The 115,343-nt window shown below is 31.0% G+C and carries 94 protein-coding genes, 1 pseudogene, 1 CRISPR repeat array and 2 riboswitches (2 of these 98 running past the window's edge); of the genes and pseudogenes, 31 read left to right on the top strand and 64 right to left on the bottom strand.

All coding sequences use genetic code 11. The annotated features are described in order from the left end of the window. A protein-coding gene (locus BM072_RS01000; RefSeq protein WP_092905660.1) for an aminopeptidase P family protein crosses the window boundary here: on the bottom strand, positions 1-170 show its beginning. Its footprint begins 1,612 nt before the window's first position; the window shows 170 of its 1,782 coding nt (coding positions 1-170); the start codon lies at positions 168-170; its stop codon lies off the left edge, out of view. Between the two features lie 65 nt (positions 171-235). Continuing rightward, positions 236-919: a hypothetical protein gene (locus tag BM072_RS00995; protein ID WP_092905658.1), complete on the bottom strand. Its 684-nt coding sequence runs from the start codon at positions 917-919 to the stop codon at positions 236-238. Positions 920-1,068: 149 nt separating this feature from the next. Here BM072_RS00995 and BM072_RS00990 point away from each other — a divergent pair, with 149 nt between their 5' ends. The 4 genes from BM072_RS00990 (at position 1,069) to rimO (ending at position 5,383) form a co-directional block, all read left to right on the top strand. Further along, positions 1,069-2,208: a THUMP domain-containing class I SAM-dependent RNA methyltransferase gene (locus BM072_RS00990; RefSeq protein WP_177190229.1), complete on the top strand. Its 1,140-nt coding sequence runs from the start codon at positions 1,069-1,071 to the stop codon at positions 2,206-2,208. Between the two features lie 3 nt (positions 2,209-2,211). Next, positions 2,212-2,655: a DUF2750 domain-containing protein gene (locus tag BM072_RS00985; RefSeq protein ID WP_092905654.1), complete on the top strand. Its 444-nt coding sequence runs from the start codon at positions 2,212-2,214 to the stop codon at positions 2,653-2,655. Positions 2,656-2,664: 9 nt separating this feature from the next. Then, the gene (locus tag BM072_RS00980; protein WP_092905652.1) at positions 2,665-3,702 is read left to right on the top strand and encodes a glycosyltransferase family 2 protein; all 1,038 of its coding nucleotides are present in this window, start codon (positions 2,665-2,667) and stop codon (positions 3,700-3,702) included. 376 nt (positions 3,703-4,078) lie between these two features. Continuing rightward, entirely contained in the window at positions 4,079-5,383 is a 1,305-nt protein-coding gene (gene rimO / locus BM072_RS00975; RefSeq protein WP_092905650.1) for a 30S ribosomal protein S12 methylthiotransferase RimO, read from the top strand. A 52-nt stretch (positions 5,384-5,435) separates the two neighbouring features. Here rimO and BM072_RS15555 read toward each other — a convergent pair whose 3' ends face one another. The 4 genes from BM072_RS15555 to BM072_RS00960 form a co-directional block, all read right to left on the bottom strand. After that, positions 5,436-5,567, bottom strand: coding sequence for a hypothetical protein (locus BM072_RS15555; protein WP_260562325.1), 132 nt, complete (start codon positions 5,565-5,567; stop codon positions 5,436-5,438). Between the two features lie 85 nt (positions 5,568-5,652). Continuing rightward, on the bottom strand, positions 5,653-7,941 hold the full coding sequence (locus BM072_RS00970; protein ID WP_092905648.1) for a GH92 family glycosyl hydrolase: 2,289 nt from the start codon (positions 7,939-7,941) through the stop codon (positions 5,653-5,655). Between the two features lie 93 nt (positions 7,942-8,034). Continuing rightward, positions 8,035-8,691 carry a 3-oxoacid CoA-transferase subunit B gene (locus tag BM072_RS00965; protein WP_092905646.1) on the bottom strand — a complete coding sequence of 219 codons (657 nt, stop codon included), beginning with the start codon at positions 8,689-8,691 and terminating at the stop codon, positions 8,035-8,037. Between the two features lie 6 nt (positions 8,692-8,697). Then, positions 8,698-9,411 (bottom strand): CoA transferase subunit A, encoded by a 714-nt coding sequence (locus BM072_RS00960; RefSeq protein WP_092905645.1) that lies wholly within the window; start codon positions 9,409-9,411, stop codon positions 8,698-8,700. Positions 9,412-9,562: 151 nt separating this feature from the next. On the opposite strand from BM072_RS00960, the gene BM072_RS00955 reads away from it, so the two are divergent. The 5 genes from BM072_RS00955 (at position 9,563) to BM072_RS00935 (ending at position 13,559) form a co-directional block, all read left to right on the top strand. Continuing rightward, positions 9,563-10,210: a pirin family protein gene (locus BM072_RS00955; protein ID WP_125113056.1), complete on the top strand. Its 648-nt coding sequence runs from the start codon at positions 9,563-9,565 to the stop codon at positions 10,208-10,210. A gap of 382 nt (positions 10,211-10,592) precedes the next feature. Continuing rightward, the gene (locus BM072_RS00950; protein WP_177190228.1) at positions 10,593-11,348 is read left to right on the top strand and encodes a sensor histidine kinase; all 756 of its coding nucleotides are present in this window, start codon (positions 10,593-10,595) and stop codon (positions 11,346-11,348) included. Continuing rightward, entirely contained in the window at positions 11,341-12,027 is a 687-nt protein-coding gene (locus BM072_RS00945; RefSeq protein WP_092905638.1) for a LytR/AlgR family response regulator transcription factor, read from the top strand. Before BM072_RS00950 ends, BM072_RS00945 begins: the two co-directional genes overlap by 8 nt. Positions 12,028-12,051: 24 nt before the next feature. Further along, complete coding sequence (locus BM072_RS00940; protein ID WP_177190227.1) at positions 12,052-12,951, top strand: UbiA family prenyltransferase; 900 nt, start codon at positions 12,052-12,054, stop codon at positions 12,949-12,951. Next, positions 12,951-13,559, top strand: coding sequence for a class I SAM-dependent methyltransferase (locus tag BM072_RS00935; protein ID WP_177190226.1), 609 nt, complete (start codon positions 12,951-12,953; stop codon positions 13,557-13,559). The genes BM072_RS00940 and BM072_RS00935 overlap by 1 nt, the downstream gene beginning before the upstream one ends. Positions 13,560-13,590: 31 nt before the next feature. Here the strand turns inward: BM072_RS00935 and BM072_RS00930 are convergent, their stop codons facing one another. From BM072_RS00930 to BM072_RS00870, 14 genes and pseudogenes are all read right to left on the bottom strand, one after another. Further along, entirely contained in the window at positions 13,591-14,346 is a 756-nt protein-coding gene (locus BM072_RS00930) for an acyl-CoA desaturase (RefSeq protein WP_092905632.1), read from the bottom strand. 166 nt (positions 14,347-14,512) lie between these two features. Beyond that, on the bottom strand, positions 14,513-15,253 hold the full coding sequence (locus BM072_RS00925) for a rhamnogalacturonan acetylesterase (RefSeq protein WP_092905629.1): 741 nt from the start codon (positions 15,251-15,253) through the stop codon (positions 14,513-14,515). Continuing rightward, entirely contained in the window at positions 15,250-16,224 is a 975-nt protein-coding gene (locus BM072_RS00920; RefSeq protein ID WP_092905627.1) for a pectinesterase family protein, read from the bottom strand. Before BM072_RS00920 ends, BM072_RS00925 begins: the two co-directional genes overlap by 4 nt. A gap of 9 nt (positions 16,225-16,233) precedes the next feature. Continuing rightward, positions 16,234-17,139 carry an alpha/beta hydrolase gene (locus tag BM072_RS00915; RefSeq protein WP_092905625.1) on the bottom strand — a complete coding sequence of 302 codons (906 nt, stop codon included), beginning with the start codon at positions 17,137-17,139 and terminating at the stop codon, positions 16,234-16,236. A gap of 11 nt (positions 17,140-17,150) precedes the next feature. Continuing rightward, on the bottom strand, positions 17,151-18,809 hold the full coding sequence (locus tag BM072_RS00910; protein ID WP_092905623.1) for a glycoside hydrolase family 28 protein: 1,659 nt from the start codon (positions 18,807-18,809) through the stop codon (positions 17,151-17,153). Positions 18,810-18,814: 5 nt separating this feature from the next. After that, positions 18,815-19,606 carry a rhamnogalacturonan acetylesterase gene (locus BM072_RS00905; protein ID WP_092905870.1) on the bottom strand — a complete coding sequence of 264 codons (792 nt, stop codon included), beginning with the start codon at positions 19,604-19,606 and terminating at the stop codon, positions 18,815-18,817. Positions 19,607-19,610: 4 nt separating this feature from the next. Continuing rightward, positions 19,611-21,233: a glycoside hydrolase family 43 protein gene (locus BM072_RS00900; RefSeq protein ID WP_092905621.1), complete on the bottom strand. Its 1,623-nt coding sequence runs from the start codon at positions 21,231-21,233 to the stop codon at positions 19,611-19,613. A 5-nt stretch (positions 21,234-21,238) separates the two neighbouring features. Beyond that, positions 21,239-22,459 (bottom strand): glycoside hydrolase family 88/105 protein, encoded by a 1,221-nt coding sequence (locus tag BM072_RS00895; RefSeq protein WP_092905619.1) that lies wholly within the window; start codon positions 22,457-22,459, stop codon positions 21,239-21,241. A gap of 2 nt (positions 22,460-22,461) precedes the next feature. Further along, positions 22,462-23,445, bottom strand: a complete 984-nt coding sequence (locus BM072_RS00890) for a DUF4861 family protein (protein ID WP_092905617.1) — start codon at positions 23,443-23,445, stop codon at positions 22,462-22,464. Between the two features lie 69 nt (positions 23,446-23,514). Next, entirely contained in the window at positions 23,515-25,725 is a 2,211-nt protein-coding gene (locus BM072_RS00885; RefSeq protein WP_092905616.1) for a pectinesterase family protein, read from the bottom strand. Between the two features lie 17 nt (positions 25,726-25,742). Next, positions 25,743-27,434 (bottom strand): DUF4957 domain-containing protein, encoded by a 1,692-nt coding sequence (locus BM072_RS00880; protein ID WP_092905615.1) that lies wholly within the window; start codon positions 27,432-27,434, stop codon positions 25,743-25,745. 11 nt (positions 27,435-27,445) lie between these two features. Then, positions 27,446-28,009, bottom strand: a pseudogene (locus BM072_RS15650) (RagB/SusD family nutrient uptake outer membrane protein); the annotation flags it as partial. A gap of 15 nt (positions 28,010-28,024) precedes the next feature. Then, positions 28,025-29,269, bottom strand: coding sequence for a RagB/SusD family nutrient uptake outer membrane protein (locus BM072_RS00875; protein WP_221405159.1), 1,245 nt, complete (start codon positions 29,267-29,269; stop codon positions 28,025-28,027). A 15-nt stretch (positions 29,270-29,284) separates the two neighbouring features. Next, positions 29,285-32,506, bottom strand: a complete 3,222-nt coding sequence (locus tag BM072_RS00870; RefSeq protein WP_092905614.1) for a SusC/RagA family TonB-linked outer membrane protein — start codon at positions 32,504-32,506, stop codon at positions 29,285-29,287. 568 nt (positions 32,507-33,074) lie between these two features. On the opposite strand from BM072_RS00870, the gene BM072_RS00865 reads away from it, so the two are divergent. Beyond that, on the top strand, positions 33,075-34,097 hold the full coding sequence (locus BM072_RS00865; protein ID WP_092905613.1) for a LacI family DNA-binding transcriptional regulator: 1,023 nt from the start codon (positions 33,075-33,077) through the stop codon (positions 34,095-34,097). Between the two features lie 2 nt (positions 34,098-34,099). Here BM072_RS00865 and BM072_RS00860 read toward each other — a convergent pair whose 3' ends face one another. From BM072_RS00860 to BM072_RS00810, 11 genes are all read right to left on the bottom strand, one after another. Then, positions 34,100-35,716 (bottom strand): UxaA family hydrolase, encoded by a 1,617-nt coding sequence (locus tag BM072_RS00860; RefSeq protein WP_092905868.1) that lies wholly within the window; start codon positions 35,714-35,716, stop codon positions 34,100-34,102. An 18-nt stretch (positions 35,717-35,734) separates the two neighbouring features. Next, complete coding sequence (locus tag BM072_RS00855; RefSeq protein WP_092905612.1) at positions 35,735-37,186, bottom strand: tagaturonate reductase; 1,452 nt, start codon at positions 37,184-37,186, stop codon at positions 35,735-35,737. 18 nt (positions 37,187-37,204) lie between these two features. Beyond that, positions 37,205-38,731, bottom strand: coding sequence for an MFS transporter (locus tag BM072_RS00850; protein WP_092905611.1), 1,527 nt, complete (start codon positions 38,729-38,731; stop codon positions 37,205-37,207). A 31-nt stretch (positions 38,732-38,762) separates the two neighbouring features. Continuing rightward, the gene (locus tag BM072_RS00845) at positions 38,763-39,434 is read right to left on the bottom strand and encodes a bifunctional 4-hydroxy-2-oxoglutarate aldolase/2-dehydro-3-deoxy-phosphogluconate aldolase (protein ID WP_092905610.1); all 672 of its coding nucleotides are present in this window, start codon (positions 39,432-39,434) and stop codon (positions 38,763-38,765) included. A gap of 2 nt (positions 39,435-39,436) precedes the next feature. Continuing rightward, complete coding sequence (locus BM072_RS00840; protein WP_092905607.1) at positions 39,437-40,444, bottom strand: sugar kinase; 1,008 nt, start codon at positions 40,442-40,444, stop codon at positions 39,437-39,439. Positions 40,445-40,452: 8 nt separating this feature from the next. Beyond that, positions 40,453-41,850, bottom strand: a complete 1,398-nt coding sequence (gene uxaC, locus BM072_RS00835) for a glucuronate isomerase (RefSeq protein WP_092905605.1) — start codon at positions 41,848-41,850, stop codon at positions 40,453-40,455. A 12-nt stretch (positions 41,851-41,862) separates the two neighbouring features. After that, entirely contained in the window at positions 41,863-42,648 is a 786-nt protein-coding gene (locus tag BM072_RS00830) for a gluconate 5-dehydrogenase (RefSeq protein ID WP_092905603.1), read from the bottom strand. A gap of 5 nt (positions 42,649-42,653) precedes the next feature. Beyond that, on the bottom strand, positions 42,654-43,490 hold the full coding sequence (kduI, locus tag BM072_RS00825; protein ID WP_092905601.1) for a 5-dehydro-4-deoxy-D-glucuronate isomerase: 837 nt from the start codon (positions 43,488-43,490) through the stop codon (positions 42,654-42,656). A 429-nt stretch (positions 43,491-43,919) separates the two neighbouring features. Next, positions 43,920-45,002: an alpha/beta hydrolase gene (locus BM072_RS00820; RefSeq protein ID WP_092905599.1), complete on the bottom strand. Its 1,083-nt coding sequence runs from the start codon at positions 45,000-45,002 to the stop codon at positions 43,920-43,922. 77 nt (positions 45,003-45,079) lie between these two features. Continuing rightward, complete coding sequence (locus BM072_RS00815; RefSeq protein ID WP_092905598.1) at positions 45,080-45,895, bottom strand: aspartyl protease family protein; 816 nt, start codon at positions 45,893-45,895, stop codon at positions 45,080-45,082. Between the two features lie 36 nt (positions 45,896-45,931). After that, positions 45,932-46,573: a GntR family transcriptional regulator gene (locus BM072_RS00810; RefSeq protein ID WP_177190225.1), complete on the bottom strand. Its 642-nt coding sequence runs from the start codon at positions 46,571-46,573 to the stop codon at positions 45,932-45,934. A gap of 197 nt (positions 46,574-46,770) precedes the next feature. Between BM072_RS00810 and BM072_RS00805 the strand changes: the two genes are divergently transcribed. After that, on the top strand, positions 46,771-47,226 hold the full coding sequence (locus BM072_RS00805) for a DUF4442 domain-containing protein (protein WP_092905594.1): 456 nt from the start codon (positions 46,771-46,773) through the stop codon (positions 47,224-47,226). Positions 47,227-47,255: 29 nt separating this feature from the next. On the opposite strand, the gene BM072_RS00800 is transcribed toward BM072_RS00805, so the two are convergent. Continuing rightward, positions 47,256-48,755, bottom strand: coding sequence for an aminotransferase-like domain-containing protein (locus BM072_RS00800; protein WP_092905592.1), 1,500 nt, complete (start codon positions 48,753-48,755; stop codon positions 47,256-47,258). An 86-nt stretch (positions 48,756-48,841) separates the two neighbouring features. Here BM072_RS00800 and BM072_RS00795 point away from each other — a divergent pair, with 86 nt between their 5' ends. After that, complete coding sequence (locus tag BM072_RS00795) at positions 48,842-50,701, top strand: TonB-dependent receptor plug domain-containing protein (RefSeq protein WP_092905590.1); 1,860 nt, start codon at positions 48,842-48,844, stop codon at positions 50,699-50,701. A gap of 64 nt (positions 50,702-50,765) precedes the next feature. Here the strand turns inward: BM072_RS00795 and BM072_RS00790 are convergent, their stop codons facing one another. The 3 genes from BM072_RS00790 to BM072_RS00780 form a co-directional block, all read right to left on the bottom strand. Beyond that, positions 50,766-51,395 (bottom strand): response regulator transcription factor, encoded by a 630-nt coding sequence (locus BM072_RS00790; protein WP_092905588.1) that lies wholly within the window; start codon positions 51,393-51,395, stop codon positions 50,766-50,768. Between the two features lie 2 nt (positions 51,396-51,397). Further along, positions 51,398-53,665 (bottom strand): ATP-binding protein, encoded by a 2,268-nt coding sequence (locus tag BM072_RS00785; protein ID WP_092905586.1) that lies wholly within the window; start codon positions 53,663-53,665, stop codon positions 51,398-51,400. Between the two features lie 172 nt (positions 53,666-53,837). After that, positions 53,838-54,428: a hypothetical protein gene (locus BM072_RS00780; protein ID WP_092905585.1), complete on the bottom strand. Its 591-nt coding sequence runs from the start codon at positions 54,426-54,428 to the stop codon at positions 53,838-53,840. A gap of 134 nt (positions 54,429-54,562) precedes the next feature. On the opposite strand from BM072_RS00780, the gene BM072_RS00775 reads away from it, so the two are divergent. Further along, a complete protein-coding gene (locus BM072_RS00775) occupies positions 54,563-55,021 on the top strand; it encodes a lipocalin family protein (RefSeq protein WP_092905583.1) in 459 nt (152 codons plus the stop codon). 30 nt (positions 55,022-55,051) lie between these two features. On the opposite strand, the gene BM072_RS00770 is transcribed toward BM072_RS00775, so the two are convergent. From BM072_RS00770 to BM072_RS00725, 10 genes are all read right to left on the bottom strand, one after another. Continuing rightward, positions 55,052-55,234: a YqaE/Pmp3 family membrane protein gene (locus BM072_RS00770; RefSeq protein ID WP_092905581.1), complete on the bottom strand. Its 183-nt coding sequence runs from the start codon at positions 55,232-55,234 to the stop codon at positions 55,052-55,054. 5 nt (positions 55,235-55,239) lie between these two features. Continuing rightward, positions 55,240-55,902, bottom strand: a complete 663-nt coding sequence (locus BM072_RS00765) for an NAD(P)H-binding protein (RefSeq protein ID WP_092905579.1) — start codon at positions 55,900-55,902, stop codon at positions 55,240-55,242. 4 nt (positions 55,903-55,906) lie between these two features. After that, the gene (locus BM072_RS00760; protein WP_092905577.1) at positions 55,907-56,785 is read right to left on the bottom strand and encodes a flavin reductase family protein; all 879 of its coding nucleotides are present in this window, start codon (positions 56,783-56,785) and stop codon (positions 55,907-55,909) included. 11 nt (positions 56,786-56,796) lie between these two features. Then, positions 56,797-57,765 (bottom strand): fumarylacetoacetate hydrolase family protein, encoded by a 969-nt coding sequence (locus tag BM072_RS00755; protein WP_092905575.1) that lies wholly within the window; start codon positions 57,763-57,765, stop codon positions 56,797-56,799. A 216-nt stretch (positions 57,766-57,981) separates the two neighbouring features. Then, on the bottom strand, positions 57,982-58,287 hold the full coding sequence (locus BM072_RS00750; RefSeq protein ID WP_092905573.1) for a hypothetical protein: 306 nt from the start codon (positions 58,285-58,287) through the stop codon (positions 57,982-57,984). 64 nt (positions 58,288-58,351) lie between these two features. Further along, positions 58,352-59,308: a methylenetetrahydrofolate reductase [NAD(P)H] gene (metF, locus tag BM072_RS00745; RefSeq protein WP_092905571.1), complete on the bottom strand. Its 957-nt coding sequence runs from the start codon at positions 59,306-59,308 to the stop codon at positions 58,352-58,354. 572 nt (positions 59,309-59,880) lie between these two features. After that, a complete protein-coding gene (gene metH, locus BM072_RS00740; RefSeq protein WP_092905569.1) occupies positions 59,881-62,544 on the bottom strand; it encodes a methionine synthase in 2,664 nt (887 codons plus the stop codon). Continuing rightward, entirely contained in the window at positions 62,532-63,530 is a 999-nt protein-coding gene (locus tag BM072_RS00735; RefSeq protein ID WP_092905567.1) for a homocysteine S-methyltransferase family protein, read from the bottom strand. The genes metH and BM072_RS00735 overlap by 13 nt, the downstream gene beginning before the upstream one ends. Positions 63,531-63,580: 50 nt before the next feature. Further along, positions 63,581-63,680, bottom strand: a riboswitch (SAM riboswitch). Between the two features lie 316 nt (positions 63,681-63,996). Next, the gene (locus tag BM072_RS00730; protein ID WP_092905565.1) at positions 63,997-64,758 is read right to left on the bottom strand and encodes a glycerophosphodiester phosphodiesterase; all 762 of its coding nucleotides are present in this window, start codon (positions 64,756-64,758) and stop codon (positions 63,997-63,999) included. A 12-nt stretch (positions 64,759-64,770) separates the two neighbouring features. Beyond that, the gene (locus tag BM072_RS00725) at positions 64,771-67,929 is read right to left on the bottom strand and encodes a TonB-dependent receptor (RefSeq protein ID WP_092905563.1); all 3,159 of its coding nucleotides are present in this window, start codon (positions 67,927-67,929) and stop codon (positions 64,771-64,773) included. 380 nt (positions 67,930-68,309) lie between these two features. Further along, a riboswitch (SAM riboswitch) is annotated at positions 68,310-68,409 on the top strand. Positions 68,410-68,565: 156 nt separating this feature from the next. Here BM072_RS00725 and BM072_RS00720 point away from each other — a divergent pair. Continuing rightward, positions 68,566-69,747 carry a homoserine dehydrogenase gene (locus BM072_RS00720; RefSeq protein WP_092905561.1) on the top strand — a complete coding sequence of 394 codons (1,182 nt, stop codon included), beginning with the start codon at positions 68,566-68,568 and terminating at the stop codon, positions 69,745-69,747. 65 nt (positions 69,748-69,812) lie between these two features. Here the strand turns inward: BM072_RS00720 and BM072_RS00715 are convergent, their stop codons facing one another. From BM072_RS00715 to BM072_RS00705, 3 genes are all read right to left on the bottom strand, one after another. Next, complete coding sequence (locus tag BM072_RS00715; RefSeq protein WP_092905559.1) at positions 69,813-70,796, bottom strand: DUF6268 family outer membrane beta-barrel protein; 984 nt, start codon at positions 70,794-70,796, stop codon at positions 69,813-69,815. A 96-nt stretch (positions 70,797-70,892) separates the two neighbouring features. Further along, the gene (locus BM072_RS00710) at positions 70,893-71,360 is read right to left on the bottom strand and encodes a thioredoxin family protein (protein WP_092905557.1); all 468 of its coding nucleotides are present in this window, start codon (positions 71,358-71,360) and stop codon (positions 70,893-70,895) included. Continuing rightward, positions 71,360-73,405 carry a TonB-dependent receptor plug domain-containing protein gene (locus tag BM072_RS00705; protein ID WP_092905556.1) on the bottom strand — a complete coding sequence of 682 codons (2,046 nt, stop codon included), beginning with the start codon at positions 73,403-73,405 and terminating at the stop codon, positions 71,360-71,362. The genes BM072_RS00710 and BM072_RS00705 overlap by 1 nt, the downstream gene beginning before the upstream one ends. Positions 73,406-73,508: 103 nt before the next feature. On the opposite strand from BM072_RS00705, the gene BM072_RS00700 reads away from it, so the two are divergent. Continuing rightward, positions 73,509-74,165, top strand: a complete 657-nt coding sequence (locus BM072_RS00700) for a metal-dependent transcriptional regulator (protein ID WP_092905554.1) — start codon at positions 73,509-73,511, stop codon at positions 74,163-74,165. A 40-nt stretch (positions 74,166-74,205) separates the two neighbouring features. Here the strand turns inward: BM072_RS00700 and BM072_RS00695 are convergent, their stop codons facing one another. Next, positions 74,206-74,571 carry a DUF1573 domain-containing protein gene (locus BM072_RS00695; RefSeq protein WP_092905552.1) on the bottom strand — a complete coding sequence of 122 codons (366 nt, stop codon included), beginning with the start codon at positions 74,569-74,571 and terminating at the stop codon, positions 74,206-74,208. Positions 74,572-74,867: 296 nt separating this feature from the next. Between BM072_RS00695 and BM072_RS00690 the strand changes: the two genes are divergently transcribed. After that, positions 74,868-77,489, top strand: a complete 2,622-nt coding sequence (locus BM072_RS00690) for a valine--tRNA ligase (RefSeq protein ID WP_092905550.1) — start codon at positions 74,868-74,870, stop codon at positions 77,487-77,489. A 150-nt stretch (positions 77,490-77,639) separates the two neighbouring features. Beyond that, positions 77,640-78,275 (top strand): LysE family transporter, encoded by a 636-nt coding sequence (locus BM072_RS00685; protein WP_092905548.1) that lies wholly within the window; start codon positions 77,640-77,642, stop codon positions 78,273-78,275. 270 nt (positions 78,276-78,545) lie between these two features. Continuing rightward, positions 78,546-82,981: direct repeats of the CRISPR family, unit length 47 nt; unit sequence GTTGTGAATTCCTTTCAATTTGGTATTTTTACCGAAGTTCTTTCAAC. A 110-nt stretch (positions 82,982-83,091) separates the two neighbouring features. Here the strand turns inward: BM072_RS00685 and cas2 are convergent. The 7 genes from cas2 to BM072_RS00650 all read right to left on the bottom strand — a co-directional run bounded on the left by cas2 (position 83,092) and on the right by BM072_RS00650 (position 94,274). Next, a complete protein-coding gene (cas2, locus tag BM072_RS00680) occupies positions 83,092-83,430 on the bottom strand; it encodes a CRISPR-associated endonuclease Cas2 (protein ID WP_092905546.1) in 339 nt (112 codons plus the stop codon). Beyond that, positions 83,427-84,317: a type II CRISPR-associated endonuclease Cas1 gene (gene cas1 / locus BM072_RS00675; protein WP_092905544.1), complete on the bottom strand. Its 891-nt coding sequence runs from the start codon at positions 84,315-84,317 to the stop codon at positions 83,427-83,429. The genes cas2 and cas1 overlap by 4 nt, the downstream gene beginning before the upstream one ends. Positions 84,318-84,321: 4 nt before the next feature. Further along, positions 84,322-88,623, bottom strand: a complete 4,302-nt coding sequence (gene cas9, locus BM072_RS00670; protein ID WP_092905542.1) for a type II CRISPR RNA-guided endonuclease Cas9 — start codon at positions 88,621-88,623, stop codon at positions 84,322-84,324. Between the two features lie 275 nt (positions 88,624-88,898). Then, positions 88,899-90,968, bottom strand: coding sequence for a protein-disulfide reductase DsbD family protein (locus BM072_RS00665; RefSeq protein WP_092905540.1), 2,070 nt, complete (start codon positions 90,966-90,968; stop codon positions 88,899-88,901). Beyond that, complete coding sequence (gene tilS / locus BM072_RS00660) at positions 90,962-92,269, bottom strand: tRNA lysidine(34) synthetase TilS (protein ID WP_092905538.1); 1,308 nt, start codon at positions 92,267-92,269, stop codon at positions 90,962-90,964. The genes BM072_RS00665 and tilS overlap by 7 nt, the downstream gene beginning before the upstream one ends. A gap of 110 nt (positions 92,270-92,379) precedes the next feature. Beyond that, complete coding sequence (locus BM072_RS00655; protein ID WP_092905537.1) at positions 92,380-92,787, bottom strand: RrF2 family transcriptional regulator; 408 nt, start codon at positions 92,785-92,787, stop codon at positions 92,380-92,382. Between the two features lie 77 nt (positions 92,788-92,864). Beyond that, complete coding sequence (locus BM072_RS00650; RefSeq protein ID WP_092905535.1) at positions 92,865-94,274, bottom strand: aldehyde dehydrogenase family protein; 1,410 nt, start codon at positions 94,272-94,274, stop codon at positions 92,865-92,867. A gap of 94 nt (positions 94,275-94,368) precedes the next feature. On the opposite strand from BM072_RS00650, the gene BM072_RS00645 reads away from it, so the two are divergent. Both BM072_RS00645 and BM072_RS00640 read left to right on the top strand, forming a co-directional pair. Then, positions 94,369-94,803: a hypothetical protein gene (locus BM072_RS00645; protein WP_092905533.1), complete on the top strand. Its 435-nt coding sequence runs from the start codon at positions 94,369-94,371 to the stop codon at positions 94,801-94,803. Between the two features lie 220 nt (positions 94,804-95,023). Continuing rightward, entirely contained in the window at positions 95,024-95,317 is a 294-nt protein-coding gene (locus BM072_RS00640) for a hypothetical protein (protein WP_125113048.1), read from the top strand. A gap of 58 nt (positions 95,318-95,375) precedes the next feature. Here BM072_RS00640 and BM072_RS00635 read toward each other — a convergent pair whose 3' ends face one another. The 3 genes from BM072_RS00635 to BM072_RS00625 all read right to left on the bottom strand — a co-directional run bounded on the left by BM072_RS00635 (position 95,376) and on the right by BM072_RS00625 (position 97,385). Continuing rightward, complete coding sequence (locus BM072_RS00635; RefSeq protein WP_092905528.1) at positions 95,376-96,134, bottom strand: DUF4241 domain-containing protein; 759 nt, start codon at positions 96,132-96,134, stop codon at positions 95,376-95,378. Between the two features lie 74 nt (positions 96,135-96,208). Then, positions 96,209-96,817: a hypothetical protein gene (locus BM072_RS00630; protein ID WP_092905526.1), complete on the bottom strand. Its 609-nt coding sequence runs from the start codon at positions 96,815-96,817 to the stop codon at positions 96,209-96,211. Then, entirely contained in the window at positions 96,810-97,385 is a 576-nt protein-coding gene (locus BM072_RS00625; RefSeq protein ID WP_092905524.1) for a Crp/Fnr family transcriptional regulator, read from the bottom strand. Before BM072_RS00625 ends, BM072_RS00630 begins: the two co-directional genes overlap by 8 nt. Before the next feature lie 113 nt (positions 97,386-97,498). Here BM072_RS00625 and BM072_RS00620 point away from each other — a divergent pair, with 113 nt between their 5' ends. The 3 genes from BM072_RS00620 to BM072_RS00610 all read left to right on the top strand — a co-directional run bounded on the left by BM072_RS00620 (position 97,499) and on the right by BM072_RS00610 (position 99,143). Continuing rightward, entirely contained in the window at positions 97,499-97,906 is a 408-nt protein-coding gene (locus BM072_RS00620; protein WP_092905522.1) for an RrF2 family transcriptional regulator, read from the top strand. A gap of 62 nt (positions 97,907-97,968) precedes the next feature. Next, positions 97,969-98,619: an NAD(P)-dependent oxidoreductase gene (locus tag BM072_RS00615; RefSeq protein WP_092905520.1), complete on the top strand. Its 651-nt coding sequence runs from the start codon at positions 97,969-97,971 to the stop codon at positions 98,617-98,619. 92 nt (positions 98,620-98,711) lie between these two features. Continuing rightward, complete coding sequence (locus BM072_RS00610; RefSeq protein WP_143080467.1) at positions 98,712-99,143, top strand: hypothetical protein; 432 nt, start codon at positions 98,712-98,714, stop codon at positions 99,141-99,143. 129 nt (positions 99,144-99,272) lie between these two features. On the opposite strand, the gene BM072_RS00605 is transcribed toward BM072_RS00610, so the two are convergent. Continuing rightward, on the bottom strand, positions 99,273-99,683 hold the full coding sequence (locus BM072_RS00605; RefSeq protein ID WP_092905516.1) for a hypothetical protein: 411 nt from the start codon (positions 99,681-99,683) through the stop codon (positions 99,273-99,275). 117 nt (positions 99,684-99,800) lie between these two features. Then, complete coding sequence (locus tag BM072_RS00600) at positions 99,801-100,166, bottom strand: methylglyoxal synthase (protein ID WP_092905514.1); 366 nt, start codon at positions 100,164-100,166, stop codon at positions 99,801-99,803. A gap of 99 nt (positions 100,167-100,265) precedes the next feature. On the opposite strand from BM072_RS00600, the gene BM072_RS00595 reads away from it, so the two are divergent. Continuing rightward, the gene (locus tag BM072_RS00595; protein WP_092905512.1) at positions 100,266-101,315 is read left to right on the top strand and encodes a 2Fe-2S iron-sulfur cluster-binding protein; all 1,050 of its coding nucleotides are present in this window, start codon (positions 100,266-100,268) and stop codon (positions 101,313-101,315) included. A gap of 75 nt (positions 101,316-101,390) precedes the next feature. Here the strand turns inward: BM072_RS00595 and BM072_RS00590 are convergent, their stop codons facing one another. Continuing rightward, complete coding sequence (locus tag BM072_RS00590; RefSeq protein WP_092905509.1) at positions 101,391-102,710, bottom strand: solute carrier family 23 protein; 1,320 nt, start codon at positions 102,708-102,710, stop codon at positions 101,391-101,393. Between the two features lie 144 nt (positions 102,711-102,854). Here BM072_RS00590 and BM072_RS00585 point away from each other — a divergent pair, with 144 nt between their 5' ends. Beyond that, positions 102,855-103,070: a heavy-metal-associated domain-containing protein gene (locus BM072_RS00585; RefSeq protein ID WP_092905507.1), complete on the top strand. Its 216-nt coding sequence runs from the start codon at positions 102,855-102,857 to the stop codon at positions 103,068-103,070. Between the two features lie 58 nt (positions 103,071-103,128). On the opposite strand, the gene BM072_RS00580 is transcribed toward BM072_RS00585, so the two are convergent. Beyond that, positions 103,129-104,109: a helix-turn-helix domain-containing protein gene (locus BM072_RS00580; protein ID WP_092905505.1), complete on the bottom strand. Its 981-nt coding sequence runs from the start codon at positions 104,107-104,109 to the stop codon at positions 103,129-103,131. 96 nt (positions 104,110-104,205) lie between these two features. Here BM072_RS00580 and BM072_RS00575 point away from each other — a divergent pair, with 96 nt between their 5' ends. Both BM072_RS00575 and BM072_RS00570 read left to right on the top strand, forming a co-directional pair. Continuing rightward, positions 104,206-106,626 carry a TonB-dependent receptor domain-containing protein gene (locus BM072_RS00575; protein ID WP_092905503.1) on the top strand — a complete coding sequence of 807 codons (2,421 nt, stop codon included), beginning with the start codon at positions 104,206-104,208 and terminating at the stop codon, positions 106,624-106,626. An 8-nt stretch (positions 106,627-106,634) separates the two neighbouring features. Continuing rightward, positions 106,635-107,795 carry a PepSY-associated TM helix domain-containing protein gene (locus BM072_RS00570; RefSeq protein WP_092905501.1) on the top strand — a complete coding sequence of 387 codons (1,161 nt, stop codon included), beginning with the start codon at positions 106,635-106,637 and terminating at the stop codon, positions 107,793-107,795. Between the two features lie 47 nt (positions 107,796-107,842). On the opposite strand, the gene BM072_RS00565 is transcribed toward BM072_RS00570, so the two are convergent. Further along, a complete protein-coding gene (locus BM072_RS00565; RefSeq protein WP_092905499.1) occupies positions 107,843-108,613 on the bottom strand; it encodes an NYN domain-containing protein in 771 nt (256 codons plus the stop codon). 150 nt (positions 108,614-108,763) lie between these two features. Between BM072_RS00565 and BM072_RS00560 the strand changes: the two genes are divergently transcribed. From BM072_RS00560 to BM072_RS00540, 5 genes are all read left to right on the top strand, one after another. After that, positions 108,764-110,047 carry a DUF389 domain-containing protein gene (locus tag BM072_RS00560; protein ID WP_092905497.1) on the top strand — a complete coding sequence of 428 codons (1,284 nt, stop codon included), beginning with the start codon at positions 108,764-108,766 and terminating at the stop codon, positions 110,045-110,047. 87 nt (positions 110,048-110,134) lie between these two features. Next, positions 110,135-110,899, top strand: a complete 765-nt coding sequence (locus BM072_RS00555; RefSeq protein ID WP_092905495.1) for an SDR family oxidoreductase — start codon at positions 110,135-110,137, stop codon at positions 110,897-110,899. 99 nt (positions 110,900-110,998) lie between these two features. Beyond that, positions 110,999-111,982 carry a lipoate--protein ligase gene (locus BM072_RS00550; protein ID WP_092905493.1) on the top strand — a complete coding sequence of 328 codons (984 nt, stop codon included), beginning with the start codon at positions 110,999-111,001 and terminating at the stop codon, positions 111,980-111,982. Between the two features lie 143 nt (positions 111,983-112,125). Next, positions 112,126-114,321: a B12-binding domain-containing radical SAM protein gene (locus BM072_RS00545; protein WP_092905491.1), complete on the top strand. Its 2,196-nt coding sequence runs from the start codon at positions 112,126-112,128 to the stop codon at positions 114,319-114,321. A 291-nt stretch (positions 114,322-114,612) separates the two neighbouring features. Then, a protein-coding gene (locus BM072_RS00540; protein WP_092905489.1) for a homogentisate 1,2-dioxygenase crosses the window boundary here: on the top strand, positions 114,613-115,343 show its 5' portion. 427 nt of this gene lie beyond the right edge of the window; only the first 731 of its 1,158 coding nucleotides appear in the window; the start codon lies at positions 114,613-114,615; the stop codon falls past the right edge of the window.

The raw sequence follows: 115,343 nt of genomic DNA, 5'->3' as shown, positions 1-115,343 counted from the left end.
ACAACGGTTCCTGCTGTTCCGTTAAAATTAGAAATCCATAAACGCTCTTTCCAATGATCTGGTAAATACTCGCTTCCGTGAGGATCAGTTCCAGAAATAATTGTTGCGCTTACACCATTTTTTTTCATAGCATCTCTCAACGAAGAAAGACGATCTGTAATTTTTTCCATTGTATTTTTTTCTACGATTGTTCAATAAATTTTACTGGCTAAAGATACAAATTTGAACAATAATATTAATAAAGTATATTGATTGGAATGCTAAATTTTGACACAATATTTTTATTGTTTTCTTTTGCAGGAATCCATTTAGGTATTTTCTTTATAACTTTTTCAATAGCTGTTTTAATAATTGGATTATCATTTCCTTTTATATTTCGCAATAGTATATTTCCGCTTTCATCAATATCCAATTCAATGTTTATTTTTATACTCTCTAAACCTGTATTGGTTAATAATTCTCCTGCATCAATATTATTTGCAATAGAACTTCTTAATTTTGTTAAACCACCTTCAAATTGTGCAGCATAATCATTTTCATTTGGCGGAGTTACACTAAAACTACCATTTTCAATTCCCGTAAATACTCGTCCAGATGAATTAATAAAAACACGATCAATACCATAAATAGTTTTAGAACTGACTAACTTTTTATTAAAAACAAACACATTATCATTCATTTTAAAATCAGTAATTAATTCTTCGTTATCCGTTTTATAGGATTTATCGATTAAAACTTTCGAAATAATAGAATCATTTAAGGTTTGCTGAATTTCGTAGACTTTTTTAGCTGGATTTTCGGTAGAAATTGCTTCAATAACTTTATAGGTATAATTATTTAAATCAAATTTTTTGATGGTTTCTTGTCCAAATAAGTTGATTGAAAAGAAAATGAAACTAAGAATAAGTGTATTTTTCATGATAGTATTTTAGGTGAGTTAAAAATATAGTTTTTTTAATATTAATATCGTTTTATACTATTATTTTTTGAGATTAAAACAATCTAACTTCTCAATTTCCTTTATTTCCCGTACTTTTGTAAAAAATTATTTCCTTGGAAAATTTCAGAATGATAGCGAAGACCTTTTTTGGTTTCGAAGAGATATTAGCGCAAGAATTAAAAGCGTTAGGTGCGGCAGATGTAGTAATCAAAAACAGAATGGTCGAGTTTAATGGCGATTTAGGTTTCATGTACAAAGCAAATTATAGTTTACGTACAGCATTGAGAATACAAAAACCGGTTTTAACTTTTTCGGCTAAAACAGAAGGTCAGTTATACGAAAAATTCAAAAAATTTCATTGGGAAGATTATTTAAATGTTGATCAAACATTTATGATTGATCCAACTGTTTTTTCTGATTATTTTACACATTCGCATTATGCCGCTCTAAAAGTGAAAGATGCAATTGTAGACCGTTTTAAAGAAAAATTTGATCGTCGTCCAAGTATCGATAAAGATGCGCCAGATGTACGTTTCAACTTACATATTTCGCATGATAAAATTACGTTGTCTTTAGATTCTTCGGGAGAATCTTTGCACAAACGTGGTTATAGAGAAGAAACTGGACCAGCACCAATTAACGAAGTTTTAGCGGCAGGTTTGTTGTTACAAGCAGGTTGGGACGGAAAAGGAAATTATCTTGATCCAATGTGTGGTTCGGGAACAATGTTGATAGAAGCAGCTATGATTGCGAATAGCATTCCGGCACAGCTTCATCGTAAACATTTTGCGTTTCAGAATTGGCCAGATTATGATGCAAATTTATATGCGGAAATTAGAAATACACGAATCAATCGCATCAAAGAATTTGAATATAAAATTGTTGGGTATGAAATTAGTCCATTAATGGCTAAAATTGCTCAAATGAATATAAAATCTGCTGATTTAGAAGGAATGATTGAGGTAAGACACCAAGATTTTTTTACGTCTAAAAAAGAAATGTTCCCAGTTTTATTGGTTTTCAATCCGCCTTATGATGAGCGTATCGAGAATAATAACCAAGATTTTTACAAACAAATTGGTGATACATTAAAAGCAAGTTATCCAAACACATTAGCTTGGTTTATAACATCAGATTTACAAGCAAAAAAATATGTAGGATTACGTCCTTCACGTAAAATTAAAGTATTTAATGGGAAATTAGAATGTGATTTCTTACAATATGAAATGTACGAAGGAAGTAAAAAAACGAAAAACCAAAACGATTAAAACGTGAGTCAATTTAACCAATTTATAAAAGAAATTTGTAGCGAAGAAAAAGTTTATATCTTAACTTCTGACGAAGGATTTGCAATTTCGTATTCAGAAGAATTTGAATATGAAGATGGATCTAACTTAGAAATTATATGTTTTTGGTCGAATACAGATTTAGCTGAAAAAGCTAAGCAAAATCAATGGGCAAATCATAAAATTGATACAATTGATTTAAGAACTTTTTTAGAAGAATGGCTTTTCGGAATGATTGAAGAGGTTTCTTTGGTTGGAATTAATTTTGATGAAACGTCTAAAGGCGAAGAAGATAGTCCGTTTGATGTGATTTTAGGAATTATACATGAGCTAAAAACAATCAATTCTACTTTAAAATTAGACCATTTTAAAGATTTTGATGATGTTAAAAGCTTAACATTGGAGTTGAAAGAATCTTATAATCAATAAGCTATAAAATTGAAAATAGAAGATTTACAACTTTCGATTATAATTGCAGTTTACGAGCGTCAAGATGAGTTAACAGAATTGTTGTCAAGTTTAACAAAACAAACCGATCATAATTTTGAAATTATTATTGTAGATGATGGTTCTACAACAAAATTAGAAACGGTTTGCGCTAAATTTAATTCTCAATTAAAGCTTCATTATTACTATAAAACGAATTCAGGACCAGGAAAATCGAGAAATTACGGAATGGCGAAAGCAAATGGTAATTACTTTATTTTTTTAGATTCGGACACAATTATTCCGCCAACTTATATTCAAAGTGTAAAACACGAATTAAGTACAAATTATGTGGATGCTTTTGGTGGACCAGATGACGCGGACGATTCGTTTACAAATTTGCAAAAAGCAATTACTTTCTCGATGACATCGTTTTTAACAACAGGTGGAATTAGAGGTGGAAAAAAGCAAATTGGTAAATTTCAACCTCGTAGTTTTAACATGGGAATTTCTCGAAAAGCGTACGAAAAAACGGGAGGTTTTGCAGATTTAAGAGTAGGAGAAGATCCAGATTTATCGATGCGTTTGTGGGAAAATGGTTTTGAAACGCGTTTGTTTCAAGATTCTAAAGTAATTCATAAACGACGTACTTCTTTAAAGAAATTTGCAAAACAAGTGTATCAATTTGGAGTTGCACGACCAATTCTTAATCAACGTCATCCAAAATATGTGAAACCAACATTTTGGTTTCCGAGTTTATTTTTTGTCGGTACTTTAGTTGCATTACTATTGTTGTTTTTGAGTTTTATTTTTACTGAACATCAATTTATTCTGCAAATTCCATTTGTGTTGTGGTTGATTTATATGTTTATGATTTTCATTTTTTCTAGCCTTCGATTTAAATCTGCGATAGTTGGTTTGTTATCAATAGAAACAACTTTGATTCAGTTTTTTAATTATGGTTATGGATTTTTAGAAAGTCAATTCAAATTAAATATTCTTAAAAAAGATTCGAAAAAGGCTTTTCCAAGTCATTTTCATATCGAATAAAATAAAAAAGGTCAAGAAGCTAATCTTGACCTTTTGCTTTTGATAAATTTGTGGAAATTTATCTTCAACTAACTTAAAATACTAATTTTATTTATCTGACTAAATTGTAGTTTAAAAGTATGTATTTACAGTATTTTATGAACTATAAATTATCAGATATTTTTGTTAAATATTTGGTAAACATGATATTAAGTTAATTGTTCTGAATTATTGATTTATATAGAATCATTTTCGAATTAACCACTTATAAATGTCTATCTTTCGGTAGCTATTTCGCTTATTTACTTCTGTTTAATAATTCTAAACTTCAGTTTTATCAAAACTTCATCTATTATCGCTTAAATTTTTCGTAATTTTGCAGACTTAAATTATAGTAATGCGTACGAAATCGACTGGGAAAAAGAAAATTAATGTAATTACGTTAGGATGTTCTAAAAATGTATATGATTCTGAAGTGTTAATGGGACAACTAAAAGCCAATGGGAAAGATGTTGTACACGAGCAATCAGGAGAAATTGTTGTAATTAATACTTGTGGTTTTATTGATAATGCCAAAGAAGAAAGTATTGATACAATTTTAGATTATGTGCAACGTAAAGAAGACGGTTTAGTAGAAAAAGTTTTTGTGACGGGATGTTTATCTGAACGTTATAAGCCAGATTTGATTGCTCAAATTCCAAATGTTGACCAATATTTCGGAACACGCGAATTACCATTATTATTAAAAGCACTTGGAGCAGATTATAAGCACGAATTGGTTGGAGAGCGTTTAACAACAACTCCTCGTCATTATGCTTATCTTAAAATTGCAGAAGGTTGCGATCGTCCTTGTTCTTTTTGTGCAATTCCGTTGATGCGTGGTGGCAATGTTTCTCGTCCAATAGAAGAATTGGTAAAAGAGGCAACAAACTTGGCTAAAAAAGGAACAAAAGAGTTAATTTTGATTGCGCAAGATTTAACATATTACGGATTAGATATTTACAAAAAACGCGAATTAGCTTCTTTATTAAAAGAGTTAGTAAAAGTTGAAGGTATCGAATGGATTCGTTTGCATTATGCATTTCCAGCAGGTTTTCCGGAAGATGTATTAGATATTATTCGCGAAGAACCTAAGGTTTGTAATTATATTGATATTCCTTTACAACATATTTCGACAAAGCTTTTAAAGTCGATGCGTCGTGGTACAACAAAAGAAAAAACGAATGCATTGTTAGATGCTTTCCGTACAAAAGCACCAGAAATGACAATTCGTACAACGTTAATTTGTGGTTATCCGGGAGAAACGGAAGAAGATTTTCAGGAAATGAAAGCGTGGGTACAAGAGCAAAAATTTGATCGTTTAGGATGTTTTACATACTCGCATGAAGAAAATACACATGCTTATAATTTAGAAGATGATGTTCCTGAAGAAGTAAAGCAACAACGTGTAGAAGAAATTATGGAAATTCAATCTCAGATTTCTTACGATTTAAATCAAGAAAAAATCGGAAAACAATTCCGTGTTTTAATTGATCGTAAAGAAGGAGATAATTTTGTTGGACGTACAGAACATGATTCTCCAGATGTTGACAACGAGATTTTAATTTCTGCAATTGATACATATTTACCAGTTGGAGATTTTGTAAATGTAGAAATTATAGAAGCATACGAATTTGATTTAATCGGTAAAGTGATTGATTAATCAATTTAAAATATAACAAAAAAACCTCGCAATTGCGAGGTTTTTTTATGCGCTAATTCTTCGCATTATTTCTTCTTTTCTTTTTCATTCTATTCGATTGAACTAGAAGTTTATTATTTGGATCTTTTAATTTATTTACTAAGACTTGTAAATGATTTTCTTCTTTTTTTGCTTTCTTCGCCATTTTTGTAGGTTTTAATTTTAACTTAAATTAATCAAAAAATAGGATTTACTCAAAATTAGAAAGTTAATTATGAAATATTTAACGTTTATTTCTTAGGTTTATCACTCATGTAAAAAACAATTTTCCCGCCATTTACAATAGCTTGATGATCTAAATTAAAAGAAGAATATGTTTTTCCGTTTAACTCAATCTTTTGAATATATATATTTTTAGGACTTTGATTTTTAACCTCAATTGTAAATTGTTTTCCGTTCTCTAAATTCAAAATTGCATGATCCACTAAAGGACTTCCAATTGCATATTCCGAAGCACCTTGCTGAACGGGATAAAAACCTAAAGCGCTAAAAATATACCACGCACTCATTTGTCCTGTATCGTCATTCCCTCCCAAACCATCGGCGGTTGGTTTGTATTGCATATCCAAAATCATTCTGATTTTTTCTTGTGTTTTCCAAGGTTGTCCAGTCCAATTATACAAATATGCAATATGGTGTGCAGGTTCATTTCCATGTACATATCCGCCAATAATTCCTTCGCGAGTAATGTCTTCTGTGTCAGCAAAATATTCGTCTGGTAAATGCATTGTAAACAATGCATCTAATTTCTTGATAAATTGTTTTCTACCACCCATTACATTAATTAATTCGTTTGGATTTTGCGGTACAAAAAAGCTAAAATTCCATGTATTTCCTTCTATAAAACCTTGTCCATGTGTGCTTAATGGATCAAATTCTTTTTTGAAACTTCCATCAGCTAATCGTGGACGCATAAAACCAATTGTTGGGTCATAATTATTTTTCCAATTTTCCGAACGTTTCATAAATGTGCTATAAACATCCATTCGGTTCAGTTTTTTAGCGGCTTGCGCAATCGACCAATCATCAAAAGCATACTCTAAAGTGTTAGAAACTGAAGTTCCGTTTTTTTCTGCCGGTATATATCCTTTTTCAATATAATCGCCAATTCCTTCATAATCTTGCTTATTTGCCGTTACAATACATGCATCTAACGCAGCATTTGCATCACCATTATAAACACCTTTTACAATGGCATCCGCAATAACAGTTACAGAATGATAGCCACTCATACACCAATTTTCGTTGGCATAATGCGACCAAATTGGCAACATTTTGATTGGATTTTGTTCATAATGTTTCATCATAGATTTTACCATATCATTGTTGCGTTTTGGCTGAATGATATTGAACAACGGATGAAGCGCGCGATATGTATCCCAAAGCGAGAAAGTTGTATAATTTGTAAAATCTTTGGCTTGATGAATTTCTTGATCCAAACCTTTGTATTGCCCATTTACATCCATATAAGTTGTCGGATTGATAAATGTATGATACATCGCCGTATAAAAATTAGTTTTATTGGCTTCGGAACTTTTAATTTGAATACGATTTAATTCATTGTTCCAATTTTCTTTGGCTTCATTTTTTACTTGATCAAAATTCCAATGTGGAATTTCAGTTTCTAAATTTTCTAAAGCATTTGACTGACTAACTGGCGAAATTGCGAATTTTATTTTTACTTTTTCGTTCTCATTTGTATCAAAATCAAAATACATTTTAATTTTTTTACCTTCGATTAACGGAAAATTTTCGTCTTGATTCCATTTTCGCCAAAAACCTTTGTAATCAACTTGTCCGTCTTCATTTTTTTGACCATAATTTTTAAAGGGTTTAGAAAAAGTCATCGCAAAATAAACCGTTCTATTTCGTGCCCAACCTCGTGTTTGGCGATAACCAGTAACCAATGTATCATTTATAACACGCACATATGTCCATGTATTTTTGTCATCATAATTATAAATTCCGGCATTTAAATCTAAAATTATATGTGCCTGATCTGTTTTTGGAAAAGTATATTGATGAAATCCAACTCGGGTAGAAGCCGTCATTTCTGCCCAAATATTATAATCCTCTAATTTTACTTTATAATAACCAGCTTGCGCAGTCTCGTTTTGATGAGAAAAACGTGAACGATAACCACTTTCGGGATTTTGAGCAGTTCCTGGATTCAATTGTAATTTACCAACAGTTGGCATTATTAGAAAATCGCCTAAATCTGAATGTCCCGTTCCGTTAAAATGTGTGTGACTAAAACCTGTTATCGTTTTGTCTTCGAAACGATAACCTGCACAATAATCATACGTTTTTGGATTGTATTTATGATTGACCGCGTATGGAATTGAATCTGTTTCTGGACTTAATTGTACCGCTCCAAAAGGAACAGTTGCGCCCGGAAATGTATGTCCCATTTTTTCGGTACCAATCATTGGATTGACATATTTTACCAAATCCAATTTTTGCGCATTTGTAGTTAATGCGCCAAGTGTGAGTAGAGCAATAAAAAATTTATTCTGCATGTATTTTCGATTAAAGTATTAATTAAATTTAAAGTTAATCGAAATCATTGAATTGAAATAAAAAAGGAAAGCTTTTTCGCCTTCCTTTTATACTTATATATCCATCTCGGGAATTTCTCCTTCTATGATTAATTTTCCTTCTGTTGCATTTTTTATATCTTCTACAGATACGCCTGGTGCACGTTCTAGTAATTTGAAACCGCCTTCGGGTAATATTTCTAAAACCGCCAATTCGGTTACAACTTTCTTAACACATTTAATACCAGTTAGTGGTAACGAACAATTTTGTAATAATTTAGATTCTCCAGCTTTATTCACATGTTGCATTGCAACAATAATATTATCAGCCGAAGCAACCAAATCCATTGCGCCACCCATTCCTTTTACCATTTTTCCAGGAATTTTCCAATTGGCGATATCACCATTTTCAGAAACTTCCATCGCACCTAAAATTGTTAAATTTATTTTTCTGGCTCTAATCATTCCAAAACTCATTGCCGAATCAAAGAAAACTGATCCTGGTAAAGTTGTAATTGTTTGTTTACCTGCATTTATAAAATCTGGATCTTCTTCGCCATCAATAGGAAAAGGACCCATTCCCAATAAACCATTTTCTGATTGTAAAACAACATTTACATTTTCGGGAATATAATTGGCAACCAACGTAGGAATTCCGATTCCTAAATTCACATAATATCCATCTTTTACTTCTTTTGCAATTCGTTTTGCAATTCCGTTTTTATCTAACATCGCTTCTTATGGTTTTGGTTGAACAGTTTTATTTTCAATTCGCTTTTCGTATTTTTTTCCTTGTATAATACGATTGATGTAAACGCCTGGCGTATGAATTTGATTTGGATCTAATTCCCCAATTTCTACCAATTCTTCTACTTCCGCAATTGTAATTTTTCCGCACATTGCAGCAGGATGATTAAAATTTGCAGTTGCACCGCGGTAAACCAAATTACCAGCCGTGTCGCCTTTCCAAGCTTTTACAATTGCAAAATCTGGCTCGAAAGCATATTCTAATAAATATTCTTTTTCAATTCCATGAAAAGTAAATTTTCTAATTTCTTTTCCTTCCGCAACTTCAGTTCCAACACCTGCGGGCGTAAAAATTGCAGGCATACCATATCCAGCTGCCATCAAACGTGTTGCTAATGTTCCTTGTGGAATTAATTCTACTTCTAATTCTCCCGATAACATTTGGCGTTCAAATTCTGCATTTTCGCCAACATAAGAAGAAATCATTTTTTTGATTTGACGACCTTGTAACAATAATCCTAATCCAAAATCATCTACACCAGCATTGTTACTGATACAAGTTAAATTATTAATTTTTTTATCAACTAAACCTTGAATTAAATTTTCGGGAATACCAGAAAGTCCAAAGCCACCAACAGCAAGCGTCATTCCGCTTTCTACACCTTGCAGTGCTTCGTCAAGGCTGTTTACTTTTTTGTTTATCATTTTTGTTGTGTTTGATTGCGTTTTACTATTTACTGTTAAAGATAATAATTTTTGAAAATTATCAATCCATTTTTCTATTAACCTACAAAATAGTTGCGTTTACCTCTAAAATTTATTCGGATAAATTGCTTGTTCTACATTTGAATTTAACATGAATGAGGATATGGTAAAATTGTGTAAAGCAGAAAGTGGACATCTTTTTGAGAATAATTTTTTAAGAATTAATGCTTTAAATGAAACAAATTCGGTTTCGTCTTTTGCATTTATAGATGATGTTGCGATTAATCAATCGGGTACATATCAAAAAATAATTAAAGAAAGTGGTTACATTATTTTATTGCCATTATTGAATAGTATTCGTTTGAATATGAATGGTTTTAGTTGGAAAATAGAAGTAAATCAAGCATTTATATATTACCTAGAAAAAGGAAGTATTGTAGAAATTGAAGGCGAATTGAAAGATAATTATTCTTGCTTTTACTCGTTTTTTTTACCAAAAATAAAAATACCAATTTCTAAAGTTTTAGTTCCGATAGATTTTGAGAAAGAAAACAAAATGCAAAAAATTATTCGTCACGATTTATTTAATGTATTTCTAGGAAAATTTGATGCACAAAAAGGAGCAGGATTACCATTAAAAAAAGGTGAAAGAAATTGGTTAGTTATTCCTTTAAATGGAATTTTTGAAGTGCATGATCGATTGATAGAAGCTAGAGATTTGCTCGAAATTACTTCAGACGATTCTATAAATTTTCAAGCATTAAGCGAAAATTCATTGTTAATGGTTATTGATTATTAAACTAAAAATTAATGAAGTAAAAATGACATTTTGTATCAAACAATATTTATATTACAGTAAAGTAAAACGCATGATTTAAATTCATCAATCGAATTAGAAAATGAATAAACTTAAAATTACAAACAGAGAAAATATAATCTTTTTCGGTGTTTCAATTCTTTTTATATTGATTCCGTTTTTGGTTGTTCCAAATTTTGAACAGCAACAGAATATTTTTCAAACCATGCGTTTCAAGCGAATGTTAACCGAAAATATTTTGCTTTTAGGGTTCTTTTTCTTGAATTATTTCTACCTAATTCCAAGGATTTATTTTAAAAAGAAGTATCTATTTTACATAATTGCGCTTTTGTTGTGCTTTCTTATTGTTTATCAAGTGCCTGAAATGCTTTTTCAGCTTAAAAAAGATTTGCCAAAAGTTGGAGAATTTAAAGGAGAACGTTTTCGTAAACCGCCGCCTTTTATGATGTGGAGTCCTAAAATATTGTTGTTCTTTTGTTTAACTTTAATCTCGCTTTTTATTCGTCAAAATAAAAGTTACCAAGAAGTAAAAGAAGAAAAGCAATTATCGGAAATTGCGTATTTACGTGCGCAAATTAATCCTCATTTTTTGTTTAATACACTAAATAATATATACGCATTAACGCTGCAAAAGTCTGATTATGCGTCAGATGCGGTAATGAAATTGTCAAAAATGATGCGATTTGTAGTTTCTGATTCTTCGAAAGATTTTGTGTCGTTGCAACAAGATTTGGAGTATATAAAAAATTATATTCAGTTGCAACAATTACGTTTAGTAACCAAAAATTCTATTTTATTCGAAATTATAGGAAATCCATTAAATCTAAAAATATCACCTTTGTTGTTGATTAATTTTATAGAAAATGCATTTAAATATGGCGTGATTGATGATGAAAATAATCCAATAAAAATTAATTTAGAAATTGTAGAACAAGTATTGACTCTGAAAGTTGAAAATTTAAAATCGGATGAAGAATTTTCTGATGAAGAAAAAAGTGAAATTGGAATTTCGAATACTAAAAAAAGATTGAATTATATTTATGCCAATCGTTATCAATTATCAATAAATGAAACGGTTGACCGATTTTTTGTAGAACTAAAATTAGAATTAAATGATTAGAGCAATTGCTATAGATGACGAACCTTTGGCGCTGATGGTAATCGAAAATTATTGTGCTAGAAATAGTCATATAGATTTGGTCAAAACTTTTTCTAATCTAAAAGATGCGCAAAAATATATCAATCAATTTCCGATTGATTTGATGTTTTTGGATATTCAGATTTCGCGAATAAATGGAATGGATTTTTATAAAAATTTAGAGAAGAAAATTCCAGTAATTTTTACAACTGCTTTTGCAGAATATGCGCTTGATGGTTTTAATGTTTCGGCGCTCGATTATTTGCTGAAACCGATAGAATACGAGCGTTTTGAAGAAGCAATAAACAAAGCAGTGTTGATTTTGGTAGATAAAAAATTAGCAGAAGATTCTGATTATTTGACTATTAGAGCAGATTATAAATTGAACAAAATTTTGTACGATGATATTTTATTTATCGAAGGTTTAGATGATTATGTAAAAATACATTTAATTGATAATAAGAAGATTACGGCAAGGATTTCGATGAAATCTATTTTAGAAAAATTACCCGAAAAATTATTTATTCGTGTTCATCGTTCGTTTATTGTTCCATTAAAAAAAATTAAATCGATTCAAAATAAAGTGCTATATTTGAATAATCAAGAGATACCGATTGGGGATACTTACAAAAATTCGGTCTCAGATATGTTCAAAGATTAAAGATTTAGAGGAATGGAGAAGAAAATGAGTAATCGGTTTGTCGAAAGCATTTTTTTCTCCAATTTTTTTTTAATACTACTTTCAATTGCGCTCAATGTAGAGACAACCGTCAAAATTGGTTTACCTTTTAATTCGCCTGAATATTATATTTTTATCAGTTCGCTTACCGTTTTATTTTATTTGTATGCTTATCGTATTTCAAAAAAGATAAATTATTCGATAAATCCACGAACACAATTTTATATCAATCACCGTAAAATTGTCAAAATAGTCACTATTTTTTTAATAATAATTTGTTTTATTTCTGGCTTAATTTTAGGTTTTAAAAGTTTACCAAATCTTGCTATCATTTCTTGGAAATGGATTCTAGTACTTATTTTCACAGGAATTTTGACGATTGGTTATTACGATTTGAAATTAGGAATTTCGCTGAGAAAAACCATGTGGTTAAAACCATTTTTAATTGGTTGGACGTGGGCAATAACAACCGTTTTTTTTCCAGTATTATTTTTGATGCTAGAAAATGGAACACATTTTAACCTTGATGCAAAATTTTATTTTCTATTTTCTCAGACATTTATGTATTGTGTTGTCAACGCAATTTTATTTGATTTGAAAGATTATGAAGACGATAGCAATAAAAATCTAAAAACATTTGTTGTAAAATATGGTTATCATTTTACATTAAACCGAATCATTTTACCATTGATATTTCTCGGATTTTTAAGTTTCTTGATTTTTGGAATTTGGTACGGATTAGCTTGGCACAGAATATTATTTATGCTTTTCCCAATATTAGCGCTTGCAATTTTCGCGTTCAAATTAAATCGTCCAAGACCAATTTTATATTATTTAATAGCAATTGATGGAATGATTTTTTTCAAGGCAATTTGCGGAATTTTAAGTGTCTTATTATTTGAATGATGAATTACAATTTTATTGCGCCATATTATCATAATCTCAGTCAACTTGTTTTTTTTAATCGACAACATTTAGCTCATTTTCCTATTTTAGATTTTTTGAAAGATGGCGATAAAATTTTGTGGGCTGGAGGAGGAGCTGGAAAATTTATTCCGGAATTAGCAAAACTTAACCTTAATTTAGAAATTGATTATGTTGATTTTTCTTCGAAGATGATTGAGCTGGCAAAGAAAGAATTTTCGGGTAATCTGAAAATAAATTTTATCGTTTCAGATATTTTTGATTTTGAATCAACAGAAAAATATGATGTAATTTTTACAACTTTTTTATTTGATCATTTTCCACAATCAAAAGCAGAAGAATTATTTTTGAAACTTGACTCAGATTTAATGCCAAACGGAATTTGGTTTTACGTCGATTTTAGTCAACAACAAAAAGGTTGGCAAAAAGAAATGACAAAATTGATGTTGTATTTTTTTAGACTTATAATTGGTTTAGATATTTCTCAATTACCTAAAATGAAACCAATTTTTGAGCAGAATTACAAGCAATTAAAACTAAATTATTTTTTTAGGAATTACATAGAAAGTATAGTTTATAAAAAGACATAAAAAAAGCGACTCAATTTTGAGTCGCTTTTTTCTACATATAATCTGTATCTAATTTCCCTTTCTTAAATTGAATAATATTTAATTTATTCATTACCCAAATACATGGATACATTGGGTCGAACTCCCATTTTTTAACGGCAAAGTTCGGACGACCACCAAATTTGTGGTGATTGTTATGTAAACATTCTCCCCACATTAACCAGTCAATCGGCATAAGATTTGTCGACGTATCGCCAACATCATAATTACGATAACCTAATTTGTGTGAAAACCAATTGATGATTACACCATGTAGTGGACTCATCATTGCTTGTAATGGAATAAATACAAAATATGTCCATAATGGCGCATCAAACAACCAATAAAGAAAAATGTAAAATATAACCCAAACTAAGCGAACAGCGTTGTTTCCTGCAAAGTTATCCCAACTTCTCCAAGATGGAACTCCTTTTTTAAATTTTGCTAAAACATCTACTTGATCGTGATCGATATCGTTATATACGTTACGAGTACGCCACATCATTGTAAAGAAATTACTGTCAAATTGTGGCGAATGTGGATCATTTTCTGTATCCGCATACGCGTGATGATGTCTGTGCATAACACCATAAGTGTAAGGACTTAAATACGAAGATCCTTGAAATATCCATGATAAAATATGGAATATCTTTTCCCATGTTCTCGACATTGTAAACATCGCATGTGAAGCATAACGATGGTGAAAAAATGTCTGAAAAAATAGAGATCCATACCAATGTATGATGAAGATAATGATAACTGCTGTCATTATGATTTTATAATATTTTTACAAATATAATCTTTAGGATTGTTATATTGACTAATTAAAGTCATAGATGTTAAAATTTAAGATTTATTTATAATGAATAAGAAATGTTGGAAATCTATTTTTTAAATATTAGTAAAAAAATACAGTTAATCAAGATAATATTTTATCATTTCACAAATTTATCAAATCCAATATTTAGTTTTATTAAAGCTTTCACAGCTAAATTTGCCGTTAATGTAGCGCCTAATTTGGATAGATGTGTATCATCATTTTTAGCTTCTGGATAATAAGGATTTTCACCTTTTTCAAAATGTAAATGCAATTGTGTTGATTTTTCAGGACCATAACTCACTTCCATTTGTTCGGTTAATAATTGTAAATCAACCAACGGAGTTTTTAAATCATTTGCGAGCATTCTAACAACCAAAGGATACAAACCATGTGTGTCAATTAACACACCATTTTCGTTAAAATTTCTACGTGTAATAGAAGTCATAAGAATAGGAATTGCACCTTTTGCACGTGTTTCTAGTACATAACGCTCCAAATTTGCGCGGTATTGTGTGGTTGGATTTGTATACCGAGCCGAATCTTCTATTTTTTGATCATTATGACCAAATTGTATGATTACAAAATCACCTTTTTTTAATTGTTTTTCAACTTTATCCCAACGACCTTCTGTTCTAAAATTTTTAGAACTTCGACCATTAGTTGCATGATTTTGAATTAAGATTTTATCATTTAATAATTCAGGTAAAATTTGGCCCCAACCATGTTCGGGATTTTTATCGGGATTTATTTTATCTGCCATTGTAGAATCGCCAACTAAAAATAAAGTTGGTTTTGATTGTCCAAATAATAAGGTATTGAAGACGATGAATAATAAAAATGCAGTAATTTTTTTCATTTTAATGATTTATTAGGAATCCATCCATTAAAGATATTTTGGATAGTGTATTTTTTTAATTGATTTTTAGTTAATTGATGCGACCAGTTTACTCTTTTTTTCGTGTCAACTCCTTTGGTATTGTATTCTGCGTAAAAAGTTGTTTTTTCTTTATCGGGAAACATTTTATCTCCAGTCCAAGCATTCCAGCCTTCATCCAAAATATGATTACTCATTGTTGTATTGATAAAAACTGTTTTGGCATATGGTCGCCATGGTCGTCCCAAATAAATTTTTTTTAGATGATTTGAAGCAGTTAAAGTACAATCAAAAAACACATATCCAAATTGTTTTTCTTTTGCCGAAGCGCTTGCTGTAATAAAAGAATTGGCTAAACTATTGATGATACAATCTTTAAAAACAGCTGTAGCTTCTCCAAATATAAAATCGGTAGTGCCTTCTATCAAGCAGTTTTCATAATATTGTCTACTGTTATTAGTTGCGGTATATAAAGTATCTTGACAACCTCGTATATTAGTGTTTTTTGCAATAAACCGATCGCCTTCTACATGTAAAGCAACAGCTTGACCTTGATTGCAAGATGTATTTTGTATGGTTAGATTTTCGAGCATAATATCATCGGCTGCAATCAATAAAGTATAAGAAGTATAGGTTAAGATTTTTTGATGAGCTAAAGCATCTATTTTTCCAGCATAATCATCATTTGTAATAATGGTTTTTTCTTTATTTTCTCCTTTTAATTTGAGTTGAGTTTTCCAAGATGGAATATTAATTTTTTCATTATAAATTCCATTTTTAATTAAGATTAAAACTTCTCCTGGACCTAAATCACGAACCGAATTTATGGCTTCTTGTATTTTTGCGAAATCACCATTTCCGTCTTTAGAAACTGTTATGGTTTTATAAGGTTCACTCCCAAATAAAAAATGATTAAATAAAAATAGCAGAATAAGTGTTAAAGTAGCTTTCATTAATTATAATTATTTAAATAGCTTATTCATAAAATTAACAATATAATTTAAAGTCTCATCAAACCAAGGTTCTACTAGCCAAAATGAGTGTGGAGAATCTTTAATTTCGTGCACTTCATAGTCAATTTTATAGGCAGCTAATTTAGAAATCATATCATCTCTACCTGCATGAAATCTTGGTTGAGAACTGTTTATAAATAGAGTAGGAGGCGTTTTGGCAGAAACATATTCTAAAGGTGAAGCTTCTGTCCATAATTTTATATTTTGATTCTTTGTAGCTCCAAACCAATAAGCCGCATATTGACCTTCTTCGGCTTCGGGATGAATAAAGGAAACAATACCATCTATATTAATAATTGCATCAATTTTATTTTCTTTTTTAACACCAACCAATGTGGCTAATTGTGCGCCGGCTGAAGCACCAAGAATTGCAATTTTAGTGTTATTTCCGTACTTTTTTCGGTTCGATTTTAACCAAGAAACAGCTTTTTCAATATCATGAACGGCTGCAGGATATTTAGCAGCATCGCTTAAGCTATAGTTAATTGCCATTGCAATATAACCATTTGCAGCTAATTGTTGCGCCATAATTTGTTGATTTTCTTTACTTCCAGAAATCCATCCACCTCCATGAACCAGTATAATTGCAGGTTTCTTAACTTTAATATCAGAAGGATAATAAACATCAGCCATTAAATTAGTTCCATTAAAACTAGTATAGATTATATTTTCATCTCGCGCAACAGTTGTAGGAAATGTTTTATTGACAGGTTTTATGAATGGATATTTTTTTTTCAGGTGCAAAAAAGTAGATTCTGCGGTATAAGGAGTAGCCTTCGGACGCTCTATTTGTCCGAAGGCTACAATGTTTAACATGAAAAAAACATAAAGAAAATATTCTCTGAATAAATTCATACAATTATATTTTATAAAACAGCATTTTTCTGAACATCTTTCGAGATAGAAATGTTGTTTTTATTTATACTTTTTGGCAATTTTATTTTAGATGTTTTATTTCCTAAAACTTTGATTATAGGCGTTTTTGATGATTCAAATTTTACAGTCGTTAAATCAATATTTTTACTGTTATAAATAGTTGCAGCATTACCTTCTGTAAATTTCATGGTTACATTTTTTAGTTGTATTCCATCTGCATCAATAATACTTAATGCTTTTTTTGTATCAAAGTAAGAATCTTCAATCACAATATTCTGAATATTCATTTCAGCTAAACCAACAATATTTATTGCTTCTTCTGACGTTGCTGCATTTATATTTTTGAAAAACATGTTTCTAAAAGTTGGTGTTTCCGCTGTAATTGGATAAATTTTTTCTGCTGTTTTAGCTGATTCTGTATCGCCTTCTTCTGCAATTGGAGATTTACCTTCATAAAACATACTAAAACCAATTACTTGAGCTGGAATATTAATCATGTCAATATTACTCACATAAATGTTTTCGACAATACCTCCGCGACCGCGAGTGGTTTTAAAACGTAAGCCGATATCTGTACCAATAAATGTACACCCAGAAACATGCACATTTTTTACACCACCCGACATTTCGCTTCCAATTACTACGCCTCCGTGTGCGTGATAAACGGTGTTGTTTTTTATAATTACATTTTCTGTTGCAATACCTCTATCACGACCATCTTGGTCTTTCCCAGATTTAATACAAATTGCATCATCACCAACATCAAATGTGTTGTTATAAATCAATACATTTTTACATGATTCTACATCTAAACCATCGCCATTTTGAGAGTACCAAGGATTACGAACCGTTAAATTTCTAATAATAATATTACTACTCATAAGCGGATGAATGTTCCAAGCTGGAGAGTTTTGAAAAGTAGGACCGTCTAATAATACGCGATCAGCATTTACAATACTTACCATTACGGGACGCAAAAAATCTTTAACTTTAATCAAATCTTCTTTGCTTATTTTATCAGGAACATTAAAGTTAGAACTACTAACATAGCCTAATTTAGAGCCTTCTGATGGAAACCATATTTTTTTATCATCAGAAAGTACACCACCAGATTCAACCAAAGTTTTCCATTGGCTATCGGTCATTTTTCCTTTTTTTACAAAACGCCATGCATCACCATTTCCATCAATTACGCCATTTCCTGTAATCGCGATATTTTGAACATCTTTTGCGTAAATAGGCGAAACTGTACGTGTTGTATTTAGACCTTCGAAACTTGTTTCGATTAATGGATAATCATTAAAATCTTTACTAAAAATAATTAATGCACCATCCTCTAAATGTAAATTGATGTTACTTTTTAATTCTATTGGTCCAGTTAACCAGATTCCTCTTGGTACTGTAATTTTTCCACCACCTTTTTGATTTGTCTCTACGATGGCTTTTTTAAATGCTTCTGTATTTTTTACAATTCCTCCAGATTTTGCGCCATATTGCTCAATACTTACAACTCTATTAGGGAAATTTGTTTCCTTAACTTGTGGCATCTTAAATTCGATATTTTTATAAATATCATGGTCTTGAGCATTTGTTGGCGCAGTAAAAACAGCGGCAATTGCAAGACCAAAAATTTTGATATATTTTTTCATTCTTTTTATTTTTTGGATTGATTTATTACGTCTTTAAATGCATTAAAAACTAATTCGGCAACAACTTTAGCGCCTTCTATTTGAAAATGTGTATTGTCTTTTTCTCCATTTGGGTAAGCTTCATAAACATTAGCAGGTAAATTCATGAAATATTTTTCTGACACCAATTTTTGACCATTTTCACTAAAAAAAATCATAGAAATTGTATTCAAATCAATAAAAGGAATATTCATTTCTTTTGCAATTTCAGCCGCAGCTTTTGGATATTCGCCATGTACATTTTGCAACTGACCATCTTTCCACGGATAATTTCTAGCAACGGGACTCAAGATAATAGGAAACGCCTTTTTCTGAAGAGTTTGAGCTACATATAAACGTAAAAACTCTTTATAACCTTCAATATTTACTGCGCGTTCTGGTTTATTTTCAGCCGCATCATTATGTCCAAATTGTATTAAAACCCAATCATTGGGTTGCAAGTTTTCGTAAACTTCTCGCCATCTTCCTTCCTGAAAAAATGTTCGTGTACTTCGACCTCCTCGTGCTTTATCTTTAACCACAAAATTTTTGGTTTTATCTGTAGAAAAAAATGGTTGAAATTCTTGTCCCCATCCAGCAACTGGATAACGAGATTTCATGTAATCTTTACCAGGTTCGTAATCGCCAGTATAATCTGCAACAGTAGAATCTCCAATTAAATAAACGCTTGTTGTCTTATTATTTTGCGCAAAAACGATAGATAAACAAGAGGTTAATATGATAAATGTAAATTGTTGTATTTTTAAATAATGCTTCATTTTTTTAATTTTTAGATATTCTAAACCAATCAAAATCTGCGTATCCACCACGTTTGGCATCGGTAGTACTTATGCTGTATAAACCAACTTTTGCACCAATCCATTTTCCGGGTTTTGCTTGAAAAGGCTCTCCTACATTTGTGAATTTTTTTCCATTTTCACTATAACTGAATTGAGAAATCCCATTAGGTTCATTTACGTTTACTTGTAAATAAACTTCGTTTCCTTTTAATTTTGCTTCGAATAATACTTTCTCTTCGTTTCCTTTTTCCGCTTTTATGGCTTGTTTTAATTGGACATAAAAACCGTCTAATTTATTTGTAATAACGATAGATTGATAATCTGTTCCCATTACTAATAAACCTGCAGTTTTACCTTCTGTTGCTTCTTCTGGAGTAAGTTTTACTTTGGTTGATGCGGTAAAATTTGGTGCAGGAAATTTTTGTGTCATTAAATTTGGCACATTCCATAAATTCTTCGTTCCATCAGGAATTTTCACAGAGAAAAGACGTAGAAAATTTTGTCCACTTAATTTAGAATACCACGTAATATTTGAATTTGCACTCCATTGCCATTGTATACCAATATCGTTTCCATCAAATTCATCAGTTTCTGGTGGCGTTAAAATGGGATAATTTTTACCGATAGTTGGTTTTTTATAAGAAATTACTGGTTCTCCAATTCCATTTTTGTCTTGATCTATTCCAATCATTGGCCAATCATTTGCCCATTTCATTGGTTGTAAATGTACAATACGACCGTAGGTGTCAGCATCTTGAAAATGGTAAAACCAATCTTCCCCAGACGGCGTATTAACCCACGCACCTTGATGCGGACCATTGATTTTTGAATTACCTTGTTCTAGAACAATTTTTTCTTCGTAAGGTCCATAAATATTTTTTGAGCGTAATACCAATTGCCAACCCGTAGCTACGCCACCAGCGGGTGCAAAAATATAATAATACCCGTTTTTCTTATAAAATTTTGGACCTTCGACTGTTGGATGAGCATCGTGACCGTCAAAAATATGAACACCTTTATCTAACGTTTTAGTACCATCTGGAGACATTTTTTTGATCGTTAATAAACTTTTTACTCCAGCGCGACTTCCTGCCCAACCGTGTACGATGTAGGCATTTCCGTTATCGTCCCAAAGAGGACAAGGATCAATTAAACCTTTGCCTTCGGAAACCAAAATAGGATCGTCCCATTTACCAAACGGATCTTTTGTTTTGACCATATAAATTCCGAAATCGGGATCGCCCCAATAAATATAATATTCGTTGTTATGAAATCGGATACTTGGCGCCCAAACACCATCGCCTCGCTTTGGTGTGCTAAAATGTTGAATCGGAAAAACATCTGGTAATGCATGGTTAACTAATTGCCAATTCACCATATCTTTTGAATGAAGAATTGGTAAACCAGGTGCTTCATTAAAACTAGAAGCTGTCATAAAATAATCGTCACCAACTCTTATTGCATCAGGATCTGAATAATCTGCAAAAAGAACAGGATTTTTATACATTCCGTTTCCTTGATCAGCAATCCATACTTGAGAATTTTGAGCATGCGAGAGATTAAATCCGATAAATAGAAGTGATAATTTTAAAAAAAATAATTTCATTTTGATTATTTATTTAATTCTAATGAGGCTAAAATAAAAGGACCCGTTCCTTTCGGATCATTTGCTCTTATAGGTTCGTTAATGTAATAATCGTACGAACCATCTCTGTAAGGTTTTCCACCTAAACCAGCTACAGAACAACATTTTGTTAGGTTTACAATTCCGTTTTCATCAACTTGAATAAATTGATCTAATATACCTTGATAACCTTTGATGGCGTTATTTTTATACTTTTTAGGTATGTATCCTTTATTTGTTCCTTTAGCTAAAGTGTAGACGAACATTGCTGTACCAGTAGCTTCTAAGTAATTACCTTGTCTATTTCTTTGATCCAATACTTGGTACCAAGTACCCGTTTGGTCTTGTACTTTAACTATAGCTTCTGCGTATTGATTTAGATAATGGATTAACTTTGGTCGACCAGCATGATTTTTTGGAAGATAATCTAACACATCAACCAATGCCATTCCGTACCAACCCATACCTCTTGACCAAAAATGTTGCGAAAGTCCAGTGGTTTTATTTGCCCATTTTTCGTTTTTACTTTCGTCCCAACCATGATAATATAAACCAGTTTTTGGGTCGCGGTTATATTTTTCGATTAAATCAAATTGTACAATAATTTTATCAAATGCTTGATTTGCTTCTTGCTCTTTTTGAAAAGTTGCTGCATAACGAGCATGAAATGGTTCGGCCATGTAAACACCGTCTAACCACATTTGCGATGGATAAACTTTTTTGTGCCAATAACCACCTTCTGTAGTTGTTGGTTGATCAATTAATTGTTTATCTAATGTTTTTAATGCAATTCTGAATCTTTCTTCGTTTGTTTTTTCATATAAATCTAAGATTGCATCACCAGATTTTATCATATCAAGGTTATAATCACTCATTTTATAAGTCATTATTTCACCGTTTTGATTAATCATTCGGTTTCCGAAATCATAGATATAATCATAAATTTTTGTATTATTAGTTTGCTTATAAACCTTATACATTGCATCTAAAACTAATCCGTTTGTATAACTCCATTTTGGTTTTTCTCTAAAATCGAGTAGGGTAGGATCAGGAAAACGGTGTATTTCTGAAAGTGTCATTCGTTCAGACCATTTTAGTTTATTGCTAACAATTAACTTGTCTGAATTATTTGTTACTTTTTGCGAAGAACATGAATAACCTAAACTAAGAAAAAGGACACTTAATGAATAGAAAAATATTTTTCTCATGCCTATTTGTTTAGTTTATTTTTTGATTGTAACTGAGCTAATTTTTCATCCAAATCTTTGTAAAAATCTGCTTCAGTTTTTATTCCATTTTGTTCTTGTTCCCAAGCGCTCAGAATATAATAAGTTACCGCATTTGTAGTTGGTTTAAAAATAACTAAATGATCGTGTGGTCCCGTTACCGTTTTTTCAACTTCGGACGTTTTATAAAAAATAGCCATTCCTAACAAGTCTGTTTTATCGACCAAAGTTTGTGCGCCATAAGTTGCAATATAACCCCAAGAATTATCGGTGCTTTTATTTTGTTTAAGCGGAATTTCTTTAAATTTAACCAAACCAGCGCAAAGACCATCGGTAGGATTTGATGTTTTTAATTGAAATTTAGAAAAACGATCGTATGGATAAATTGATATTTTGGCAGCTAAATCTGTAGTATGATTTCCAGTTTTCCAATTTTTATATGTAATCTCAAAACTTGACGATTTTTTTGCATTGTTAATTTTTACATACGTATCTTCTACTTGATGAAATTTTGCAACTGTATCGTTTACAAATCGTCCAAAACCTCCAATTCCTAACGATTTTCCAGCTTTCAAAATATCTTGTCCCCAAGGTTGTGGATTGTGATAAGAATCAAAACCATCTTGTCCAACTTCTGGTAAAATAATTGTATTTACTTTTTTACCATAAATATCAACCGCATTTCGCCAATCTAAATATAATCGATACCCAATATTTTGATTTTCCCAACCAGGACCTTCATATCTAATATCAAATGAATGATCGGTGTGAAGCGGATTTAAACGCATTTCTTGAACATTTTTAAACACGCCACCTTTGTATTTTCTACCTTCCCATTTTCCACCCTCTTTTACAGAAATCTCGGCATAAGTAGTTCCATTTTTACTGCCAAAATTAGCTGTATTGGTTTGTTTATTACACGAGAATAGTGCAAATCCTATTAATATACTATAAAAAATACGTTTCATTTTTTTATCTTTTTAACTCGTTAATCGTTGTGTATTTTATCTAAATTATTTGGTTTTTTTATATGAAGATTAGTTTATCTGCCAATCGCCTAAGACGTTTTCTTTCGAATAAAGTTGAAGGTTTTGAGCGGTTAAGGTTTTACTCCATTTTACACGATTTGTAGAAGCTCCTTTTCCTGTGGTATTATATTCGGCATAATAAGTTGTAGTTTCATTTTCTGTTTTACCCCAATTGTTCCAACCTTCAGTTTTGATAGATTGATCCATTTGCGTATTAATAAAAACAGTTTTTGCAAAAGGTCTCCATGGACGACCTAAATGATGCGAAGCAATATTGTTCCCTGAGATTTTAGAGTTAAGAAATACAAAACCATATGTCTGATCTTGTGGAGTAGAAGCAGCAGTAATGTAACCTTTGTTCTTGTTGTATAGTTCACAATTTTCGAAAAAGGCAGTTGCCGCACCAAAAATATAATCAACTGTTCCTTCTATATAACAGTTGTAAAAGTATTGTTTTGTGCCACCTTTCACCAAATATAAAGTGTCTTGATCACCTAAAAATCGACAGTTTTTAAAACTAGATTTGTCAGCATCTATTCGTACAGCAACAGCTTGACCAACTTCTCCGGCAGTATTAGAAAATGTGATGTTTTCTGCTGAAAAATTATCGCCATAAATAAAGAAAGAAGCCGATCCAGAAGTTCCGATTTCTTGTCCAATTGTATTTAATTTTGAAGCGAAATTATCATACGTCAAAATTGTTTTATTTTGATCTTCTCCAATAAAAGTAATGTTAGTTTTAGAAGATGGTAAAATTATTTTCTCTTTGTATACACCATTTTTAATCAAAACTTTTACAACTATTTTACTATAATCTGGTAATGCTAATATGGCGTCTTGAACTGAAGAAAAATCTCCAGTTCCGTCTTTTGCAATAACAAAATCATAGTTTTTATGCTTCGAACTATATAATTCATTTTTCCCTTTTAATAATGTTTCGGCATAAATTTCAAGATTTGTATATGTTTTAGAAAGTGTATAAGCAGCAGCATCGTTAACACCAACGTTTAAATTATTTTTTAATTCCCAATCATCTGGCATTCCATCTTTATCCGTATCAACCAAAGCAGGTAAAGATTTTAAATCTGGCCATCCACCAACTTGATTTTGAGAATCTATAATTCCATTTGTAGTAGTAGGATATCCATTTGTAATATAATTAATTAGTCGATTATCTACCGCATCTCTTACAAATGAAGCACCAGCATGAGCTATAACTTCTTGATAAGCATCTTTTGGTGTTTGTGTTTGTACATTATTTGCTGAAAATTCTTTTTCAGATTTTGCTTCAGAAGGATTGTCGCATTGTACACCACCATTCCAATTATTTGTAGAAACATCAGGAGATCCCTCAATAAAATTACCATTTACATAGAACTTTCCGTAAGGAATAGAAGGATTTAATAACCTATTTTTATGACGAGATGCAGGACCAGGTTTGTAGTAATTATTAACAATATTGTACTTGCCTTTTTCGCCACCGTAGATGTTATTATCACCCCAATTAAAAATAACATTATTTCGGAAATCAACCATTTCATCTTCGGGATTTGTAGTAGAAGCAGAGCCACTAAAACGTGGATTTCTACTATTGTTGCTCATGATTAGATTATGATGAAAAGAGGCTGGTTCTCCTCCCCAAATCCCTCCATATCCGTGCGCACCTTTTTGATGAACAGATTTATTTAATGCTTCCGAAACAATAGACCATTGTACGGTAAGATTTTTGTTTCTGTAAAATGATAAATTTTCATCAGTTGACCAGCTAATAGAGCAATGATCAATCATTATATTATTTGCATTTCTGCCTCCTAATGCGTCGCCTTCTACTTTAGAAACATCACCCATTCTAAATCTCATGTAACGAACAATAACGTTATCAGATTTTATTGTTACAGGATAATTCGCAATTGTAATTCCATCTCCAGGCGCGGTTTGTCCTAAGATTGTTAAATTACCATTGTTGATATCTAATGGCGATTGTAAGAAAATAGTTCCTGATATGGCAAAAACAATTGTTCGTTTTTGTTTTTTAATAATTCCGCTTCTTAAACTACCTTTTCCCGAATCGTTGAGGTTTGTAACAATGTAGACTTCGCCTTCTCTTCCTCCAGAAGCATACTGGCCAAAACCTTCTGCCGAAGGAAAAGCCAGTGTACTCTGTGAGAACAAAAATGAGGTAAATAAAAATAATGAGGTAACACTGATGATTAGTTTCATTTGTATTGTTTATTGTATTAATTCCACCATCTCGAATCCCCAATTGCACCACCAGTTGATGAGGCTGTACGTAAAGGAGAATTTGTAGGCAATTTAAAATCAATTGTTGTATTTGTCCAATTTAGCGGTTGCTCTTGATTATTTGTATTGGTTAAACCAGTTGTAGGAAGTGTAAGTTTTTTTAAATCTGAAGCTTTTCCGTTTGTTAAATTATAAAAATTGTTGAACGAGAAAACCGCCGTACTGTTAGTCGCTATTCTGATTAAACTATTGTCTGATAAACTACCACCAACTCTTGGCGTATTTGCTAAGATATTATTTGTAAAGTTGAATTTAATTGGCACATTAAAATTGTCTAACAATGGATATATTTGACTAAACCCAATACTGTTTATTGTACAATTATTTACGTTGATTGTTGCATTTGCAGATGGTGTCGTAATACTTTCTCTGTAACGAATAAATAAATCTCCGATTTCTGTAAAAGTAGAATTGTCAATATTTACTTCATTAAAAACTAATTTATCTAAGTGTAAGAAACCATAAGATGAAACTGCAAAGTTTTTGAAAACTGAGTATTTAATTTCAAATTTATCCATTGCATAACCACTGTTAGGGCCTCTATTGGCTCTAAAAGCACTTGTAGAAACACCATGAACAATACAATTTTCGATTAATACATTTCCGAAATTCGCTTTATCTGCATTGTTATTTCCACTCGTTAAGTTAATTAAATATGCAGCATTGTTTATTGTACCGTCTAATTCTAGATTTTTTAACTGTAAACCAGCACCAGTATTATTTAATGTAAATTCTTTAAAAGCAATTTTTGTATTACTAGAATTTCCTGATGTAGAAGCTAAAGTAATTGCTTTACCATTTATTGTAATCAATTTATCCCCCGTATTGTATGTTCCAGGATTTAGACCAATTACAGCACCATCTGGCGCATTATTAATAATTGTTACTAAATCATCCGTTGGCGAAACAATTAGCGAAAAATTTGTACTAGGTTTTGTTCGCAATGTTTGCGAACCAACGCTTGTATTGCCTTTATAAATTTCGACAATATAACGTGTATTTGGGCTAAGACCATCAACAGTTTTTGTTCCGCTAGAAGCTTCATTTGCTGTGATATTACTTACAATAGGATCGCCTATATATACGGGTTCTTGACCAGATACTTGTGTGTAAGGCTGAAAACGAAGTTGTGTAACTTCTGGTGTAATATCCCAAGATAATGTAGCTTGATTAGCTGATACATTTGGCTCATAAACCGGATGTAGAATTTGAATTCCGACAATCTTAATACGTTTACTTAATGACCAATATGACTCGGGTCTGTTTTCGTATGTATTTGTTTTTACACGAACAAAGTAATTTTTTCTGACCGGTATTTCTTGATCTGTAAGTACAACACTAGCAGAATCTGTTTTTTTAGATAAGATAATATCTTTTGGATTTGCAAATAAAGAATCCGTAGAAACTTCTGCCGTATATGTTTCGTTAATATCTTCGGTGTACAAAGAAGCTTTCCACATAACTCGAGATTCTGTTTCAAAGTTTTCTGCCGAAAGTGATAATGGAGTAAACATTCGCATAGGATCATTTGATTCTGATTGCAAATCGTCGTCACTACATGATACAACGGCTGCAACAGAAAGAGAAATTATTCCCAAGAAATATATTTTATGAATAGTTGATTTCATATACAATAATTTTAGTATCCGTAATCTTGTGTTAAATTATAATTTGTGTTAATGATATCCTGATAAATAGGAAGCAATTCTGAATGATTTGGTTTGTAATATTGCATCCAACCTTTGCGTTCGTCATTTATCATTGTATTTACCATAGCCGCTTGCCAGTTAATACGCGTATAACCAGTAGGAGTAGAGGCTACAGCTGGCACATAAAACACATTAGATTTATCTGTTCCGACAAAATATGTATCAAGATTTGTAACAACATTTTGTGCAGATTGAGCAGGATCGTAATTTCCGATTTTATAATAAATATATTTCGGTACGTTTGCGTAATTTCCGTTACCGTCTAGTAAACTTTGTAGTTTTGCTCTTGTTTCGGTTACGATACTTCCTAAAAGATTCCAACGAATAAGATCATATTTTCGGATTGATTCTCCACCAAATTCTAATAATCTTTCATGTACAATTTCTTGGAAAAAACCTTGGTATCCGTTTCCAACAACATTAGGCATTTGTCCAGGATTTTTAGAGTAAGCTCTTGCTCTAACTTCTCGTAAAGCTTCTATTGCAGCACCAGTTGGTCCATTATTAACTTAGTTTTCTGCTTCAGCAAACATTAATAATACATCAGCAAATCTAAGAATAGGCCAGTTTATACCTAAGTTTTGAGAAGGTCCTGTAACTTTTGTCCATGATTTACGAAATTTACCATCTGTTAATGCATCAATGCGAACAACTTGTGTTAAATCATCTGCATTAATTTCAAAAACATTGATTGTTACATCACGGCGTTGATCATATTTATCAAATTCATAAAAATATGTAGGAAGAGCACTAACACCGCCACCACCATTCCATTTTGAAGCATTGTTGTGACGTAAACCGTTGTAATAACCTAATTTACTATCTGTTCTTGCATTACCTCCGAATGCGCCAACCTGAAAAATCATTTCGTTTGTGTTGTCCATTCTTCCTTCGTGCATTGCGCGAAAAACATCTTCGTAATTTGGATTTAAGTTATGACTTCCTCTATTTTGTATGATGTCGAATGTTTCGTCTCTCGCAATTTGATAATAAAGTTTATCGTTTGTTCCTTTTTTCATTTCAACTGGATTTCTTCTTAAAGAATATCCTGCTCTTGCCAATGCAATACGCGCTCGTAAACCTTTTACAAATCCTTTTGTAATACGAGTTGTTGGGTCGCCAGATTCTGCACGCCAAGGAATTACTTTAGCTGCTTTTTCTAAATCGCTAAGCAATACTTCGTATACTTCGTCACGATCTGTTTTTGGTAAAAAAATATGTTCGTATTGAGAAGATGGTTTGTCTTGAAAAGGAACATCGCCAAAGTTTCGAATTAATTCGTAATAATATTGCGCTCTTAATGTTAATGCTTCGCCGTAATAACGATCCATTAATGCTTTATCACTATCACTCCCAGTTTTATAAACTGTTGAATTAGGAATATTGAAAATTAATAAATTTGCACGTTCTATTCCTGTATATAATTGACGAAATGGTTTGTCTAATTCGGGATTTGTAGCACAAGATTCGTACATACTAATTCCACGTCTATCGTTACAACTGTAATCGCCAGATGTTTTAAAATCATCTGCAGCCATTCCGAAAATAGATGAAATTCGGTTTCCATAACCGTTATCACCTGCAAGTTGATTGTAAATACCAATTAATGCAGAATAAGTGTAATCGACATCATTGTATACTTCAACTTCAGAAATATTAGATGGGCTGTTAACGTCTAAATATTCGTCGCAAGAATATGTTGTAAGTAAAAGTAAACTTACGCCTAGTATTTTTATATATGATTTTGTTTTCATTTTGTAAGTGTTTGATTAAAATGTAACATTAATTCCAGTTAAAAAGAATCTACTTCTTGGATATGCAGCATAATCTACTCCAGGAGTTAAAGGACTTGTACGTCTTGTATTTGCTTCGGGATCGTATCCTGAATAACCTGTTATCGTAAATAAATTATTAACTGTTGCATACACTCTAAATTTGCTAATGAATTTGGTTTTAGCTAACATTTTTTCTGGTAATGAGTAACCGAATGTAACGTTGCTTAGTTTTAAGTACGATCCATTTTCTATTGCATAAGAATGTAAAATATAGTTTCCTGTAGAAGGCGACCAAAATGTTGCATTGGCATTTAGCGCAGCTAATTGTTCAGGATCATTTACACGATTACCATTGTTATCAAAATTTCGCCAAGCACCAGCAACTTCTTTCAACATATTGTTGTCTTTATACTGATAATGCGTTGTAAACTCCATGCGGTTTGCATTGTACACTTTATTACCAACCGAAAATGTAAAGAATAAACTTAAATCTAAATTTTTGTATTGAAATTGTTGATTAAATCCTCCATAAAAATCTGGTTGCGAATTCCCTAAGACAGTTTTATCTTTGTCATCGATTACACCATCTCCATTTAAATCTTTTAATTTTAAATCTCCAGGTTTTGGGCCTTTAGAACCCAGTGCAGCAGCAGAACCATTTGGAACTCCTGATTTTAAAGTATATCGATTGGTTGTAGGATCAAAATTAAAATCTTCTACTTTATACCAACCATCTGTTACATAACCATAAAATTGTCCGATTGGTTTACCAACTTCTACTTTAAAATCTTGAATACTATTTACCCATCCAGAAGATTGTAAATAATATTCTAATCCAGCTCCTGTAACATCTTTACCTAAAGATTTGATGATATTTTGGTTATGAGAAATATTGAAGTTTGCAGACCATTTAAAATTATCAGTTTTAACGATATCAGCACCTATACTAAATTCAATTCCCTTGTTTTCTGTTTCACCAGAATTTTGGTATTGATATTCGTAACCACCGGTTTGAGGAATCTTTGCTAAAAGCAATAAGTCTTTTGTATTTGTGATATAAGCATCTATACTACCATAAACTCGTTTTCCAAAAAAGCTATAATCAAGTCCGATATTTTTAGAAATTGTTTTTTCCCATTTTGTATTTCCATTTGCTAATCTTTCGTTTGGTGCTAAACCAGGAACTACAGCATTGTCAAATGAATATCCCCAGTTACCAGAGCTGTTGAAGAATGTTGAGTATAAAAATGGTTCGATACGATTGTTTCCAGATGTACCGTAACTTAATCTAAGTTTTAACTCATTAATCCAAGAAGAATCTTTTAAGAAATTTTCGCGACTCATATTCCAAGCAGCAGAAACTGATGGAAAATATCCCCAACGATTTTCTGGTGAAAATACACTAGAACCATCTGCACGCATTGTTAAAGTTAACATGTATTTTTTCTTGTAGGCATAATTTGCTTGTCCAAAGAAAGAAGCTAAACGATCTACAGAAATTGCAGTTGTCACTGGATCCTGAATCATACCAGCTGGAGGAACAGCACTTTGTATATTTGCAAAAGCTTGTTCTGCAGTAATATTTCGAGGTAACCATTTTACATAAATACGATCTGTTTTTCCGTCAGTTTTTACAATTTCTTGTCCAATCATAACATTCAAATTATGCTGAGAACCTAATGATGGTTGATATTGTAAAGTATTTGTGCTCGAGATGCGTTTACTCTGAGAACCACGTAAGTCAACAACCGGTAAATTAGCATTAGAACGCGCAACATTTGTTATATTGCCATAAAAATTATTGTCTTGTCTATCGCTTTGTACATAACCTAAAACAGATTTGAATGTTAATCCTTTGACAATTTGCCATTGAAAATAACCATTCATAAACAAGTTTTGTTTTACATCTTCACGCGCCTCATTATTAGCCAATAATACTGGACTTGTTAAGTTGGTTTGAGCAAAATAATCAGGATCGAAAAAATCAACAAAAGATTCGCTTCCCGCTCCAGCAAAAGGTTGATAACGAATAGAGTTTCTTAATTTATTATTACTTTGAGAACCAGTGTTTGATGTACCTGCACCTGTAACTTTGTCTTGATTATATCTGAAATTAACCCCAACTTTTACCTTGTCACTAACTTTATGATTAATTTTTAAGTTAGCTAAATGTCTTCTAAAACCAGAGTTAATCATGATTCCATCTTCATCTAAAAAACTAAGATTAAGACTAAAATCAGTAGATTTATTTCCACCAACTAACGATACATTATGACTTTGTGAAAAGGCTTTTCTTCCAAAAACTTCTTTTTGCCAATCTTTGGCTTCCATACTTTTATAGATGTCCAAATCTTTGTATTGACCATATCTTGTTGTAAATGAATTTAAAGATTGTTCGTCACCTAAAGCATATAACTCATATTGGTTTAAAACAAATTCGTATGGCGTCATTACATCTAATTTATTCTGTATTTCTCTGAAACCAGTATAATTAGAATAAGTGATTTGTGTAGGCATATTAAACCCACTTTTAGTTGTAATTAAAATTACACCATTTGCACCTCTGGCCCCATATATTGCGGTAGATGCAGCATCTTTAAGAACATCAATAGATGCAATTTCTTGCGGAGATAATATAGACAATGCATTTTCTACTTGTATACCATCTACAATATATAATGGACTATTGTCTTGTGTAATCGATGTACCACCACGTACTTTGATACTAATATCTGCACCAGGAGAACCTTCGGAAACACCAACTTGCACACCAGCCAATCGACCTTGTATAGCTTCAGCTGCAGAATTAACAGCCATATCTTTAATTTGATCAGAATTTATGCTTGATACTGCTCCTGTTACTTGATCGCGAGAAACAGATGTATATCCAATAACAACAACTTCATTTAAATTTTGATGATCTGTTACTAATTCTTTTAAAGAAAAATTGAGGGTAGAGGTTTCTTTAACAGGAATTTCTTGTACTTGAAACCCATTGAAACTTATTGTTATTGTAGAGTTGTTAGGAATTCTAATTTCATAGAATCCGTTTTCATCAGTGAAAGTTTCGTAGGAAGTTCCGTCAACATATACATCAGCACCAGCAATCGGTAAACCATCAGTAGATGATTTTACTGTACCAGTTACTACTATTTCCTCTTGAGCAAAACTTGCAATAGGAAGAAGTAGTAGTGTTAACAATTTTATTTTAGACATCCTCATGTGTGTGGTTTTATTTAAATATTAGTTTTTAGTGTATAATTAGTTTAGTGTTATCGTTTGCATTATAAAATAATTAGATGATTAAAAATGTATATACAAATATAATTACATCTTATATTAAATCAGTGTAATCGATTGCAGTATTGTTTTTGCAAGTGTACTGATGACACTAAAATATAAATATTTTTTAAAACTTCAGAAAAAAATCAAAAAATATTTAACAAAAAATCAATTAACTTGATTTAAACTATTGATTTATAGTATATTATTTATTTAATTAGATTGATGATTTTAGTTCAAAGTATCAAATAAATGATTGTTTTGTATTAAAAATCAATCATTTTTGAGTGTTGATAAATGGATTTTTTGTCAATAAAATGTAAGAACTCGGTTTAATTGATGTAAAAACGACAATAAAATAAGATACGTTTTATTGTAATCGATTGTTTATTCTTAATATAAATTGTTGTATTTTATATTCTTTCGTTAAAAATTCCTCAAAATTGACTTATATTTACTTACTTTTTGTAGATTTTTATTTTTTATTACCTATAAATTACTTATGAAGAAGAGTGCAACAATTTATGATATTTCTGAGAAACTTAATATAAGTGCAGCAACAGTTTCGCGCGCATTAAATAATCATCCAAAGATTAGTATTAAAACAAAAGAATTGGTTCTTGCGACTGCGAAAGAATTAAACTACAAGCAAAATACATTGGCTCAGGCATTAAAAAGCGGTAAAACAAATAATGTAGGTATCATTGTTCCTTATATCAATAGTAATTTTTTTTCGTCGGTAATTAGAGGAATCGAGGAGGAGTTATCTTTGCATGGATATCATGTTATTATTTGTCAAAGTCACGAAGATGTTGATTTAGAAAGAAAACAATTAAATACACTTCTTAACGCACAAGTTGACGGTATTTTTATGTCTGTTTCTAAAACAACACAAGATATTAGTCATATAGAAGCTGCAAAAGAATCTAATATTCCAATCATTTTCTTTGATCGTAAAAAAGATATAAAAGGAACAAGTACAGTAACAATTGATGATTATAAAGCAGGTTTTGAGGCAACAGAACACTTGATAAAACAAGGTTGTAAAAAGATTTGTCATTTATCAGGAGATTTGAGGCTTGAAATTTATCAAAATAGATACAAAGGTTATGTTGATGCTTTGCGAGAAAATAATCTTCGTGTTCGTAAAGATTTTATTATTCCGATTGAAAGCTCAATACAAGGAGGTGTAGATGCAATTAATGCGTTATGGAGTTTGCCAATTCAACCAGATGGAATTTTTTCTGCGAGTGATTATGCTGCATTAGGTGCATGTCAACAGTTAAAAAAGCAAAAAATAAATATTCCGAATGATGTTGCAATTATTGGTTTTAGTAACGAACCATTTACGCAATATATGGAATTACCTATAAGTTCTATTGATCAGACACCAGATATAATGGGAAAAATTTCCGCTCAAGTATTTTTAGAATATATGAACGAAAATTTTTCTGGAATAACGATTGAAAAGAAGGTGGTTTTAAAACCCAAAATCTATATTAGAAAATCTTCAAAAAGAAAATAATTTTATAAAGAAACTCCTCTTTTCCAAGGGATAAAATCGTTTTGATTTAAAATTTGAGCTTTGGTTTTGATTTCGCCACTCGCAATTTTGATGATATGTTCTAGTAATTCATCTGCTACTTCATTAATTGTTTTATCACCGCTAATTATTCCGCCTGTGTTAAAATCAATAATATCTGGCATTTTTTCGACCAAAGCAGTATTTGATGCTATTTTAATAACTGGTACAACTGGATTTCCGGTAGGTGTTCCAAGGCCTGTTGTAAATAAAACAATATTAGATCCAGAGCTAACTAATGCTGTTGTACATTCTACGTCATTTCCGGGAGTACACAATAAGTTTAAACCTGGTTTTTGTATATATTCAGTATAATCTAACACATCTTGAATAGGAGAAGAACCTCCTTTTTTAGCTGCACCAGCAGATTTCATGGCATCAGTTATTAATCCATCTTTTATATTTCCAGGAGAAGGATTCATATCAAAACCAGATCCGGCAGCAACAACAGAAGCTTCAAAATCTTTCATTAATTGTAAAAAACGCTCAGCATCTTTTTCATGTACGCAACGATTAACCAATTCTTGTTCAACACCGCATAATTCTGGAAATTCTGATAATAGGGTAGAACCACCAATTGCGGCCATAATATCTGATAATTGACCAAGTACAGGATTTGCAGAAATGCCCGAAAAACCGTCAGAACCACCACATTCTAATCCTAAAACTAATTTAGATAATGGTGCAGGTTGACGTTTAATTTCATTGGCTTTTTTGATTGCTTCGTAAGAATCTTTAATAATTCCATTCAACATTTCGTCAACAGTTCCAGATTTTTGTTGCTCATAAACAATAATTGGTTTTTTATTATCAGGACTGATTTTAGCTAAAGCATCTTTAAAAATTTGAACTTGTAAATTTTGACAACCCAAGCTTAATACCGTTGCACCAGCTACATTCGGATTTTTAACATAACCTGCTAATAATCTTCCCAAAGCTTCAGCATCTTGACGAATTCCGCCACATCCACCTTGATGGGTAATAAATTTTACTTCGATATTTTTGAATACTTTTGAGCTTTCTTCGTTTAAATTATCAACTTCATCTTCAGTCGAATTATTGATTAATGACCTTAATAATAATTGATGTTTAGATGTTTTCTCAACTAATAATTCTTTCTCAAAAATATCTTTTAAGATTTCAATATTTCTATTTTCACAAAAAACAAGCGGAAAAAATAACCAAACATTTTCTGTTCCAACTTGTCCATCTTCGCGATGATAACCCGAAAATGTTTTATTTTTCCATTTGTCAACGTTAGGAGCAGACCAAGCTGTTGTTGCTGTTTTCTTCTCTACTTTTGCACTTTGATGCTTTACATTTTCTGTGGTAATTAGTTCTCCTTTGGCAATTTGTGTAACAGCTTTACCAACTATAATTCCGTACATGTAAATTTTATCGCCTTCGCTTAAATCTTCAGTTACAAATTTATGTTTGGCTTGCGTATTCTTAACAATCTTGTATTCATGCTGATCTACAATAATTGTTTCGCCCGCAATTAGATCCACCAACGCAACAATTACATTGTCTTTCGGATTAACTTTTAACGCTTTTTTCTGCATGATAATCATTTTTTTAGGTTAGTTAGAAGTGTATTTTGTGTAAGCGTCTGCTAAATTAGTTGTATCAATTAATTGCAAAATTTTAGCTATTTCGGTTTGTAAATTTGCTACTTCAGTAAGATCTTGATCCCAAAAAGAAGTGTTTTCTAGTGCTAATTTTGCAATTATATTGTAGTCGTTATTTTCCCAGATAGATTTAAATTCGTCTAAAATTGCTTTATCATCATTTGTTGGTAAATTTTTATTTTGCCAATTTCCTTTATAAAAGCGTATTAAACATGCTAAGGAAAATGTGATATTCGCAGGTAATTTATCAAATTTATCTACATAATCTAATAAACTTGGTAAAACACGAACTTTAAATTTTGAGATAGAATTTAAAGCAATGCTAGACAAATGATGTTTTAAGAATGGATTTTTAAATCGATCAAAGACATCTTCAGCATAAGTTTTTAATTCATCTTCAGGTAAATCTAATATTGGGATGATTTCATTGTATACAAGTTTATTTACAAAAGAATTAATTGTATTGTTATCGATTGCATTTTTTACAGTGTCTTGATTTAACATGATAGAAAAAGCAACCATAGCAGTATGTACTCCATTCAAAATTCTTACTTTTGATGTACGATATGGTTGTAAATCTTTTACAATTAGAATTTGCTCATTTGCTTGATTAAACGGAATTTTTTCTAGTAAAGTTTCATCACCCTCAATCGCCCATAATAGAAAAGCTTCAGACACCACCATTAATTCATCATTGTAATCTAATTGAGATTCATAATACTGTTTATCATCTTTTGGATAGCCAGGTACTATTCTGTCTACTAATGTATTATGAAAGCTATTTGAAGTATTAATCCAATTAGAGAAATTAGGTTCTAAATTCCATAATTCAGCATATTGCAAAATGTATTTTTTTAATGTATCTGCATTTTTATCAATTAATTCACATGGTATAATAGTAAGTCCTTTGTCTTTATCACCATTAAAATATTGGAATCGTTTATATAGAAATGTGGTTACTTTTGCTGGGAAATTTTTATGAGGACCTTTATCTAAATCATCTTCTAATTCGTCAAATACAATTCCTGATTCTGTCGTATTTGAGAATAAAAATTGCAATTCATTTTCTTGTGCTAATGCAAGAAAATCTTGATAATCCTCATAAGGATTAATTGACTTTTGAATAGATGAAATGATTGTTTTTTCGTCTACAATTTCTCCTTTTTTTAATCCTCTAATAAAAAGAGTATAAAGATTGTCTTGTTCTTCAAAAGTATAAAAAGAACTTCCAGAAGGTGTTACTTTTATGTTTGCGATTCCTGCATTAAAATTGGCATCTTTATTCAGTTTATCGATTACATAATCTGTAAAAGCGCGCATAAAATTACCACCTCCAAATTGAATAACTTTAATAGGAAGTTCTTTTTGATTATTTACTATATTTTGGTTTAATTTATTTTTCAATTTCTAATTTATTTAGAATTATTTAATCACTTTATATTTAGGAACAAGAAGTTTCATAACTATCCATGCTGTTAAATATGCAATAGCACAGACAGAAAAAATTATCATGTATCCTTGGTTGATTCCGTCTACTATTATTGCACCCGATTTTTCTAAATTAGTTAAGAAATCCTCTGGCATTCTTTCAGTTTCAAATTCAGGATATTTTTCTAATAAAGGAATTCCGTCAATTGTAGTCCATGCTTTGTGCGAGTAATCAAACAAAAGTCCTGATGATTTATTGATTAAGAAAGAACCAATTCCACCTGCCATTCCACCAATTCCTACTACTGTTGCAATTGCGCTTTTTGGGAACATATCGCCAACTGTAGAAAAAATATTTGCTGACCAAGCTTGATGTGCTGCACCAGCAATTCCTATAATAATTACAGGAATCCAAGAAGATGTTGCACCTAATGGTTGTGCTAAAATGGCTAATAGAGGGAAAAACGCAAAGATTAACATTGATCGCATTCTTCCTGCGTAAGGATTCATTTGTAATTTATCGACAAAATATTTTGGTAACCATCCGCCAATTATTGATAATAAAGTAATCATATACAATACGAATAGAGGTAAGGCACTTTCTGTACTATCCATTTTGTAAACAGAGCTTAAATAGGCTGGTGTCCAGAATAAATAGAACCACCAAACGCCGTCTGTCATAAATTTTCCGAATATAAAAGCCCAAGTTTGTTTGTATTTGAAACAATCCCAAAAAGAAAGTTTTTTTTCTACATTATCTGTACTATCAGTAGGATAATCTTCGGTATCTTGTTGTATATATTTTAATTCTTGTTCATTTACTTTTGCGTGTTCTTCTGGCTTTTGATAGATGAAAACCCAAAATCCCATCCAAATAAAACCTAATGCACCAATTATAATAAATGCCATTTCCCAACCCATAGATTTTGCAATAAATGGAATTGTAAGTGGAGCAGCTAAAGCTCCGACAGTTGCACCTGCATTAAAAATACTAGTTGCAAAAGCGCGATCTTTTTTAGGAAAATATTCGGCTGTAGCTTTTATTGCACCAGGAAAATTACCTGCTTCTCCAATGGCTAAAATTAATCGTGCAAAAATAAATAAGGTTACACTAGTGCTTATAATTAAGGAAACATTGTTTACTTTTTCTAGAATTTCTTTTGCTTCAGCAAAATTTACGAACCAATTTCCTGTAATCATTCCAGATGTTGCAATTCCGCAAAAAGCGTGTAAACAAGCACCAATAGACCAGATTGCAATTGCGTAAAGAAAACCTTTTTTAGTTCCCATTTTATCAATAAATCGTCCGGCGAATAACATACTTACTGCGTAAAATATTGAAAATAGAGCAGTAATATTTCCGTAATCGTTATTGTTCCAATGAAATTCTGGAACGAGATAATCTTTCCAAGTTAACGATAAAACTTGTCGATCTAAATAATTGATAGTTGTGGCAACAAATAACAGACTACAGATAGTCCATCTAAAATTACTTGGTTTTATAGAAGTTTCGTTTTTCATTTAGTGTGTTTTTTGTAGTTTGATTAGAGCGCTAGGATCTAATTTTTTTGATAATTTGGATTGTAGAGTTTACCATCGTTTTTATTTTCTCGTAATCATATTGGTTTTGTTCATTTTTAATAAATAACTGAGAGCCTAGTCCTACACAGTAAGCGCCTGCATTTATCCATTCAGTAATACTTTCTTCTGTTGTGTTTACACCACCAGTAGGCATTATATTTGTCCAAGGCATTGGTCCATTTACAGCTTTTATAAAATCTGGTCCGCCGACTTGTGTTGCAGGAAATATTTTAACTATTTCTGCACCAAGTTCTTCTGCATACGAAATTTCTGAAACTGAACCACAGCCAGGCATCCAAGCAATTTTTCTGCGATTACAAACTTTTGCTACTTCGGGATTAAGAGAAGGAGCTACGATAAAATTTGCGCCAAGTTGTATGTATAATGCAGCTGTTGCAGCATCTATTACAGAGCCAATTCCTAAAATTAATTCGGGTAATTCTTTACTCGCATATTTATTAAGTTCTGCGAAAACCTCGTGTGCAAAATCTCCACGATTTGTAAATTCAAAAACTCGAACTCCACCATCATAGCAAGCTTTTACAATTTGTTTGCATACTTGTATGTCGTTGTGATAAAATACAGGAACAATTCCTGTTTCTTTTGCTTTTAAAGCAACTTCTATTCTTGTATATTTTGCCATGATTATCTTTTTATTCTTCCTCCCAAATTGCCGTTTACAATTTCTGAAATGTCATTTGCCGTTGCTAAATTTATATCGCCTAAAATGGTATGTTTTATAGCACAAGCTGCATTTGCAAAATCTAAAGCTTCTTGATCTGTGTAATGGATTAAACCATAAATTAAACCTGCTGCATAAGCATCTCCCGTACCAATTCTGTCCACAACATTTTCAATTGCTAATTCGTTAGTTTCGATGTAAGTTTCATTTACCCAAGCTCTACCTTTTGTAGATTGATTTGTAGCACTATGACCAATTCTTACTTTATCGAATACTTTTTTAATTGATGGAATTTGTTGCATTAAGGTTTTAGATGCTTCAATAAAACCAGCTTTATCTGAAGAAAAATCGGTTGCTAAAATTTCATTAATTTCATTAACTCCTCCAATAAAAATGGTAGAATATGAAACCAATTCTTTTAAAACTTCATGTCCATTTTTTCCGTATTTCCATAAATTACTTCGATAAGCAGGATCAGCAGTAATTTGAATTCCTTTTTTATTTGCCTCAATCAAAGCAGTTTTTAAAGCTTCATACGCATTTTCTGATATTCCTGGAGTTATTCCGGTCCAATGAAAATAGTTGCAGTTATCTAATATTTCATTCCAGTTAATTTCTGAAGGAATAATATTAGCAAACGAACCATTCAATCGATTGTATGTAATTCTACTTGATCGAATTGCAGAGCCAACTTCAAGAAAATATAAGCCTAATGGCGAATCATTTTTTTGAATAAAACTTGTGTCAACTCCAAAGCTTTTGATGTACGAAATAGCTGATTCTCCAACAAAATCATTAGAAACTGTTGAGACATGTTTTACATCGCAACCCATTGTTGATAATGATGCCGCTACATTTAATTCGGTTCCACCAAAAAAAAACTCAAGTTCTTTACTTTGCTGTAATGTTCTGTAATTGGCTGGAGATAATCTCATTAACACTTCTCCAAATGTTACTATTTTATGTTTCATTTTAGAGATTAAAAATCAAAATAATTTTTTGCATTATTGTAACAAATATCTGATATTGTATTTCCTACTAATTCAATATCATTTGGTAATTCTCCAGAAGCCATTTCTTCTCCAAAAAGATTACATAAAACACGTCTGAAATATTCGTGTCTTGGAAATGATAAGAAACTTCTAGAATCAGTCAGCATTCCTATAAAACAGCTAATTAACCCCATGTTAGATAAGGCATTTAATTGTTTTAAGATTCCATCTTTTTGATCTAAAAACCACCAACTTGAACCAACTTGTACTTTACCTTTGATACTTCCATCATTGAAATTTCCAATCATTGTTGCGAAAATTTCATTATCAGCTGGATTTAAATTATAGATAATTGTTTTGGTTAATTTATCATTCCCATCTAAACGATTTAAGAATTTAGAAAGATTGGCAGCTTGTTTAAAATCACCGATAGAATCCCAACCAGTATCTGGTCCTAAAATTCTATGCATACGTGCATTATTATTGCGTAAAGCGCCTAGATGGTATTGCTGAATCCATCCAAATTGATGATAAGTTTCTCCTAAAAACAATAAAATTGACGTTTTAAATTGTTCAATTTCTTTATGAGATAAAGTAAGACCGTTTCTCTTTTTTTCGAAAATAACTTCAATTTCAGCAGTTGTATATTCTTCGTAAGAAATGTGATTTAAACCATGGTCACATAGTTTGCAATCGTTTGCATTAAAATACTCAATTCGGCTATAAAGTGCGTCAATTAAGTTTTGATACGTCGTAATTTCAAATCCAGCAACTTCTCCTAATTTATCTAAATACGAATTATACTCATCGTTTTCTATTAAAATTGCTTTATCTGGACGAAATGCTGTACTTACTTTTATATTAAAATTACTCGATTTTAATGCTTTATGATATTCCAGATTATCTGTAGGATCTTCGGTTGTACAAACAGTTTCTGCATTTACGATTTGCAATAAACCTCTACACGATTTGTCTGCTTGTTGCAGTTGATGCGAAGTGTTTTCGTAGATTTCTGATGCATTATTTTCATTTAATAATTCATCTATTCCAAAATATCTTTTTAATTCTAAATGCGTCCAATGATACAACGGATTTCTAAGCGTATGTGGAACTGTTTTTGCCCATGCCTCAAATTTTTCTTTATCTGTAGCATCGCCAGTAATATACTTTTCGTTTATACCAAGCGTACGCATTGCTCTCCATTTGTAATGATCGCCAGCAATCCAAACTTTCGAAATATTTTCGAAAACGCGATCTTCTGCGATATCTTTCGGAGGTAAATGATTGTGATAATCAATGATAGGAAGTTTTTCTGCATAATTAAAATACAGTTCTTCCGCATATTTGTTTTGTAATAAAAATGTATCTGTAATAAAAGATTTCATAAATTTTTAGTTTTATTCGTTTGACGCTTTACCAAGTGTAGCCAAAATACCACCGTCTACATAAATGATTTGACCATTGATAAAATTACTCGCTTCCGAAGCTAAGAAAATAGCTGTACCAGCCAAATCTTCGGGATTTCCCCATCTACCTTCTGGCGTTCTACTTATAATAAATTCATTAAAAGGATTTCCATCTACACGAATAGGAGCGGTTTGAGCCGTAGCAAAATAGCCAGGACCAATTCCGTTAACTTGAATGTTATGTTTTGCCCATTCTGTCGCTAAACTTTTGGTTAACATTTTTAATCCGCCTTTTGCAGAAGCGTATGCCGAAACATTTTCCCTTCCTAATTCGCTCATCATCGAGCATATATTAATTATTTTTCCAGCTTTACGCTCAATCATACCTTTAACAACTAATTGAGCCATAATAAATGGACCAACTAAATCTACATCAATCACTTTTCTGAAATCTTCGACAGGCATATCAACAGCTAAAACACGTTTAATAATTCCTGCATTGTTTACCAAAATATCAATTTTGTGATGTTTTTCTTCAATGATTTCAATTTGTTTAGCAGCTTCTTTTTCATCCGTCACATCAAAAATATAACCGGTTGCTTTGTAGTTTTTTGAATGAAAATAAATTAATGCTTCTTCTAGTTTAGAAGGTGTTGTACTTGTAATAATTAATTCTGCACCTGCAGAAGCTAAACCTTCTGCCATAGCCAATCCTAAGCCATGTGTACCACCAGTAATTAGAGCAGTTTTTCCAGATAAATTGAATAAATTAGTCATAATTACTATTTTAAGTTTTCGGTTTTTACGCCATCCATATCACTGTAATCCATGTTTTCTCCTGCCATTCCCCAAATAAATGAATAATTAGAAGTTCCAGCTCCCGAGTGAATTGACCATTCTGGTGACAAAACTGCTTGGTGATTTGTCATAAAAATATGACGAGTTTCGTCTGGTTGTCCCATAAAATGACTTACAGTTTGTTCTTCAGCTAAATTAAAATAGAAGTAAGCTTCCATTCTTCTTTCATGTGTATGCGCTGGCATTGTATTCCATACACTACCTTCGTGTAATTCTGTCAAGCCCATTTGTAGCTGACATGTTTTTAAAACACTATTTACGAGAAGCTTATTTATTGTTCTTTTGTTTGAATATTTTAACTCTCCTAATTCTACAATTTCAGCTTCTTTTTTCGTGATTTTTATTGTTGGATAAGTGCAGTGAGCAGGAGCAGAGTTGATATAAAAATACGGTTGTTCTGTTCCTACCTTATCAAAAATTATTTCTTTATTCCCTTTTCCTATATATAGAGCTTCTTTATTATTTAATTCATAAATAGTTCCATCAACAGTTATTTTTCCTGCTCCGCCGACATTTATTATTCCTAATTCTCTTCTTTCTAAAAAATAATTAGCCTTAAGATCATCTGTAGGTTCTAGTTTTAGAGGCTTTGATACAGGTAAAATACCACCAATTATCAAACGATCGTACATCGTATACACTAATTTTATTTGGTCAACTAAAAATAGATCAGTAATTAAGAATTGATCTCTTAGTTCTTCTGTTGTATATTTTTTTACATCATTTGGATGATGAGCATAACGAAATTCAGAATTTGTCATTTTTTCAAATATTTATAGATAATTAAAATAATGTAATCGATTACATTTAAATTAAAAGAAATTATTACAAATCGATTGTTGTAAAAATAGAAATATATTTTTAATAACGTATATAAAACACCATAAAAAAAATAATTTTAAAACATTAATAATTATTTAATTGATTTTTAGTGTTTTGAATTTTGTTTTGTTGTGAAATGCAAAAAAATAAACCTATTTTTATTTAAATTTAATACATAAGCTGATGAAAAAATCTCTCTTTTTTATAAATTATATTATTCCTTTTGAGTAAAATTTATTTTAATCATTGAACAAAAAAAAAGATATTTTATACTTAAATTAAATTTTATTCAAAAATAAATCCCGTTTAAAAAAGTTTTAAACGAGATTGTTTATTATTATAAATTTTGAAATTATCAATAGGTAATTTTAATTATGTTTTGCAAAGAAAGCTGTTAGCGCCTTGTACAATTGTTCTGGTTCTTCGGCGGGTACGTTATGAGAGGCATTTTTGATGTAAACCAATTCTTTATCTTTTTTAGGTACATTTTTAAGTGCTTTATAAATCATTTTACCAGATTCTGTACCAATTGCGTAATCTAAATCTCCTTGAATAACCAAGATTGGCGTTTTAATAACCGCAAGTTCATCCAAAATATTAAGATTATTGTAAGCTTCTTGACCATGAAAAACTTCGTTAATGTATTCAAATCTTGTCATCGCTTGTTCTAAAAGTTCTGGCGTATATTTAACGCGAGTATAGAATTCTGGATCATTAAAAATTTTGTCTTTGGCTGCTTTTTTTTCGGGTTGAGCCCAGTAAACATCAAATCCTAAATCTTTTGGAATCACATATCTTATCGTATTCATATCACTAAAAAAGCTTTTGAAACCACTTTTTTCGATTACATCTAACTCTTTTAAAATCTCTTTATATCGGTTGAGTTTAACTGTATCATTTGTTTTTTTAATCAAATTTTTTGCTAGTTTTCTTTCATGTTTTATCAAGGCAAGACTATTGTGTTTGATATTTGCAGTTCCAGAATTACTAATAAATGAATTGATTTTTTCTTGATGTTTTATCAAATACAAAAAACCATACATTCCGCCCCAAGAAGAGCCTAAAAGATTGATTTTTTTGTTTGGATATTTATTTTTTATGTAATCGACTACAAGGTCCAAATCTTTTACAAATTGGTCTGTTGTTAGCATCGATTTATCTTTCCATTCGTCAGATTTTCCACTTCCTCTTTGGTCAAAATAAACCATTAAATAATCTTGTTCGAAAATATTTCTAAAAAATTCGTGGTCAACATTAAAAGCGCCTGGTCCGCCGTGTAGCGTGATGATTATCTCTTTCTCAGGATTTCCAACAATTCTAGCATACAGATTCGATTTTTCTATCGGTATAAAAATTTCTGTGTCTACTTGCTTATTTTTTTCATTGTCAATATTCTGTGCGAAGATATTGAGCGATAAAAATATAAAAATGATAATATTTAGTTCTTTCATTTGTGTTAATTTATGTATTTAATTAGTGTAATTATAGTTGATTTGGTTAATTATTTTTTGGTAAATGATTCAGTTTTCTATTTAATCCAAACTTCTTTATTTTTGAAGTCAATTGTAAAAACATACTTGCTAATTGCATCAAAATTCAGAACTCCATCATAAATAATATCTCTTATAAAAGGCTTTATTTTGAGCTTTTTATCGCCAATTATGAAATCAGATTCGGGATTATCGTTTTGAGATTCCTTTTCAATATTCCAAATTTTAGCGCTTTCATTTGATAAAAGTAGTGGTCCGCTATTACCAGAATCGAAAAGAAACCAATAGAGATTGTCTTGTTTAGGGATTCCAATAAATATATTTAATTCGGCACCTTCCAAACCGTTAGCAAATCTTGTTGTTAAAAGTGATTTTTCTTTTATAGCTTTCTTTGCAGACGTTTTATTCTCTATTATTAATATATTCTTAGAAAGTTCAACGGTTAGAATTGTTTCAGCAAAAGATTTAAGAGAAATAACGCCGTCAATTTTCGGAAATTCTTTAGGCAGAATACTCATCAAATCCCAAACACCAACAGTTGGATGAAATATTTTTGTATTACCTATTAAGAGTGAAATACTATCAGATTTTTGAGCTTTAATCATTTCTCCACTCATCCTAAATCCTGTTGTACTTCCGTAGATTTTTTTCTTAATTGTATTCGCAATCTCTGGCGAAATAATTGTTTCTGCCCCACCAGTATCAAATAGAAAATTATATTTTTTTCCTTCGATGAAAACGTCGACGGTTTTCATATTTTCAATATAAGGTTTAAGTTTTATCGTGTCTTGCGCAAACATTTGATTGGCAATACTTAAAAATAGTAAACTATATAATACTTTCTTTATTCGCATAACTATTTAGATTTTTTTAGACATGAATATTTCATGTTATTGATTGTTCGATTTTAACCAGTTAAGCATCGTATCCATACCAACTATATTATTTTCAGCTAATAATTCTGTGGCTTTTAGAAGTTCTCCATTTTGTAATTGAAGCATAATATTTTCGTGTTGATTGCTCGATTTTTCAACCATTTTATTCATTGCCATGTACGCATATTCATAGCGTTGCGATTGCAGATGTAAGGTTTTTATCATTTTCAACAGTCTCTCATTTGGACAATTGGAAAGTAATAATATGTGCCAACGTTCATCCAATTCAACCACTTCTTTGGGCGATTTTGTATTGAGAAGTTTTAAATTAATTTCATTTAATTCATCCAAAACTTTTTTAGTTGGTACTCCCGATAACTCCAAAGCAAACGATTCTAATTTTGCTCTCAATGGATAAATTTCATAAATATCAGCTTCAGAAAATGGCGCTAATCGATAACCTTTTCTCGCTTCAGATACCACAATTCCTTCCCATTCTAATTGCTGAAGTGCTTCTCTAAGCGGTGTACGACTAATGTTTAATATTTCAGTTAGTTGTATTTCTCGCATTGGTTCGTTGGGTAATATTTTACCATCAATTATCAATTGCCACAATGCTTTTATAATCTGACTTTTTAAAGATTCTTGTGTTATCATATTAAAAAATGTATATTGTATACAATATACAAACATAATGATTTTTATTTAACTATATCATTATATATGATGTTTTTATTTATCCAATACATCTTTATAAAAACAATTCAATCTAAAAATTATATTGCATATCTTTATTGATAGATGTTTTACAAGTAAATTGTAGAAATTATACTATAAAGTAATTTTGTATTTATATGAATAAAGAATTTTTTAAAAATATTTTAACTACTCAAATTCCAATTGCTTGGATTGCGGGTGTTCGTTTAGAATCTTGGGAAGAGCATAAAGTTGCAACTCGAGTAAAATTAGGTTTCTTAAATCAGAATCCTTTCAAAAGTATGTTTTGGGCTGTGCAAGGTATGGCTGCCGAATTTTCTTCGGGATTAATGGCAAACGCTAAAATTGCACAATCGGGCGAAGATGTTTCGATGCTAGTTTTGGGTATGCAATCTAAATACTTAAAAAAAGCTATCGGAAAAATTGTTTTTACATGCGAAGATGGTGAAAAAATAGACGCTGCAATTAAAGAAGCAATCGAAACCAAAAAAGGAGTTTCGTTAAATGTAACAAGTAAAGGAGTTGATAAAGAAGGCGATGTAGTTTCTGAATTTCAATTTACTTGGACTTTTAAGGTTAGAGAGAAAAAATAATTCAAAGAATTTTAAACAATTAAACTCAACTAAATGAGTGATTTAATTGAGTTTAATTGTTTAGCTATACATTTTTTTAGAATAGAAATTATCTCATCAATTTCATCAAAAGTAAGATGAGCAAATCCAATTCGCATTCCAATTATTTGATGAGTTTGATACAAAATTGTTTGCGGAATATGTAAATCATATTTTTCTGCATCAGTTTTCAATTGCATTAAATTAAGCTGAATATTCCAATTTATCCAAACTGCTAAACCACCTTTCGGAAGTGTAAAAGAGAGTTGATTTTCAAACTCATTGAGCAAATTATTACAAAAATAATCACGTCTTTCTTTGTATTCTTTTCGCAACTTTTTCAACACACGATGTATTTCTCCTTCATCAATCATTTCCCCAATTACTTGTTCAATAAACGGATCAACTTGTTGATCAAGAATATACAAATGTTTTTTTGCTTCTTCGATAAAATTTTGAGGCGCAATCAAAAAACCAACGCGATAACCAGGCGCAAGATAATTCCCGAATTTTCCCGTATAAATTACCATTCCGTTTTGGTCGGTACTCGCCAAAGGCAAAATGGGATGATTAGAATAATGAAAGTCAAAATCATAATCATCTTCAATAATCACAAAACCAAATTCTTTCGAAAGATTTACCAATTCTATTCGCCTTTCCGAACTCAAAGTAACAGTTGTCGGATAATGATGATGTGGCGTAAGATAAAGCATTCGGATAGGAAACTGTTCGCAAATTTGCCTTAAATCTGAAGTATTAATTCCGTTTTCATCCGTTTTTATTTGTTTGATTTTTACATTTTGTGTCTGAAAAATCATGTTACTTTTATAATAACTTAAATTAGAAACCGCAACAAATTCATTTTCTTTTAATAAGATTCGAGCAGTCAGAAACAAAGAAATTTCGGCACTTCTTGTTACTAAAATATTATTTTTAGAAAGATGTAAACCTCTCGTAAGGTTAAGATAATTAGTTAAATGACTTAAGAAATAATCATTCTGAGATTGATTGATTTTTCGGACTGATGATTTTCTTTTTAATATTGTTGAATATAATTTTGCTGGAATTTTAAGCTCCGCCAATCGTGGATCAACCGTTCCATCAGTTAAATATAAGCGTTGAGTAAAATTTTCGTACGGATGATCTAATAAAAATGATTTCTCGAAAGTAAAACCCGTTTCATCCGAATATGAATTAATATTATACGTTTGATTTGTATCTATTTTCTGAAATTTTTGCGTCGTTTGATTCAAAACAAAACTTCCTTTATTCGGAATAATTTCTATCCAGCCTTGCGCTTCTAATTCCTGAAAACTAGCAACAATTGTGTTACGATGCAAATTAAAAATCGTACTCATTTGGCGTGTTCCAGGCAATTTTGTTCCAATCGGTAAATAGCCCAATTGTATAGCTTTTGCCATTTGATTTGCTAATTGCAGATAAATTGCAGTTTCTGCATTTCGATCAATTTCAATAAAACTATTGAAAGGAATTTCAGCCGGACTATTCATAATTTATAAATCGGTACGTTTTAATAGTTCGGAAAGTTACTAATTTCGCGCAGAATATAGTTCTATTCCTACAAATTTTAATTAAAATGAAGAAGTTTACTGTGGTATTATTTTTTGCTGCACAATCTATTTTTGCACAAAATATAACTGATACCATTGCGATTGGAGAGGTTTCTATTTTAGATAATCGTCTAAACACGCCATTATCTAAAGAAAATAGAAATATTTATGTTTTAGATAAAGCTGAAATTAATAAGTTGCCAGCTCGTTCTTTGCAAGATGTTTTGCAATATGCGGCTGGAGTTGATTTGAGACAACGCGGACCATTTGGTACCCAAGCCGATATTAGTATGGATGGCGGTAGTTTTGAGCAAACGCTAATTTTATTGAATGGTGTAAAAATTATGGATCATCAAACGGCTCATAATGCACTAAATTTACCAATTCCATTAGAGGCAATAGACCGTATAGAAGTTGTTCGCGGCCCAGCTGCGCGCATGTATGGGAACAATAGTTTAACAGGAGTTATTAATATTGTAACGCGTCAGCCAAAGAAAACTGGTCTTTATGCTAACACTTATTTTGGGACAAATTTTGAGAAAGATAGCGAAGATACGGGTGATACATTTACAAATAGAGGTGTGCAATTTGGTGCTAATTTAGCCAAGGAAAAACATCAACATCAGTTGTATGCAAGTCACGATTGGGGAAATGGATACCGTTACAACACAGCATACGAGAATAATAAAATTTATTATCAAGGTAATTTTCAGTTTGATGACAACAATAGTTTAATAGCATCGTATGGTTATGTGAAAAATGGTTTTGGAGCCAATGGTTTTTACGCTGCACCTGGAGATAAAAATTCAAAAGAAGTTGTAGAAACGACTTTGGTTACTTTACAAGCTAAAAATAAATTGACTGATCGTTGGTCTATAGCGCCACGTTTTAGTTACCGTTATAATTTTGATGATTACCGTTATTTTAAAAATGATTTAAGTAAAGCGCGTTCGTTGCATTATTCTAACTCAGTTTCGGGAGAAATTAATTCTACTTATCAATTAAATAAAGGTCAAATTGGAGTTGGAGTAGAGTATCGAAATGAACAAATTACATCAACAAGTATTAAAAATCATACACGAGATAATGTAGGATTTTACGCTGAATATAAAACCGATATTACACCAAAATTGAATGTAAATGTTGGGACTTATGTTAATTATAATTCGCAATATGGTTGGCAAGCTTTTCCAGGTTTAGACGCAAGTTATTCGGTAAATACTAACCTTAAAATTGTTGCAAATGCAGGTACAAGTCAACGTATACCATCGTTTACAGATTTATATTTAGATCAACGACCAGGAAATATTGGAAATGAAAATGTTGAATCTGAGAAAGCTTTTCAAACAGAATTTGGTTTTAAATACAACAAAAGAAATTGGACGTTTAATGCGTATTATTTCTATCGTTCTATTTCAGAATTTATTGATTGGGTAAGATTAACGACAAATGAACCTTGGCAAGCGCAAAATTTTGGTGATTTAAAAACGCATGGTTTTAATACAAAAGTTGGTTATGGCGTTCATTTAGCAAGTAATCAAAACTTGAAATTTGCATTGAGTTATTCGTATTTAGATCCAAAATTTGAAAATGTTGACGATCAATACAATTCAAAATATAAAATAGAAAGTTTAAAACATCAAGTAATTAATACGATTGATTATCAGTTGGGCGGAACAACTTTATCTGTTGCAAATCGCTATAACACGCGTCAATCCTATAAATCGTATTGGATTACAGATTTACGATTGAATCATACATTCAAAAATAATCTAGGTGTTTATATTGATGCTCAAAATATTTTTAATACAACATATAATGAAGCTGGCGCTATTCCTTTGCCATCACGATGGTTGAGTGTAGGAGTGAAGTTTGTAGGAATTTAGTATCCTTATCATATATTATTTAAACCAAAGAGCCAACTTTCTTAGGAAAAGTTGGCTCTTTTTTTTATTTTGTAACCAAACCATATTCAATCGCCAAAGTTATGGCAGAACTTAAATTGGATGTTTTAAATTTTTCAATCAAGTTTTTTCGATGACTGTCCACAGTATGCGTGCTAATAAATAATTTGTCTGCAATTTGTTGTGTTGTCAATCCCAAAGCAGCTTCGGCAAGGATTTCTTTTTCTCGACGCGTTAATTTCGGAATAGTATTTAAGCCATCTTTCTCTTTTTTGTTCATCACACTTTTGGTCTGCGAACATAAAAAAATCTTACCATCAAAAATAGAATTTATGCCTTCGACAATTTCGTCAACAGAAGCATTTTTTTGAATGTAACCAGAAGCACCTTCTTCTAAACAACTATTTATCACAGCATATTCGTTGTGCACGCTCAACATAATAATGTGCATTTCGGGATATTTCTTTTTTAGCGGTTTTATTAACTCTATACTATTGGTGTTGTCTAGGTTAATATCCAACAATAAAATATCAATTTCTACAGTTGTTAATGCGTCTTGCAAAGCTTTTGCAGATGAATAACATTCGACTGTATTGATTGTTGGTTGATTGGATAATATATTTTTTAATCCCTCTAATAATAAAGGGTGATCGTCTGTAATACCTATTTTTATCATAGTTATATTTTTGGAAATTGAAATTCAATACTCGTTCCTAGATTTTCTTCTGAATGTATATTTAACGTTCCTTTTAAAAATTCTACACGAGATTGTATGTTGTGTAAACCGGCAGATTGATTAAGTTTTAAATCATTAATATCAAAACCTTTTCCGTCATCTTCTACGGTAATTGTATAGTTAGAATCTTCTACAAATTGAATAATAATTTGCGATGCATTGGCGTGTTTTATCGCGTTATTGACCAATTCTTGTATAATGCGGTAAACAAATAATTGCGTTTCTTTGTTAAGAGAATCGGTGTAACTTAAAAACTGTACATCAACATCTAATTGATCATTTGACATACGAATCGCATATTCTTTCAACGCTTCTTCTAAACCATATTTTATCAAAAGATCGGGCATTAAATTATGCGCCACACGACGCAATTCATCAACTGCGCCATCTAATTGATGAATAGATTTATCTAAATCGGGTTTTACTTGTTCGTTTATTTTATCATTTAAATGTGTCAATTGTATTTTTGTTCCCGATAATAAACCGCCCAAACCATCGTGTAAATCTCTTGCCAAACGCGCTCTTTCTAGTTCTTGTCCGTCTAATAATGCGGTAAGTGTAGAAATTTTAGAATTTTGACGTTCTTTCTCTAACTCTAAGTTGTAAAGTTCTTCGCGTTGTTTCATACTTTTTGTACGCTGCTTTAAAAAGTAAAAAAGGAAAAGGAGCAAAATCACAAAAAAAACAATCAAAACAATGTAATATTTATTGATTTTGTTCTTGTAATTAAGTTCTTGTATATAATGAACCAAATCTAATTTTCGGTTTTTATTTTCTAGTTTAGATAATCTCAAATCTTGTTTAGAAATTGTCAATTCTTGTGCGCGTTTATCAGATTCTAATTGAGAAAGTTTTAATTTTTTTCGTTGAAATTCTTCACTTAATTTTGAGTTTGTTAACTCTTGTTCTTGTTGAATTCCAAGTGAATGCATTAACTGTATTTGCTGTTCTTTTTTCTCTGATTCTAATTGTAAACGAATCATTTGTTGCTGTTGACGTTCTTTTTCAAATTGCGCTTCTAAACGTTTACTTAGTTGTATTTTTTCTTGATCGTAAATAGATTTGTACGTTGTTACATACATTTTATGGTAACGTAAAGCTTCGGCAAAATTGCCTTCTTTCTCGTTAATATCCGACAAACTTTCATAAATTGATAAAACAGTTTGTTGATCATTTAGCGCAGATTCATTAATTATTTTTAAAGAATTTAGTAAATATGATTTTGCTGTTTTATAATCATTTTTCTCTAAAGCAATTTCGGCCATCAAACCATAAGAAGAAGCTAAATGATTGGCTTGATCAGTTTCTAAACTCACATTTTTAGCTAATTCTGCATAATACAATGCTTTATCTCTGTAAACTTTTGGATAAAAACGCAAGTATAAATTGGCTAAATTATTGGCCACAAATGATAAATTTGAAGGAAATGGAATTTCAGCTTTATTTTTGTTATACGTATTAATTGCTAGTACATAGTATTTTTCCGATAGATCTCTTAAATAGATATTTTTTTGATTTAGAGTAAATTGCTGTTCATACAAATAACCCATCATCATGTAAGCATCAAAAATTGCATTCGGATTATTTTGTTTAATTGCAACTTCTAACGATAATTTACTGTATTTTTCTTGTAATTCATAATCATCCCAATTGGCATAAATACTTGTTAATTCTTTATAAGTTGCTGATAATCGACCTAAAATTGTAGCAGATTTAGGTGCTTTTTCATAATGTTTTGCAGCTTCTATAAAGTTTTTTACGGCTTTAGATTCCTCGTTATTCCTTACATTTAACCAACCTTCACAATAACTTACATATCCTTTTATTTCTTGATCTGTGGTTTGATTACTGTACTTTTTTGCTTTTTCTAAACTATGATTTGACGCATTCAGATTATTTTCTAAGCGATTATTCATTGCTGAAATTGAATACAAATAAGCAGCATATTTACCATCTGATTTTTGTTCGGCTAACTGAATATTTTGATTTAAAATGTTGAATGCTTTTTCTTGTTGATCATTAAAAAACAAAGCTTGCGCATATTTACCTGCAATCTCAAAACGTTGGGGTGTGTTAGGAGTAGATTTAGAATATTGCGCTTCAAAATTCTTTAAAACTTCTTGTCCATTCAAAATAGAACAAATGAAAAACGTACAACACAAAAGTAGTTTTAGAAAGTAATTTTTATGAGTAAAAAATTGGTTGTACATGTGTCTAAAAATGAATTTATTTAAGCTAATATAGTGTCTTTTATGTTTTTATAGAAATTTATAAAATTTAATTAAAAAGGTTTATTGTAAATAAAAGAAACTTAAGTAATTAGTTTAAATTACTTAAGTTCACATTAATTAAAATTATAAATGAGTATAATGAAAAGATTGATTATTGTTTGAATATAATTTGTAAATTATGATGTTCGCCTTGTTCGATAATTCCATTTAAATTTCGATCAACAATAAATAAAATATTTACTTCATCCGAATCATAGCCTCTCCAATCCATTTCTGCATCATATTGGTAAATTCCGCCAAGCGTCCATTCGTAAATATCCCATTCACCCGACTTTCCGATGTTTTCTACACGCTTATCTTTATTCGAAACATAGTATAAATATTGATGTCCTTCATCGGATAACATCGGATAATTTTCTTTCAAATTATTCTCAATCGCGAAACCTGTACCTGGTTCAAAATAAGGAATTTCTTCGAGTGATTGACCTTCCAATTCAATGTCTATTTTATGATCTGTAACCAAAGCTCTTGCTGCATAAAACAAATTCTTTTTTTCCTGATACGGTTTATTAAGATATTGTATACTAAAAGTTTCTGGTTGAAGCGTGATTGTTTGGTCGGTATCATAAACATTAAAAATTTGATTTCCTTGCTTTATGACCACATTATCAGTCGAATATTCTTGTGCTTGTAGTAGATTTGTAAAGGTAAATAGCGTAACTAAAAGTGTTATTTTTTTCATGGATGATTCATAATTTTACAGAGCTAAATTAACATTCAATTTTTTATTAAAAATCACTAGAAATAATGAATTGTGATTGGATTTATTCCGAAAAGGTTTTAAATATTTATATTCGTCTTTAATATTCTATCAACATGAAAAAATCAGTTTTGCTTTATCTTTTAATTCTTGCATTCCATACCAATTATAGTTATGCGCAATCAATTAATTCTGAAAAAGAAGACAATTGGATTATTGGAAAATGGTATCCTGCGTATTTTTATTATGATGATGGCGAAGGAAATGAAGTAAAAAAAGAATTTGATTTATGTATAACAGAATCGTATTTAGAATTTAATGTAAAAAATAAAAAGAACCTTTTTAAGGCTGATTATACAGAAGGAAATCAGTGTGATTTTGATAATAAATCTATGCAAGGTCAATTTATTTTAGATGGAATTAACCAAGAATTTACACTAAAATATGAGAAAGGAGTGAAGCAAAAATATCCGTATCAATTAATTGATAAAAATGTTTTGGTTCTTTTTGAATATAAAGATATTGATGGCGACGGGAATATAGATAAAGTAATGAATTATTATATGAAAAAATAATTTAACCTATTTTAAATTAAAGCTTTAAGTTTATTTACCTAAAGCTTTAATTCTACTTTTATTTCGTGAATCAATTAGTGATGCCACTGCCCAAATTGCTGCAGGAATCCATCCAATAATTGTAATTTGTAGTATAAAACACAAAATTGCAGTTAATATTTTTCCTCTTAAAAGAAATGAAATTGAAGGGAATAAAATAGCTAATAATATCATGAATTTTATTTTTTTAAGTTTTGCATTATTTCGTCGTATTGATAAATAGAAACTGAATTTATTTCGTCTTTTGAATCAATTTTTATGATTGCTTTTGCTAAATTTTCAACTTTCATTGCTTTGTATTTGCTTAAAGTTCCCATTAAAAATAAATCAATAATCGGAAAAATTTTAGCACCAACTTTTTCTGCAAATCGATATTCTTTTCTTTCTCCAATTAATAGCGAAGGTTGATAGATATACAATGAAGGAATATTGGCATTTTGTAATAAATATTCCGCTTCGCCTTTCATATTTAAGTAAAAATTAGAAGCATTTTTATTTGCGCCAATCGCAGAAACATAATGAAAATTTTGCAAACCTTTGGTTTTACCAATTTCTGCATAAATCAACGGAATTTCGATCTCTATTTTACGATATGCTATTAAATCTGGTGTTTGTTTTCGCGTTGTTCCCAAACACGAAAAGATAGAATCAATGTGATTAATTTGACTAAAATCTGGCACTGAATTAAAATCAGTAACAATTTCTATTAACTTAGAATGCTGAATTGGTTGAGGTTTTCGAACTAATGTAATAACTTTTGTATAGGAAGAATCATTCAATAATTCATTCAAAATTACTGAACCAACCAATCCTGTACTACCCAAAATTAAAGCAGTTTTCATTTTTCTAAATATTCATTAACAACCAATACCAAGCGCCATTTACATCGCCTTGATCCAATAATTTACTCGCAACTTGATGACGAACTTCAGCCGATTTAAACTTCTGAATATCTAAACGTTCTTTTAATTGAGATTTAAAACTTTCAATCATTTCTGGCGTTGGTAAATTTTCTACATTTCCCAATTGTCCTAAATGATTTCCTGTTAAATAATTCGAGTTTTTTACATCTTTAGGTAATTGATCAATTCCTAAGCCAACTGTACGTGTCGGTTTTTCGACTTCGAAAATAGATTCTGGAATTACGCGGCAATAAAAATCGCCACCCATACGCGCCACCAAATCTAAATCGTAAGGCGAAACTTTATTTTCTTCGTCCAATAAATCTTCATGAATATGTAATTTAACAACTTCCGCAATCACTAAATTAGCTGCGCCAGGTTGATCTGTAATCGAAATTACTTCGCGTATTTTACACTCTAACTGAATAGGAGATTCTCCAACACGAGGCGGTTTTACAATTTCCGAAGCCAATTCTGTAAAACCAGCTTTTACAAACTCATTTACACCTTTTGGGTATTCTACACTTGCTAATGACTGTTGTTGTACAATCGAATAATTGACAATATTGATGACACATTCTGGATGTTCCCAAATGTTTTCTAATGTATGTTTTGTAGAACCGTCGCGCATTTTTCGTAATGGCGAAAAGACACAAATAGGAGGGTTTTGTCCCATCAAATTGAAGAAAGAAAATGGACTTAAATTTACATTTCCATCTTTATCTATCGTACTTGCAAAGCAAATAGGGCGTGGTGAAATAGCGTGTTTTAGTAAATCGTCAAAAGTTTTAGTATTTGGCTCGAATGATTTTGTAATTTGCATGAAATTGAGATTTAGTGTTGATAAAGATGAACAGAATTTATTAATTTTCCTAATCCGGTTACAGACATTTCGACAATATCTTCGGGCTGTAACCATTGTTCTTTGTAGGATGAATCTTTACGTTTTCCAGTTCCATTTAACTCTAAAAAACAACCAGTTCCTACAGTTCCAGAACCAATAATATCACCAGGAAATAATTTAACACCATAGGAAATACGTTCTATGATTTCGGCAAAAGTCCAATGTATATCTTTAAAATTACCTTTCGAAACTTCTTTGCCATTTACAGCGCATGTCATTTCAAGATCATAACAATTCCCGATATGACCAGCTTTTGGCTCAACCTTATAATTTTCTAATTCGTGCGGCGTAACCAAATATGGTCCAAACATCGATGCAAAATCTTTTCCTTTTGCGGGACCAAGATTCAATTTCATTTCTTCCATTTGCAACGCACGTGCACTCAAATCATTCAAAATCATAAAACCACCAATATATTCATCCGCATTTTCGGCTTTGATATTGATTCCTTCTTTTTTGATAACAATTGCAATTTCTAGCTCAAAATCCATTCGATCAAAATGCTTTTCCATTGCATAAATTTTTCCTGGACCTTGAATTGCTTGATGATTAGAAAAATAGAAAACAGGAAACTGATCAAACTCCTCAATCATTGGTAAACCTCTATTTAAGCGAGAAGTTTCGACATGTTGACGAAACGCATACGCATCTCGAAAACTTGAAGGATGTGGAATTGGTGCCAAAATTTGAGGTTCTATGACAATTGCATTTTTATATAAACCTCGATTAATTTCGTGAATTATTTGCTGACAAATCGGAAACGAAAAGTCGTCATCAGTTAATAAATCGGTTAAAGTTTTTGGAAGATTTGAATTAATTTTTTCTAAATCATAAATAGTTGCTTGATCAACAAGTCCTATTTTTTCTTGCTTGTTATCTAAGAAAGTAACGAATTTCATTTCATGTTATTTGAAATGTGAAGATACAATTTTGTTTTTGAAGACAAATGAAATTTGATTCGGAAGATGAATAAAATTGATAAATTGTAGGTATAAAAAAGCCCCGAAGGTAGTCGAGGCGCTAAATGTTTTCACAACGGAATAATCCTTATTGTGAGTTCCTTTCAATTGTAAATATATTAAAAATTTTCAATATATGTATATCGTTAATATTGTTTATTTAACTTTTTCTATAATTTGATCAAATTCTTTGTTGAGTAATAATTTATATAATTCAATTACTTCGTCCCAAGAATTGGCTTTAGATTCGATTAAATCATCATCTTCAAAATCAATAATAAGGCTTAAATTTTTTCTGACTTCGATAATATTTTCATCATCACCAATAACACTTACCCAAATAGCATCATTTTCGTCATCCATTTCTTTTAGTTCGTCAATCGCTAAAATAATGTCGTCTAGTGTTACATTATCTTCAGAATCTGACCAAGCGCGTTGCAAATAATTTTCTATTTGAATCATCAATTTATTACATGTTTTATGGCTCAAATATACTAAAAATAGATTTTTATATAAATATGTAATTCTAAAAAACAGCTTCTGCCACTTTTTTTGTATTACTAGAATTACTCATTGTGTAAAAATGTAAGCCAGGAACGCCAAAAGCTTTTAATTCTTTACATTGATTAATGCACCATTCTAAACCAATTTCTTTAATAGCTTCCTTATCTTTCGCTTTTAAAACTTCCATTGCTAAAGATTCTGGTAAATCGATATAAAAATTTTGCGGAATAGATGTTAAATGATTAAATGTAGTTAATGGTTTAATTCCTGGTATAATTGGAATATTAATATCCATTTCGCGGCATTTTTTCACAAAATCAAAATATTTCTGATTATCAAAAAACATTTGTGTCACAATATAATCAGCACCCAATTCTACTTTCTTTTTCAGATAATACATATCCATACCAAGATTTGGCGATTCAAAATGCTTTTCAGGATAACCTGCAACACCAATACAAAAATCCATTTTATGCGATTCTTGTAAATCATCATCCAAATAATTTCCGGTATTTAAAGCCGTAACTTGCTCTATTAATTCCGACGCATAGGCATGACCACCGCTTTCGGGTACAAAAGATTTTTCTGTTTTAATCGGATCACCGCGTAAAACCAAAAGATTATCAATTCCCAAAAAGTTTAAATCAATCAATGCATCTTCTGTATCTTCTTTTGTAAAACCACCACAAATCAAATGCGGAATAGCATCAACTTTATAATGATTTTGAATTGCCGCACAAATTGCCACCGTACCAGGACGTTTTCTAACCTGATAACGTTTCAACAAACCATTTTCTTTCTGTTTGTAAATAAACTCTTGTCGATGATAGGTTACATCTATAAAAGCAGGCTGCAACTCAACCAAAGGATCCAAAGTTTTGAATGTACAATTTACATCTTGCCCTTTCAGAGGCGGTAAAATCTCAACAGAAAACAATGTTTTTCCATTTGCACGTTCTATATGTTCAGTAACTTTCATTTTATCTCGTTTTACGAAATTTTAATTCCGTTTATATTTAATAGCAATGAGATAAATCTCACATCTAAATTCTTTATTTGGGCGTTCCCTTCGGGCGGGCTTTTCGTTACAATCTTTGCTAAAAAAGCAAAGGATTTTCACTACAATCCCTAACGCATTTTTTAATTTTGTTCTAAGTTCTACTGTCATTCCGAGCTTGTCGAGGAATCTTTAGTTCATCAATTCGTCATTCTAGATTCATTTCAGAATCACATCATAATTTGTAAAACTTCAGATTTCTCCATTCGTCGAAATGACATTTTTTCTGTCGTTCAGAATTTACCGAGGAATCTTCAATTCGTCATTCTGAACTCGTTTCAGAATCACATCATAATTTATAAAACTTCAGATTTCTCCATTCGTCGAAATGACATTTTTTCTGTCGTTCAGAATTTACCGAGGAATCTTCAATTCGTCATTCTGAACTCGTTTCAGAATCACATCATAATTTGTAAAACTTCAGATTTCTTCATTCGTCGAAATGATATTTTTTTCTGTCATTCAGAATGCAGTGAAAAATCTAAAATATTAACTTACGCCAAATTAGGACCTAACCAACGTTCGGCCAATTCAATCGAAATGTTTTTACGTTTAGCAAAATCCTCAACTTGATCCATTTTTATTTTCCCAACACCAAAATATTTAGCCGCAGGATTTCCGAAGTAATACCCCGAAACCGACGAAACTGGATACATTGCCAATGAACTTGTTAAATTAATTTTTGCATTATTTTCTACATCCAAGATTTTGAAAATAGTTTGTTTTTCTAAATGATCAGGACATGCAGGATAACCAGGCGCAGGGCGAATTCCTTTGTATTTCTCTGCAATTAATTCATCATTCGATAAGGTTTCATCATTTGCATAACCCCAATAATCTTTTCTTACCAATTTGTGCAAAAACTCTGCATAAGCCTCAGCCAAACGATCGGCAATTGCTTTTACCATAATCGAGTTGTAATCGTCCAAATCTTTTTCATATTGATTGGCAACATCTTCTATTTCTTGACCAGTTGTAACCGCAAAAGCGCCCATATAATCTTGAATATTACTTTCTTTTGGCGCAATAAAATCCGCAATTGAAATATTTGGAGCATCTTTCGATTTCTTAGCTTGTTGACGAATTGTATAAAATTCATCTACTTTTTCATCGTTTTTATCAAATAATTCAATCGTATCATCATTGATTGTGTTGGCTTTAAATAATCCAAAAACAGCTTTTGGATGAGCTAAATTCTCATTATCAATTTTATTTAACATCGCCAATGCATCAACATATAATTCTTTGGCATTTTCGCCGACAATTTCATCTTCTAAAATTGCAGGGAATTTTCCGTGTAAATCCCATGTTTTGAAAAACGGCGTCCAATCAATAAAATCTCTTAAATCACTAACTTTTGCTTGATGCGTAAAAACGCCCAATTGTTTTGGTTGAAAAGGTTTATTGACTTCAAAATCAATTTTTAATTTATTTTTTCGAGCATCTTCAATTGATAAATAATCTTTTGCTACAGCACGATTTAAATAACCTTCTCTAATTTTTGTGTAATCAATTTGAGTATCTTCAATCAGTTCTTTTTGTTGTGTACCAACTAATTTTGTACACACCGTAACCGAGCGAGAAGCGTCTAATACATGAATTGCATTGCTATATTCTGGTGCAATTTTTACGGCTGTATGCGCTTTAGAAGTCGTTGCGCCACCAATCATCAATGGAATTGAAAGATTAAGGCGTTTCATTTCTTTTGCAACATGTACCATTTCGTCTAACGAAGGCGTAATTAAGCCAGAAAGTCCAATTACATCTACTTTTTGTTTTAAGGCTTCTTCTAATATTTTTTCTGCAGAAACCATTACACCTAAATCAATAATTTCAAAACCATTACAGCTTAAAACTACTGATACAATGTTTTTTCCAATGTCATGAACATCACCTTTTACGGTTGCCATTAACACTTTTGATGGTTCTTTTTCTGTTTTATTTCGTAATTTTTCTTCTTCTAAATAAGGTGTTAAATATGCCACGGATTTTTTCATTACACGAGCAGATTTTACAACCTGAGGAAGAAACATTTTTCCGCTTCCAAATAAATCTCCAACTACATTCATTCCATCCATCAATGGACCTTCAATTACTTTAAGTGGCGATTCTATTTTAGCTAAAGCTTCGGCTGTGTCTTCGTCAATGTATTCTGTAATTCCTTTAACTAAGGCAATTTCAATACGTTTTTCTAAAGGTAATTCGCGCCAAGCATCATCTTTTTTCTTCTCTTTTGTAATTCCTTTTAATCCTTCCGCAAAATCAATTAATCGTTCGGTTGCATCATCGCGACGATCCAATAAAACATCTTCAACATGCTCTAATAAATCTTTTGGAATATCATCATAAATCTCAATCATTTCGGGATTTACAATTCCCATATCCATTCCGTGCTGAATTGCATGGTATAAAAACGAAGTGTGCATTGCTTCGCGAACGGCATTATTCCCACGAAACGAAAACGAAACATTTGAAACTCCACCAGAAACTAACGCATGTGGTAGATTTTCTTTGATCCATTTTGTAGCTTCAAAAAAGTCGATTGCATTACGGCGATGTTCGTCCATTCCTGTTGCAACAGGAAAAATATTTACATCAAAAATGATATCTCTTGGATTAAATTTTACTTGATTAACCAAAATATCATACGAACGTTGCACAATTTCTATACGTCTTTGGTAATTATCTGCTTGACCATTTTCGTCAAAAGCCATCACGACAGTTGCAGCACCATAACGTTTGATTTTTTTGGCATGTTCAATAAACAATTCTTCACCTTCTTTTAGCGAAATAGAGTTTACAATTGCTTTTCCTTGCACGTTTTTAAGACCAGCTTCTATAATTTCCCATTTCGAAGAATCAATCATAATTGGAACTTTCGAAATATCTGGTTCAGAAGCAATCAAACGTAAATATTTTACCATCGAAGCAACACCATCAAGCATACCTTCATCCATATTAATATCGATGATTTGTGCGCCACCATCTACTTGATCGCGGGCAACTTGTAGCGCTTCTTCAAATTTTTCTTCTTTTATTAAGCGTAAGAATTTTTTAGAACCCGTAACATTTGTACGTTCTCCGACATTTACAAAGTTTGAATTTTCGCGGACAATTAAAGGTTCTAATCCTGAAAGTTGAATTTTTATGCCTGACATTGCGCGCTAATTTTTCTTGGTTCGTATTCTTTTGCTAAATCAGCCATTAATTGGATATGTTCTGGTGTTGTTCCGCAACATCCGCCAATAATATTGACTAATTTTTTTTCTAAAAATGGACGAATATGATCGCGCATAACTTCTGCGGTTTCATCGTATCCACCAAATGCATTTGGAAGTCCTGCGTTTGGATAAGCGCTTACATAAAATGGTGCTTTTTCTGCTAAAACTTCTAAATATGGAATTAAATCTGTTGCGCCTAAAGCACAATTTAATCCAACAGAAAGTAAATCGATATGTTCTAAAGAAATCAAAAATGCTTCGGTTGTTTGTCCAGAAAGAGTACGTCCAGATTTATCAGTAATCGTTCCTGAAGCCATTAACGGAACATTGATTCCTGTAGCTTCAATCGCATCTTGAATTCCGAAAAATGCTGCTTTCGCATTTAAAGTATCAAAAATAGTTTCGACTAATAAAGCGTCAACACCACATTCTAACATTGTTTTTGCTTGTAAAAAATATACATTCGCCAACGTATCAAAATCGACATCTCGGTAACTTGGATCGTTAACTTGAGGCGAAATTGATGCTGTTTTGTTTGTAGGACCCAAAGAACCAACTACAAAACGAGGTTTGTCTGGTGTAGAATATTCGTCGCAAGCTTCTCTTGCTAAACGAACAGCTTCTCGGTTTAATTCGTCAACCAAATGAACCATATCATAATCAATCATTGAAATGATATTGGCGTTAAAAGTATTGGTTTCGATTAAATCTGCATCGGCCGCTAAATATTCGCGGTGAATATTCTTAATGATTTCGGGTTGAGTTAAAACCAATAAATCATTGTTACCTTTTAGGGATGTATGAAAGTCTTTAAAACGTTCTCCACGATAATCTTCTTCTTGTAAATTATGCTTCTGAATCATCGTTCCCATCGCACCGTCTAAAATAACAATACGTTCTTTTAGTATATCGTCTAATTTCATTTTGATAATCTTAATAAATAAAGCCTTATAGGGAAGAATAGTGAAGTTACTCCTTATCTTTCTCTTAAATTAGAGTAGGATGTAGCACCCAACTTTTTTGGGTTGCCAAGATTTCAGCGGGCCTATTCCCTCGATCTTTCTCTATAAGGTACTTGCAAAAGTATCTAATCTTATTAAAATAAAAAAATGATAACGATAAAAAAGAATTCTTAATTATGTGACAATAAAATAAGTTAATCGTTACATATAATTGAATTAAGAAATAGTGTGTATTTTGTGTTTATTGTGAATATTATTCTGTTAAATAATTGTATTATAGAAAAAATATTTTTAATGATAATGAATTTATTCTTTTGATTGAATTTTATTCGATGTTGAGGTTGTTTTTGTTATGGCTGAATAATATTAAAATGAAAAAAGGTGAAGCATGTGCTTCACCTTTTTGTAAGTATCTCAAATAATTCAATTATTTGATTAATTTTTGTAACATTTCGGGTTTATCTGTTGTGATATAATCAATTTTTTTATCCAACAAGTTTTGCATATCGTTTTCGTTATTTACTGTCCATGCATTAACAATTAAACCTAGGTTTTGAGCATCTTTTATCCATGTAGGATTTTTTGTAAACAGAGAAAAATGGTAATCAATTCCTGTAAAATTCATTTGTTTTGCTTCTTCGGGAGTTAAATCGCCTTTTAAGTAAGAAACATGACTATTTGGATTGTGTTTTTTAAACTGTTCGCAAATATTTTTACTAAACGAAATGTATTCTACTTGATTTTCTACACCTAATTTTTTTACTAATTTTAGCGAAGCCAAAACCGCGCGATCTTCATTTTCTTTCGATTTGTGCGGTTTCAATTCAAAAATCATTTTCAAGTTAGGATATTTTTTTCCTTCAATTAGATATTCTTCTAATGTTGGTAATGTTTCGCCATTTTTGAGTTTCAAATTTTTGATTGTACTAAACGAATTTGTTTCGATATCAATACCTTGAATATCACTATCGTGATTTACAACTAAAACGCCGTCATTTGTTATAGAAACATCAAATTCGCTACCATAAACCTTTATTTTTGCAGCCATTTGCAAGGCTTGAATAGAGTTTTGTGCATTGGTTGGTGTGTCCCAGTAGCCACGATGTGCTATCACTTTTGTTTGCGCACTAAGTGTAATTGTAGAAAGAAATAATGCTACAAGAGTTAGTTTTTTTACTGTATTTTTCATCTTAATATTTTTTTAGAAAGCGTATCTAAAACCGATTTGAATTTGGTATGGATTTCCAGAATAGCTTGTTGTTCCTGTATTTGTATTTACATTGTAGACAAATTCTTGTTTGTCTGAATCAAAGCTTTTTATAGAATAAATATTTTGCTTTCCTAGGTTTTTAGCTCGTCCCCATTCTTTGTTTAATAAGTTTGCAAAGTTAAAAATGTCAGCAGAAATCTCAAAACTATGTTTGTTTACAATTTTTATTTTTTTAGATAAACGTAAATCTAAATATCCGTAAAAGCCATTAATACCACCATTTCGTTCGGCAATTTTACCATAACTATCACGTATATATTTTTTTGTACTTTTTTCTACATTTGGATTATCTAGAATAGTTTGAATTCCTTCTTTTATGTATGTTGGTGTAGTTGGGTTATTGATATCATAAATATAAGCTAGATCATTAGAATTTACAAAGTCGCCATTTACATTTCCGCTAACGCCTAAAGAATATCTTGTTCCACCAATTGCAGAAAATCTAATACCTGCATTTATGCCTAAAAATGTTGGAGTTGTACCGTATACAACTAATTTATGACGAAAATGGTTATCAGAATACGTCATTTTACTCAAATTTCGTGGGTCATCATTTACCATTAATGATAAGGTAGCCGAGTTAGCAACGTTTCCGTTATAAGACGTATTGTCTTTTGTGTCATTCCATGTATATGATACAGATATTTGCCCTTCTTTGTAATAGTTGTAGGTACCGTCAAGTACAAAAGCAAATTGATTTACTTTTCCGTCGCTTACCATTTCTAAAACACGACCAACTTTTGATGATTTTCTTCCCATCATCCAGTCTGTTGCGCCATTTGTCTTGCTTATTGAATTTGCAGGGACGTAAACACCACGATTGTCTTCTGCAGTTATGCGGAAAAAAGGATCGTCGACCATATTTCTATCAATATACATGTAATTATTTCTACCTAAAGACATGTATGCATGGGCACCAACTTTGAAACGACTATTAAAAAAGTGTGTGTAAGATGTATTTGCTTTGTAAACAACAGGAACTTTAGCATCGGAAGCGTTCATGTTGATGGTTGATATTTTTTGAATATTAGGATTATTAAATAATTCTGCACCAGGAGCAGAGTTAGGATTTTCTCTATAACCAATAAAATCTGGACGTGGAACTAAATCGCCCTGAACATCAATAGAAGCGACTTTTGTGCCATCAAATACCATGTTGTTAATCATTGCATAATTGTTGATATCTGAGCCAAATATACCTGCACCAAAACGAATAATATCTTGTTTGTTTTCGTTAATATCCCATGTAAATTGAAAACGAGGTTGAACCTGAAATGTTTTTAAAACATTGTCTGTTCTTAATCCTAATTCATCATAAACCAATTGATTAAAATTTCCTTTGTCAAAGTAATGTGTATAATCTAAACGTAAACCTGCAATTAATTCTAAACCAGGCGCTAAATCAGTTTGTAATTGTCCATAAACACCAGTTGCTAATATGTTTTGTTTTACGCGTTGATCGTCATTTAAATAAACTTCTCTTGCATAGCGATATGGTGTTAGGTTGTTAAAATTATCCATTCCTGTAAAATAATAACGTCCATTCATTTCGCTTCCATAAAGCGAATTCATATTTGTATACATTAAATCAGTTCCGAATGTGTAATTTACTTTTTCTGTGTTTAAATATAAATTATCTGTTATTTGAAAAACGTGATTGTAAAAATTTTCAGGAGAATATCGTTGTCCACCAATCTGAATATTTGTAAAAACATCTCGTCCACCAACATTAGATTGTACACGCTCTACAATTGCGCGAGGAATATTGGCTTGAGGAAGTTGTTTGTTTGGAGTAGATTCTTCTGAAGTATATAAATGTTGAACTTTTAATTCATTTGTAAGTTTAGAATTTACTTTTGTACGTAAACTAGCCATAAAACTGTTATCAATAGATTTTACATCTCCAAAAACTTCGTATAAATTAATGGTTGTATTATCTCCTAAACCTAAATCGTTACGATCGTTTACATAATTGTTACGTAATGTTAGTAAATTACGATCGTTAATTTGCCAATCTACACGTAAAAACAAAGCATCTGTTCCTCTTTTACGATCAAATTGTCCAAATTGTGGTGCAGATGAAACACCATATTTTTTTCTTGCAATATCTACAAATCGATCTAATGTAGATTGAGATAAATTATATCTTGCTTCGTCGGCATCATTTTGTATATCAGCAATAATCAATGGAGAAGAGTGGGCTTGATGATCCCATGCAAAGAAATAATGAAGTTTATCTTTTATAATTGGTCCACCTAAAGTAAAACCATATTGATAGGTAGAAAATTTAGAATCTCTTTTATTTGCACGAATATCATACGGACTAGATAGCCAATCTGCACGTCCAAACATAAAAGCACTACCAGCAAGTGTATTTGTTCCAGATTTTGTTACTGTGTTTATCGTTCCACCACCGCTTCTACCAAAAGTAACATCGTACGCATTTGTAACAACCGCAAATTCTCGTACAGACTCCATTGAAATTGCGTAAGGTCCGCCATTTCTATTTGTTGTACCACCAGATGTGGGATTTTTAGCCGTCATTCCATCAATTGTAAAGTTTGTAGAAGATGCCAATTGTCCTGAAAGATTACTTCCTGAACTTAATGGAGATAAATCAATAAGAGAAGTAAAATTACGTCCATTTACGGGTAATCGTTCAATGTCTTTTGCAGTAACAGATGTAGAAGAACCAATGTTTTTAATGGTATTTTTAAGAGAATTTCCTTTTATTTCTACTGCTTTTATCTCAATAACTTCTCCTGCATTAAAGCTAAAATCAATTTTAATATCATCACCAAGGTTTAATTGATAACCATTTTTAATCTGCTCACCTAATTCAACCGAATATGCAATTACGGTATAAGGACCGCCTAAAGGCAATTGTTTGAAATAAAATTCACCTTTTTCATTTGTTGTAGTCGTAGTTGTAAAACCTGTTGATTCATTTTTTACCTCTACTGTAACGGCATGTATTGCTTGTCCATTTTCGTTGTTAATTTTTCCTGAGATAGAACCTTGGGTTCCTTGCCCATAAACGCAAATTGTAGATGCTGCTAATGTGGCTAGTGTTGTAATTTGTCTTATCATGTTAATGTAAAATATGCTTGTTGTATTTTTCTTTGCAAACATAATTTAGCAGTGTAAATTGAAGGTTATTACAGATTAAACGTTTAGTTATGATAATGTTAATATTGTTAAAAAAATATCAAAAATCTAATTTATGAGGAATGTCCTATGTTATTGTCTTTATAAGTTATTTGTTCAAAATAAGAAAGATTTGTTTTTGGTATTGAATAATTAATTTAGAAAATAATTCTGTAAAATATATTATTCTGGAATTATTTTAATTTAAACAACTAATAATTCAGTATAAATAGAAAAATATAAATTATTGTTTAAAATTTTATTTGGAATTTAGAATTGCTTTGCATTAAATTTGTCCTCAGATATAGTTCATTAAAATTTACAATTTATCAAGAAAAGTGGAGGGAAATGGCCCTGCGAAGCTTTAGCAACCTGACAATTTTGTCAAGGTGCTAAATCCATCCTTTTTAGGAAAGATGAGTGAAAGACTTGTTAAACCAATCACAATTATATTAAATTAGTTTTTAGTTGGTTCAATTGTTTCATTCGACAGTTGAACCAATTATTTTTTTCTTCACTTTTTACTTGATAACTTATTTTCAGAACTACATAATCATAATTACAAAGGAAAATCTTAAAATGAAAAAATTAAATATCGGTTTATTCGGCTTTGGCGTAGTAGGAGAGGGAATTTATAAGGTTTTAGAAGAAAAACCACAGCTTAATGCAACAATTAAAAAAATTGTGATTAAGGATCTTACAAAACCAAGAAATGCACCTAGTGAATTGTTTTCGTCAAATGCAGATGATATTTTAGAAGATGATGATATAAATGTTGTTGTGGAGTTGATTTCGGATTCTGACGCAGCGCATAATATTATTGTAAAAGCTTTTAATAAAGGAAAACACGTGGTAAGTGCCAATAAAAAATTGATTGCAGAACATCACAAAGAATTATTAGAATTACAAGATAAAAATGATGTTTCGTTTCTGTACGAAGCCTCTGTTTGTGGGTCTGTTCCGATTATTAGAAATTTAGAAGAATATTTTGATAATGATTTATTGAATTATGTTTCTGGAATTGTAAATGGAACTACAAATTACATTTTAACAAAAATGGCAAATGAAAACGAATCTTATCAAGATGCGTTGAAAGCCGCTCAGGATAATGGTTTTGCAGAAGCCGATCCAACTGCTGATGTCGAAGGTTTTGATGCAGCAAGCAAAATTTCTATTATTACGTTGCATGCTTTTGGGCAAAAAATTAATGTAGACGATGTGATTAGAAAAGGAATTACTTCGTTGCAAGTTCAGGATTTTAAATATGCCAAAGAAAAAGGATATACAATAAAGCTAATTGCAAAATCTAAAGTTAATCCAGAAACAGGAGAAATTAATTCGACAGTGTTGCCAACTTTTGTTCGTTTAAATAAAACAATTGCGTTAGTAAACAACGAATATAATGGCGTTTTGATTGGAAGTTCTTTGTCAGATGAACAATTTTTGTATGGAAAAGGAGCGGGAAGATTCCCGACTGCTTCGGCTGTTTTGAGTGATATTTCTGCATTAAAATATGATTATAAATACTCAATTCGTAAATACGACAATACGCAAGAAGGTAAATTTAATCAGTCCGGAAAATTAAAAGCTTATATCGGTTTTAAAGATCAAAAAGATGATGTTTCTAATTTATTTGATGAAATTGAAGAACGTTTTCAAGGTAAAGATTACAGTCATATTGTAGGATTGATTGATATTAATAAATTAAAACAAAAAGAATTGATAGAGAATCCAAATCTGTCTTTGATTATTTTAGAATAGTTTTAAAAACAAAAAGAGTAACTAATTTGTAGTTACTCTTTTTATTTTATTGACGTTATAATTGATTATTTTTTCTTAAAAAATGGATTGAAAGAAATTCCTGCATTAATATAAAATGTTGGGTCAGAATCTAGCTCATAACTGTAATTTTTAAATGATTCGTCTTTGTTAAAGATTCTCGAATTCATAATGTATTTATAGCCAGTTTTAGCTGTAAAAACAAATGATTTTCCTAAAAGATGTTCGTAAATTAAACCATTATTAAGTTCGGTTTGTCTAAATTCAAATTTATCCGAAGAAGCATTAATATCATAAATATAGAATGAGGTTTTTGCTAATTCTGATCCAAAAGAAAGTCTGCCAGATTTTGCAATATCTTTTTTAATCATAACTCTTTGAGGCATCAATACGTCTAAAGTCCAGCCATTATTCAGTTTTCTTTCGTAAGTAAAAGTTGGAAGAATAGGAACTTGTGAAGAAGGATCGATAACCGCAACTAAACCAATTAACATTTTGGTTTTTTCATCAGATTTTAAAATTAAAGTTCCTGTAATTAGACCTTTTACGCGTTCAAAATGTTGTTCACTTCCATCAACAATTACACTTGAAGTGTAAATCATTCTTTTGTTGAATAATTTTGAGAAATACGTAAAATTTACAGATGAATAATGATAATGAAAAGTATTATCAAGCGAGTTAATAGGATTGTTTTTCGTGTCTTTTACATCAGTAGAAATATTAGTCATTTCATAACCAACAGAAGCGCCTAATAACCATTTTTTCTTTTTAAGAAATACGGTGTTAATACTTGCTTTGGCTTGAGAAAAATTATTAATTTCTCCATTAGCTAAATCTCCATTTTTTGATTTTAAAGTAAAATTATAAGGTGTAAGTTGAGTAAAACTAACATTCAACGGCTTTGCAAAATCAAATTTATCGGCAATAAATGCCATAGAATTTTCCTTGATTTGAGAAAGAATTGTGTCGTTTGTTTGGCCATTAGTTACAGTAATTGCAAATAGGCTTAAAATTAAAAATGAATATTTCATGGCTAATAAATAATTGTATCGATTATAAAAAAGATAAATCTAATACTTTTGTTTCGTATTAATTGGCCAATAAAATATTTTTAATTCAATTTTTTATTAATTGATTCTGTCTATTGACGTTAACTTATCAAGAATTTCATCAAGTTGATTATTTTTAATTAATCCAAAATATTTACCAATAACTTCTTGTTTCTCGTTGATTATAACCCAAAAAGGATAATTTATTTGCTCATTTTCTTCAGTAAAATGTAAGGTAAACGAATGATTGTTCTTTTTTTGCTGAGTAGATTTTGCAATATATATTTTTCCTAAAAAATTAATATCATCTAAACTTTCTCCATTTATTTTAAGAAAATAAACATCATTTTCTAATTGAGTTTTAATAGTTTTATTTTGCTCAATTTCTTTTTCTTGAATTTTACAATAGGTACACCAATCTGTATAAAAATAAAGTAAAATTGGTTTTGGATTAGATTGAAACTGAAGATTAAATTGATTTAAATCCAGTTGTCCAAAACAAAGGTTATAAATCAAAAAGCTAATTATTAATTGGATATTTTTCATTACATAATTGTATATCGTAAACCAATAAAACTTCTAATTCCTTGTAATGGCGCGTAATTGTAAGCTGTGTCAAAAGTATAACCATTTGGATTATTTGTAGGATCATTTACATGATTATTAAATGGATCAAAAGGTCGCATCAAAGGATTTTTAGGAACAAAATTGAAAATATTTTTTACACCACCATAGATTTCAAATTTATTGAAAGTCTTTGTGATTTGTAAATTTGTAAGCATATAAAAGGGCGAGAATTCTGATCGATAATCATTTGGTAAAATAGGCAAACGCATTTTTCCGTACCAATTTCCTGTTAAATCTACACTCCATTTTTTAGGAAATGAATAAGAAATGGTATAATTTCCTGACCATTCTGGTGCATGAATTTGTTGAATTTTTTCGTATTCATTTTCTTCATTCTTTTCTTTTCGATAAACTTTCATGTACGAAATTCCTAAGTTTATTTTTAAAGGAAATCGAAATGTAAGGTCGGTATTTACAGAAATACCCTTCGAAATTGCATACCCATCTAAATTATCATAAATAATTGCACTTTGATCGGTTTCAAAATCACCTACAATTTTATTTGTAAAATGCGAGTAAAATGCTGTAGCATCTACATTAAGATGCCCAAAACTAAAGGTGTCGTTGTAAACGTAATTCAAATTTCCATTATATGATTTTTCAGGATTTAGGTCTGTTTTAATCACTATTTTTCTTGAGCCACTTAAAGCTGCGTGATCTTCTGTAAATAGATTAACCACACGAAAACCTGTTCCAAAACTCGTTCTAAATGTATGATTTTTTGTTGGCGAATATTTATAAGCAAATCGCGGAGAATGTATGTCTTTGTGGTGCTTATCATAATCTAATCGATAACCAATTAATAATTTATTTTTTGAATTAAGCGTAATTTCATCTTGTAGAAAAAATCCAGGTAAAGGAGATTTCATGGGTTGATTTGTAATTCCATCATTGTTTAAAGTTCCAGGCGTATTGTCATCATAATACGTATAACGCATAGCTGCACCAGCTAAAAAACTATGATTTTTAAATTCTTTATCCCAATAAATTTGGCCAAAAATAACATTTTGTTTTGCTTGATAGGATGTAGCACCATAAAATGAATTTTGTTGATGATAATTATATGAAAACTGCGTGTAAATATCCTCTTTTGTAGGCAATTGATACATCGCAATAATTTCGGCACGATTTGTTAAAACACTTTCGCCATAAACCTCATTACTTCCACGATGAATGCGTTTATCGTATTGCATTTCGCCACCCCAACGATCTTCGTATACATAGCGAGCGGCTAAACTTGCGGTTTTATTTTCGGGACGTTTAAAGTTCCATTTATTAAAAATAGAAATACGATCTTGTAAAGTTACATCTGTAAAATTATCCTTGTTTTTATCTTGTTTATTGTCAAATAAAAAATAATTTACACCAAGTAAACTGCTTATTTTGTCAGAAATCTTGGCTTTGTAAGCTAAATCGATATTGTTTTCTAACCAAGTTGTGGTGTAAATATCAGCACTAAATTTATTTGCCTTTTGAGGATCTTTTGTAATGATATTTATAATTCCGCCCATCGCTTCTGTACCGTAAAGTGAAGATGCCGGACCTTTTACAACTTCTATTCTGTCGACTAAACTATTCGGAATTCCATTTAAACCATAAACGGTAGACAGAGCAGAAACAATTGGCATTCCGTCAATCAAAATCATTGTATACGGACCTTCCATTCCGTTAATATGTATGTCGCCAGTGTTGCAAACATTGCAATTTAGTTGAGGTTGTATACCGTTAATCATTCCAATTGACTCAAATAATGATGGATTTGGATTGGTTTTAAAGTATTTTGATGAATAAACTTCAATCGGTATTGGCGAATCTTTTCGTGATACAGGCTTCATAGTTCCTGTTAAAACAACTTCATCAAGATTGTCAATTGTTTGTTTTGTTATTATGCTATCGTTTTCATTTTCTTGTGCATAACAAGTTGTATAAATTGTAGCTAGTAGTATGGAAATATATGTTTTCATTATTAAGTTATTTTAATAGAATTAAAAAGTTAGACAAAGCTAACAAAAATATTTTAATAATGTTTTTAGAGAAGTAAATTAAACTTTGAGTTATATTTGTTAAATGAATTCATTAGTCGAAGAAAATTATTTGAAGGCTCTATTTCATCTTTCAGGAAATGGTGTAGGAGAGGTTAATGTAAAAGATTTGAGCAAACATTTGGAGATTAAAATGCCGACTGTTAATAGTATGATGAAAAAATTGTGCGAAAAAGAATTGGTGATTTATGAAACTTATAAACCACTTCGATTAACAGAAAGAGGAATTTTTAAAGCATCATTAATTGTTCGTAAACATCGTTTAACAGAAATGTTTTTGGTAGAAAAAATGGGTTTTGGTTGGGAACAAGTTCATGAAGTTGCAGAGCAGATAGAACATATACAAAGTCCGTTGTTTTTTGATAAAATGGACGAGCTTTTAAATTATCCAAAAATGGATCCGCATGGTTCGCCAATTCCAGATAAAGACGGTAATTTTGAGGCAATTAATTACAAAAAATTAGCTGATTATTCTGTTGGTGATGAGGTAGAAATTTCTGCAGTTACATCTTCTTCAGAAGAATTTTTGAAGTATTTAAATTCGAAAAATATTCGATTACATGATCGAATAAAAATTATAACAATAGAAGAATATGACGGAACGATGATTGTCGAGTTTTTAAAAGATAAAAAACGCGAAACGTTTAGTAAAGTTGTAAGTTCAAAATTATTGGTAAAATAAAAAAGGGAGTTTATTAAAACTCCCTTTATATTTTCTGAAATTATTCAGCAGAACCTTTGATTCTGAAAATTTTTCTTGACGCTACAGGATCATTTGATGTAATTGTAACAGATTTGTTAAAATCTCCTTTTACTCCACCAGTAGAATATTTAATTACAATATCTGCAGATTTACCAGCTTCTATTGGCGTTGTTGGATATTCTGGTACAGTACAACCACAAGAACCAACCACACTTTTTAAGATTAATGGCTTATCTCCTGTATTTGTTACTTTCATTTTAGAAGTTACTTCTGTATTTAACTTTAAATTTCCGAAAGCAATTTCTTCTTTTTCTAATTTAAGTTCTTGAGCAAAAAGACTTGTTAATCCCATTACAAAAGCACCTACAAACATTATTTTTTTCATAACAATAAATAATTACTAATTCAAATCTACAAAACATTTTACTGTTTTGACGTTAATTTTTTAAAAAATTATAATTCTCTAATTTTATTTAAAGATATAATTTTTAGGATAAAAGCAATATTCATTCCATTAAAAATTAATTCTAATTATAATAATTCACAATTTATTTTTTAGTTCAGAAATCATTCACATTAATTTTATAATATTGACTTAATTTGGGAAATCTGTACCAATAAATAAGGTTTAGTTGTGCAGATTGTTTAAATTTGCACAAATTTATTTTTAAGAAATAGAGAATGGAAATCGCATCTAAATATACGCCTCAAGAGGTTGAAGACAAATGGTACAAATACTGGATGGACAATCAGTATTTTAAATCAACACCAGACGAACGCAAAGCATATACAATTGTAATTCCTCCACCTAATGTCACAGGTGTTTTACACATGGGACACATGTTAAATAATACGATTCAAGACGTTTTAATTCGTCGTGCTCGTATGCGTGGTTACAATGCATGTTGGGTTCCTGGTACAGACCATGCTTCAATTGCTACTGAAGCAAAAGTTGTTGCGAAATTAAAAGAAGAAGGTGTTTCTAAATTTGATATTGGTCGCGAAGAATTCTTAGGTCATGCATGGGAGTGGACACACAAACATGGTGGAATTATTTTAGATCAATTAAAAAAATTAGGTGCTTCTTGTGATTGGGATCGTACAAAATTTACGATGGATGCAGATTTATCAGAATCTGTACAACGCGTTTTTATCGATCTTTACAACAAAGGGTTAATTTACCGCGGATATCGTATGGTAAATTGGGATCCAGAAGCAAAAACTAATATTTCTGACGAAGAAGTAATTCACGTAGATAAAAACGGAAAATTATATCATTTACGTTACCAAGTAGAAGGAACTGATAAATATATTGTAGTTGCGACAACTCGTCCTGAAACTATTTTTGGAGATTCTGCGGTTTGTATCAATCCAAACGATGAGCGTTACGAATGGTTAAAAGGTAAACAAGTTATTGTGCCTATTGTTGGTCGTAAAATTAATATTATCGAAGACGAATATGTTGATATCGAATTTGGTACAGGTTGTTTAAAAGTTACGCCTGCGCACGATGTTAACGATTACGAATTAGGTAAGAAACATAATTTAGATTTCATTGATATTTTTACGGATGATGCGAAACTTAATGAGCAAGGTTTAAACTATGCTGGATTAGATCGTTTCAAAGCGCGTAAAGAAATCGAGAAAGAATTAGAAGAAAAAGGTTTACTTGAGAAAGTAGAAAACTATAACAATAAAGTAGGAACTTCTGAAAGAACTGGAGCTGTGATTGAGCCTAAAATCTCAAATCAATGGTTCTTAAAAATGACAGATTTAGCTAAACCTGCTTTAGATAATGTAATGAATGATACGATTAAATTTCATCCTGCGAAATTTAAAAACACGTATCGTAATTGGATGGAAAATGTAACAGATTGGAACATTTCTCGTCAATTATGGTGGGGACACCAAATTCCTGCATTTTTCTACGGTGATGGAAACGAAGATTTTGTTGTTGCTATGAACAAAGAAGAAGCGTTACCATTAGCACAAGAAAAAACTGGAAATGCGGCATTAACTATCACAGATTTACGTCAAGACGAAGATGCATTAGATACATGGTTTTCATCTTGGTTATGGCCAATATCAGTTTTTAATGGTATTAATGAGCCAGAAAACGAAGAAATCAATTATTATTATCCAACTCAAGATTTAGTAACTGGTCCAGATATTATTTTCTTCTGGGTTGCTCGTATGATTGTTGCTGGATACGAATATAGAAACGAATTACCTTTCGAGAATGTATATTTTACAGGAATTGTTCGTGATAAACAAGGACGTAAAATGTCTAAATCTTTAGGGAATTCGCCAGATCCAATTGAATTAATGAACGAATACGGTGCTGATGCAACGCGTATGGGTATGTTGTTAACGGCGCCCGCTGGTAACGATTTGCCTTTTGATGTAGATTTATGTTTACAAGGACGTAATTTCGCTAATAAAATTTGGAATGCTTTCCGATTAATCAAAGGTTGGGAAATTGACGAAAACTTACAACCTTCTACTGCACAAACAAAAGCAGTTGAATGGTTTGAACATAAATTTAATGCACAATTAGCTGATATCGAAGCAAATTACGAGAAATATCGTTTATCAGATTCGTTAATGGCAATTTACAAATTGGTTTGGGACGATTTCTGTGCATGGTATTTAGAAGCGATTAAACCTACTTTTGGAGAGCCAATAGATCGTCAAACATTTGATGCAACAATTGGATATTTAGAAAATGTATTAAAAGTTCTTCATCCATTTATGCCATTCTTAACAGAAGAAATTTGGCATTTAATTGCTGATCGTACAGATGCAGAAGCAATTATTATTTCGGATTATCCAGAAGTAAAAGCCTTTGATGAAGTATTAATTCAACATTTCGAAAATACAAAAGAAGCAACTACTGCAATTCGTGGTTTACGTTCAGAAAAAGGAATGTCGCCAAAAGAAGCATTAGAAGTTTTTGCTGATACAAATGCGGGTAACGAAATTTTTGTAGATGTATTTACAAAATTAGGAAACGTTTCTAATTTCAATACAGGAGATAAACCCGAAAAAGGTTTTGCTTTTCGTGTTGGTACGTTAGAGTTTATGATTCCGATGTCTGATAACATTGATGTAGAGGCAGAGCGCGAGAAATTGCAAAAAGAATTAGAATACAATAAAGGTTTCTTAAATTCGGTTCGTAAAAAATTATCTAACGAAAAATTTGTTGCTGGTGCGCCAGAACAAGTTATCGCAAACGAGCGTAAAAAAGAAGCAGATGCTTTAGAAATGATTTCTCAAATCGAAGAGCAATTAGCAGCTTTATAATAGGATTTAATCAAATTTTAGATAGAAAAACCACTTCAATTTTGAAGTGGTTTTTTGTTTTATGAACAAAAGTCATCTTTAATAAATGAGTCGTCCGAAAGTTTATTCCTAAATTTGAATCCTTTTATTAGACACGTTTTAACAATCAAAATGCAATATATAGAGCTTTTACTTATCGGAATTTTTACAGCTTTACTTGGTACTTCTTTACCAGGTTTATTGAATATGACTGTGGTAAAAATTGGTAAGAATGAAGGATATAAAAGTGCCTATACTTTTATAAGCGGTGTAAGTGTTGTAATTGCAATTCAGGTTTATTTGGCTATTTTTTTTGCTGAATTTATCAATTTTAATGAAAAAGTAACCTTATTATTTAGAGAAATCGGACTTTTTGTATTTATAGTTTTAACGATTTATTTTCTCTTTTTTGCAGAAAAAATTGACCGTAAAAAGCAAGAAAAAAAACTTGAAAACAACGAAGTAAAAAAGAAAAATAAATTTATTTATGGTTTATTTTTAGCCGCGATTAATATTTTTCCGATTCCGTTTTATGTATTTTTAAGCGCAACATTGGTTTCTTATAACGTTATTGTATTCGGAAATCCTAACAGCTCTATTTTCACTTTAGGCGTTGTTATTGGCTCGCTTATTATGTTTTATTTGTACTTACGTTTTTTTAACAATAAATCTAAAGACAATTCATTTATTTTAAAAAATATTAATTATGTTATTGGCGGAGTTACAAGTGTTGTTTCACTTTTGACGATTTATCAGTTGGTAAAATAAAACCCTCAATTTACTTAATTGAGGGTTCTTTTTGTACTAATTTTTTTAGACTAAATTTTAAAAATATTATTTACTCTAAAAATAGATTCGTCAGTATATACTATTTTCTTAATTTTAATTACAAATTTCAAATCTTCAAATTTTGAATAGCAACATCATCATTGTCAAATTGATTAAAGTCAAATGCAATTGGATTTGAAAGAACTTGGTTTGGTACAATTTTACCGAAGTTCTTTCAACCAACTCCTTTAACTGGAGAAGCTATTTACAGTTGTGAATTCCTTTCAATTTGGTATTTTTACCGAAGTTCTTTCAACAGACTTGTAATAATCTTTTTGCTGAATAGTGTTGTGAATTCCTTTCAATTTGGTATTTTTACCGAAGTTCTTTCAACCTATAGAGCCTCTAATCCAATGGGTAAATAGTTGTGAATTCCTTTCAATTTGGTATTTTTACCGAAGTTCTTTCAACAATAATATATTCATTTAACTATGTAAATGGGTTGTGAATTCCTTTCAATTTGGTATTTTTACCGAAGTTCTTTCAACTGAATGATTTTTCTTTCACCTTTCAATGTGGTTGTGAATTCCTTTCAATTTGGTATTTTTACCGAAGTTCTTTCAACTAGGCTTATAGTAATCAGATACATCACGCAGTTGTGAATTCCTTTCAATTTGGTATTTTTACCGAAGTTCTTTCAACAGCTTCAAAAAAAGAACATGATTATTGGTTGTTGTGAATTCCTTTCAATTTGGTATTTTTACCGAAGTTCTTTCAACTTGATAGGTTAATTAAAGAAAACAACACTAGTTGTGAATTCCTTTCAATTTGGTATTTTTACCGAAGTTCTTTCAACTTAATGCAAGCTTATAAGCAGTATTCGGGTGTTGTGAATTCCTTTCAATTTGGTATTTTTACCGAAGTTCTTTCAACACTATATGCTGACAAAGAACACGATTTATTGTTGTGAATTCCTTTCAATTTGGTATTTTTACCGAAGTTCTTTCAACTGAATCTATTTTATATTCTCGACAAGTTGAGTTGTGAATTCCTTTCAATTTGGTATTTTTACCGAAGTTCTTTCAACACGATATCTAAAATAAGCGTTCTCAGAGCCGTTGTGAATTCCTTTCAATTTGGTATTTTTACCGAAGTTCTTTCAACTCAATCACTCTACATCTTTCAAAACCTCCGGTTGTGAATTCCTTTCAATTTGGTATTTTTACCGAAGTTCTTTCAACATAGGTGACACAGCAGTTACGTTAATCTTAGTTGTGAATTCCTTTCAATTTGGTATTTTTACCGAAGTTCTTTCAACTTGACGAGATAGCTTTTACTAGCAATCCTGGTTGTGAATTCCTTTCAATTTGGTATTTTTACCGAAGTTCTTTCAACTAGGTGGTATTCCTACAATTGTTATTCCTCGTTGTGAATTCCTTTCAATTTGGTATTTTTACCGAAGTTCTTTCAACTTCCAAAGCATAATTATAGAAGCATCTTTAGTTGTGAATTCCTTTCAATTTGGTATTTTTACCGAAGTTCTTTCAACATAATTACTTAATGGACCAGCTTAAAAATAGTTGTGAATTCCTTTCAATTTGGTATTTTTACCGAAGTTCTTTCAACCTAAAAAAGACACTTACGAAAAAGCAAATAGTTGTGAATTCCTTTCAATTTGGTATTTTTACCGAAGTTCTTTCAACATTCGCACATTCATTTTCGGGTTGCTCCCAGTTGTGAATTCCTTTCAATTTGGTATTTTTACCGAAGTTCTTTCAACAAAAGATGATACAGCAGATCAAATCGCAGTGTTGTGAATTCCTTTCAATTTGGTATTTTTACCGAAGTTCTTTCAACACAATTAGCTACGGATATTAATTATAAGTAGTTGTGAATTCCTTTCAATTTGGTATTTTTACCGAAGTTCTTTCAACCCACGCTTGGAATATAGCTCCATCTGGCTGGTTGTGAATTCCTTTCAATTTGGTATTTTTACCGAAGTTCTTTCAACAGGAGAAAAAAATAATTGTACTATAACATTGTTGTGAATTCCTTTCAATTTGGTATTTTTACCGAAGTTCTTTCAACCATCTTCAACGTTATTATCCATAACCCCGTGTTGTGAATTCCTTTCAATTTGGTATTTTTACCGAAGTTCTTTCAACGAAAAGTAATACCTGTAGGTACTTGTGTTTGTTGTGAATTCCTTTCAATTTGGTATTTTTACCGAAGTTCTTTCAACTTTATGTCACAACTTAAACGTTTTGCAGTTGTTGTGAATTCCTTTCAATTTGGTATTTTTACCGAAGTTCTTTCAACTGCAATTAAGCTGGTCGGAGGCTATATACAGTTGTGAATTCCTTTCAATTTGGTATTTTTACCGAAGTTCTTTCAACTCAAGCATACTTAACACAATATATTTACGAGTTGTGAATTCCTTTCAATTTGGTATTTTTACCGAAGTTCTTTCAACATAAGCGGTTTGTATAATTTTATCCATTACGTTGTGAATTCCTTTCAATTTGGTATTTTTACCGAAGTTCTTTCAACCTTCAAGACGTTTAATGTATTTTAATTCTAGTTGTGAATTCCTTTCAATTTGGTATTTTTACCGAAGTTCTTTCAACTTAAATTATAAATTTAAATTAGATTAAATTGTTGTGAATTCCTTTCAATTTGGTATTTTTACCGAAGTTCTTTCAACTCAATGGTTTCCTTATCTGTTTCAATTGGTGTTGTGAATTCCTTTCAATTTGGTATTTTTACCGAAGTTCTTTCAACGTATGGTTGGTAATTTAGTGAGTAATTTATGTTGTGAATTCCTTTCAATTTGGTATTTTTACCGAAGTTCTTTCAACTATTGTCTAAGGAAGAGCAGTTAACGTGTTGTTGTGAATTCCTTTCAATTTGGTATTTTTACCGAAGTTCTTTCAACTTGCTTCATTTTCAAATGATTCGCTTGGTTGTTGTGAATTCCTTTCAATTTGGTATTTTTACCGAAGTTCTTTCAACTATCAAATAATTCTTTAGGAATATCATATAGTTGTGAATTCCTTTCAATTTGGTATTTTTACCGAAGTTCTTTCAACTAATTCTAATTTCTCGGCACTCCATATCCTGTTGTGAATTCCTTTCAATTTGGTATTTTTACCGAAGTTCTTTCAACACCAATTGTTGATTTTTATAACGATTTAATGTTGTGAATTCCTTTCAATTTGGTATTTTTACCGAAGTTCTTTCAACGCACTATGGAAGTAATGACGATAATATTTCGTTGTGAATTCCTTTCAATTTGGTATTTTTACCGAAGTTCTTTCAACCTTTTCCATTTAAATAACATAAAACCCTTAGTTGTGAATTCCTTTCAATTTGGTATTTTTACCGAAGTTCTTTCAACGTATTTGATTTTCTTGAGGAGTTGTCCATTGTTGTGAATTCCTTTCAATTTGGTATTTTTACCGAAGTTCTTTCAACAGGTCAAGGAAGTATAACGGCTGGTATTGCGTTGTGAATTCCTTTCAATTTGGTATTTTTACCGAAGTTCTTTCAACTGTTATTTTAGCACCTTCTAACCCTAATGCGTTGTGAATTCCTTTCAATTTGGTATTTTTACCGAAGTTCTTTCAACAACAGAAGCAGAATAAACGTCTTGATCTAAGTTGTGAATTCCTTTCAATTTGGTATTTTTACCGAAGTTCTTTCAACAACTCCGACGCCAAAGCTAAACCAATGTGCGTTGTGAATTCCTTTCAATTTGGTATTTTTACCGAAGTTCTTTCAACCAACAAGTGATTTAGAAGTTACAACAATCGGTTGTGAATTCCTTTCAATTTGGTATTTTTACCGAAGTTCTTTCAACCTTGCGTATGAATAAGGTTGATGAGCCTTTGTTGTGAATTCCTTTCAATTTGGTATTTTTACCGAAGTTCTTTCAACTTTTTGGATTTCCTCCAGCGTATGCTTCTGGTTGTGAATTCCTTTCAATTTGGTATTTTTACCGAAGTTCTTTCAACCTTCTCGCATTGTTTTAGCTGCAGTTTCATGTTGTGAATTCCTTTCAATTTGGTATTTTTACCGAAGTTCTTTCAACTTTTTGGATTTCCTCCAGCGTATGCTTCTGGTTGTGAATTCCTTTCAATTTGGTATTTTTACCGAAGTTCTTTCAACTTCCAAACTTCTTTTTCACACGCTATTTCGGTTGTGAATTCCTTTCAATTTGGTATTTTTACCGAAGTTCTTTCAACAGATTTCGTCCACTTTTGCTAGATCAATCAGTTGTGAATTCCTTTCAATTTGGTATTTTTACCGAAGTTCTTTCAACTACAACCAACACGAAGTAAAAAAAGTTGGTGTTGTGAATTCCTTTCAATTTGGTATTTTTACCGAAGTTCTTTCAACAGGTAGCGGATGGAGTGGTAATGTAGGAATGTTGTGAATTCCTTTCAATTTGGTATTTTTACCGAAGTTCTTTCAACTTCATAATCCGTATGCTTTTAATGAATACTGTTGTGAATTCCTTTCAATTTGGTATTTTTACCGAAGTTCTTTCAACAAGAACAATATTTAAAAACGGCGTTTGGGCGTTGTGAATTCCTTTCAATTTGGTATTTTTACCGAAGTTCTTTCAACGATATTATAAAAAATATATCTAAATTTACCGTTGTGAATTCCTTTCAATTTGGTATTTTTACCGAAGTTCTTTCAACCTCAATTTAATTTCTCCGCTCTAGGAGTGGATTACAGAGGTTGAATAGAATTAAAAAAACAATAAAAAATCCTATGTAATTATAAAAACATAGGATTTTTTTCATTTCTATTAAAAAAGTTCTAATTGTTGTGGACCAGCAGGTAAATCGGTTTGTTTTTTAGAAAAAAATATTTCCATTTGACCAAATTGTTTATCGGTAATGCAAATAATTCCTACTTTTCCAAATTCGGGCAAAAAATTTTTAGCACGTCGAATATGTACTTCTGCATTTTCTTTACTTGGACAATGACGTAAATAAATGGAAAACTGAAACATTGTAAATCCATCATCTATTAAATCTTTTCGAAAACGAGAAGCTTGGCTCCTTTGTTTTTTTGTTTCGGTTGGTAAATCAAATAATACTAATACCCACATAATTCGATATGCATTGTATCGCGAAAAACTCATACCAATTCTGGATACCGAATTACGCGATGTTCTCCTGTCATACACTTATACAAAGAGCTGGTTGTCGAACTTAATGCAACCAATAATGGTCGTGTTAAACCATCCATTTTTACATCTTTTGTCGCAATATTTAGCAAATGTGTTTTTGCTTCTCGGCTCATTTCTGTTGGTCGAAACGGTTTGTTCATCCACTCTATCACCAATTCGTCCACATAAGGTCGATAAGGCTCCATAATATCATCTGCTAAACAATACGCATTATATTTATTGCGATGAAAAATACCAATTGTAGGATTAAGACCTGAGCTTACAAGCGCTCGCGCAACCATACTTCTAAGAATTGCATACCCAAAATTGAGGTAATTATTGGGTGCATCGCCATCTCGCTCTCTTGTAAAATTATCAAACAATTGTTTCCAATAATGTTGTGCTGCAATTCCTTCCATATTAGTCGTATCACCAGATTTCACATTGGTTAAATAAGTTTGCATAGGTTCTGAAACATGCCCAAATTTTGAAAGTAAAGCTTTTTGCTGATAAATTTTAGCCTCAACCGTTTGTTTCCACAATTGTTTTCGCAAAGGTTCGGATAAATTTATTTGATGCTTTAAACGTTCGGAATGCTCTACGTGACCAGCCATCGGCAACATTAATCCATGTGGTAAATGCGATTCGTCACAACTAATAACCGCTACATTATGTTGCTGTAAAAACACAATTAATTGATGACTAATCGTTATTTGATAATGATCTAATACTAAAAAACCCAAGTCTTCAACGGGAATGGATCCTTTGAGAGCTTTAGTTTCTGCATCTTCAATTTTTAGCTGATTGTCTTTTAGTTTCAAATAACTGGGATTGCCGATGTAAATGGTACGTTTTAGCATAATGTTACATTTTTGAAATATTTCCTAAACGGTCTACTTTTAGTTTGATACAAATATCTTTAATCATAATTCCTTCAATAGACCTTTCCATTTTATTTAATGCAGAAAATTCAACTTTGTTAACTATTGAAACGGAAATATCTTGACGAATAAAAAACAATTGATAGGTTGAAAAACTCACAACTTTATAAACCTGTTTATTATTTATATCATCATTTTCATTCGGAATACAAACCAAATCGTTTGGAGATAATGTAAACAATAAATTATGTCCTTTTTCATTCGTTTCTGGAACAGATGTTAATCCTTGTTTTTGTCTTTCAACCACTACGTTTAATGGAATGGTTTCATAACTGCGTTTTCCGTCTTTGTCTGCATAAACCCCGAAGAAAAGATTGGTTCCTTTCGCTGCTTCAACAAATTTATCTGTTTTATTACCCGTTTCTCCCAAAGCAAACTTACTTCCTTGTTCGAAAACTCTGACTTTTAAAATAGGTTGATGATTTTTCCCATCATTATATTGACTAATATTTTGATTCAATTCTTCAATTCCTTCAGGCGAAAAAGCTATTTCTGGCTTATTCTCTTTTGCTTTTAAATAATTCAATAATATTTTTTGAATTCCAGTATCAGTAATAGATTCAATCGATTTTTCAGTAAATGAACTGTCTAAAGATTTACGTGTTGCGGTTAATATTTTCCCTTTTGCAACTTTAATTCTATCTAGATGTACTTTACCCGAAACGGTTTCTTTGTGCAACGGTTTTCTAATCGCCCAATTTGTTCCTTGTTGAGAAATTAATCCTTTTACAGGTTTTCCATCTTTTCCAATTCTTAAATTTCCGTTTTCTTCTTTGTAACTCTCGTAATAATTGGTTGCTTTGTTAATGACACGCGTATTTTGCTTGAAACTTACCACAATTCCATCTAACTTATTTTTTGCATCAACAGTGAAACTTTCCCAAGGTTTAAAGAAATCTTTTGGAACTTCACGCTCTATTCTTTTGCCAGTTTTAGTATCATCATAAGCTATTTTTTCGTATTTGCGGAGTTTACGATTAAGATCAAATCTTTTTGTATCCGATTTTGCAGATTCATTATTTAGTAAGTTAATATGATCTCTCGTTGCACAAGCAATTACCAAAGCATCCATAGCATGATGGCGATGGTCGATACGTTTTTTAGAAAAACCTTTCGATAATTCAATCGGAACGGTTGGTAAAAACTTTTGATGATTTTCATTCCAAGTTGTGAAATCTGTAGAATTGGTTAAAGTATTCATTCGTTCAAAACGTGGTAAAACCAAATCATTCCAAACATCATTCAATCCCCAATCTTGTTTTAAACGAGTGGTTATTTTTCCGTTTCCTGGTAATATATTTTTAGAGTTTACACCATCATCATTGCTTCCTGCTTTATCATCTCGAACAATATTAGAAAGCAATTGACTGATATATTTGCTGATGTAACGTGTGTCATTCAATTGACGTTCAATCATTTTTTCTGGAATTTCTTCCAACATTAACTTATTACGTTTTCCTCTATTTTTACTATAATTTTGCTTAACAAAATCTTCGTAATCTGGAACTTCTAATATTTTTACTTTTCTACCGTGTCCACAATCAACAACTTCTCCGTGATGATTTTTAATGAAAGCCAAACCAATTTGGTTGTCTTTTAATTTATTTACAGCCGATTCGCAAATCACTTTATTACTCATACTATCATCAAAATATCGACTTTGTGGAATGATATGTTCAATCTCGTATTCGTGTGTAAATAATTTATTCAACGGAATCATTTGACCAGTATAAGGCGAACGATAACGCTGCTCTAACCAAAGTTTGTAACGTTTCAAATCCGAGCTTGAAGGTTGTGCCGTTTTACTAATTTTTAAGATTTCTTCATCGATTTCTGTTTCAGCGTTCAATACGCCTTCTTCATAAATTTTCAAAATATCCAATTGACTTGGCGAATATGAACGTACATTTTCAACCGAATTATCCGTTGCCATTTCTGCCAATAAAGCTTTCAAACGCAGATTTGTATTCTCGTTTTCAGTCACTTGATTGGTCATACTTTTGCGATCATCTGCGGTATTTTTCATTTCTCGACCCAGTTCGATATGAATTTCATCAAAGAAATCTTTTGCACCGTTTCCGTATTGTTGCCAAATGTCTTTTACCACACGCAACGTTTCCGTAATCACTTGTTCTACAATCGGATTTCGCAAAGAATGTTGTTTAAACTCTTGCAAAAAATCTTCTAAATCTTTTACAGACGACCATTTCCCAGCAACCGAAGCTTCGGAATGACGACCGTAAACAACATATTGAGCCAACCAAAGTGGCAAATTCTGAAAATCTGTTTCTGTGGCTAAATGTTGTGCTTTTTCACGAACACGATCTTTAATTTTCTCGTCATATTCGCCTGTAATAATTTTATCAATTCTATCTTTAGAAGTAGTTTGAATAGCATCGTAATTCCAATCTTTTCCAAAACGCATCAAAGGCAATAATTTCTTAATTGCTTTTTCAGAAAAACTCCCGTAATCACTTTTAAAAGGCGGAAATTTCTTAAACGAATCTACAAATTCAATTACATTTAATTGATGTTTTTCGGCAAACTTATGTAAAGCTTTTTCGTATTCAATTTTATCATTTACCGAATAGATAATGTGCCACAAAGCCATTTCATTTTCAGAATTTAAGAAATCCGAAGGTGCATTTTCAACTTTATCCAAACGAGATTTTATTAAACCTCTGGTTTCATTGCAAGGATATTTTTTGTCTTGTACATAATTCCAACGGTATTTTTCAGTTTCGCCTTTTGCGAGTTTTTTACCTTCATTTTTATGCTTCAACAAAAATTCTATCAATTGTTTTTGCTCAATTTCCTTTCTATTATTCAAAAAATCAAATAAAACTTCTTTATCTTCAATGCTCGAAATAAAATCCGCCGTTACATTTGCATCATCGTCATTTCTATAAATAACCAAATTTTGTAACCATTGCAACAACCTAAATTCCTGATAATATGGATTGGATTTTGAAGTGGTTTTTAAGGGTTGAATAATTTCATTGCCATCTTTATCTTTATAAATTCGAGATTCCAAAGGACAATTGCTAATGGTTGATTTCTGACTTTTCAACGGACGCTGATAAAACAAAATGTCTTCCATTATTAAATGCACCAAGTCTTTCCCATAAAGCATTTGCTGATGTTGTTCGTTGTTTTTATACAATTCACGCACACAATCCATCAACAAATTTTCATCTTTAAATTCTGAATGAAATTCCGCTTGTTTATTTAATATTTGTTTAAGTTCGTCTTTGTAAAACTTACGTTCAATAGTTCGAACTAACTTTCCCTTTATCTTTTGTTTCGGATCTAATAACAGATTTTCGTAAATATAAGTTCCAACAGTTTTATGAGAATTGTCGATTTCTTGTTCCGTTTTAGTTTTAATTGCTATCCAATCTTTTTCAGAATCAACAGCTTTAAATGTCCTTTTAATATCTCCCGTCTTAAGCAATGATTCACTTACAATAAATTCTTTAGTACGACCGATCCAATCCTCAGTTTTTACTATTTGCCTATCATATTTCCATCCGTTTTCAAAATATACATCATACAAGATTTTATCCTTAATCTTATCTCCAGAATCAATTACTTTATCAACTTTCAATTGAATAAATTGCTTATCTTTTTCTTCATCAAAATCTTCTCCTCTCAATTGATAATAACCACGTTTTTGATTAAAATTGAGAATAATCCACGCCAATTCTTCTTTCTCAATTTTCTGAATTAAAGCTTTTTTTCTCAAATAATAAATGGTCCAATCGTGAGGAATTAAAGCTTCTTCACCTTTTCTATTAATTAAAAACTGCGGTTGATTTTGCTTAAAATCTTCCAACATCTCATTAAATGAATTCTGAAAAAGAAATGCTTTATCATAAGCTAACTTAGGTTCAGTTCCAGAAATAAATTGCCCAAAACGTTTGGTAAAATCTATTTGATTACTATAATGTTTAGGAAGAAAATTTAATAAATGAAGTACACGATGCAAACGTTCTCGTCTTAATAAATGTCTTTCACGAAGTCGCCGAACACCTCTATAACCTGTACGTTCGGCAGTTTGTGAAATAGAATTTCCTCGCCCGAATTCTCCCAAAATATCTTGCGACATTGGAATAATTCGACTTCCCATTCCAAGGATTTCACCTTCTTTATTATCAAAGTTTTGTTTTATTAACGCCCAACCAATAGAGTTGGTTCCCAAATCTAAACCTAATATATTTTTCATCTATGATTCAATTAATTATACAAAACACAATATAGCTATAAAATAAATTACAGAAATACGGGAAACCGTAATTCCAGATTAAATTTTTATTTTACATTTGTAACTGAAAGGAACTCACAATAAGGATTATTCCGTTGTGAAAACATTCAAGGTGGGGCAACTCGCCTTTTTTTATTTTTATATGTTTTGTTCTCAAATCAAAAAAAGCAGCACAACGAATTGTACTGCTTTTTTTTATTTATAAAATCTAAATTAATCTTCAGATTTATATTTTCTTATTTTGCTTTATACTTTGCAAGCCCGTCATTCAACCATTTTAGATAAACTTCGATATCAAGTTCGGCTTCTAATGGCTTAGAAAAACGATTTAAATCTTTGTCTACTAAAATATAATATGGTTGTGCATTTGCATTAAAATGCTCTATCTCGAAAGCTGTCCATTTATTACCAACCGTTTTTAATTTACGGTCTAACGCTTTCGAATATACTTTTTGATCTTCTGGCAATTCTTTTGCTTCGTCAACATATAAAGAAACCAAAACAACATCTTCGGCTAATATTTTCTTTACACGTTCATCGCTCCAAACACGCTCTTCAACTTTACGGCAATTTGCACATGCATGTCCTGTAAAATCTAACAACATTGGTTTACCAACTTTTTCTGCATAAGCAGCAGCTAATTCAAAATCCTTGAAAGCAGGAATTCCATATGGTCCTTCTACCATATTTGGATCTTCAAATTTTACAGCAGTTTGTCCGCTTCCTACACCTTCATGAAAACCACGAGGCGATTCAGAATAAGTCATTGGTGGCGTTAATCCACTTAAATATTTTAATGGAGCTCCCCATAAACCAGGAATCATGTACACTACGAATACAAATGCGAATAGTGAAAAGAATAATCGTGGAACACCAATTGTTTGTGTTGGTGCGTCTAATTCTAATCTAAATTTACCTAAAAGATATAATCCTAAAAGGAAGAAAATTGCAATCCAAAATGATAAAAATATTTCTCTTGGTAACCAATTCATTTGCCATACTAAATCTGCATTTGATAAGAATTTTAATGCAAATGCTAACTCTATAAATCCTAATGAAACTTTGATTGTATTTAACCATCCTCCAGATTTTGGCATTGAGTTTAACCAACCTGGGAACATTGCAAATAATGTAAATGGAATGGCTAAAGCTAATGAGAATCCGAACATACCAATCATTAACGAATAGTAATTTCCGCCTTGTGTAGCCTGTACTAATAACGAGCCAATAATTGGACCTGTACACGAAAACGAAACCAAGGCTAATGTAAATGCCATGAAAAATATTCCGATTAATCCGCCTTTATCAGCGCCTTTATCGGCTGCATTTACCCATTTACTTGGTAAAGTCAATTCGAAAGCACCAAAAAATGACACTGCGAATATGATAAAAACGACAAAAAATGCTAAGTTAACCCAAGGATTTGTAGACATTTCATTTAGAACAGATGGACCAAATAATACAGTCGCTAATAAGCCCAATAAAACGTAGATTACAATAATTGATAAACCGTAAATAAAAGCTTTTCCTACACCTTCTCCTTTCGATTTACTTTGTTTGGTAAACATACTTACCGTCAACGGAATCATCGGGAAAATACAAGGCATTAACAAAGCTGCTAAACCTCCTAAAAATCCTAAAGAAAATATTTTTAATAAACCATTATCTTTCTTCTCATTATCTGCCAATAAAGAATCATCAACTTTTTTGATTGTATCATTAGTTGATGCAATTGACGCTGTAGAATCTACTGTAGACACAGAACTATCAACTGTTGCAACAGGAACAAGAACAGAATCTGCTAACAATTTATCTTCCGTTTTAGCTTCTTCTTTTTTATCCTCTACAACTGCTTTTGGCGTTAATTTTACCGTTCCACTTGTTTCATCTGGAGGCAAACAACGTTCGGCATCACACATCTGAAACTCGATTGTATAACTAACGTTTACTGGTTTATCGCCAGAAACTTTTACTTTTTGAACAAATTTTACTTGATTTTCAAAATACTTTTCATCTTGTTCAAAGATTTTACTGTATTTATCAATTCGATTTCCAACCTCGCGTACACCGCCAACTAATTTGGCATCTGCAGGAGATTTAAATGTTGCACTCGCCGGAATTCCAATTCCTCCATCAGGATGTTTTACAGAATAAAGGTGCCAACCTTTATCTATTTTTCCTGTTACCTCAATCTCAAACTCATTTTGTCCAACTTCTTTTACAGAACTCGACCACTTAGCAGGACTAAATAGTTGTGCATTTACTAAAATTGGAAACAAAAAAAGTATCCAAAGTTTTTTTAACATAGTGTGATGTTTAAAAAGTTTTTACTTGTTTTTGTTGTTTTAAAACGTTCATCCAAACGATAATTTACCACCCAAATTATATCATCATTTTGATCACATAAAAGCCAAACTTGCTCTTTTTCTAATTTAGAGAGTTTTAAATCTTTCATAAACTTACTTATCAATTTTTTTTGACCTTTCATTCCTATCGGATAAAAGTAATCTCCTTCTTTCACTTTTCGCAGTTTAAGCGGAAACGAAATTGATGTAAAGTCTACTATTTCAGTGGTATTTTCGTGTGGATTTATCGATTTCACGAACTTCAAATTTAACGAATTGATTTCAATAAAATCGTTTAAAATCGTGATTTCATTGTCATTTATCTCTTCAATACTTTTTAAAAGTAAATATTCGCGATCTTTGATTAATCTATAAGTTGTTGATTTTATTTCACTTCCCGTTTCCGAATCTAAAAATTTTATAATTTCGTTGGGCGAATTAAAATTGTATTTTTCAAATAAATAATGAATATAAGTTGCTAACGGATTAAGTTTTCTTAATTCAGAAATCTCTATTTTTATTGGATTAGTTCCTGTAAATAAACCACTTGTAATTTCATCAACTCGTTGTTGTACAATCAAATAATTATCATTGATATGATTTAAAGTAGCCAAAAAATTCTCGTCAAATTGCGAATGAATTTCTTTTAGAACGGGCGAAATATGATGTCTAATTTTATTTCTGGTATAATCGTCTGTTGCATTTGTATAATCTTCTCGCCAAGCCAAAGTGTTATTTTCAGCATATTCTAAAAGATTATTTTTAGTAAATTCTAACAAAGGACGAAGTATGCGACCATTATCAATCTGCATACCAACCAAACCTTTCAATCCCGTACCACGAGACAGATTAATCAAAAAAGTTTCGAGATTATCGTCCAAATGATGAGCAGTCACTAAAAAATCTAACTGATTAATTTTCTGAATTTCTGCAAACCAATCATAACGCAAATTACGACAAGCCATTTCTACCGAATAATTTCCGGTTTTTTGATATGCCGCCACATCAAACCGAACCGAATGAAATGGAATATTATATAAACCACAATAATTTCGAACAAATTCTTCGTCGCCATTTGCATCTTCGGCTCTTAACTGAAAATTGCAATGCGCAACCTGAAAATTAGCCGAAGTTTGACGAAATAAATCTAACAAAACCATACTATCAACTCCACCACTTATCGCTAATAAATAACGATGCGTTGCAAAATTATGATTTTCTAGTATTCCGTTAAATTGAATTTGTAGTGATTTATTTTTCATTGAATTATTGTGCAATTAACGCTAAACTTTTCAAAGTATTTTATATAATTCTTTGAATGTTTTATACAATTTTCTATAAAAATAAAAAGCCTGAATAAATCAGGCTTCAATTATTTTAAACTTTCTAAAGATTTATTTTCCAGAATTTCTAATGTCGAATCTCGCAACTCAATCATCACTCTATTCAGCGAGCAAACGCCTTCGTTAGGACAATCATCACATTTTTCGTAATAATTTTTACTCACGCAAGGTAAAAGTGCGATAGGACCTTCGAGAACACGAATTAAAGAAGCTAAACTGATATCTTTTGGTTCTTTTGCCAAATAATATCCGCCTCCTTTTCCTTGTTTTGAATTTACAAAACCAAGTTTCTTTAAATCCAACAAAATAGCTTCCAAAAATTTTTTCGGAATTACTTCTGTCTCAGAAATTTGTCCAATCAAAACAGGTTTATTGGTTTCTTGCCTGGCCAAATGTGCCATTGCTTTTAATCCGTATTTCGTTTTTTTAGATAACAATTTTATATCGATTTAACTACAAAAATAACATTGTAAGTCCTATAAAACAAATATAAATCGAAAACGTTTGAAATGATTTAAAAATATTTTATTAAAAAATCGACAACCTTTTGTGTTATTGGTTTATAGGGAAAATTTAAAAATTTGGATGGAGATAACAATCTATTCACTTTAAGAATTGGTTTTAAATGTGAAAAATCTTTAAACCCCTCATAACCAGTTGAAGCTCCAATTCCTGAATTATTTACACCACCAAAAGGTAAATTTGGATGAAGAATATGTACCAAAGTTTCATTAATTACAACTGCGCCAGAAGAAGTTTTTGTTTTGATTTGAGTAATAAAATTTTTATTATTGGATAAAATATATAACGCTAAAGGTTTTTCTTTCAGATTAATAAACTCAATTACTTCATTTATTTCTTTAAATGCATAAATAGGAAAAATTGCACCAAATATTTCTTCTTCATTAATTAAAGCATCATATGAAACATTTGTTAAAAGAGTTGGTTTTATGTATAATTCATTCTCTAAATATTGATTTCCGAATGGACAATTTGCACCTTTTGAAATCGCATCATCAATCAAATTTTTTAATCTTTTAAAATTCGTTAGATTAATAATTCGAGCCAAATCATTTGATTTTGAAAGATCATTTCCAAAAACTTTCTCTATATGTTTCGAAAAAGTTTCAATAAATTCTTGTTGAAATTCTTCTTTAATCAAAATATAATCTGGTGCAATACATGTTTGTCCAAAATTAATTAATTTTCCCCAAACCGCTTTTTCTACCACTTCTTGCATCGGAAGTGTACCGTCAATAATCAAAGGTGATTTTCCTCCCAACTCTAACGTAACCGACGCTAAATATTTTGCGCCAGCTTCCATCACTATTTTCCCAACTTTTGGAGAACCCGTAAAATGAATGTGATTAAATTTTTTCGTCAATAAATACGTTGTTTCCTCTACACTTCCGTCAATTAACGCAACATAATTTGTAGGAAAAACATCACTGATTATTTTTTCTAATACAGCTGTAACATTTGGCGTAAATTCTGAAGGTTTAAGAATTGCAGAATTTCCTGCCGCAATACACGCAATTAAATGGATAATGGACAATTGAAAAGGATAATTCCAAGGAGAAATAATCAAACAATTTCCCAAAGGTTCTGGCTGAATTTGAGCTGTAGATCCAAAAAATAATAAATTATTTTGTACCGTTTTTACTTTTGACCATTTATTAAGTTTTCTCAAAAACAACCGAATTTCTGATAAAACAGGAAAAATTTCTGTCGAATCTGCTTCTATTTTTGATTTTCGTAAATCTAAAAATAAAGCTTGTTCAATTTCTTCGCGGTGATTTAAAATTGATGTTTTTAATTTCCTCAAATACGCTTTTCGTTCTTCAATTGTTAACGCAGAAATTAACGACCTATTTTCGATTTGATTAGCATAAATATTATCTATTTTATCTTTAAAATTTTCCATTGCAAGCTTTTGAGAATGTTAATTTATTAAATAAATTTTAAGTATTTAGATTATTCGTTTATTTTTATAAATTAAGCGCTATAAGTAAAAAAGTATGCAAAATAATTTGACTTTAATTGATAAATTAAATCACATCAAAAATCTATTTATTTTAGGAAAAAGTGACGGTAATTTAAATGAAAAAGAGATTCAGATAATCTCTGAAATCGCGAAACATCATCAACTTTCTATCAACGAAATAAATTATATTTTGAGTGATAAAACTCAACTTCCCTTTTCGCTTCCTAAGACATTTACAGATAGATTAGCATTATTGTATGACTTAGTTTTGTTGATGGTTTCTGATTTATATATACATGAAAATGAAAGAGAATTATGCATCGATTTAGCCAAAAAATTTGAGTTTAATCCACAAATAATTGATGAATTGACCGAAGATATTTTAAGTTTTGTAATCGAAGGAAAAGAATGTGACGAAGCAATGAATTATTTGATAAAATATGCACACCCGAAACAAAATTTGAATTGATTCATTAACATATTTTATGTATAATTTAAAATTTTTAGAAAATTTCTTAAAACAATATACAATAACCGATTATACTTAAATTATTTAGCCATAAGTGTTAAATAATTATCATTTTAATAACAAAAACCAATATAGACAACGTGTAGTTTTAGACAAAATTTTAAAACCACATTATGAAAAAAAATATTTATTCTGTAAGTATGTTATCAATTATCAACAAATGAAACAATTTATACTCCAAAACAATGATTGCAATTTTGTTTCAATTTTTCAAGAGGGTAAAGAAATTGGAAATATACAATATATTGGAGTAAATCCATTTCCTTCTATTTTTGATTATTTTAAAGTCATAAAAAAAGGAAATCTTAAAACCATTAATTATTATGATGAATATCTAAAAGATTTTAATCATAAACAAGATTATACTTTTGATTCCAATAATTATCTAATAACATTTACAATAAGTTATTTCAATAATACAAGTAGTTCATTTACAGCTTATTTATATTATTAAATAATAAAAATCCCTCAATATTGTTATTGAGGGATTTTTATATTATCTTAAAATGATTTTACAACCATTCTTCATCGTCTTCAACATCTTCTAATTCAGCATCAATAAACTGAATGTAAAATGCAACGATTTCATTTTTATCATTATATCCGAAATATGCAGGATAAATTCCTTCTCCAAAACCAGCTTGAAAAATTGGTGCTTTAAACTCAGTTCCAGGAACAGTCCAATTAATCCAATCTCCTTCTTCTGACTGATATTTTGGGTTATTTTTAGCGTTTTCTATAAACAAAGCATTAAAATAATCATCGTAAAGATTTGTATCATTTCCTTTGTTTTCGAATTCGTCAATAAATTTAACAAAATCATCTTTTGCTTCCGCATCAACAATTGTAGCTAAACCACTTTCGATAGAAAAACCAAAATATTCTCCTTCTTGTAATTCCTCAATTAGCTCGATACCTTTCATCGCTTCTTCGTAACGAACTGGTTTTTCGTCAGAAAAAGCAATTCTTACACAACCAATTAGGTTTTCTACTTCACCATCATCTTCGTATTTTACAATACTTGCGGTAACAGGAAAATTACCTTTTGGCGTTTCCAAGAAATAAGGATCTTTATCTACGGCAAGATATTCTCCTAAAGGATCATTAACAAAAATTTTTCCTGATGGTAAAGAAACATCTCCCATGTTAACTTGGTCAATTTCTACACCTCCAATTTCTTTATCTGTAAAATATTTTTCTAAATCGTTTGGCGCCAAAGTTAATTCTCTTTTAGCTTCCCAAGTTTTTAACCATTCTGCTGTTGGTTGCATAATATTTCGTTTTAATTGTTACAAAAATACACTAAATAATAATAGGAGTTAAGGTTTTAAATGTTAGTGATTGGTTAATTTATTTTTCGAAGTTTTTTTCTTAATTCGTTTTTATCAATATCATATTCTAATTTCATAATATAAATCAAATCGTCCTCTGTAAGTAGATTATTTTTGTAATATGAGATTAAAATTGGCTGAATTTTAGTAAACTCATCCAACGATTTTTGTTTAAAATTAACTTCAATAAATTGATTATCTTTCGTTTTTAAAGTTAGTTGATTGTTAATTCCGTGCGAACCATTTTGAGATTCAAATTCACCAAAATCTTTAACTTTTTTACCTTCATAATCATTGTTGTCAATATTAATTGAAAGAAGATTATCGATTGGATAAAAATCATTTTTAACCTCAATTCCTTGATTAGAAAAAGTTAATTTACCATCAAAATGACCTTCTAATTTTGTTTCGGGTTTTTTAAAATATCCATTCAAATAAGCAACAATTGTAGCTAAAACTCCAATAAAAATGTAATAAAACGTATCATTCTTAAAGATTTTAAATTCTAAAAAAACAAAACTAATTAACGAAACAGCCAAAAATGAAACAATTAATTTAATAAAATTTTTCGGGCTTTTTTTCGGTTTTTCTTTGACAAAAACGTCAAAACTGTATTTATCCATGTGCAATTTCTTTTCTAACTCGACTTAAACTTTCGGGTGTTATTCCTAAATAAGAAGCAATCATCCATTGTGGTATGCGCGAAAGTTGGTTAGGGTAGAGGCGTATAAATTCTAAATAACGTGTTTTTGCAGTAGCGCCTAAAAGCAAATTAATGCGATCTTGTAAACTACGAACATGATTTTGAACTAATTTATTTTGAGCAACTAAATATTCTGGATTAAGACTTACAATCAAATCCACAAGTTTTTCATTTAATAAAACAACTGTAGAATCTTCTATCGCTTGTATATAAAATTTAGATTGTTGTTTACAAAAAGCACTATTTCTGTCGCTTACAATCCAGTTTTCTGTACCAAATTGTAAAACATGTTCTTTTCCATTTTCATCTATTGTATATGAACGAATAACGCCAGATTCTACAAAAAAATAATCTTCAGAATATTCTCCAGGAACTAAAATAAATTCATTCTTTTTGAATTGTTTTACAACCAAAACGTTTTCAATTTTGTTCCATTGTTCTTCCGTTAAATGAACAATATTTAATAAATGTTTTTTATAATTTTCCATACATAGGTTTGTATATCTACAAATTTACTAGATTTTATCGAATAAAAAATAATGTAATAAAAATTGTTACATTTAAAATTTGTTTTTATATTTGCAGTATTAAATAGATTATGATGAATAATTTACGATTTGCAACTGCATTGCATATTTTGGTGTTGGCAGATAAGTTTAAAAATGAGATAATTACTTCGGATTTTATTGCAGGAAGCATCAATGTAAATCCAGTTGTGGTTCGTCGCGAAATTAAATTTTTGAAAGAAGCAGGTTTTATCGATTCTAAAAAAGGAAAAGAAGGTGGGTGTTTTTTAATCAAAAATGCAAACGATATTTTATTGGGCGATGTGTATAAATTGGTAAATCAAGAAAATGTTTTTGGTAAAATGAATCATACAAATCCCGAATGTCCAATTGGTAAAGCAATGAATCAAAATCTTGAAACATTGTTTAGCAATACCGAAAATCAATTAATTAAAACGTTAAATAATCAAACATTAAGACAATTTTCTGATCAATTTCAGTAAACTTTTTTTATCTTTAATTGTAACAAAAATAATTACATTATAAACATATAAATTTAAACAAAATGAGAGTAGCATTAATTGGAGCAACAGGTTTTGTAGGCTCACAAATATTAAAAGAATTAGTAGAACGTAATCAGTCAATCAAAGCATTTGCGCGTAATGTAGAAAAAGTTCCGGCAAGTAAAAATGTAGCAACTGTGGCGTTAGATGTAAATAATGTACAAGCTTTGGCAACCGATCTTAAAGGTGCGGATGTTGTGATAAGCGCTTTTAATGCGGGTTGGACGAATCCTAATTTGTACGAAGATTTTATAAAAGGAGCAAAAGCAATAGAAGAAGCAACAAAATTGGCGGGTGTTAAACGTTTAATTGTAATTGGTGGCGCAGGTAGTTTGTACGTTACAGATGATTTGCAATTGGTTGATACACCAGATTTTCCAGAGCAAATAAAACCAGGCGCATTGGCGGCTAGAGATTATTATAATATCTTAAAAGAAGACAATGATTTGGATTGGACAATGTTTTCGCCAGCTCCAGAAATGCACCAAGGTACTTCGGGAACGCGTCAAGGTACGTATCGTTTGGGAACAGATAATCCTGTTTTTGATGCCGATGGACACAGTATTTTATCTGTAGAAGATGTTGCGGTTGTTATTGCAGATGAAGTAGAAAATGCTAAATTTATAAAACAAAGATTTACAGCTGCTTACTGATTAAAAGTTAAATAAATAAGATTAAGTAATTAAAACTTGAGATGAAATTATTTGGTACGATTTATGAATTTTATGTATCAAATGTAAGTAAAATGAAGTTGTATGTAGGAGTTGGCTTAGTCATCCTAAGCTTGGGTTTGGTTTTACTTTGTTCCTTTTTAGATTTTAATCAATTATTTGACAAATTATTGGGTTTTGTAATTTTAATAAGCAGTTTATTGGCCGCTTATTTAGGAGTTAGTAGAATTTTGAGTTTCTTTGATTACAATCGTATCATAAAAAAAGGACTAAAAGTAAAAGCACACATCGTAGAAGTTAAGAGAACTTTATTAAGTGTCAATCATATTCCAGAATATATTGTGGAAGTTTTTTATAAACATCCAACTACCGAAGAAATGTATTATACCGAATTTGAGTATTTTGGAGATGTAAAAAATGATGTTTTAATAAAAAAAGGAAAAGAAATAGATATTATAATCGATCCTCGAAATCCAGATAATATTTATTTTAAAAATCTAGTATAAAATTACTTAATTACATAAAAAGAGATTCATCATTTGATGAATCTCTTTTTTTTATGGTTCTGTTTCAATTTGAAATTCATAAAAAAAACACTTCATTACGAAGTGTTTTTCTCAATTATAATTTTGTATTTATTTGATATATGTTTTATTTCCGTTACTGTTTATGTAATATTTTCCACCATTTGGTCCTACATAAACTTTGTGTCCATTGTATGTACCTGCTGTAGATGTTTTTGCAACAGTTGTATTTTTAACTTCTTTTTTTGTCGTATTTGCCTTAGAAGTCATGTCTTTTTTAGTCGCTTTTACATCTTTCTTCGCTACATCTGCTTTCTTCGTAGTTTCCATTTTTACAGCTTTTAAATCTTTAGTTGCTTTCGCATCCATTTTTTTAGCTGTTGTATTGGCTTTTTGTTCTACTTTTTTCGCATCCTTTTTTACAGTTGTTTTAACTGGCTCTTTTGTTTGAGCTAAAACTGCAGTTGATCCTACAAATGCGAATAAGCTTAATGCGATTGCTGTTTTTTTAATTAAATTCATAGCTTTTTGTTTTAATATTATTTGTTTAAGTTTTTTTGAAAAATTATTCGATGACTAAAAAACAATATATATACCAAAACTAAAAAAGAAAACTTAAGATTAGCTTAAGACAAATTTTTATTTCAAATGATCTAACAACATTTCTGCAGTCGCAGGATTTGTCGCAAGCGGAATATTATGTACATCGCATAATCTCAACAACATATTTACATCAGGTTCGTGTGGGTGTTTTCCCATAGGATCACGAAAAAAGAAAACCATATTTGTTTTTCCTTCTACAACGCGCGCTGCAATTTGAGCATCTCCACCAAGTGGACCCGAAAGGTAGCGTGTAACCGTTAAACCAGTTTGTTCGGCATATTTACCTGTCGTTCCTGTGGCAACAAAAGTAATTTTATTATTGTTTAAAGCATCTTTGTGTTTCATTAAAAAATTAACCATTTCAGCTTTTTTTCCATCATGTGCGATTAATGCTATTTCCATATCTTTTTCTATTTGACTGATAAATCTTACTTTTGTACAAATTTAAAAGAACAATCTTAATTTATAGATACGATTAAGATTATAAATCGGATATAAACCATGAATTTTAATTTACTAACGGTAAAAGAGATTATCAAACTAACGGATGATGCCGTACAAATTAGTTTTGATGTTCCAGAAGAATTACACACAGCATATAATTTTTTACCAGGACAATATATAACGCTAAATATCAACGGAGAACGCAGAGATTATTCTTTGTGTACATCGCCAAATGATAAAAAATGGAGTATTGGAGTAAAATCTCAACCAAATGGTAAAATCTCAACTTATCTTTTTAATGAAGTTAAAGTTGGCGATCAATTAGAAGTTTCTACACCAAGCGGTCGTTTTACAATTCCTACAAAACCAAATGAAAAGCGCACATTAATTGCTTTTACAGCTGGTAGCGGAATTACGCCAATTATGAGTATGTTAGAGTTTACTTTGCAAACGGAAGAATGGGTTAATTTTCATATTTTTTATGTCAATAAAGACGAAAATTCAATCATGTTCAAAGAGCGTTTAACGCAATTGAAACAACAATATCCAAACAACGTTTTTATTCATCATTTCTATACAAGACAAGAGCAAGAAAATTTTATTTATAATGGACGAATTGATGAAAAGAAATTCGATTTAATTTTAAATCAAATTATTGACATTAACGAAGTTGATGAAGCGATGGTTTGTGGACCAGAAGAAATGATTTTGACTTTAGCGAAGAAAATTAACGAAGCCGGAATTATCGAGAAAAGAATTCATTTCGAATTGTTTAATCCATCGATCAAATCAGAAAATATTTTCACAAAACATGATGATGGACCTCAAACAGTACAAGTTTCTGTAACATTAGACGGTGAAACGACAGAAGTTACGTGGGATAGAGGAAAAAATTTGATTGATACAATGATTGACGCTGGTGTAGATGCGCCATATTCTTGCAAAGGAGGCGTTTGTTCGTCTTGTTTATGTAAAATTACAGAAGGAGAAGTACATGTTGGTGACAATTATGTTTTGACTGATTCTGATTACGAAGATGGAATGACATTGGCGTGTATATCTCGTCCTAAAACAGCTACTTTAGCAATAGATTTTGATGATGTTTAACTAAATATTTTCAATAAACGATACCAAAAAAAGCGAACTATTTAGTTCGCTTTTTTTATTTATAAGTAGATAATTTTATTCTTCGTCAAACATATCTTTAAACGAAATAATTTCTCGTCCAGGTAAAATAAGATTTAGCGCAACACCTATTATTGATGCTAAAGCCATTCCTTCTAACGAAAACATATTTCCGATGTGTATTGCAGCGCCACCAATTCCGATAATTAAAATGACAGATGAAATAATTAGATTTCGTTTTATTTTAAAATCGACTTTATTTTCGATTAACATTCGTAAACCGCTAGAAGCTATAATTCCGAACAATAAAATAGAAACGCCGCCCATTACTGGCGATGGAATTGTACTTAATAATGCTGAAATTTTTCCGCAAAATCCAAATAAAATTGCGAAGCAAGCTGCGCCAATAAAAACATAAATACTAAACGCTCTTGTTATGGCTAAAACACCAATATTTTCGCCATAGGTTGTGTTTGGAGGTCCACCAAGACAAGCGGCAATCATTGTTGCAACACCATCTCCTAACATAGAGCGATCTAACCCAGGATCTTCAATTAAATCTTTGTTTACAACTTTACTTAAAACCAATTGATGTCCGATGTGTTCTGCAATTGGAACAATTGTTACTGGGATCATTAAGAAAACAACATACCATGATAATGATGGTTGATAATCTATAAAAGGAACTGTAAAAGGTGGAACCATAAACCAACTTGCTTGTTTTACGGGTTCTAAATCGACAACACCCATTGAAATTGAAAAAAGATATCCACCAATTATACCAACTAAAATAGGAATAACGCTTAAAAATCCTTTGCTAAAAATTGCTGTAACAATCGTAATAATTAATGTTACGAAACCAATTGTAACATAGGTTAAATCGTATTCTCCAGACGGATTATTTGTCACCATATTGATTGCTGTAGAAGCTAATCCCAATCCAATAACCATAATTACTGGGCCAACAACAATAGGAGGTAAAAGATTCATTAACCATTTTGTACCCGCTTTTGCAATTAATAATGCAACAATAGAGTAGGTAACACCAACAAGAAAACTCCCAACTAAGAAACTCCCAACTTCAATTCCGCTTGTCGGGTTTGCTTCCAAAGCTTTCATTGCAATAATTGGGTTGATAAAAGCAAAAGATGAACCTAAATAAGAAGGCACTTTTCCTTTTGTGATTAAAATAAAAACTAAAGTTCCTATTCCGCTCGAAATTAAGGCTATTGCAGGGCTCATTCCTGTAAGCGCTGGCACTAAAACTGTTGCGCCAAACATTGCAAATAAATGCTGAATACTCAGTAATATTCCTTGTCCTAATTTGGGTTTTTGATCGATTGCTAAGACAATATTATTGTCATTTTCTTGCTTCATTTTAAAGAAATTGGATGTAAGTGTTTGTTTTGCAAAAGTAGTTTAAAAACAGAGTTTTTAATTGAAATTTTATAAGTTTTTCTGCGAATTATGTAAGAAGTAAATCTATCAAAAAGTAGAAATTTGTAAAAGAAAATAGAACAAATGGAAACAAACGAATTAAAATTTAAAACAAATATAAATTGTAGTGGTTGTGTAAGTAAAGTAAAACCATTTTTAGACAATTTAGAAGGCGTAGAAGCTTGGGAAGTTGATACGGATAATGTAGATAAAATTTTAACAGTTAAAACAAAAATAACTGATGAAGATATTATCGATACAATAGAAGAAGTGGGTTTTAAAGCCGAATTGATACAATAATTTAGATATTTTGGGTTAATTTTAAAGGATTCCTTGCTAATTTCAGCAAGGAATTTTTTTATGTTCTTATTTTATTTGGACTAACACCACATTCTTTTTTAAAGGCGACAGAAAAAGATGAAGGCGACGAATAACCTACATTGTACGCAATTTCTTTTATTGATAAATCCGAATGTTTTAGTAAATGTAAAGCTTGTTCCATCCGAATTTGTGATGAAAATTGAAATATGCCCATTCCGAAAAGTTCTTTAAACCCTTTTTTTAGTTTAAAATCGTTTATTGCAAATTGAATTGATAATTGTTCAATCGTATAAAAATCTTTTGGATGATTGAGAATGAAATCATGAATTTCATGAAGTATTTTTACATCATTTTCCTTAAAACTAGAAGTTAAGGAGTCGATTTTTGTTAATTTATACGTTTCAATCCATTCAAAAATTAACTGAAGAATATTCATTATTCTACCTTTCATAAAATATTGCCTCGGAATTCCAGTCAATATACATTCTTTCATTTCCAATAAAATATGCAGCATTTGCGGTGTTATCGGAATCCCATCTTCTACTAATCGCACAAATTTACTTTTATCAATAGAAGAAATAAAGCTTTTTATAGATTTTGTTTCTTGTATAAATTCATGAAAAAAAGTTGTGTCAACATAAAGATCCAAATTAGTGTAAGTAATATTTTTTTTGAAATAAATTTCTACATTAGATTCATCGGGCGTATAATAAATGTAATTGTGGAAAGGCAAATATTCATTTTTCTGATTATTTATTTTATCCTCTAAAATTTCTTGATTCAAGAAAAATGCAATTTGCATATAGTCGTGTGCTTTTGTGGTGTATTTGGACGTATGATTTTCAAAATAAGTACACGAATATTCTCTCACAGTAAAATCTGGACTATCATAAATATAGATGGTTGAAAATTGACCTAATTCATTTTTTAGCATTTTTATGGTTCTGTCCTCAGCATCTTGACTAAAAAAAATAGTAATCTCTTGCTCTAATTCACACTTCTCTTTTCCAACTCCCATATTCAAATGTTTTTATCCTAAATACGAAATTTTAACATAACGATAAGATTTACTTTTGCGCTGTAAATTTAATTAAACTAATTCTAAATAAACAATATGTTTAAGAATAAAATCTTATTAGGCTTAATTGTACTTCCTGCAATTGCATGGGCTCAAGACCAAAATCAAGTAAAAGGAAAGATTACAAATCAAGAAGATAAACCAGTAATTAATGTAAAAGTTATTTTGAATGATGGCGAACAAATAGTATATACAAATAATATTGGTGAATATCAATTTTCGACATTAAACAATGGTTCGTACGATATTCGTGTAGATGATCCAGAAATTATACAGAGTTATACCTTTATTGTAAATGGAAATGAAACCATTGTATACGATTTTGTTAAAGCTACTTCGGTTTATCAATTAACAACTGCAAATGTAGTTGCTAATCGTACAACAATTCCTTCATCAACATTACGTTTGGGCGAAAATTTATTGGTTACACCTCAAAATATACAAGTGATAGATCAACGATTGTTAAATGATCAAATGATTTTAACAACTGCCGAAGGTTTATCTCGAAATGTAAGTGGAGTACGAACAATTACACATCAAGAAGAAGGTAGTGTTGGTATTGCGGTAAGAGGTTTTCAGGCTTCTAATCTACGAAATGGAATGGATGTAAGCGGTAGTTTTGGACCATTGCGCGAAGATATGTCTTTTGTAGATCGTGTAGAATTTGTAAAAGGCCCGGCTGGTTTTATGATGGGAAATACGCAACCAGGTGGTTTTTATAATATTGTAACTAAAAAACCAATGGGAAATAATCGTAAATCGGTTCAGATGACATTGGGAAGTAATAGTTTGTACAGAGCAACAGCAGATATTGACCAAAAATTAAGCAAAGACGGAAAGTTTTTGGGTCGATTGAATTTAATGGGAACAAAAAAAGGAAACTTTCAACAATATGTAGAGCATGAACAGTTTGTTGTTAATCCATCTTTTAAATACAATATCTCTGATGATACAAATGTGACGTTAGAATATATTTATTCGCAGAATAATTTTGCAGGTGGTTTTTCTAAATATGCGTACGGTATTGATGGTTTTAAAGAAGTTAAAAAATCATTCACATTTAATGATCCAATCGTAGATCCAACCAAATCGTGGGAACATAATGTATTCGGAACCATTAATCATAATTTTAATGAAGATTGGATGATAACGGCTCAATTTGGTTATGTCCGTTCCGAAATGGAAGGTGCTTCGATGTACTCTAACTACAATACAATTGCTTTAAAAGACGATCCAATTACTGGTACAAAAAAAGGAGATGTAACAAGAAATTTAAGTATAAATGATGCCTTAAATACGACAACTGTTGGACAAGTTTTTGCGCGAGGTAAATTTAAAACTGGTAGCGTTAATCATACTATTTTAGGAGGTTTAGATACAGGTAAAAAGTTTTATGTTGCAGATTGGTCTGTTGCGGGTTCTATTGTAGATGCCTCAAAAAAATTACCAACAAATGAGAAAGGAGAAGTAATTTTTAATATTTATAATCCTGTTTACGGAAACTTGACAAAGAATATGTTGCCAACTTATGATCGTTCAAAATCATTAAGAGAACGTGGTGCAGCTTATCTTTCAGATTATTCGTATATGTCGGTACATATTCAAGACGAAGCGCGTTTTTTGGATAATAAATTAAGAATTGGCGCAGGTTTACGCTATACTTCTACAACCAAAGAGTCTAAAGCAGATAATGGTAGAGAAGTAAAAAATAATGCAGTTACACCTCGTTTTAGTATCACGGGTTTAATTACACCAACATTTACAGTTTATGCTTTGTATGATGAGTCTTTTCAAGAACAAACAGGTGTTTTGTTAGATGGCGGAAGTGCAGATCCATCATTAGGTAAAAACAAAGAAATTGGATTTAAGAAAACATGGTTTGGCGGTAAATTGATGACAAATTTAACAGCTTATCATTTAACTAAAACAAATATGTTGACTTCTGCTGGTAACGAGAATCCAGGAAAGTATGAACAATCTGGTGAAGCAACTTCTAAAGGAATTGAATTAGATGTAAATGGAACGATTAACCGTAATTGGAATATTTTATTCAACTATGCTTATACAGATGCTAAAGTAACAAAAGATAACGATCCCAAAAAAGTAGGAGGTATGTTGTATGGTACTGCAAAACATATTTCGAATGCTTGGGTAAAATATACGATTACTGATGGCGATTTAGAAGGTTTAGGTTTCTCTGTAGGATATGAATATCAAGCAAAACGCGCAGTATGGCCAGTTGTACAAGATCATAAATATCTACCAGACGATTTATTTTCGTTAGATCTTGGTGTTTCTTACCAAAAAAGTAATTATCAAATAGCCCTTTTGGTTAATAATGTTACAGATAGATACAATTATGTAGGACATTATCCTGGTGCTTGGGGATACACACATTATGGTTGGCGAGTTGTTAATCCATTAGGATTTAGATTGAATTTGGCTTACACATTCTAAACAAATAAATGGAAAGAAATAGTAATAAAAAGACTTCTAAAGTCAAAAAAAGAAGTTTATTTTATAGAATTTCAGCCTGGCTACATTTGTGGCTAGGCTTATTTTCTGGTCTAGTAATCGTTATTGTTTGTATAACAGGATTAACTTGGTCTTTTAAAGATGAAATTAAAGATTTACTCCATCCAGAATTTGCAATTAAAGAGCAAAATCAACAAATGATGAATCCTGGTAAATTGTATCAATTAGCCAAAAAAGAATATCCAGATAACGAACCAACTTTTATTTGGCGACCAACGGGACAAGCTGCTATGATTGGTTTTGGAGAAAGAAATTCGGGATTTGTAATGTTTGTTCATCCATATTCGGGAGAAATAATAAAACGTCCAAGCTTTGTAAAAGAATTTGATTTCTTTGAATGGACATTAAAAGGTCATCGTTTTTTGTGGCTGCCATCAGAAATTGGTCGACCAATAATTAATTATAGTACACTTATTTTTCTCATCACACTTATTACTGGTTTAGTCTTATGGTGGCCCAAAAAATGGACAAAAGCAATCAAAAAACAAAGTTTTACAATCAAATGGAAAGCTAAAACAAAACGTTTAAATTATGATTTACACAATGTTTTTGGATTTTATACGATGCTAGTTTTGATATTAATTTCAATTACGGGAATGTATTATGGTTTGCCTTGGTTTAATAAATTTTTGTATTGGAGCACTTCTCTTGGTAAAACAGATTCAAAACCAGAACAATTAGTTTCTAAAATTAAAGAATATAAAGCGGGTGAATTATCAAAAATGATGGAAATTTCTTGGAATGATGCCGTCAAAAATTTTCAGCCAAAAGGATATTATTATACCGTGCCAAAAGATTCAGTAACACCAATTTCTATATTTATGTACCCATCTCATCGTAAATTTTATGATCTAAAAATGGTAACTTATGATCGTAATACGGCAGAATTAATAGAAAACAAAGCAATGTATGCGCAAGATTATGAAAAGGCTAATTTTGCAACAAAAGTCCGAAAGTTAAATTACGATTTACATGTCGGCTCTTTTATGGGCGGATTATTTGGACGATCAATTTATTTTTTGATTACTTTAATTGGAGCATCTTTACCAATTACAGGTTTTTTAGTCTGGTGGTTTAAAAAGAAAAAATAGAATGTATAAAAAATGCCCTCAAACTATAAAAGTCGAAGGGCATTTTTTTATTTTCTCTTAACCAATGGGTGATTTAATTCACCAACTTCATTTTTAATAATTTCGAAATCGGGTAAATTATCAAATAATTTTGATAACGAAGTATAACCGTATGTTCGGGCATCAAAACTAGGATCTATTTTTCTGATATTTGCGCCAACAGTAGAAATGTGTGCAATATCATTGTCATTCGTCGAAATTTCGAATGCTTTAAAAATAGTCTCTTGATCCTTTTCGGATAGAAAATTGCTGTTTTTTGTTTTTCTAGATACAGTTCCTTTTTTAGGAACAGCTTTGGTATTTATTTTTTTCGGAACTACTTGTGCTTTAGATCGAGGTTTAGGCGAAATATTTTCGGTGTATGTAAAAATATCGCACGATTTTACAAATGCTTCGGGCGTCTTTTTTTCTCCAATTCCCATTACAAATAAACCTTCTTCTCTTATTCTTTTTGCCAATCCAGTATAATCGCTATCACTAGAAACAATACAAAATCCTTCTACATTTTTACTATGTAAAATGTCCATTGCATCAATAATTAATGCGCCATCAGTAGAATTTTTACCTGTTGTGTATGAAAATTTTTGAATCGGATTAATAGAAAATTGATTGATTAATTCTTTCCAAGAGTTCATCGTATTCGAAGTCCAATCACCATAAATACGTCTAATTGTAGCTTTACCATATTTCGAAACTTCTTCAATCGTTTCTTTCAATAATTTGGCTTGCGCATTATCTCCATCAATTAAAATGGCAATATTAAATTTTTTTTCACTCATTGGTTTTGATTATTTAGTAATCTTAAACAATTTTTATAAAGGTAAAGATAATAACAAAAATTTATAAGAAATTAAGCTGAATATATGTATTTATTTTTTCGAATTGCTATTAAAAAAATGATTAAATTATAAACGACTAAACAAATTAAAATGAGCAGATTAAAAACACTTCTAAATTTACATACAGGCGAAGAAGATAAAACTAAAGTATTGGCAGATGTTGTAAAAAATATATCTTTTAGAGGCTCTAATTTATGGATTTTAGCATGCGCAATTTTTATTGCTTCAATTGGTTTAAATGTTAATTCTACGGCAGTTATAATCGGTGCCATGTTAATTTCTCCTTTAATGGGACCAATTGTTGGCGCTGGTTTCGCTTTGGCAACGTATGATTTTAATTTATTAAAAAAGTCTGCTAAAAATTTGCTTATTGCTACTGTTGTAAGTTTAATTGTTTCTTCAATTTACTTTTATTTAAGTCCGTTCAAAGAAGTCCAATCCGAATTATTAGCGCGTACATCACCAACTATTTATGATGTTTTAATCGCTTTTTTTGGAGGAATTGTTGGCGCAATTTCTATTACTCGTGTCGAAAAAGGAAATCCAATTCCAGGTGTTGCAATTGCTACGGCATTAATGCCACCCTTATGTACAGCAGGTTTCGGGTTAGCGGCTCTTGATTTTAAGTTTTTTATTGGCGCAATGTATTTATATTGTATCAATTGTTTTTTTATCGGAATTGCAACTTTTGCGATTATTAAATATCTAAAATTTAAACCTGTAGTTACCGAAAATAAATCGTTTGATAAAAAACTTCGTTACATCATAACAATTTTAGTTTTCTTAATGGTTATTCCGAGTTTTTATTTGGCTTATAATTTATTGAATGAGAAAAAATTTAGTCAAAATGTAAACAATTACATCAAAACCGAATTTACAGATAAAGGCTATACGTTAATCTATCAAAAAATAAGTTACAATGCCTCGCCCAAAACAATAGATTTGGCTTTTCTTACCAAAAAATTTGATAGTATTGAGATTGATAAATTAAATAAAGACTTGATTGTTTATGGTTTAAATAACACAAAAGTAAATATTAGACAAAGTACACAAGACATGAAATCTGAGATTTTGTCTGAGTTAAGCAAACAAAATACAAATCTTTCTGAGAAAGATATTCAGATTAATTTGCTTAGTACGGAGTTAAAACAATATAAATTTGATGATCCCGAATTGGTGCAAGAAGTAAAGGTTTTGTTTCCAGAAATAACAGAAATATCGTTCGGAAAAATCAATAATTATTTTTCAAAAGATTCTACTTTTCAATCGACGGTTGTTATTTATAAAGTGGATAAAAAAATAGATGCGCCAAAATTAATGCAATGGTTACAACTCAAATTTTCGGATAATAATGTTCAGTTAATAGCGAATTAATTGATTCAATTTTTAACGATAATTTATACATTACATTTCCTAAATAATCTGTTCATTAATTATATTTGAGTATCAAAATTATTAAAAATGAATACAACTAAAAAAATAGCCTTAGTAACTGGGGGAAGTCGCGGTTTAGGTAAAAATATGGCAATTAATTTAGCCAAAAATGGTAACGATGTTGTTTTAACTTATCACAATAATAAGGATGAAGCCGATAAAGTTGTTGCTGAAATAAAAGATTTAGGACAAAATGCAGTTGCGTTTCAGCTAGATGCTGGAAATATAAAATCATTTGACCAATTTATTCAAGAAGTTACTTCTTATTTACAGGAAAAGAATGGAAATTCTAATTTCGATTTTCTAATTAATAATGCAGGTACTGCTTTATATTCTGCGTTTGCAGAAACTACAGAAGAACAATTTGATCAAGCCGTTAACATACATTACAAAGGCGTATTCTTTTTAACACAAAAAGCATTGCCTTACTTAAATGATGGTGGTCGAATTGTAAATATATCTTCGGGCTTATCTCGATTTTCTTTTCCTGGTTCTGCAGCTTATGCATCTATGAAAGGAGCAATTGAAGTTTTAACACGCTATTTGGCAAAAGAATTAGGAGCACGTGGAATTACGGCTAATGTTGTTGCGCCTGGTGCAATTGCTACAGATTTTGGAGGAGGACGCGTACGCGATGACGAATCTGTAAACAGTCATATTGCCGATGCAACAGCTTTGGGTAGAGCAGGCGTTCCTGATGATATTGGAGGTGTCGTTGCTTTTTTATGTTCAGAACAAGCACGTTGGGTTAATGCTCAACGTATAGAAGCTTCTGGAGGAATGATGATATAAAACTTAAAATAAAAGAGATGCTTATAAGCATCTCTTTTATTTTAATCAGAAAGTATTTAAGATGTAAATTTCCTTCATACTTTTGTATAAACTTTCAATATGTTTATAATCGATTCGCCATCTCACGATGCATATTTCAATATAGCTTTAGAAGAATATTTATTGTACAAATATCCAACCGAGGATATTTTTTTGTTGTATATCAATGCGCCATCCATAATTGTCGGGAAATTTCAGAATACATTAGCCGAAATTAATTTAGATTATGTAAATGCGCAACAAATAAAAGTTGTTCGCCGCATGTCGGGAGGTGGAGCGGTTTACCACGATTTAGGAAATCTTAATTTTTCGTTTCATACCCTTCTTGGATTAAATGATTTTATGGATTTTTCTAAATTTACGGCGCCTGTTATCAAGGTTTTGAATAGTTTGGATGTTCCTGCAAAATTAGAAGGTCGAAATGATTTGTTGGTTGACGGAAAGAAATTTAGTGGCAACGCAAAGTTGGCTAAAAATGGAAAAATGATTCAACATGGTACAATTTTATTCAACTCGGATATGTCAGTTTTGGGAGATGCTTTAAAAATGAATCCTCTAAAATATGTCGATAAAGCAATAAAATCTAACCGTGCACGTGTTACAAATTTGATTGATTATTTTCCGACTGAGATTTCTACGGACGAATTAAAAGAATTATTGGTCGAAGAAATGTTAGAGAATAATGAAAATGCAATAATCTATCAATTAACCACTGAAGATTTAGCTGGAATTGCCGATTTGATTAAAGAAAAATATCAAACATGGGATTGGAATTTTGGATTTTCTCCTAAATATAACTTCAAAAATGCAAAGAAAATTCCAGCAGGTTTTATAGAAATTCATTTAGATGTCGAAAAAGGAATAATAGAAAAAGTAAAGATTTTTGGAGATTTTTTTGCTTCAAATCCGATTGAAGAATTAGAAGAACAATTGGTTGGTAAAAAACACGAATTAGCCGAAATTGAACGCGTTTTAGCTTCAAATGATTTAACAAATTACTTCGGGAAAGTAACTATAGAAGAAATTTTAGCGTTGTTTAAATAAGTTATCATCATACTTTTAAGTCGCGTTTAGATCAATTTATGGTCTAAACGCGACTTTTTATTTAATTGTTATTTCTCGAAATAAATGAATTCTACCGCTTATTTTTTCTCGATTCTGCGTATTTTTGCATCAAATTCGAACAATTGAATACGGATCTATTATTAATCACTCCACCGTTTACGCAACTTAATACGCCTTATCCCGGAACAGTTTATCTGAAAGGTTTTTTGAACACTTTGCATTACAATACATTTCAGGCCGATTTAGGTTTAGATGTTATTCTGCAATTATTTTCGAAAAAAGGCTTAACTAATTTATTTGATTTTATTCTTGAAAAAGAAATAGAATTAGGTGAAAACAGTCAACGTATGTTGATGTTACGCGATGATTATATTGCGACAATTGCTCCTGTAATTGCTTTTTTACAAGGAAAAAATTCAACTTTAGCCGATTCAATTGTACAAGATGGTTATTTACCAGAAGCTTCTCGCTTTGCAGAATTAGATGACTTAGAATGGGCTTTTGGCTCGATGTCATTTCAAGATAAAGCAAAACATTTTGCAACACTTTATTTAGAAGATTTATCAGATTTAATTATCGAAGCTGTTGACGAAAATTTTGGTTTTAGCCGATATGCCGAGCGTTTAGGACGTTCTGCTAATTCTTTTGACGAATTATATGGCGAACTTCAAAAAGAGCCTACATATATTGACCGAATTACGTTGACCGAATTAGAGAAATTAATTCAGCAAACAAATCCAAAAATGATTGGTTTTTCGGTTCCATTTCCTGGTAATTTGTACAGTGCATTTCGTTGTGCGCAATACATCAAACAAAATTATCCCGAAATTGTAGTTGATATGGGTGGTGGTTTCCCAAATACCGAGTTGCGTTCTTTATCAGATGTTCGTGTTTTCGAATTTTTTGATTTTATTACGTTAGATGATGGTGAAGCGCCAACAGAGCAATTGCTGAAATATGTGAATAAAGAAGCAGAAATTTCGGAACTGAAAAGAACTTTTGCACTAGTAAATAACCAAGTTTCTTATATCAATAATCCATTAATAAAAGACTATAAATTTAGCGAAGTTGGTACACCAGATTATACTGATATTAAGCTAGATCATTATATTTCGGTGATAGAAGTTGTTAATCCAATGCATCGTTTATGGAGCGATGGTAGATGGAATAAGTTAACAATGGCGCATGGTTGTTATTGGGGAAAATGTACTTTTTGTGATATTTCGTTAGATTATATAAAAGTTTATGAACCTATTGCAGCCAAACAAATTGTAGATAGGATGGAAGAGTTGATAGAATCGACTCAAAATACTGGTTTCCATTTTGTAGATGAAGCTGCTCCACCGGCTTTAATGCGAGAAGTTGCATTAGAAATTATTCGTAGAAGATTAACTGTAACTTGGTGGACAAACATTCGATTTGAGAAAAGTTTTTCACTTGATTTGTGTCGATTATTAAAAGCATCTGGTTGTATAGCTGTTTCTGGTGGATTAGAAGTTGCTTCAGATCGTTTATTAAAATTGATTGATAAAGGTGTGACTGTAGAACAAGTTGCTGTTGTTAACCGCAATTTTACCGAAGCAGGAATTATGGTGCATGCTTATTTGATGTATGGTTTTCCGACGCAAACTAAACAAGAAACGATTGATAGTTTAGAAATGGTTCGTCAAATGTTCGAATTAGGAATATTGCAATCAGGTTTTTGGCATCAATTTGCAATGACGGCACATAGTCCGGTTGGTTTAAATCCAGAGAAATACGATGTTATCAATCATAGCACAACATTGGGTACATTTGCAAATAATGATATGATTCACGAAGAAAAATCAGGATTAATTCATGATCAATTTTCGTATGGATTAAAAAAATCATTGTTTAATTATATGCACGGTGTTGGATTTGAATTACCACTTAATGAATGGTTCGATTTTAAAGTTCCTAAGACATCTATAAAATCAAATCATATCGAAACTGTTTTGAATACTGAAGTATTTACAACACATAAACCAACGCAAAAAGTAGTGTGGTTAGCTGGTTTGCCAACTGTAGAAATTGTAACGAAAACCAAGAAAGGAAAAACGTTCGAAAATGCTTTAATTCAATTTCATACCAAACAATCTTTTACAGAAGTTGTTTTAGAAAAAGAAATCGGAATTTGGTTGATTGACTTTATTCAATTTCTAAAAGAAAGTCCAAAATCAGTTTCATATCAAACTATGAAAACCAATTTTGAAGAACATATTTCTGAAGATTTCGAATTATTTATCTATTCCAAATCTGCCGAAAAATTAAAAGAAAACGCATTGTTAATCGTTTAAAATAGTCAAGCAATCTAAGTTAGGTTGCTTTTTTTGTGGATAAAATAGTGGTGTAATTGGTACAATCAAAATAAATGTGCTATATTTGGGATAACCACAAGAAAGAAATGGAAACGAAAAAGGAAAATATGAAACCCTTATTTGTTGGAATGAATAAGCAAACTTCTGCTTTACTTTCCAAAATTGTTTTCGCGCAATATTCTCATTAAGTAAGAATAATGCAAAATTAGTGTTGACGGAATTCTCGTCATCTATACCTTTTCATCAAAACAAAAAAAATAAAAGTACGCTATGCCACTTTATCACTCTTTGGGGAATTTCCCACAAAAGCGACATACAGTATTCCGAAAACCAAACGGCGAATTATACGCAGAAGAATTAGTTTCTACGCATGGCTTTTCGAGTACGTATTCTAATGTTTATCACTGTTATCCACCAACTTTGGTAAAAGAAATTAACGAACCATTTTCGGTCGAACCAAAAATTGCACGTGCAAAACATTTAAAACATACTTCTTTAAAAGGTTTTAAAGTAGCACCAAAAAAAGATTATATCGAATCGAGAGTACCAGTTTTGGTCAACAATGATTTGCATATTTCTTTGGCTGCTCCGCAAGAATCTATGACAGATTATTTCTATAAAAATACACAAGCAGATGAGGTTATTTTTATACACGAAGGTTCTGGAGTTTTAAAAACAGGTTACGGACAAATTGAGTTTGAATATGGAGATTATTTAGTGATTCCTCGCGGAATTATTTATCAATTTCATTTTAATGATTCAAATAACCGATTGTTTATTACCGAATCATTTAGTCCAATAGAAACGCCGCGTCGTTATCGTAATCATTTTGGACAATTAATGGAACATGCACCATTTTGTGAACGTGATATAAAACGTCCGCAAAATCTTGAAACCATTGATGAACACGGTGATTTTAAAATCATGATTAAAAAAGAAGGATTAATTTATCCTTATGTGTACGGTACACATCCATTTGATTTTGTAGGATGGGATGGTTT

It is taken from the genome of Algoriella xinjiangensis, from assembly GCF_900115015.1.
Classification (GTDB): Bacteria; Bacteroidota; Bacteroidia; order Flavobacteriales; family Weeksellaceae; genus Empedobacter; species Empedobacter xinjiangensis.
This window is presented reverse-complemented; position numbering and strand designations above follow the sequence as displayed.

Excerpts from the sequence above, each read along its gene's own strand:
- BM072_RS00995 (WP_092905658.1), bottom strand. The coding sequence starts at position 919 with ATGAAAAATACACTTATTCTTAGTTTCATTTTCTTTTCAATCAACTTA.
- BM072_RS00990 (WP_177190229.1), top strand. The coding sequence starts at position 1,069 with ATGATAGCGAAGACCTTTTTTGGTTTCGAAGAGATATTAGCGCAAGAA.
- rimO (WP_092905650.1), top strand. The coding sequence starts at position 4,079 with ATGCGTACGAAATCGACTGGGAAAAAGAAAATTAATGTAATTACGTTA.
- BM072_RS15555 (WP_260562325.1), bottom strand. The coding sequence starts at position 5,567 with ATGGCGAAGAAAGCAAAAAAAGAAGAAAATCATTTACAAGTCTTAGTA.
- BM072_RS00970 (WP_092905648.1), bottom strand. The coding sequence starts at position 7,941 with ATGCAGAATAAATTTTTTATTGCTCTACTCACACTTGGCGCATTAACT.
- BM072_RS00965 (WP_092905646.1), bottom strand. The coding sequence starts at position 8,691 with ATGTTAGATAAAAACGGAATTGCAAAACGAATTGCAAAAGAAGTAAAA.
- BM072_RS00960 (WP_092905645.1), bottom strand. The coding sequence starts at position 9,411 with ATGATAAACAAAAAAGTAAACAGCCTTGACGAAGCACTGCAAGGTGTA.
- BM072_RS00955 (WP_125113056.1), top strand. The coding sequence starts at position 9,563 with ATGAATGAGGATATGGTAAAATTGTGTAAAGCAGAAAGTGGACATCTT.
- BM072_RS00950 (WP_177190228.1), top strand. The coding sequence starts at position 10,593 with ATGCTTTTTCAGCTTAAAAAAGATTTGCCAAAAGTTGGAGAATTTAAA.
- BM072_RS00945 (WP_092905638.1), top strand. The coding sequence starts at position 11,341 with ATGATTAGAGCAATTGCTATAGATGACGAACCTTTGGCGCTGATGGTA.
- BM072_RS00940 (WP_177190227.1), top strand. The coding sequence starts at position 12,052 with ATGAGTAATCGGTTTGTCGAAAGCATTTTTTTCTCCAATTTTTTTTTA.
- BM072_RS00935 (WP_177190226.1), top strand. The coding sequence starts at position 12,951 with ATGAATTACAATTTTATTGCGCCATATTATCATAATCTCAGTCAACTT.
- BM072_RS00930 (WP_092905632.1), bottom strand. The coding sequence starts at position 14,346 with ATGACAGCAGTTATCATTATCTTCATCATACATTGGTATGGATCTCTA.
- BM072_RS00925 (WP_092905629.1), bottom strand. The coding sequence starts at position 15,253 with ATGAAAAAAATTACTGCATTTTTATTATTCATCGTCTTCAATACCTTA.
- BM072_RS00920 (WP_092905627.1), bottom strand. The coding sequence starts at position 16,224 with ATGAAAGCTACTTTAACACTTATTCTGCTATTTTTATTTAATCATTTT.
- BM072_RS00915 (WP_092905625.1), bottom strand. The coding sequence starts at position 17,139 with ATGAATTTATTCAGAGAATATTTTCTTTATGTTTTTTTCATGTTAAAC.
- BM072_RS00910 (WP_092905623.1), bottom strand. The coding sequence starts at position 18,809 with ATGAAAAAATATATCAAAATTTTTGGTCTTGCAATTGCCGCTGTTTTT.
- BM072_RS00905 (WP_092905870.1), bottom strand. The coding sequence starts at position 19,606 with ATGAAGCATTATTTAAAAATACAACAATTTACATTTATCATATTAACC.
- BM072_RS00900 (WP_092905621.1), bottom strand. The coding sequence starts at position 21,233 with ATGAAATTATTTTTTTTAAAATTATCACTTCTATTTATCGGATTTAAT.
- BM072_RS00895 (WP_092905619.1), bottom strand. The coding sequence starts at position 22,459 with ATGAGAAAAATATTTTTCTATTCATTAAGTGTCCTTTTTCTTAGTTTA.
- BM072_RS00890 (WP_092905617.1), bottom strand. The coding sequence starts at position 23,445 with ATGAAACGTATTTTTTATAGTATATTAATAGGATTTGCACTATTCTCG.
- BM072_RS00885 (WP_092905616.1), bottom strand. The coding sequence starts at position 25,725 with ATGAAACTAATCATCAGTGTTACCTCATTATTTTTATTTACCTCATTT.
- BM072_RS00880 (WP_092905615.1), bottom strand. The coding sequence starts at position 27,434 with ATGAAATCAACTATTCATAAAATATATTTCTTGGGAATAATTTCTCTT.
- BM072_RS00875 (WP_221405159.1), bottom strand. The coding sequence starts at position 29,269 with ATGAAAACAAAATCATATATAAAAATACTAGGCGTAAGTTTACTTTTA.
- BM072_RS00870 (WP_092905614.1), bottom strand. The coding sequence starts at position 32,506 with ATGTCTAAAATAAAATTGTTAACACTACTACTTCTTCCTATTGCAAGT.
- BM072_RS00865 (WP_092905613.1), top strand. The coding sequence starts at position 33,075 with ATGAAGAAGAGTGCAACAATTTATGATATTTCTGAGAAACTTAATATA.
- BM072_RS00860 (WP_092905868.1), bottom strand. The coding sequence starts at position 35,716 with ATGCAGAAAAAAGCGTTAAAAGTTAATCCGAAAGACAATGTAATTGTT.
- BM072_RS00850 (WP_092905611.1), bottom strand. The coding sequence starts at position 38,731 with ATGAAAAACGAAACTTCTATAAAACCAAGTAATTTTAGATGGACTATC.
- BM072_RS00845 (WP_092905610.1), bottom strand. The coding sequence starts at position 39,434 with ATGGCAAAATATACAAGAATAGAAGTTGCTTTAAAAGCAAAAGAAACA.
- BM072_RS00840 (WP_092905607.1), bottom strand. The coding sequence starts at position 40,444 with ATGAAACATAAAATAGTAACATTTGGAGAAGTGTTAATGAGATTATCT.
- uxaC (WP_092905605.1), bottom strand. The coding sequence starts at position 41,850 with ATGAAATCTTTTATTACAGATACATTTTTATTACAAAACAAATATGCG.
- BM072_RS00830 (WP_092905603.1), bottom strand. The coding sequence starts at position 42,648 with ATGACTAATTTATTCAATTTATCTGGAAAAACTGCTCTAATTACTGGT.
- kduI (WP_092905601.1), bottom strand. The coding sequence starts at position 43,490 with ATGACAAATTCTGAATTTCGTTATGCTCATCATCCAAATGATGTAAAA.
- BM072_RS00820 (WP_092905599.1), bottom strand. The coding sequence starts at position 45,002 with ATGAAAGAACTAAATATTATCATTTTTATATTTTTATCGCTCAATATC.
- BM072_RS00815 (WP_092905598.1), bottom strand. The coding sequence starts at position 45,895 with ATGCGAATAAAGAAAGTATTATATAGTTTACTATTTTTAAGTATTGCC.
- BM072_RS00810 (WP_177190225.1), bottom strand. The coding sequence starts at position 46,573 with ATGATAACACAAGAATCTTTAAAAAGTCAGATTATAAAAGCATTGTGG.
- BM072_RS00805 (WP_092905594.1), top strand. The coding sequence starts at position 46,771 with ATGAATAAAGAATTTTTTAAAAATATTTTAACTACTCAAATTCCAATT.
- BM072_RS00800 (WP_092905592.1), bottom strand. The coding sequence starts at position 48,755 with ATGAATAGTCCGGCTGAAATTCCTTTCAATAGTTTTATTGAAATTGAT.
- BM072_RS00795 (WP_092905590.1), top strand. The coding sequence starts at position 48,842 with ATGAAGAAGTTTACTGTGGTATTATTTTTTGCTGCACAATCTATTTTT.
- BM072_RS00790 (WP_092905588.1), bottom strand. The coding sequence starts at position 51,395 with ATGATAAAAATAGGTATTACAGACGATCACCCTTTATTATTAGAGGGA.
- BM072_RS00785 (WP_092905586.1), bottom strand. The coding sequence starts at position 53,665 with ATGTACAACCAATTTTTTACTCATAAAAATTACTTTCTAAAACTACTT.
- BM072_RS00780 (WP_092905585.1), bottom strand. The coding sequence starts at position 54,428 with ATGAAAAAAATAACACTTTTAGTTACGCTATTTACCTTTACAAATCTA.
- BM072_RS00775 (WP_092905583.1), top strand. The coding sequence starts at position 54,563 with ATGAAAAAATCAGTTTTGCTTTATCTTTTAATTCTTGCATTCCATACC.
- BM072_RS00770 (WP_092905581.1), bottom strand. The coding sequence starts at position 55,234 with ATGATATTATTAGCTATTTTATTCCCTTCAATTTCATTTCTTTTAAGA.
- BM072_RS00765 (WP_092905579.1), bottom strand. The coding sequence starts at position 55,902 with ATGAAAACTGCTTTAATTTTGGGTAGTACAGGATTGGTTGGTTCAGTA.
- BM072_RS00760 (WP_092905577.1), bottom strand. The coding sequence starts at position 56,785 with ATGCAAATTACAAAATCATTCGAGCCAAATACTAAAACTTTTGACGAT.
- BM072_RS00755 (WP_092905575.1), bottom strand. The coding sequence starts at position 57,765 with ATGAAATTCGTTACTTTCTTAGATAACAAGCAAGAAAAAATAGGACTT.
- BM072_RS00750 (WP_092905573.1), bottom strand. The coding sequence starts at position 58,287 with ATGATTCAAATAGAAAATTATTTGCAACGCGCTTGGTCAGATTCTGAA.
- metF (WP_092905571.1), bottom strand. The coding sequence starts at position 59,308 with ATGAAAGTTACTGAACATATAGAACGTGCAAATGGAAAAACATTGTTT.
- metH (WP_092905569.1), bottom strand. The coding sequence starts at position 62,544 with ATGTCAGGCATAAAAATTCAACTTTCAGGATTAGAACCTTTAATTGTC.
- BM072_RS00735 (WP_092905567.1), bottom strand. The coding sequence starts at position 63,530 with ATGAAATTAGACGATATACTAAAAGAACGTATTGTTATTTTAGACGGT.
- BM072_RS00730 (WP_092905565.1), bottom strand. The coding sequence starts at position 64,758 with ATGAAAAATACAGTAAAAAAACTAACTCTTGTAGCATTATTTCTTTCT.
- BM072_RS00725 (WP_092905563.1), bottom strand. The coding sequence starts at position 67,929 with ATGATAAGACAAATTACAACACTAGCCACATTAGCAGCATCTACAATT.
- BM072_RS00720 (WP_092905561.1), top strand. The coding sequence starts at position 68,566 with ATGAAAAAATTAAATATCGGTTTATTCGGCTTTGGCGTAGTAGGAGAG.
- BM072_RS00715 (WP_092905559.1), bottom strand. The coding sequence starts at position 70,796 with ATGAAATATTCATTTTTAATTTTAAGCCTATTTGCAATTACTGTAACT.
- BM072_RS00710 (WP_092905557.1), bottom strand. The coding sequence starts at position 71,360 with ATGAAAAATATCCAATTAATAATTAGCTTTTTGATTTATAACCTTTGT.
- BM072_RS00705 (WP_092905556.1), bottom strand. The coding sequence starts at position 73,405 with ATGAAAACATATATTTCCATACTACTAGCTACAATTTATACAACTTGT.
- BM072_RS00700 (WP_092905554.1), top strand. The coding sequence starts at position 73,509 with ATGAATTCATTAGTCGAAGAAAATTATTTGAAGGCTCTATTTCATCTT.
- BM072_RS00695 (WP_092905552.1), bottom strand. The coding sequence starts at position 74,571 with ATGAAAAAAATAATGTTTGTAGGTGCTTTTGTAATGGGATTAACAAGT.
- BM072_RS00690 (WP_092905550.1), top strand. The coding sequence starts at position 74,868 with ATGGAAATCGCATCTAAATATACGCCTCAAGAGGTTGAAGACAAATGG.
- BM072_RS00685 (WP_092905548.1), top strand. The coding sequence starts at position 77,640 with ATGCAATATATAGAGCTTTTACTTATCGGAATTTTTACAGCTTTACTT.
- cas2 (WP_092905546.1), bottom strand. The coding sequence starts at position 83,430 with ATGAGTTTTTCGCGATACAATGCATATCGAATTATGTGGGTATTAGTA.
- cas1 (WP_092905544.1), bottom strand. The coding sequence starts at position 84,317 with ATGCTAAAACGTACCATTTACATCGGCAATCCCAGTTATTTGAAACTA.
- cas9 (WP_092905542.1), bottom strand. The coding sequence starts at position 88,623 with ATGAAAAATATATTAGGTTTAGATTTGGGAACCAACTCTATTGGTTGG.
- BM072_RS00665 (WP_092905540.1), bottom strand. The coding sequence starts at position 90,968 with ATGTTAAAAAAACTTTGGATACTTTTTTTGTTTCCAATTTTAGTAAAT.
- tilS (WP_092905538.1), bottom strand. The coding sequence starts at position 92,269 with ATGAAAAATAAATCACTACAAATTCAATTTAACGGAATACTAGAAAAT.
- BM072_RS00650 (WP_092905535.1), bottom strand. The coding sequence starts at position 94,274 with ATGGAAAATTTTAAAGATAAAATAGATAATATTTATGCTAATCAAATC.
- BM072_RS00645 (WP_092905533.1), top strand. The coding sequence starts at position 94,369 with ATGCAAAATAATTTGACTTTAATTGATAAATTAAATCACATCAAAAAT.
- BM072_RS00640 (WP_125113048.1), top strand. The coding sequence starts at position 95,024 with ATGAAACAATTTATACTCCAAAACAATGATTGCAATTTTGTTTCAATT.
- BM072_RS00635 (WP_092905528.1), bottom strand. The coding sequence starts at position 96,134 with ATGCAACCAACAGCAGAATGGTTAAAAACTTGGGAAGCTAAAAGAGAA.
- BM072_RS00630 (WP_092905526.1), bottom strand. The coding sequence starts at position 96,817 with ATGGATAAATACAGTTTTGACGTTTTTGTCAAAGAAAAACCGAAAAAA.
- BM072_RS00625 (WP_092905524.1), bottom strand. The coding sequence starts at position 97,385 with ATGGAAAATTATAAAAAACATTTATTAAATATTGTTCATTTAACGGAA.
- BM072_RS00620 (WP_092905522.1), top strand. The coding sequence starts at position 97,499 with ATGAATAATTTACGATTTGCAACTGCATTGCATATTTTGGTGTTGGCA.
- BM072_RS00615 (WP_092905520.1), top strand. The coding sequence starts at position 97,969 with ATGAGAGTAGCATTAATTGGAGCAACAGGTTTTGTAGGCTCACAAATA.
- BM072_RS00610 (WP_143080467.1), top strand. The coding sequence starts at position 98,712 with ATGAAGTTGTATGTAGGAGTTGGCTTAGTCATCCTAAGCTTGGGTTTG.
- BM072_RS00605 (WP_092905516.1), bottom strand. The coding sequence starts at position 99,683 with ATGAATTTAATTAAAAAAACAGCAATCGCATTAAGCTTATTCGCATTT.
- BM072_RS00600 (WP_092905514.1), bottom strand. The coding sequence starts at position 100,166 with ATGGAAATAGCATTAATCGCACATGATGGAAAAAAAGCTGAAATGGTT.
- BM072_RS00595 (WP_092905512.1), top strand. The coding sequence starts at position 100,266 with ATGAATTTTAATTTACTAACGGTAAAAGAGATTATCAAACTAACGGAT.
- BM072_RS00590 (WP_092905509.1), bottom strand. The coding sequence starts at position 102,710 with ATGAAGCAAGAAAATGACAATAATATTGTCTTAGCAATCGATCAAAAA.
- BM072_RS00585 (WP_092905507.1), top strand. The coding sequence starts at position 102,855 with ATGGAAACAAACGAATTAAAATTTAAAACAAATATAAATTGTAGTGGT.
- BM072_RS00580 (WP_092905505.1), bottom strand. The coding sequence starts at position 104,109 with ATGGGAGTTGGAAAAGAGAAGTGTGAATTAGAGCAAGAGATTACTATT.
- BM072_RS00575 (WP_092905503.1), top strand. The coding sequence starts at position 104,206 with ATGTTTAAGAATAAAATCTTATTAGGCTTAATTGTACTTCCTGCAATT.
- BM072_RS00570 (WP_092905501.1), top strand. The coding sequence starts at position 106,635 with ATGGAAAGAAATAGTAATAAAAAGACTTCTAAAGTCAAAAAAAGAAGT.
- BM072_RS00565 (WP_092905499.1), bottom strand. The coding sequence starts at position 108,613 with ATGAGTGAAAAAAAATTTAATATTGCCATTTTAATTGATGGAGATAAT.
- BM072_RS00560 (WP_092905497.1), top strand. The coding sequence starts at position 108,764 with ATGAGCAGATTAAAAACACTTCTAAATTTACATACAGGCGAAGAAGAT.
- BM072_RS00555 (WP_092905495.1), top strand. The coding sequence starts at position 110,135 with ATGAATACAACTAAAAAAATAGCCTTAGTAACTGGGGGAAGTCGCGGT.
- BM072_RS00550 (WP_092905493.1), top strand. The coding sequence starts at position 110,999 with ATGTTTATAATCGATTCGCCATCTCACGATGCATATTTCAATATAGCT.